Source organism: Pseudomonas sp. GW821-FHT02H09, assembly GCF_059421425.1.
Window position 1 is genome coordinate 1 of record NZ_JBWKVA010000025.1, and the last position, 98215, is coordinate 98215.

Here is a 98215-nt window from a genome sequence, read left to right on the forward strand (position 1 = left end):
GTCTGTCAGTCGACATCTCTGTCGCCTGTGACGGCCTCATCGCGAGCAATCGAGCGTCGACCGGCTGCTCCTACAGGGTCATGCGCGAAGGGTTTTCACGCCTTCGCTAGTGCCCAGCAGCAGCAGGTCGGCCGGACGCGCTGCGAACAGGCCATTGGTGACCACACCGACGATAGCGTTGATCCGGGTTTCCAGCTCGACCGGATTGGTGATCTGCATGTTGAACACGTCGAGGATGATGTTGCCGTTGTCGGTCAACACGCCTTCGCGGTAAACCGGGTCGCCGCCGAGCTTCACCAGTTCGCGGGCCACATGGCTGCGGGCCATCGGGATCACTTCGACCGGCAGCGGGAAGGCGCCCAGTACTGGCACCAGTTTGCTGGCGTCGGCGATGCAGATGAAGGTCTTGGCCACCGCCGCGACGATCTTCTCGCGGGTCAGGGCTGCGCCGCCACCCTTGATCAGGTTCAGGTGTTCGTCGCTTTCATCGGCGCCATCGACGTAGAACTCCAGGTCGCTGACGGTATTGAGCTCATACACCGGAATGCCGTGGCCCTTGAGGCGTGCCGCGGTGGCTTCGGAGCTGGCGACCGCGCCGTCGAACGCGCCCTTGTGCAGGGCCAGGGCGTCGATGAAACAGTTGGCGGTGGAGCCTGTGCCGACCCCAACGATGCTCTTGTCGTCGAGTTTTGGAAGGATAAAGTCGACGGCGGCCTGAGCCACTGCCTGTTTGAGTTGATCCTGGGTCATGCGGGCTCCGAAGCGGGCAGAGGGGAACAGAAGGCCGCCATTATAGCTGTATGCCCGGTTAAAACCTCTTGATTCGTATGGTCGCACGGCCAAACGCTGAGTTAGACTCCTTGGCCCTGCCCAACCCGCTCAGTGATGCTTTCCGATGCTCGAACAGTACGTCAAGAAGATCCTCACCTCGCGCGTTTATGACGTTGCCGTAGAAACTCCATTGCAGACTGCCCGCCAGCTCTCCGAGCGGCTGTGCAATCAGATCTGGCTCAAGCGTGAAGACTTGCAGCCCGTGTTCTCGTTCAAGATTCGCGGTGCTTACAACAAGCTCACACAGCTGACTGATGAGGAGCGCGCCCGTGGTGTGGTCACCGCATCAGCCGGCAACCATGCACAGGGCCTGGCCCTGGCGGCCAAAGTGCTGGGGGTCAAGGCGATCATTGTGATGCCCAAGACCACCCCGGAGATCAAGGTCGAAGGCGTGCGCTCCCGTGGCGGCAAAGTGGTGCTGCACGGTGATACCTTCCCGGAAGCATTGGCTTACTCGCTGAAACTGGTCGACGAAAAAGGCTACGTCTACATCCATCCGTACGATGATCCGCACACCATTGCCGGGCAGGGCACCGTGGCGATGGAGATTCTGCGCCAGCACCCGGGGCGTCTGGATGCCATTTTTGTTCCGGTAGGCGGCGGCGGCCTGATCGCCGGGATCGCCGCTTATGTGAAATACCTGCGGCCGGAAATCAAAATCATCGGCGTCGAACCGGACGATTCCAATTGCTTGCAAGCGGCCATGGCGGCGGGCGAGCGCGTGGTATTGCCGACTGTCGGCATCTTCGCCGACGGCGTGGCAGTGGCGCAGATCGGTCAGCACACCTTTGACATCTGCAAAGACTATGTTGATGAAGTGATCACTGTCAGCACCGACGAGATCTGTGCGGCGATCAAGGATATCTACGACGATACCCGCTCGATCACTGAGCCTGCCGGTGCTTTGGGCGTAGCCGGGATCAAGAAATATGTCGAGATGCGCGGCGTCACCGGCCAGACTCTGGTGGCCATCGACTCCGGCGCCAACGTCAATTTTGACCGACTGCGTCACGTCGCCGAACGCGCCGAATTGGGCGAGGGGCGCGAAGCAATCATCGCCGTGACCATTCCGGAAAAGCCCGGCAGCTTCAAGGCATTCTGCGAAGCCATCGGCAAACGTCAGATCACTGAATTCAACTATCGCTACAACACCGGCAGCGAAGCGCACATTTTCGTCGGCGTGCAGACGCACCCGGAAAACGATCCGCGCAGTGCGTTGATCAGTAGCCTTATGATCCAGGGTTTCCCGGTACTCGACTTGACCGACAACGAACTGGCCAAGTTGCACATTCGTCATATGGTGGGTGGTCATGCGGCGCGGGTCAGCGATGAGATAGTGCTGCGCTTCGAGTTCCCGGAGCGACCGGGCGCGTTGTTCAACTTCCTCAACAAACTCGGCGGTCGCTGGAATATCTCGATGTTCCACTACCGCAACCACGGTGCTGCCGATGGGCGAGTGGTCGCAGGCCTGCAAGTGCCTGCCGATGAACGCCATCTGGTGCCGGCAGCGTTGGCAGAGATCGGTTACCCGTACTGGGATGAAAGCAATAATCCGGCGTATCAACTGTTCCTCGGTTGAGCGACTACGCTGATGGTCACGGCCTAAGGAGTCGCATACATGGAAACGCTTACCGCCCTGAAAATAGCCCACGTCCTGGCGACGGTGCTGCTCTTGGGCAGCGCGTTGGGGTTGGCAATCCGGGTATGGCGTGGTTACAGCAAGGGTGATGCGACGATCTACACCCGCACCTTGCATCGGCCGTGGCTGTTCGTCTGGTTGGTGATGGGGATTGCGCTGCTGAGCTTGCCGTTCAGCGGCTGGTGGATGGCGCATCTGGTGGGCTGGCCACTGGGGCAGACCTGGGTTCTGGCCTCCAGCGTGATCTATATGTTCGGCGCGCTGAGCTGGTTATGGCTGCTGATACGGCTCAATCGCCTGCGGGTGGCGCAGGCGGCGAGCAATTTGAAATTCACCTTGGCGTTGGCGGTGTTCAGCTTTGTTTGCTTCATTGCCATTTCAGGATTGATGGGCGCCAAGCCGGTTTAAATCCAGAAATAGTGCCGGTCCTATCGCGAGCAAGCTCGCTCCTACAGGAACCCTTGCTCGCGATGGTGTCATCAGTCGCGCAGCGAAATCACCGGCCAACCCCGTTTCTTGGCCTCAGCCCGCAAATTTGGATCAGGATCTACCGCCACCGGATTCGTCACCCGTTCCAGTAGCGAAAAATCATTCATCGAATCGCTGTAGAAGTAGCTGTCTTGCAGGCTAAATCCGGTTTCTTCCAGCCAACGATTCAAGCGCGTCACCTTGCCTTCACGGAAGCACGGTACGTCAGTGCTGCGCCCGGTGTAGCGGCCGTCGATCATTTCGCACTCGGTGGCGATCAGGGTTTCGACGCCCAGGCGTGCGGCAATCGGCCCGGTAACGAAGCGGTTGGTGGCGGTGATGATCACCAGCTTGTCGCCGGCGGCCCGGTGTTTGGCCAGTAGCTCGATGCCCTTGGGCAGCATGATCGGTTCGATGCAATCGCGCATGTAGTCGCGATGCCATTCGTCCAGCTTGGCCATCTCGGTGCGGCCGAGGATTTCCAGGCAGAAGTTCAGGTACTCGGCGTTGTCCAGTTTGCCGGCCAGGTAATCCTGGTAGAACTCATCGTTACGCGCCTTGTAGGCGACAGCGTCGAGGATGCCCCGTTCGCACAGGTAATCGCCCCAGGCGTGGTCACTGTCACCGCCCAAAAGCGTGTTGTCCAAGTCGAATAAAGCCAGGCGCATTGCAGTTACTCGCTGAAAAGTCTGTAAAAAGGCGTCCAGAATACGGTCTTTTCACAAGAGTGCACATAAGGTAGGCCGGCTCGTTGCTGCTTTCACAGCCTTTGTGGAACAATGCGGCGACATGCGTTTGCGAGGTTGTTGCCGTGATCGACCCAGATGGTTTCCGCCCCAATGTTGGGATCATTCTGACGAATGATGCCGGCCAGGTGCTATGGGCTCGCCGTATCAATCAAGATGCCTGGCAGTTTCCGCAGGGTGGTATCAACCCTCAGGAGACACCGGAAGACGCCTTGTACCGTGAGTTGAACGAAGAAGTGGGTCTGGAACGCGAAGATGTGCAAATTCTCGCCTGCACTCGGGGCTGGTTGCGCTATCGTTTGCCGCAACGTCTGGTAAGGACGCATAGCCAACCGCTGTGCATCGGCCAGAAACAGAAATGGTTTCTCCTGCGCCTGGTCTCTAACGAGCAGCGGGTGCGGATGGATTTGACCGGCAAACCGGAATTCGATGGCTGGCGCTGGGTCAGCTATTGGTATCCGTTGGGCCAGGTAGTGACATTCAAGCGCGAGGTGTATCGACGCGCCCTCAAAGAGCTTGCCCCGCGCCTTTTAGCGCGCGACTGACGACGGAGTTCGACCCCGAGCCATGCTCAATACGCTGCGCAAGATCGTCCAGGAAGTTAACTCCGCCAAGGATCTCAAGGCGGCGTTGGGGATTATTGTGTTGCGCGTCAAAGAAGCCATGAGCAGCCAGGTCTGCTCAGTCTATCTGCTGGACCCAGAGACCAATCGCTTCGTGCTGATGGCCACCGAGGGCTTGAACAAGCGCTCGATCGGCAGGGTCAGCATGGCGCCCAACGAAGGTCTGGTCGGCCTGGTCGGCACGCGTGAAGAACCCCTGAATCTCGAAAACGCCGCTGATCACCCGCGTTATCGCTACTTCGCCGAAACTGGCGAGGAGCGCTTCGCCTCTTTCCTTGGCGCACCGATCATTCACCACCGCCGCGTCGTCGGCGTTCTGGTCATTCAGCAAAAAGAACGTCGCCAGTTCGATGAAGGTGAAGAAGCCTTCCTGGTGACCATGAGCGCCCAGCTTGCCGGGGTTATCGCTCACGCCGAAGCCACTGGCTCGATCCGCGGTCTGGGGCGTCAGGGCAAAGGCATTCAGGAAGCCAAGTTCGTCGGCGTACCCGGTTCGCCCGGTGCCGCGGTCGGTACGGCGGTGGTCATGCTGCCACCGGCGGATCTGGACGTGGTGCCGGACAAGACCATCACCGACATCGACGCCGAGCTGGGGCTGTTCAAGACCGCCATCGAAGGTGTGCGCGCCGATATGCGCACGCTGTCGGAAAAGCTCGCGACCCAGTTGCGCCCTGAAGAACGGGCGCTGTTCGACGTCTACCTGATGATGCTCGACGATGCTTCGCTGGGTAGCGAAGTGACTACCGTGATCAAGACCGGCCAGTGGGCTCAAGGCGCCTTGCGCCAGGTGGTCACCGATCACGTCAACCGTTTCGAATTGATGGACGACGCCTACCTGCGCGAGCGGGCATCGGACGTCAAGGACCTGGGCCGCCGTCTCCTGGCCTATTTGCAAGAGGAGCGTCAGCAGACGCTGGTCTATCCTGACAACACCATTCTGATCAGCGAAGAACTGACGCCGGCGATGCTCGGCGAGGTGCCGGAAGGCAAGCTGGTGGGCCTGGTCTCGGTGTTGGGTTCGGGCAACTCCCACGTGGCGATCCTGGCCCGCGCCATGGGTATCCCGACGGTGATGGGTCTGGTTGACCTGCCGTACTCCAAGGTCGACGGCATCCAGATGATTGTCGACGGCTACCACGGCGAGGTCTACACCAACCCGAGTGACGTGTTGCGCAAGCAATTCGCCGAAGTGGTCGAAGAAGAGCGGCAACTGGCCCTGGGGCTGGATGCACTGCGCGACTTGCCGTGCGTGACCCTCGATGGTCACCGCATGCCACTGTGGGTGAACACCGGCCTGCTGGCGGACGTGGCGCGAGCGCAGAAGCGTGGCGCAGAAGGCGTGGGTCTGTACCGCACCGAAGTGCCGTTCATGATCAATCAGCGCTTCCCGAGCGAAAAGGAGCAGCTGGCGATTTATCGCGAGCAACTCGCTGCCTTCCATCCGCAACCGGTGACCATGCGCAGCCTGGACATTGGTGGCGATAAGTCGCTGTCGTATTTCCCGATCAAAGAAGACAACCCGTTCCTCGGCTGGCGCGGGATCCGCGTCACCCTCGACCACCCGGAAATTTTCCTGGTCCAGACCCGCGCCATGCTCAAGGCCAGCGAAGGCCTGAACAACCTGCGAATCCTGCTGCCGATGATCTCCGGCACCCATGAGCTGGAAGAGGCGCTGCACCTGATTCACCGCGCCTGGGGCGAAGTGCGCGACGAAGGCACCGACGTACCGATGCCGCCGATTGGCGTGATGATCGAAATCCCCGCAGCGGTGTATCAGACCAAGGAACTGGCGCGGCAGGTGGACTTCCTTTCGGTCGGCTCCAACGACCTGACCCAATATCTGTTGGCCGTGGATCGCAACAACCCCCGGGTTGCCGACCTCTACGACTACCTGCACCCAGCCGTGCTGCAAGCCTTGCAGAGTGTCGTGCGCGACGCCCATGCCGAAGGCAAACCGGTGAGTATCTGCGGAGAGATGGCCGGTGATCCTGCGGCGGCGGTGTTGTTGATGGCGATGGGCTTTGACAGCCTGTCGATGAACGCCACCAACTTGCCGAAAGTGAAGTGGATGCTGCGCCAGATCAACCTGAGCAAGGCCAGGGAACTGCTGGCCGAGCTGATGACCATCGACAACCCGCAAGTTATCCACAGCTCGCTGCAACTGGCGCTGAAGAATCTCGGGCTGGCGCGGATGATCAATCCGGCGGCGATGAAGGCGCTTTAAGTCCTTATTGAGCATGCCCACGCTCTGCGTGGGCATGCAGCCTTCGACGCTCTGCGCCGGTGACGCGGAGCGTCACGGGATGCGTTACCACGCAGAGCGTGGGAACGATCCTTGGATTAAACCCTCAGCTCAACCTCCCCCAAATGCCCGCCATAGGGCCCGAAGCTGCACTCGACGATGTGCCGCGAGCCGTCGGCCCGAACGATCAGCGCCGTGCTGGCTCGGGTGCCATAGCTGGGGCTGGCGATAAACACGCTCGACAGTAGACTCTCGGTAGCGAGGCCAACCCCGGTGTCGGGTAATTCGGCGATCGGAGCGGTTTGTGCGTCGTTCAACAAGGCGAGTAGCGCCTGTGGTTGCGGATCGTCCAGGACCTCGCTCAATGCCGCCTTGGCCTTGAGCACTTTCGGCCATGGAGTATCGAGTCCCGCATTGGACAGTCCGTAGACACCGGCCGCCAAAAGCACCGGCCCAGGCTCCAGCGCGTTGTAGTGCCATAATTGATCAGTCGTACCAACCAGCAGGTTAAACCCCGCATAATCAACCGATCTGTCGACAACGTCGGCTAAATAGTCTTCAATCGGCGTGTTCTCGTTCAGAAAACGCGCCACCAACTCACCGCGCGATCGACGGGCCGGTGGCTGATGCGGGTTGCGTATATTGGTCAGCGCAGCAAAGCGTCCAGCGGGCCCGACTCCGAGCCAGGTGCCTCCTGCCTCCAGATCCCGACCGGCATAGATCTGCGGCGCCTCAGGCCATTGCGCCAACGGCAGGCTGGGGCGCGCGTAGAACTCATCGCGGTTGGCGGCTACAACCAAAGGCTGGGCATGGCCGGGTCGCCAGGCGAACACGATCAAGCACATGGGGTTATCCCTCTGTGTTTTTTGCTCACTCTACGCACAGATCGGGCGGGTATCCATCGCCATCCAGTGGAGCCCAAGGCCATGCATCCGTTACCATGCCGGTCTTATTTCGGGATGCACCCATGGAATTTCTGCTCTACCTGCTGCTGGGCGCCTGTGCAGGCGTGCTGGCGGGGCTGTTTGGCGTTGGCGGCGGAATCATTATTGTCCCGGTGCTGGTGTTCAGTTTCACTTTGCAAGGTTTCGATGCGTCGGTGCTGACTCACCTCGCGGTGGGTACATCCTTGGCGACGATCATCTTTACCTCGGTCAACGCGGTCCGCGAGCATCAGCGCAGAGGCGCGGTGCGCTGGCCGATTTTTCTCTGGATGACGGTCGGGATCCTGATCGGCTCGGGTGTTGGCGCACTGACGGCAGAGGCTATCTCCGGACCGAACTTGCAGAAAATCATCGGTGTCTTTGCCTTGGTCATCGCCCTGCAGATGACCCTGGATCTCAAACCCAAGGCCAGCCAAACCGTTCCCGGAAAGCTCGTGTTGACCCTGGCCGGCAGCGTGATCGGCTGGGCGTCGGCGATCTTCGGGGTCGGTGGTGGCTCGTTGACCGTACCGTTCCTGACCTGGCGCAGCGTGCCGATGCAGCAGGCGGTGGCCACCTCATCGGCCTGCGGCTTGCCGATTGCCGTGGTGAGTGCGTTAAGTTTTATGATTCTGGGCTGGCATGATTCACGTTTGCCGGCTCATAGTCTGGGTTTCATTTATTTGCCAGCGCTGCTCGGGATAGCCCTGACCAGTATGGTTTTCGCACGTTTCGGCGCACGGATGGCGCACAGGCTGTCGCCGCGTTTGCTGAAACGAATGTTCGCCGCATTGCTGTTTTGTGTGGGCTTGAGTTTTCTGTTCTGACAGCGTGTCGCAATATTGGCTTAATCCTGGATTGGCATGGTCCAGCCCCGAATTTTTAGGTTTCAACTCTAACGAGGAGTCGCAATGCTGCCTTACCCGCAGATTGACCCGGTGGCCCTGGCCATCGGCCCGCTGAAAATCCACTGGTACGGCCTGATGTACCTGGTCGGCATCGGCGGCGCCTGGCTGCTGGCGTCGAGCCGGATGAACCGTTTCGACCCGGCCTGGACCAAGGAGAAACTCTCCGACATGGTGTTCTGGATGTCGATGGGGGTGATTGTCGGTGGCCGACTGGGCTATGTGCTGTTTTACGACCTGAGTGCTTATCTGGCCAACCCGACCCTGATCTTCGAAGTTTGGAAAGGCGGGATGTCGTTCCACGGTGGCTTCATCGGGGTCATGCTGGCGGCCTGGTGGTTCGGCAAGCGCAACGGCAAGTCGTTCTTCGAGCTTATGGATTTTGTCGCGCCGATGGTGCCGATTGGCCTGGGAGCCGGGCGTATTGGCAACTTCATCAACGCCGAGTTGTGGGGCAAGCCGACCGACGTGCCGTGGGCGATGATCTTCCCGCCTTTCAGCGATCCTGATCAGTTGGCGCGTCACCCGTCACAGCTGTACCAGTTCGCCCTGGAAGGTGTCGCACTGTTTGCCATCCTCTGGCTGTACTCACGTAAGCCTCGACCAACGATGGCCGTATCCGGGATGTTTGCCCTGTTTTACGGGATTTTCCGTTTCATTGTCGAATTCGTTCGTGTTCCAGACAAACAACTCGGTTATCTGGCATGGGACTGGCTGACCATGGGGCAGGTACTCTGCGTGCCGATGATTGTCGGCGGTCTGTTCCTGATCTGGCTGGCCTATCACCGTGCCCCGGCAGCCCCTGCTGCCAAAGACGCGGCGCTTTAAATTCGAATCCCGGGGCGCAGGCCCCGGGTTCAAGGACACAGGTAATTCATGAAGCAATATCTCGATCTGGTCGCCCACGTCATCAAGCACGGCACCAAGCAGGCCAACCGCACTGGTGTGAACACCATCAGTTTTCCCGGCGCGATGCTGCGCTATGACTTGAAGGAAGGTTTCCCGGCAATCACCACTCGCAAGATGGCCTTCAAGTCGGCCATCGGCGAGATGGTCGGTTTCCTGCGCGGCGTGAACAACGCCGCTGAGTTTCGTGCTCTGGGCTGCAAGGTCTGGGACCAGAACGCCAACGAAAACGCTCAGTGGCTGGCCAACCCGTTCCGTCAGGGCGACGACGATCTGGGCGAGATCTATGGCGTGCAATGGCGCAAATGGCCGGCGTACAAACAGATCAACACCAGCAACCAGGCCGCTATCGAACTGGCGCTGAGCCAGGGCTATCGGCAGATCGCCGAAGGTGAAGAAAACGGCCAGGCCTACGTGGTGCTGTACAAGGCCATCGACCAGATTCGTCAGTGTGTCGACACCATCATCAAGGACCCGGGCAGTCGCCGTATTCTGTTCCACGGCTGGAACTGCGCCCAGCTCGATGAAATGGCCTTGCCGCCGTGCCATCTGCTGTACCAATTTCACCCGAATGTCGAGACCCGGGAAATCTCCCTGACCCTCTACATCCGCTCCAACGACCTGGGGCTGGGGACGCCGTTCAACCTGACCGAAGGCGCGGCGCTGCTGAGCCTGATCGGCCGCCTGACCGGTTACACGCCACGCTGGTTCACCTATTTCATCGGTGACGCCCACGTCTACGAAAACCACCTGGACATGCTCAACGAACAACTCACCCGTGAGCCGTTCCCGATGCCGAAACTGGTGATTTCCGAGCGTGTCCCGGAGTTCTCCAAGACCGGTGTGTACCAGCCCGAGTGGCTGGAACAGATCGAACCGAGTGACTTCTCACTCGAGGGCTACGAACACCACGCGCCAATGACTGCGCCGATGGCGGTCTGATTTAGGCACCGCTTTGCGGTGATCGCGGGCAAGCCTCGCTCCTACGGAATCACATCGAACCTGTAGGAGCGAGGCTTGCCCGCGATGGCGTCCTCAATGCCCGTGGCTTCTGCCGACATGTGAATGCTCGGCTTCACTGGCCACCACTGAGCCACTCACTTCCAGACGCTGCAAAATCCCGCACTGATCGATACCCGGCCCTTCGCTGCAGCGTTGGCGCAGTGACGCAGGGGATTGAGGCGGTCTTTCAAGAGATGGTGGAAAGCGTGGTCGAACACGATTGAGGCATACGAGCTCTGGGTGTAGAGATCGACAATAATGACGTCGTACCGGTTAGTGGTGACGGCCAGAAAGTGCGCGGCATCCGCTATGGCGGTTTCAAACTTGAAATGCGCCGGAAGGTTTTTCTGGTTGTCGAGGCAGCGAACGATCGCCATTTCGTCGATATCAACGGCTAACAGACTCGCCACCCTGGAGCTGGCAAATATCGGCGCCACAGCCACGCCGTCCGCAAGCCCCAGCATCAGTACCGAAATACGCTCTTTAGACGGATCCCCCAAGAAACCTGTACAGCTCAGGTCGTCATAGTATTGGCCACAGAAGATCTGTTCGCGTTGAGCAGGTTCAGGCCGATCTTGGAAGTCAGGCATATCGAAATACAACTCCATTTGTAATGTCCGGGCAACGGTGACGCAGGTCAGTGCGTAAACGCGTCAGGGTATTTTTCCAGATAAGCGTCGTTGAGCTGCGTGTCCTGCGTGCACATGAATGATTTGAAATCGGGCACCAGAAAGACCAACAGGGACAGCAGAACCACCATGCTCCCAAGGAGCGTTATCGTCAGCGCGACACCCTGGGAGGCGATAAAGTAGTTCATCGCAAAACTGCCAAGAGGACTGGCAGCTGCCGAAAGAAATGAAACCGTGGCAAAAATCCTGTTTCGATGAACTTTTGGCGTGGCCAGCAACCTCACGGCGGAGGTCGGAATGTTGATCAACATTAGACCGACTCCGCCGCAGAAAAAGGCGATGGGTACAATGAAAGACGATGAGCACGTACCGACGACCAGCAGGTTGCACCCCAGTAGCGCGAAGCCTGCGGACACGCACACGTCACGCCGCACGCGTTTGGACAACCAGCCGATTATCTTGTAGCTGCCCACCAGAATCCCCAGCCCAAAGCAGGAATCCAGAATGCCGATGTAAGTGACCGGATACTGTATGACGTCTTTTACATATAGCGGGATCAGGATGGTGAAGAACGGAAAAAGTGCAAAATTGATGAGCATTGCAATGACCGCCAGATAAAACTCGACCTTCACTCCGTAAACTACTTTGAAGCCGGAATAGATCATGCTGAATCCGCTGACATCGGGCGCTTTCTCGCCTTGTCGGGTTGCACCGGTTTGCGTCGGGATGGTCGCAATCAACGCTCCTGCCGCAAGGATCGCAAAAAAATCAGCGGCAAGAGCAAAGGTGATACCGAACCAGTAAATCAGTCCGCTGGCCATTACCGGCCCCAAAAGAATGGAAAAGGATGACATGACGCTTTTGGTTCGAAAGGCGAGAGATACTTTATCGTCTTCTGCGAACAACGGGATGATCGACGCCTGAAGGGGATCCCGCACACCCACGATCGCACTGCTGACGATCATCAGCGCACCAACTACCCATGGGTTGAACGACCCCGTGACGGAGAGTGCAGCCATCAACAGCGCCGTTATCAGACTGATCGAAGAGGCCAGCTTGATGATCGTGATTTTGTTGTATTTGTCCCCTAGCCATCCGAGCAGGGGTTTGGCCAGCACTTCAGCCGCGATGGAGCAGGCAATCATATTAGCGAAATAGACCGCCGACCCTGTTTCCTGTAAGGCCCACCAGGCCACCGCCAGCTGGTTACATCGTCCGCCCAGTACCATCAGTAAGAAGCTGAACTGTACTTTCAGCAAATGCCTATCGATGCCGGGAAACCCGAGCGTAATACCTAAAGGATTTGAACTCATTGAAATACCTTCGATCCGGACGAAGCATAGAAAACGGTTGGACGGGTGGTATCGAGTTCTTCAAGTCGCTTGATAATGTCTTTGAGTTGAATCAGAGACCAGATCGCGAGGGGGAGCGCCACTCTTCTTCTAGTGTCCGTGGCTTCTGCCGACATGTGAATGCTCGGCTTCACTGGCCACCACTGAGCCACTCACTTCCAGACGCTGCAAAATCCCGCACTGATCGATACCCGGCCCTTCGCTGCAGCGTTGGCGCAGGTCGAGCAGTTGTTCCTGCAAGGCCAGCAAGCCGTCGATTCGCGCCTTGACGTGGAGGATGTGCTCGTCGATCAAGGCATTCACGCTTTCGCACTGGCCTTGCGGGCTGTCGCGCAAACCCAGCAGGCTGCGGATTTCCTCGAGGGTCATATCCAGGGTTCGGCAGTTGCGGATAAAGGTCAGCCGTTCGGTGTGGGCCTGGGTGTACAACCGATAATTGCCTTCACTGCGCGCAGGTGGCGGCAGCAAGCCTTCGCGTTCGTAATAACGGATGGTTTCGACCTGACAGTCAGTCAGTTTCGCCAGCTCACCTATTTTCATTTCAGATCATCTCCGTTGGCTGCTTGACCCTATAGTGGCTACAGGGTGTTCACTTGGCAACAGGCACCTTTCGGACGCGACCCAATGAGCGATTCCATCCACACCCACAAACCCGATGCTGACCATCAGCATGCTGATCACGATCACGGGCAAAAGCTCCGGCCAGTCGATAAGCACCATCACGCCAGCCATCAGCATTCCTGCTGTTCGACGGCTCAAGCGCCGTCGCTGATCAAGCTCAGCGAAGCGCCCACTGCCGGGGCACGCCTGAGCAGTTTCCGCATCGAAGCCATGGACTGTCCGACCGAGCAGACACTGATCCAGAACAAACTCGGCAAGCTTTCGGGTGTGCAGCAACTGGAGTTCAACCTGATCAACCGGGTGCTGGGCGTCACTCATGACCTAGCGTCCACTGCACCTATCGTTGAGGCGATCAAGTCCCTGGGCATGCAAGCCGAGCCCATCGAGCCGGGATCCGATGCTGAGGTAGCAATCCCGATACCGGCAAAAAAGCCCTGGTGCCCGCTGGCGTTGTCCGGTATCGGCGCTTTGGTAGCCGAAGTGATCCACTTCACCAGTGCAGCACCGAGCTGGATCGTGGCGTTGGTCGCACTGGTGTCGATCCTCAGTGGTGGTTTCGCTACTTATAAAAAGGGCTGGATTGCCCTGAAAAATTTCAACCTGAACATCAATGCGTTGATGAGCATCGCCGTGACCGGTGCGGTGTTGATCGGCCAATGGCCGGAAGCGGCGATGGTGATGTTCCTGTTCACCGTGGCCGAGCTGATCGAAGCCAAATCCCTCGACCGCGCGCGCAATGCCATCAGCGGCCTGATGCAGATGACCCCGGAGCAGGCTACCGTGCAGCAAGCTGACGGCAGTTGGCTTGAACGCGAGGTGAAAAACATCGAATTGGGCGCGTTGGTGCGGGTTCGTCCTGGCGAACGCATCGGCCTGGATGGTGAAGTGGTGTCCGGTAGTTCGACCATTGATCAGGCACCGATCACCGGTGAAAGCCTGCCGATCGAGAAAAGCGTCGGCGATAAAGTCTTCGCCGGCACCATCAACCAGTCCGGCTCTCTGGAATACAAAGTGACGGCTGCGGCCAATCACTCGACCCTGGCGCGGATCATTCACGCCGTCGAGCAGGCTCAGGGCGCACGCGCGCCGACTCAACGTTTTGTCGACACATTCGCCAGGGTCTACACGCCTGTGGTGTTCATCTTCGCCTTGGCTGTGGCGGTGATTGCGCCGTTGTTCATGGGCGGAGTCTGGTTCGAGTGGATCTATCGGGCACTGGTGCTGCTGGTTGTCGCTTGCCCCTGCGCCTTGGTGATTTCCACCCCGGTGACTATCGTCAGCGGCCTCGCGGCAGCGGCGCGCAAAGGTATTTTGATCAAGGGCGGTGTCTATCTGGAGGGTGGTTACAAACTCGATTACCTGGCCCTGGACAAGACCGGGACCATCACCCACGGCAAACCGGTGCAGACCGACTATCTGTCCCTTGATCCGATAGCCAATGAGATCGCGCCGGCCATTGCCGCCAGCCTGGCCAGCCGCTCGGATCACCCGGTGTCTTTGGCCATCGCCAATGCGGCTGTGGATAAACAGCCGACGCTGCACGCTGTGGATAACTTCGAAGCCCTGAGCGGTCGCGGTGTGCGCGGTGAAATCGGTGGTCAGCTCTACCACCTGGGCAACCATCGCCTGGTGGAAGAACTGGGTCTGTGCTCGCCAGCGCTGGAAGAGAAGCTTTTCGCACTGGAGGAGCAGGGCAAGTCGGTGGTGCTGCTGCTCGATGCCTCTGGCCCACTGGCGCTGTTCGCCGTGGCGGATACGGTCAAGGAATCCAGCCGCGAAGCGATCCGGCAGTTGCATGAGCTGGGCATCAAGACGCTGATGCTCACCGGCGACAACCCACACACTGCCCAGGCGATTGCGGCCCAGGTTGGTATCGATCAGGCTCAGGGTAATCTGCTGCCGAGCGACAAGCTTCAAGCCGTTCAAGCCTTGTACACTCAAGGATATCGGGTTGGCATGGTCGGCGACGGCATCAATGATGCGCCGGCGCTGGCTCGAGCCGAGATTGGTTTCGCCATGGCCGCGGCTGGCACCGACACCGCCATCGAAACTGCCGATGTCGCCCTGATGGACGACGATTTACGCAAGATTCCGGCATTTGTCCGTCTCTCTCGGCAGACCTCGAGCATCCTCAAACAAAATATCGCGTTGGCGTTGGTCATCAAGGCGATCTTTCTTGGGGTAACCTTCGCAGGCCTCGCCACGATGTGGATGGCGGTTTTTGCCGATATGGGCGTCAGCCTGTTGGTGGTGTTCAATGGTTTGCGCCTGTTGCGCAAATAGACAATGAGAGGGTGCAGTGCTGAGTGCCGAGCTGAAGGCTTTTTATATGGTCGCCCGCCTGGGCAGCATCACCCAGGCGGCGAAAAAGCTCGGCCTGAGCCAACCGACGGTGACGACGCAGATTCGTCACCTGGAAAGCCAGTATTGCGTTGAGTTGTTCTACCGCGGCGGCCGCCGCTTGAGCGTCAGCGATGAAGGCGCGCGGCTGCTGCCGATGGTCAAAGCGTTGTTGCAGCAGGAAGCCGATATCGAGTTTTTCCTGCGCAACAGTGGCCAGGTCCAAGGTACGCTGCGCATCGCCGCCACGGCGCCGTATTACATTCTCGATCTGGTGAAAACCTTCCGCGAGCGCTTGTCACAGGTTGAGGTCTCCGTCGAGATCGGCAATTCACAACAGGTGCTGGAATCCCTGGAGGAGTACCGGGTCGACATTGCCGCCTCTTCGCAGTTGCTGGAAGATGCGCGGCTGATTCGCCGGGTGTTGGGCAGCGATCCGCTGGTGTTGGCGGTGCATCGCAATCATCCGTTGGCGACCCATGGCCATGTTCCACTCAGCGCATTGGCCGGGCATACCTTGTTGATGCGCGAGCCGGGCTCGACCACTCGCCGACTGACCGAGGACCTGCTGCAAAACGCCAACGTCAGCTTCGGCCCGTTGCTGGAAATCGGCAGCCGCGAATCGATTCGTGAAGCGGTGCTGCGCAACATCGGCATCAGCATCATCGCCCGCCATGAAGTACCTCATGATCCGCAACTGCGGGTGCTGACCTTCGAAGGCGCGCCGCAGATTTCCGAGTATCTGTACTGCCTCAAAGAGCGAAAGGGCGCGCGCCTGCCGGCAGCGTTCCTGGGGTTGGCGCAGGAAATGGCCGGTTGCTGAATCGCCGATGATCGTTCCCACGCTCCCGCGTGGGAATGCCTCACTGGACGCTCCGCGTCCGCTTCGGCTGCGACGCAGAGCGTCACGGGCTGCATTCCCACGCAGAGCGTGGGAACGATCACCCAAATCCACCAATACCACTATCGGCAACTTTTGCCTCGTTGCCACATGACCTACGCATTCAGTCCCTAGGATGGCTTTCATCTGCTTGATGAGGCCCGTCCATGAACAACCCGATCGCAACTGCTCAGACCTTTCCCGGTACGCCGATGAAGGTGCGCGGCATTCAGAAGCGCTTTGGCGCATTCACTGCGCTGGATAACGTTTCGCTGGACGTCGCCGCTGGCGAACTGGTGTGCCTGCTCGGGCCGTCCGGGTGCGGCAAGACTACGCTGCTGCGCTGCATCGCCGGCCTGGAGCGTCAGGACAGCGGCGAGTTGTACCTCGGTGCCCGCAACGTTTCCCACCTTGCACCGCAAGCCCGGGACTACGGCATTTTGTTTCAGTCCTACGCGCTGTTCCCCAATCTCACCGTCGAAGCCAACATCGCCTACGGCCTGGCAGGCAGTGGCCGCGATGAAGTGCGCAAACGCGTCGGGCAGATGCTTGAACTGGTTGGCCTGATCGGCAGCGAAAAGAAATACCCTGGCCAACTATCGGGCGGTCAACAGCAGCGCGTAGCCCTGGCTCGTGCCTTGGCGCCGGCACCATCGTTGCTGCTGCTCGACGAGCCAATGTCGGCCCTCGACGCCCGGGTGCGCGAGCATCTGTGTACCGAACTGCGCCAAATGCAGCGCAACCTGGGCGTCACCACCCTGATGGTTACCCACAATCAGGACGAAGCGATGTTGATGGCCGACCGGATTGCCGTGATGAACAACGGCAAGGTCGAGCAGTACGCCACACCCCAGGAAATTTACGACAAGCCGGCGACGCCGTTTGTGGCCGAGTTCGTTGGCCAGGGTAATTGGCTACCGTTCCAGCGCAGTAGCGACAGCCACGCCCAGGTCGGCGGCATGCATGTGCGGCTGGCCGAGGGTTCCGGCCGGGCCGTCTCGGGCCGTCTGTTCTGCCGCCCGGAATCCATCAGCGTCAACCCGCCGGTGCATGAAGAGAATCTGTTCCCGGCGAAGGTCCGCGAGATCACCTTCCTCGGCAATCGCTGCCGCATGAGCTTCGAACTCAACGAACTGCCGGGTCACTCGCTGCTCGCCGAGCTGGCGCCACAAGACATGCCACGCCTCGGCGCCCAGGACATCATGGTCGCCTTGCCGCCACGCAGCCTGCAGGTGTTTGCCTGATGAGCGCGCACGTCGTCCTGCCGATGCCGCACAAGCAGGTTCGGCAAAGCACCCGCGCCGAACTTGGCGACCGGGTGTTCGTGGTCGGTGGCAAGGTTTTGCTGCTATGCCTGTTGGGTGTTGCGGTGCTGATGCCGTTGTTGGCGATCTTTTGGCGTGGCTTCAGTGCCGAAGCCGGGCAGGGCGGCGGTCTGGTAGCCGCTCGTGAACTGGTGACCAGCGCGAATTTTCACTGGCTGCTGGGCAATAGCCTGAAGGTTTCTGTCAGCGTGGCAGCCATTGTCGTGCCGCTGGCCTATCTGTTTGCCTACGCTCTGCAGCGCACGTTGATCCCGGCAAAAGGCATCTGGCGCGGGATGTCGTTGTTGCCGCTGATGGCGCCGTCGATGTTGCCGGGAATCGCCCTGGTTTATCTGTTCGGCAACCAGGGGATGCTTCGCGGGCTGGTGTCGGAAAACATCTACGGCTTCTGGGGCATTGTCCTTGGTGAAGCGATTTACACCTTTCCTCATGCTTTGATGATTCTGCTCTCGGCCTTGTCCTTGGCCGATGCGCGTTTGTTCGACGCCGCGTCGAGCATGGGCGCGAGCCCGGCCAAGGCGTTTCGCGGCATCACCTGGCCGGCGACCCGCCAGGCTGTTTTCGCTGCGTTCTGCCTGGTGTTTACCCTGACCATCACCGATTTCGGTGTGCCCGTGGTGGTCGGCGGCGATTATCAGGTGCTGGCGCTGGAAGCCTACAAAGCGGTGGTCGGTCAGCAGCAATTCGGTCGTGGCGCCTTGATTGGCATGGTGCTATTGCTGCCGGCGCTGTTCAGTTTCGGCGTCGATGCCTGGTTGCGTCGTCGTCATGGCGATTCCATGAGCGGTCGGGCGCAGGTCTTTCAGCCAGCGCTGTCACGGCTGCGGGACGCTTGTTTCCTGGCCATCGTGTTGCTGATTTGTGCGGTGTTGTTGCTGGTGTTCGGCATGGCGGTGTACTCGTCGCTAGTGAAGTTCTGGCCGTACAACCTGTCGCTGTCGCTCAATCATTACCAGTTCAACGACACCGCGGGCGGCGGTTGGCTGGCTTATGGCAACAGCGTGAAGATGGCCTTGTGCACGGCGTTGATCGGCAGTGTGCTGATTTTCACCGGCGCCTACCTGATGGAGAAAACCAACGGCCAGCGTGGTTTGAATCTGGCGCTGCGCATGCTCAGTTTTGTGCCGATGGCGGTGCCAGGTTTGGTGCTCGGGCTGGGCTATGTGTTTTTCTTCAACCTCAATGGCAATCCGCTGCATGTGTTCTACGGGACCATGACCCTGCTGGTGGTCTGCACCATTGCTCACTATTTGACCACCGCGCAAATGACCGCCACCACCGCGCTGCGTCAGCTCGACGCCGAGTTCGAAGCCGCCGCGCTGTCGCTCAAAGCACCGCTCTATCGGCACTACCTGCGGGTCACCGTGCCGATCTGCCTGCCGGCGCTGCTGGACATCGTTCGCTACTTGTTCGTCTCGGCCATGACCACGGTTTCGGCGGCGATCTTTCTTTACAGCCCCGACACCATCCTCGCGGCGGTGGCGGTGCTGAACATGGACGACGCCGGCAATGTCGGCGGCGCGGCGGCCATGTCGACCCTGATTCTGTTCACCTCGGCAGGCGTCTCGCTGCTGCTGGCCTGGGCCTCGCGCGGTTTGCTGCGTCGCTCCCAGGCCTGGCGGCAAACCGCGCCCGGCAACTGATTCACTCCACCACTCACCCTGATCCGCACTCACAAAGGAACCGCACCATGTTCAAGCCCATGGCTCTTGCCGCTGCTGTCCTCACTGCTTTCAGCTTGAATGCCTTCGCGGCGAAAACCGAACTGACGGTGTACACCGCCCTCGAAGCCGAGCAACTGAAGTCCTACAAAGAGGCCTTCGAAGCAGCCAACCCGGACGTCGAAATCAAGTGGGTGCGCGATTCCACGGGGATCATCACCGCCAAACTGCTGGCCGAAAAAGCCCGTCCGCAAGCTGACGCGGTCTGGGGCCTGGCAGCATCGAGCCTGGCGATCCTTGACCAGCAAGGCATGCTGCAAAGCTACGCACCGAAGGACTTGGGCAAGATCGGCGGCAATTACCGTGATGCCGCCAACCCGCCGGCCTGGGTCGGTATGGATGTTTGGGCCGCGACTATTTGCTTCAACACCGTCGAAGCCCAGAAGCAGGGTTTGACCAAGCCTGTGAGCTGGCAGGACCTGACCAAACCTGAATACAAAGGCAAGATCGTCATGCCGAACCCGGCGTCGTCCGGTACCGGATTTCTCGACGTCAGCGCCTGGTTGCAGACCTTCGGCGAGAAGCAGGGCTGGCAGTACATGGACGACCTGCACCAGAACATCGGCCAGTACGTTCATTCGGGTTCCAAGCCTTGCAAGTTGGCGGCAGCCGGTGAATTCCCGATTGGCATCTCCTTCGAATACCCGGCCGTGCAGCTGAAACGCCAAGGCGCGCCGCTGGATATCATCCTGCCGAAAGAAGGCCTGGGTTGGGAAATCGAAGCCACTGCGCTGATCAAGGGCACGCCCCATGAAGAAGCGGCGAAGAAACTTGCCGACTTCTCCGCAAGTCCCGCAGCGATGGAGCTGTACAAGGAAAACTTCGCGGTACTCGCGCAGCCCGGCATCGCCAAGCCACAGACCGAACTGCCGGCGGACTATGAGCAGCGTCTGATTAAAAACGATTTCGCCTGGGCCTCGAAAAACCGCGACAACATCCTCACCGAATGGCGCAAGCGCTATGACGGCAAGTCGGAAAAAGTCGTCGCCAAGTAAGTCAGTTCGATCGTTCCCACGGTCCCCGTGGGAATGCAGCCCGTGGCGCTCTGCGTCACAGTGGACGCGGAGCGTCCATGGAGGCATTCCCACGCAGAGCGTGGGAACGATCATGGGGAGAAAAACATGGCTAATCACAGCGACATGCTGATTGTCGGCGCGGGGATTCTTGGTTTGTCCCACGCCTATGCCGCAGCCAAACGTGGCTTGCGGGTCAAGGTCTTCGAGCGCAGCGCCACACCGCTTGGCGCCTCGGTGCGCAACTTCGGTCAGGCGCTGGTTACCGGTCAGCCGCCGGGGGTGATGTTTGATCTGGCGCGGGCCAGCCGCGATATCTGGGGCCAATGGGCGCAGTCAGCCGGTTTGCAACTCAAGCGCAACGGCTCGTACCTGTTTGCCCGCAACGAAGCCGAAGAACAGCTGCTGGAAGCCTTCTGCAGCGGCCGCGCAATGGCGCACGGTTATCGCGTTGAACTGCTGCGCGGTACTGCATTGCGCGACCTGTACGGGGGCCAGTTCAGCCATCACCGTGCGGCGCTGCACGGACTGGATGACCAGCAACTGTATTCTCGCGAGGCGATACCGGCGCTGATCGAATACCTGCGCCGTGAGCTGGGTGTGGAGTTTCACTTTTCCACACTGGTTCGCGACATCGAACCCGGGCAGTTGCAGAGCACGGCAGGCACCTTCCGTGGCGAACAGATCATCGTCTGTTCCGGACACGATTATCAGACGCTGCTTGCTGAACAAATTGCTGAGTTAAACCCGCAAATCTGTCGCCTGCAAATGCTCCGCGCGCGGCCGCAGATCAATCTGAATCTGCAACACGCGTTGCTGACCGGCTTGAGTTGCGTGCATTACGGCGCCTTTGCCGATTTGCCGGAAGCCGCGGCGGTGCAGGCCCAGATTCTTCGCGAATCGCCGCACCTGCACGAGCAGGGGATTCACCTGCTGATCAGCCCGACGCCTTATGGTGAGCTGATCATAGGCGACTCTCACCATTACGGCAGTGATCCCTCGCCGTTCAATGCTGAGCGGGTGGACAACTGGCTGATTGACCTGGCCGAGCAAACGCTGGGCTGCAAGGTGCAGGTGCTTGAACGCTGGCAAGGCGTCTATGGTTCTCGCGGGACTGGGCCGTTCTCGTTCCTGCGCGCGGCCCCGGGAGTGAGCGTGGCGCTGATGCACACGGGGGTGGGCATGAGTGTCGGGCCGGCGATGGCTGAACGTAATGTCGCGACCTTGTTGGGGGAGTTGTGATGAATCACAGCGAGCAAGTCATCGCCGAGGTCTTCGGTTGGTATGAGCAGTTCGGTGACAACGATTACATCGGTGAGCCGGTGTCGCAGATCGAGCACATGTCCCAGGCCGCGCAGTTGGCGATGGCCGAGGGTTTCGATGATGAAGTGGTGTTGGCGGCGTTCTTTCACGACATTGGGCATATCTGCGCTCAAGACGCGCAAAACATGGGCGGTTTTGGCGTGGTCAGCCACGAGCGCTTGGGCGCGGATTATTTGCGTCGCGCAGGCTTCAGCGAGCGCGTGGCGCGGCTGGTGGAGTATCACGTTCAGGCCAAGCGTTATCTGACCTTGAAAGAGGCGGGGTACTACGACCGACTCAGCGAAGCGAGCCGGCGAACGCTGGAGTACCAGGGCGGGGTAATGACGACTGAAGAGGCCCAAACCTTCGAGCAAGACCCGTTGTGGGCCATCAGCCTGCGCATGCGCCATTGGGATGAACAGGCCAAGGAGATGTGGGTGCCGGTGATCGATCTGCAGGTGTTGAAGGACAAGGCGGGGCGGTTGTTAGGCGCGTAAGCCACCGATCGTTCCCACGCGAGGGAACGATCAGAGTTGCTGCGCCAACACCTCAACCTGTTCCTGGCGCTCCGTCTGGCTCAACCGCGCATGAGGATTGAGCGACGACCACTGCGGATGCGCTCGGGCCTTGTTCAGAGCCTCCGGCAATTTCCCTTCGCGCCAGGTTTTGTCTTGTGGGGTGGCGACCTGGATGCTGTCCATCGCTGCATGCCCGCGCAGATTCAGTGCCTGGAGCAATTGCCGCTGGCGCAAGGCGAGCAGGCGCAGCACGCTGTCGTCGACGGTCAATTCGTGTTGGCCTTTGATCTTGCCAAGCAAGCGACTGCCATAGCTGCGGGCCGTTTGCAGTGCGCCGCCGGCGATTGCCCCGGCTAGCGCGGCGGCGCCCAAGGTCAGGCCGCCCACCAGCAAGTCCACGCCGGCACCGGCCGCCGCACCCGCCGCGATCCCTCCACCCACCCGTACTCCAAGCTGTTTGAGGGTTTCGGGGTTGAACAAGTCATCGCCCCAACGGCCATCGAGCAAGGGTAAATCACTGGCGGCGGCGTCCTGCGGGCGGAAGGCGTAGAGCTTGAGCAGCGCTTCGACGCAACGCTGCTCGCGCTGGCGAATGGTTTTGCGCAGTTCGCTGATGGCGTGCTGTTGTGCATCGGCTTTGCTGACCACGCTGCGTCGGCAGGCAGCGCAATCGATCAATAGTTCAGCAATCAAGCGTGCTGCGCTTTGCTGGCGGGCCAGACGTTGTGCTTGTTGATCGGCAATCAGCCGTTCCAGTTGCCCGCGAGAACTCTCCAGCAGCAGGGCGAGGCTTTCGTAGAGTCGCCGCTCACCGTCTAGCGGTGGCGCGACGCTATCGAAACGCACCAATGCATGCAGCCCGAGTCGGGCCAGGGCTTCGCGCCAATCGGGTTCGCGGTGGTTGGCGCTGCTGACGAAATTCAGTACCGGCAACAACGGTTTGCCGCAACTGGCCAGCACTTCCAGTTCATCGCGGTACTTGGCCAGCACCGGCTCGCGGGCGTCGATCACATACAGCCCGGCATCCGAGGTCAGCAACTGGCGAAGGACCTTGGCTTCCTGTTCGAAACGCTGGCGCGCCTCGCTGCCGTTGAGAAACCGTGCCAGTCGCGCCGGGCCATCAAGACGTTCGCCGGGGTGTTCCAGGCGTTCCAGGTAGTCAAGCAGGGCAATCGCGTCTTCCAGCCCCGGCGTGTCGTACAGCTCCAGCAAGGCTTCGCCGTCCACCGACAAACGTGCACCTTCGACATGCCGGGTGGTGCTCGGCCGATGGGAGACTTCGCCGAAGCCGACATCGCGAGTCAGAGTCCGTAGCAATGAGGTCTTGCCGACATTGGTGTGGCCGACTACTGCGAGCCTCAACGGCTTAGTCATGGCCACTCTCCAGCCAGTTCAACGGCGCGCAATCGGCGAACGGCAATTCCAGCTGTCGCAGGGCATCGTGCCAGTCGCCCAGGCGTTCGGCATCCAGCGCCTGGCCAGGCGGCGCTTGCAGCAGCCAGACGCGGGTCGCTGTGGCGTTGCGCGCCAGTTCGGCGATCAGCGCCAGGCTGCCGCGATCCGGTGAACGGCGCGGGTCGCAAGCAATGGTCAGGCGTGCCGGGGGAAAACGGGTCATTTGCTCCAGCAGCTTTTGCCGGGACTCACGGCTGTCGAGGATGCCGGCGTCTTTCACGGTTTTCGGCAACTGTGGCGGCCACGGACGCTGATCGTCCAGCTCGATGGCCACCAGCAAGGCGCCGTCACTTTCCGATGTGCTGAGGCCACCCTGAACCGCGTGCAATTGTTCGGGGGCGGCATCGTTGACGCCAAGGCGTTCGCTGCTGGGCATCAGGCGCTCGCGCAGTTGGCTGTAGCCGGGCAGGTTGAGGTCGAGGTGCAAGGCCGAGCGGCCGGTTTTCCAGCGCGCCAAACAGAACAGCGCGAGAATCAGGCGCGGCAATACTCCGTAGACCACTAGCACACCCACCAGCCACGCGGCCCAGGCTTGCCGGGCGCTTTCGATGTTCAGCGCAGCATCGCCGCTGGCGCGAATCATTTCCACGGTCGGGACGCTGAAGCCCAATAATGCCGGAAGGGCGCCAAGGGTCTGGGTCACGACGACAAAGGTATCGCCACTGAGAATAGTGGTCTCCCAGACGAAACCATAGCGCCGGGTCGCCATTAGCATCAGCAGAATCGCCAAGGCGCTGAGTAACACCAGCAACCACAGACTGTTGACCAATACGCCGACGGCCCAACGGTTGAGCTTCTTGCGTTGCAGCAACAGCAACAAGGCCGGCGCCAGTTGCGCAGCTTTGGCGTCGCGGGCGAGCTTTTCGCTGAGCCACAACCATAGGCGCCCGAGACTGGCGCCGTGCTCCCCGGCGAACAGCAGACCCAAGGCCCAGCTCAGTAGCAGAATCAGGTTCAAGCCAAGCAGACTGCCCAGGGCCCAGAACACATTGACCGGGACCTGGCCGTCGCCCAGCGCCGCAAACGCCAGACCGGCGCCACTGACGATGGCCAGTACCGCCAGTACGATCAACGCCAGTCGCGCGCCTTGCAGCCAATGGCGCAGCGCGCTGGTCAGGCCATCGCGCTCGGCCAGCCACAGGGCGCGGTACTGGATTCGGCTCGGCAGGTCGCCGCCAGCGTTGCGGGCCAGGCGGTTGGCTTCAAGATCTTCCAAAGGGCCTGCGTGTTCTTCGCGCAGGCGCACGGTTTCAGTCAGCCAGAGGTTTTCCAGCGGGGTGAGTGCAGTCACGCGGCATCCCATTGCTCAAGTGAGCCCAGAGCATAACCGCTGTACGTCGATCGGGCACGTTGCGAGCATGCAAGCCTCTGGTATCCTCGCCTCCATGAAAAAAACTCTCCCTCTCAGCCTGATTGCAGCTCTCGGTGAAAACCGCGTGATCGGCGTCGACAACAGCATGCCCTGGCACTTGCCGGGGGATTTCAAATACTTCAAGGCCACGACCCTGGGCAAGCCGATCATCATGGGTCGCAAGACCTGGGATTCCCTCGGTCGTCCACTGCCGGGCCGGTTGAACATCGTGGTCAGCCGTCAGGTCGATCTGCAGCCCGAAGGCGCCGAGGTGTATCAATCGCTGGAAGCCGCTGTGGCCCGGGCTCAGGAATGGGCGCTGGAGCAGGGCGCCGATGAGGTGATGTTGATTGGCGGCGCGCAGCTGTATGAGCAAGGGATGGATCAGGCGGATCGCCTGTACCTGACCCGCGTGGCGCTGAGCCCGGAGGGCGATGCGTGGTTTCCGGAGTTTGATCTGGCACAGTGGAAACTGGTGTCCAACACCGAGAACCCGGCGCTGGATGACAAGCCGGCGTACAACTTCGAAGTTTGGGAACGCGTCTAGGATCGTTCCCACGCTCCCGCGTGGTAACGCAGCCTGTGACGCTCTGCGTCACAGTGGACGCGGAGCGTCCATAGAGGCATTCCCACGCAGGGCGTGGGAATGATCTGTCTGATTAAGCCTGCGCCAGCTCTTCGTGCTCATCGGCATCCAACAGGCTCTTGTCGGTCTGCTGCATGATCTGGCTGGTGATCGCGCCGGCGGTCATCGAGCCGCTGACATTCAATGCGGTACGGCCCATGTCGATCAGCGGTTCGACCGAGATCAGCAGCGCCACCAGTGACACCGGCAAGCCCATGGCCGGCAGCACGATCAGCGCGGCAAACGTCGCACCACCACCCACACCGGCTACCCCTGCCGAGCTCAACGTCACAATCGCCACCAGTGTCGCGATCCACAGTGGATCCAGCGGGTTGATGCCCACGGTCGGCGCCACCATCACCGCCAGCATTGCCGGATAAAGCCCGGCACAACCGTTCTGGCCAATGGTCGCGCCGAACGAGGCGGCGAAGCTGGCGATCGATTGTGGAATGCCCAGACGACGAGTCTGCGCTTCGATGCTCAGCGGAATGCTCGCGGCGCTCGAACGGCTGGTGAAGGCAAACGTCAGCACCGGCCAGACTTTACGCAAGAAGCGCAGCGGGTTGATCCCGGCCAGTGAGACCAGCAAGCCGTGAACCACGAACATCAACCCCAGGCCGATGTACGACACCACCACGAAACTGCCGAGCTTGATGATGTCTTGCAGGTTGGAACCGGCGACCACTTTGGTCATCAACGCCAGCACGCCGTACGGGGTCAGCTTCATCACCAGACGCACCAGACGGGACACCCAGGCTTGCAGGGTGTCGATGGCATTGATCACTTTCTGGCCTTTGTCGGCATCGTCCTTCAGCAGCTGCAGCGCGGCGATCCCGAGGAAGGCGGCGAAGATCACCACGCTGATGATCGAGGTCGGCTTGGCCCGAGCCAGGTCGGCGAACGGGTTCTGCGGGATGAATGACAGCAGGAGTTGCGGGATATTCAGGTCGGCGACCTTGCCGGCGTAATCGCTCTGGATCACCTGCAGGCGGGCCATTTCCTGGGTGCCAGCGACCAGGCCATCGGCAGTCAGGCCGAACAGGTTGGTCAGGCCGATGCCGATCAGCGCCGCGATGGCGGTGGTGAACAGCAGCGTGCCGATGGTCAGGAAGCTGATCTTGCCCAGCGAGGACGCGTTGTGCAGACGGGCCACGGCACTGAGGATCGAGGCGAACACCAGCGGGATCACGATCATCTGCAGCAATTGCACGTAACCATTGCCCACCAGATCGAACCAGCCGATCGAGGCTTTCAGGGGCAGGCTGTCCGAACCATAAATGGCGTGCAGCGCGACGCCGAAGATCACACCCAGCACCAGGGCGAACAGGACCTTCCTGGCCAGGCTCCAGGTGGTGTGACGGGTTTGTGCCAGGCCCAGCAGTAAGGCGAGGAATACCAGCAGATTGAGGACCAGCGGCAAATTCATTGAGGCTCCGATAAGACTTGTGCCAATCGCGTTCCAGGGCGATTGCGAACCGGCAAGCCTAACAGCTTGATATCTAATGAATTAATACCTGGATGGAATGATCGCTGTCGTTTTTGGAATAAGCCGCTGACGCTCAAACGAATGTCGATGACGTGATCTGGACGCAAGCCGTCGTGCGCAGGAGAGAACTGTCATATGGATTTGTTAGCGTCGATGACTTTCATTCAGGGAGAAAATGAACATGAAGCTCGCTCCGGGGTTGTTTGCCGCCGCGCTGTGCCTTGGCCTTGCCGGCCAGGCCTTTGCCACCGAGTTGAAACACTGGCCAGAGGCTCAGGCCAGGCAACTGGACGCGATGATCGCGGCCAATGCCAACAAGGGTAACTTCGCGGTGTTCGACATGGACAACACCAGTTACCGCTACGACCTGGAAGAGTCCTTGTTGCCGTTCATGGAAAACAAGGGCCTGATCACCCGCGAAACGCTTGATCCCTCCCTGAAGCTGATCCCGTTCAAAGACACCGCCGACCACAAGGAAAGCCTGTTCAGTTACTACTACCGCCTCTGCGAAGTCGACGACATGGTCTGCTATCCATGGGTCGCGCAAGTGTTCGCAGGCTTCACCCTCAAAGAACTCAAGGGCTACGTCGATGAGATGATGGCCTCCGGCAAGCCAGTGCCGAGCACCTATTACGACGGCGATGTGGTCAAGACCATCGACGTCCAGCCGCCAAAGGTCTACACCGGCCAGGCCGAGCTGTACAACAAGCTGATGGAAAACGGTATCGAGGTCTATGTGATGACCGCCGCCTCTGAAGAGCTGGTGCGGATGGTCGCCGCCGATCCGAAGTACGGCTACAACGTCAAGCCACAGAACGTGATTGGCGTGAGCACGCTGCTCAAGGATCGCAAGACCGGCGAGCTGACCACCGCACGCAAGCAGATCACCGCCGGCAAATATGACGAGAAAGCCAACCTGGGCCTGGAGTTGACGCCTTACCTGTGGACCCCGGCCACCTGGATGGCCGGCAAACAGGCAGCGATCCTGACCTACATCGACGAGTGGAAAAAACCGGTTCTGGTGGGTGGCGATACTCCATCCAGCGATGGTTACATGCTGTTCCACAGCGTTGACGTGGCCAAGGGTGGCGTGCACCTGTGGGTCAACCGCAAGGACAAGTACATGACTCAGCTCAACGGCATGATGACCAGGCATGCTGCCGCTCAGGCCAAAGAAGGCCTGGTGGTGACGGCGGACAAGAACTGGGTGATCGTCAAGCCTGAAGATATTCAGTAGGTACTGGCTGATCGTTCCCACGCGGGAGCGTGGGAACGATCAGCCCCGCACTTGGCGGGGCATATTTATTCAACGGCTAAGCAATCACAGACCGTCGAGCATCGCCTTGTTACGCACCGCGCCTTTGTCGGCGCTGGTGGCGAGCAGGGCATAGGCCTTCAATGCGGTGGTCACTTTACGTGGACGCACTTCGACCGGTTTCCAGCCTTTCTTGTCCTGTTCAACCCGGCGCGCCGCCAGTTCTTCATCGCTGATCAACAGGTTGATCGAGCGGTTCGGGATATCGATCAGCACTTTGTCACCGTCCTGTACCAGGCCGATTGCACCGCCGGCAGCGGCTTCTGGCGAAGCGTGGCCGATGGACAGGCCCGAGGTGCCGCCGGAGAAACGGCCGTCGGTGAGCAGGGCGCAGGCTTTGCCCAGGCCTTTGGATTTCAGGTAGGACGTCGGGTACAGCATTTCCTGCATGCCCGGGCCACCTTTCGGGCCTTCGTAGCGAATGATGACGATGTCGCCTTCCTTCACTTCGTCGGCGAGGATGCCGCGTACGGCGCTGTCCTGGCTTTCGAAGATCTTCGCGTTGCCTTCGAAGACGTGGATCGACTCATCGACGCCGGCGGTTTTTACCACGCAACCGTCCAGGGCAATGTTGCCGTACAGAACGGCCAGGCCGCCTTCTTGCGAGTAGGCGTGCTCGACACTGCGGATGCAGCCGTTTTCACGGTCGTCGTCCAGGGTTTCCCAACGGGTCGACTGGCTGAACGCGGTCTGAGTCGGGATGCCTGCAGGACCGGCCTTGAAGAAGTGATGCACGGCTTCGTCGGTGGTCTGGGTGATGTCCCACTTGGCGATGGCTTCTTCCATGCTGCGGCTGTGTACGGTCGGCAGGTCGGTGTGCAGCAGACCGCCACGGGCCAGGGAACCGAGAATGCTGAAGATCCCGCCTGCACGGTGCACGTCTTCCATGTGGTACTTCTGGATGTTCGGCGCGACCTTGCACAATTGCGGTACATGGCGGGACAGACGGTCGATGTCGCGCAGGTCGAAATCGATCTCGGCTTCCTGGGCCGCAGCCAGCAAGTGCAGGATAGTGTTGGTGGAACCGCCCATGGCGATGTCCAGGGTCATGGCGTTTTCGAACGCCTTGAAGTTGGCGATGTTGCGCGGCAACACCGATTCATCGTTCTCGCCGTAGTAGCGTTTGCACAGTTCGACGATGGTGCGGCCGGCTTGCAGGAACAGCTCTTCGCGGTCGCTGTGGGTGGCCAGGGTCGAACCGTTGCCCGGCAAGGCGAGGCCCAGAGCTTCGGTCAGGCAGTTCATGGAGTTGGCGGTGAACATGCCGGAGCACGAACCGCAGGTCGGGCAGGCGCTACGCTCGTACTCGGCAACCTTCTCGTCAGAAGCGCTGGAGTCGGCGGCGATCACCATGGCATCGACCAGGTCGAGACCGTGGCTGGCTAGTTTGGTCTTGCCGGCTTCCATCGGGCCGCCGGAAACGAAGATCACCGGAATGTTCAGGCGCAGGGCGGCCATCAGCATACCGGGGGTGATCTTGTCGCAGTTGGAGATGCAGACGATGGCGTCGGCGCAGTGGGCGTTGACCATGTACTCGACGGAGTCGGCGATGATCTCACGGCTCGGCAGCGAATAGAGCATGCCATCGTGGCCCATGGCGATGCCGTCATCCACGGCGATGGTGTTGAATTCCTTGGCGACGCCGCCAGCCCGTTCGATTTCCCGGGCAACCAGTTGGCCCAGATCCTTCAGGTGCACGTGGCCCGGTACGAACTGGGTGAAGGAGTTGGCAATGGCGATGATCGGCTTCTTGAAGTCGTCATCTTTCATCCCCGTGGCGCGCCACAGGGCGCGAGCACCGGCCATGTTGCGGCCGTGGGTGGATGTTTTCGAGCGGTAATCAGGCATGGAGCACTCCGGGCGGCTAATCGGGTATCAAAAGGGAAGTGAGCTTCTATTGACGTCTGGAACACACAGAAATGGCCGTGTGCCCGGAAGATGCCGATAACGCTGCGGGATCGCCGCGCGCCTCAGCCTGAGCTCATAAACCCGCCGGGGGATGACTGGCGATGAATCCTGTGATTCTACACCGCTGGCGTCAGGAAGGAATGGTGCGATGACGGGACGTACGCCGCCTTCCCTTGTAGGAGCGAGCTTGCTCGCGAAAAACGTTAACGATGACGCGGTGTACCTGATATGCCGCGGCGCCTGTTAATTTTTCGCGAGCAAGCTCGCTCCTACAGTTAGAGCCAGATGGCATCCCAAAGCGGATAGTCACCAATATGAATGACCAATCCGGCTCGTAGGGGATTGGCAACGATGTATCGGGCCATGGTTTTTAGATCTTCCTCCCGGCGCAGTGCTCGGTCGAAATAGCCTTTTTGCCATACAGGTTCATGGCTGTTTCTTGCTTTGTTGATGGCCCGGGCGCAGCGGGACTTGGTTGCTTGCATCAATTTGGGCAAGTCGCCGTTATGCAACTCAACCAGCCAGTGAATGTGATCTGGCATGACCACCCAGGCAACGGAGTCAGCGGCACCGTCTTCTTGAGCTTTTCTGAATTCGTTCACGACCAGGCGGCCAATGCTCCAATCGTGGAAGAGCGGTTGGCGCAAATGAGTGACGGCGGTGAGCAGATAAATGCGTCCGGAGTCCGAGAAACGGCCGGTGCGTAAGCGATGGGCATGAGGTGTTTTGGACATTCCGTTGTCCTCCCTGTGGCTGGAAGAGCAACGTTACGTGAGGCAAGGAGGATAGTCTTTTTGACAGTAGATCTGGATGTGTCTGCCTGAGAGCATCGCGAGCAAGCTCGCTCCTACAGGTGATCGGGTACCCCTGCAGGAGCGAGCTTGCTCGCGATCAGCCGCGAAGCGGCGCTGCCTTAGCTGTTAGGCAGCAACCGGCAGGTAATGCTCTTGATGTAGCGCGTTTCGGCAATCGCCGGGTGCACCGGATGGTCCGGCCCCTGACCACCGCGTTCGAGCATCTGGATATTGCGGTCCAGGTGACGGGCGCTGGTCAGCAGGATGTTTTGCAGATCGTCTTCCGGCAGGTGCATGGAGCACGACGCGCTGACCAGAATGCCGTCCTTGCTGAGCAGGCGCATGGCTTGCTCGTTCAGGCGGCGGTAGGCGCCTTCGCCGTTCTTCAGGTCTTTCTTGCGTTTGATGAAGGCCGGTGGGTCGGCGACGATCACGTCGAAGCGTTCTTCGCTGGCTTTCAGTTCTTTCAGGGCTTCGAACACGTCGCCTTCAATGCAGGTGACTTTCTCGGCGAAACCGTTCAACGCGGCGTTGCGCTCGACGCCGTCGAGGGCGAAGGACGAGGCGTCGACGCAGAACACTTCACTGGCGCCGAAGGCTGCGGCTTGCACGCCCCAGCCACCGATGTAGCTGAACAGATCGAGCACGCGCTTGCCCTTGGCGTACGGAGCGAGGCGGGCGCGGTTCATGCGGTGGTCATAGAACCAGCCGGTTTTCTGGCCTTCCATGACCGGCGCTTCGAACTTCACGCCGTTCTCTTCCAGGGCAACCCACTCTGGCACCAGACCGAAGACAGTTTCGACGTAGCGGTTGAGGCCTTCGGCATCACGGGCCGCGGAGTCATTCTTGAACAGAATGCCGCTTGGCTTGATCACTTGGGTCAGCGCCGCAATCACGTCGTCTTTATGGGCTTCCATGGTCGCCGAAGCGATCTGGACCACCAGAATGTCGCCGAAACGGTCGACCACCAGACCCGGCATCAGGTCGGAATCACCGTAGACCAGGCGATAGAACGGCTTGTCGAACAGGCGCTCGCGCAGGGACAGGGCCACGTTGAGGCGGTGTACCAGCAGCGACTTGTCCAGCGGCAACTTGATGTCACGGGACAGCAAGCGTGCGCAGATCAGGTTGTTCGGGCTCATGGCGACGATGCCCAGCGGCTTGCCGCCGGCGGCTTCCAGAACCGCTTGATCGCCTGCCTTGAAACCGTGCAGTGGGGTGGCGGCTACATCGATTTCGTTGCTGTAGACCCACAGGTGACCGTTGCGCAGGCGACGGTCGGCGTTGGCTTTGAGGCGCAGGCTTGGCAGGGACATGACGTCGCTCCGGAAAAAAGAGCGGGAGTATAGCGCGTTGTGTAAAGAATGGCCGCGCGGGCAGATGTACTGTAGGAGCCGCCGGTCGACGCTCCTATAGAAAGCGGGCGCTGCTTCGGGTTTTGGATGTGTCGGGTCGGACTTTATAAGGGTTAGAATCGCTGCTTGGCCCATATGCCAGAGCCAGCGCGCAATGCCGTGGTCGGCTATTTATTGATCTGAGAGCGCCATGCCTGAACTACCTGAAGTCGAAACCACCCGGCGCGGTATCGCACCGCATCTGGAGGGCCAGCGCGTCAGCCGCGTGATCGTCCGTGACCGCCGCTTGCGCTGGCCCATTCCGGAAGATCTTGATGTGCGTCTGTCCGGGCAGCGCATCGTGACGGTCGATAGACGTGCCAAGTATCTGCTGATCAATGCCGAGGTCGGGACGTTGATCAGCCATTTGGGGATGTCGGGGAATTTGCGGCTGGTGGAAGTCGGCATGCCGGCGGCCAGGCATGAACATGTGGATATCGAACTGGAATCGGGTCTGGCTTTGCGCTACACCGACCCTCGGCGTTTTGGGGCGATGCTCTGGAGTCTTGATCCGCTCAATCATGAACTGCTGATCCGGCTGGGGCCGGAGCCGTTGACCGACCTGTTTGATGGCGAGCGGCTGTTCCAGCTATCGCGCGGGCGCTCCATGGCGGTAAAGCCGTTCATCATGGACAACGCGGTGGTGGTGGGAGTGGGCAATATCTACGCGACCGAAGCGCTGTTTGCGGCAGGCATCGATCCGCGACGCGAAGCCAAGGGCATTTCCCGGGCGCGTTATCTGAAGCTGGCTATCGAGATCAAGCGCATTTTGGCTCATGCCATCGAGCGCGGCGGCACCACATTGCGCGACTTTATTGGTGGCGACGGCCAGCCCGGCTATTTCCAGCAGGAACTGTTCGTCTACGGTCGTGGCAATGAACACTGCAAGGTGTGTGGCACTGGCCTTCGTGAGGTTCGTCTGGGGCAGCGCGCCAGCGTCTATTGCCCGCGTTGCCAGAGCTGACGAAACCGCACGATCATCTGAAGTTTACGCCTTGCCAGTAATGATCTTGTACTTGGCCATTAGCTGTTCTTTGGTTTCCGGATGGGCTTCATCCAGCGGGATGCAGTCTACCGGGCAGACCTGCTGGCACTGCGGTTCGTCGTAATGGCCGACGCACTGGGTGCACAGGTTCGGGTCGATCACGTAGATCTCTTCGCCTTGCGAGATGGCGGCGTTCGGGCACTCGGGTTCGCAGACGTCGCAATTGATGCAGTCGTCGGTGATGATCAGGGACATGGCGCACTCCTGCCGGGGCGGCTGGCCCAGGCATCTGAAAACTAATGCTGCAATTGTGCCGCATTGGCGCCCGCAGTGCACGCGGGCGCGATGGGCTGTTCCCTGACTACTTCTTGAAGCGCAGGGTCAGGGCGTCAGCGACGGCCGGGTGGACGAACTTGGCGATATCGCCGCCCAGGGCGGCAATTTCACGAACCAGCGTCGAAGAAATGAACGAATAACGCTCTGACGGGGTGAGGAAAAGGCTTTCCACATCCGGCGCCAACTGGCGGTTCATGTTGGCCAGCTGGAATTCGTATTCGAAGTCCGACACCGCTCGCAGGCCACGCAGGAACACATTGGCGTTCTTTTCCTTGGCAAAGTGCGCAAGCAGCGTGGAGAAACCGACGACTTCAACGTTCGGTATATGTTTGGTGACCTCGCGGGCCAGCTCCACACGCTGTTCCAGGGGGAAAAGCGGGTTTTTCTTCGGGCTGGCGGCGACGGCAATGATCACATGGTCGAACAGGCGCGCGGCGCGTTCGACCAGATCGCCATGGCCCTTGGTAATCGGGTCGAAGGTACCTGGGTACAACACTCGGTTCATCGCGTCGTCCTGGCGGGAGTCCGTTGGGGAGTCGGATGGTATCGCAGCCTTCCCGGTCGGCCAAGTCGCCTTTGGGGGAAGAAAGCACTATAGACGATACGAATAATGTGCTTTTTCACGAGTTTTTTAAACGCTCGGCCAGTGAAGTCGCCAATTGCGCCGTCAGTCCGTAGACCGACAGCTGCGGGTTGGCGCCAATGCTGGTGGGGAACAACGAGCCATCGTGGATCGACAGATTGCCCAACTGATGATGCCGGCCGAGGCTGTCGCAGACGGCATTTTTCGGGTCTTCGCCCATGGCGCAGCCGCCCATCACGTGAGCGCTACCCAGGCGCGTGCGATACAACTCAAGGCTCAGACCGTCGATCAGCGTGCGGGCTTGCGCGAGGGTTTTTACATAACGGGCATCGTTGTGCAGGGGCATGACTTCCTTTGCGCCGCCGGCGAACTGGATTTGCGCCATGCTGTGGAAGGCCCGGCGCAGGCCATCCCAGGCATAAGGTGATACCTGATAGTCGAGCACCGGTGTGCCATCACCGCGCAACTCGACACTGCCGCCGGGGCTGTCGGGGTGAAAACCATCACGCAGTAGTGCAAGCATGGCGTGGGTGTGGGGCAGTTGTTCCATGCGCAGTGCGTTGTCGGAACCGAAACCGCCGAACAGGGTGCTGGCCAGCGCCGGGTGCAGCGGGGGGACTTCCAGCTTGTAGGACATTTTGCCGGTAGTGCCGTCCTGCCATTGAAAATGGTCGGAATAAATCGATTGGGGCGCGCCGTAGAACGGGTTGATCACGCCGTCGAAATGCCCGGCAGACATGTTTACCAAGTGTAGGAAGGTCCGTTTGCCGAGCCGCTCATGGGGGTCGGGCGCCTTGGAACGCAGCAGCAACGCCGGGCTGTTGATGCCGCCGCCGGCCAGAACATAGTGCCGTGCCTTGACGGTGATGCTGCGCCCGGTCGGCGCGACGCAGCGTGCGTCCATGGCCACGCATTGCAGGCCAGTGACCTTGTCATCTTTGATCAACAGATGTTCGGCACGGGCCAGATATAGCAGTTCGCCGCCTTTTTCCAGGGTTGCCGGAATGCTGGTCACCAACATCGATTGTTTGGCGTTGGTCGGGCAGCCCATGCCGCAATAACCGAGGTTCCAGCACCCGCGAACGTTGCGCGGGATCACATGCCAGCTGTAGCCGAGCTTTTCGCAGCCATTCTTGATCACGTCGTTGTTGGCATTAGGCGGTACCATCCACGGCGCGATGCCCAGGCGCTGCTCCATTTTCTCGAACCAGGGCGCCATCTCGGCAGGGCTGTGGCCTTTGACATTGTGTTCTTTGGCCCAGTGCTCAAGAGTCGGCTGCGGGGTTCGAAAGCTCGAAGTCCAGTTGATCAACGTCGTGCCGCCGACCGCGCGGCCTTGCAGGATGGTGATCGCACCGTCCTTGCTCATGCGGCCGATGCCTTCCTGATAGAGGCTGGCGTAGGCTTGATCTTCCAGCATCTTGAAGTCGCTGCTGGTCTTGAGCGGGCCTTCTTCGATCAGCAGCACCTTGTAGCCGGCGGCGCTGAGAATCTCTGCCGTAGTGCCGCCGCCGGCACCGCTGCCGATGATCGCCACGTCCGCTTCCAGCGTCAGGTCCTGCTCCAGTTGCGAGCCGTCATGGGTTTTCCAGCCACGGGCCAGGCCCTCGCGAAACAGATCAGGTACGGGCATATCAGGTGCTCTTGTTTTTATGGATTAAACGCAGGTGGCCGCTCCGCGGCCAATCGCGAGCAAACTGTTGTGGTCCAGTTTTTTTGGACCAGTCCGTAGGAGCGAGGCTTGCCCGCGAATGGGGCACCGCAAATCTCAAACCTTCGGCGGCCCCGGATACCCGCAGTGCGCCCACGATTCGGTGCGACCGTACCAGGCCATCATCACCAGTTGCACAAGCGAGCTGTGGCCCATGCGCAGCAGGCTCAACGAGCTGTTTTCCCAACGCTTGAGAAAGTGCCGGATGTCATTGACGCTGGCGTTCTCCCAACTGCCCCAGATGCCGGTCAATGGCCCACGGGTGATGGCCATGCCGAGCACATCGAACAGTTGCCGGGTCCGCTTGAGCATTTCCGGCGACAGGTGATCGAGACCGCGATCCAGGCTTTGCAGGGTGCCGTCGATGGCCACAGGCATTTTCTCGACGGTCACGGCACCCTCGAGCATCACCGGGATCAGTGCCCGTAGAAATGGCAGGTCGCTGCTGCGCAGAATCGCAAAACCGCTGGCCGGGGTGCTGGCCGAGCAGCCGCTGAGGCTGGCGCCAAGCCCGGCAGTGGCGAGGAAGGCACTGGCGCACAGGCCGAACTTCAATAGACCGCGTCGTGACAGCTCGGGTGATTCAGACAGGCTTGGGTTCATTATTGTTATTACCCGACAGCAATGTGGTTAGCGGACAAACAGCTTCTGAATCAGCTTCTGGATGGATTTTCCGTAAGGCGGGTAAATCAATTTCGCCGCATTCAGCCGCTGCTTGGTCAGCACGCCCTTGGCCTTGCTGAACGTCAGGAAGCCTTCACGGCCGTGGTAATGGCCCATCCCCGATGCGCCGATGCCGCCGAACGGCATATCGTCTTGAGCGACGTGCAGCAAGGTATCGTTGATGCAAACGCCCCCTGAGTGGGTTTCGTTGAGCACGCGGCTTTGTTCTGCCTTGTCGTAGCCGAAGTAGTAGAGCGCCAGCGGACGCGGTCGTTGGTTGATGTAGGTAAAGGCTTGATCCAGGCCGGTGTAGGGGACGATGGGCAGCACCGGACCGAAGATTTCGTCCTGCATTACGGTCATCTCGTCGTTGACGTTCAGCAACAGGCTGTGGCCCATGCGTCGACCCTGACCCTGGTCGAACAGCGGGATCAGCAACGCGCCCTTGCTGGTGGCGTCGCTGAGGTAGCCGTTGAGCCGTGCCATTTGTCGGTCATTGATGATCGCGGTGTAGTCCGGGTTGTCTGCAAGCTTGGGATAAAACCCGCGAACGGCCTTGCGATAGGCTTCGATGAAGGCGCCAACGCGGTCCTCCGGCACCAGCACGTAATCCGGAGCGACACAGGTTTGTCCCGCGTTCAGGGTTTTGCCGAAGGCGATGCGTTCAGCGGCATCCTTGAGCGGTACGTCGGCGGAGACAATGGCCGGCGATTTGCCGCCCAGTTCCAGGGTCACGGGGGTCAGGTGTTCTGCCGCGGCGCGCATGACATGCTTGCCAATGCTGGTGGCGCCGGTAAACAGCAGGTGATCGAAGCGTAGTCTGGAAAACGCCATGCCGACCTCGGCTTCTCCCAATACAACGCAGACCAGGTCTTCTGGAAAGACCCGAGCCAACAATTCCTTGAGCAATTGCCCGGTGGCCGGCGTCGACTCGCTGAGCTTGAGCATCACCCGATTACCGGCGGACAACGCGCCGACCAAGGGGCCGATGGCGAGGTAAAGCGGATAGTTCCACGGCACGATAATCCCGACCACGCCCAGTGGTTGATAGATGACTTTGGCCGAGGCGGGCTGGAAGGCTGCGCCTACTTTGCGTCGGGACGATTTCATCCAGCCTTTGAGGTGTTTGCTGGCGTAATGAATGCCGTGCAGGCTAGGCATCAGTTCGGCAAGCAAGGTTTCATCGGCGCTGCGGTGGCTGAAATCCTGGCTGATGGCGTCGATCAACGCCTGGCGTTCGTCGCTCAACACATGACGCAAGGCCTTGAGCCATTGCTGGCGTTGCGCCGCTGGTGGCATTGGGTGGGCCGCATAGGCCTGGCGCTGGGCGGCAAACAGCCTGTGGAGCTCATCCAGTTGCGGTTGAGAGTCTTGCAGATAGGCAATGTCGGCAGGCATGGATGGCTCCGATTTTTATTCGAGAGACTTGTTTTTAGAGTCTATGCTCTAAAATGTCAAATGACATCACTCGACAGCTTTGATTTATCCGATTCGGGATAGGTCGTAAGATGCTCGTTAACGCACTCTGAATTAAAGCCCAAGCCCATGGCCCCACGGATAAAAACCAGCGAGCGCATCGTCCAGAACAGCCTTGAGCTGTTCAATCAGCAGGGCGAGCGTAGCGTCAGCACCAACCACATCGCGGCCCACATGGAAATTTCCCCGGGCAACCTGTACTACCACTTCCCCAACAAGCAGGCGATCATCGCCGTGCTGTTCAGTGAGTACGAAAACCTGGTGGACAGTTTCCTGCGCCCACCCCAGGGCCGTGCGGCTACGGTCGAAGACAAACGTTATTACCTGCAGGCGCTGCTCGCCGCCATGTGGCGCTACCGATTCCTGCACCGAGACCTCGAACACCTGCTCGACAGTGACCCGGAACTGGCCGCTCGCTACCGACGGTTTTCCCAGCGCTGTCTGATCCAGGGCACGGCCATTTACGAGGGCTTTGTCGAGGCCGGAATCCTGAGCATGGGCAGGGTCCAGATTGAATCGCTGACCCTCAACGCCTGGATCATCCTCACCTCCTGGGTGCGCTTTCTCTGCACCACGCGGGAAAACTCCACGCATCTGAGTGAAGAGGCCATAAAGCGCGGGGTCTATCAGGTGTTGGTACTGGAAGCCGGATTTGTCACTGACCAGGCTCGGGAGGCAGTGACTGCGCTGTTCGATGAGTTTTATGTGCCGCTGGCGCAGGCACTGGAAGAAGTGCAGTAGGATCAACCACAGACGTAATCACAGGAGCCCGTTATGCCCATTGCGCAATTGATCAGCCCTCAAGCTCTGGACTTGAAAAAGGAGCAGGCCGGGCTGGTGATTCTGGATTGCCGTTTTGCCCTGGAAGACCCGGACTACGGCCAGCGCAGTTATGCCGAAGGGCATATCGCCGGCTCATCTTTCGCCGATCTGGAGCGTGACCTCAGCGGTCCTGTGATCAAGGGGGTGACCGGTCGCCATCCGTTGCCGGATCCTGAGCAGCTGACTGAGCGTTTGCAGGCCTGGGGTATCAATGCCGAAAGTGAAATTGTGCTGTATGACGATGGCCCCGGTGCATTTGCCGCACGCGCCTGGTGGCTGCTGGCCTGGCTGGGCAAGCGCGACGGTGTGTTCATTCTCGATGGCGGCTTGAAGGCCTGGCACGCGGCTGGTTTGCCGTTGAGTCTGGACGCGCCTGATACACGCCCCGGCAGCTTTGCAGGTACACCAGACGACTCGCTGCTATTGAGTGCCGAACAACTGCAAAAGCGCCTCGGCCAGCCAACCCTGACCTTGCTCGATGCTCGCGCCCAGCCGCGTTTCCGTGGCGAGGTGGAGCCGATCGACCCCGTGGCCGGGCACATCCCCGGCGCACAATGCGCGGCGTTCAGCGAAAACCTGGGTGGCGACGGGCGTTTTCTCCCGGCAGACCAGCTCAAGCAACGTTTCGCTGCGAAGCTGGGTGACCGCTCGCCGAGTGAACTGGTGGCCTATTGCGGTTCCGGCGTGACGGCTTGCCATAACCTTTTTGCGTTGTGCCTGGCAGGTTATCCGCTGGCCAGTCTGTATGCAGGATCGTGGAGTGAGTGGATTACCGATCCCAAGCGTGGCATCGCCAAGGGCGATTGAAGATAACGATCGTTCCCACGCTCCTGCGTGGGAATGCATCCAGTGACGCTCTGCGTCACATCAACGGCGGACGCAGAGCGTCCCGGGCGGCATTCCCACGCGGAGCGTGGGAACGATCACTAGACCGGCAATTGCCCCATCATCCAGCGCAACAAAAAGAACACCAGCAACCCGCCTCCAATGGTCGCCAGCAAATGCCGGGTCAACGCGGCAATGGCAATCGCGACCAACCCCGCCAACAGGTACGCATTACTCAGGTTCAGCGCCCAATGCTCACCATCGGGCAGCAACATGCCGGGCACTACAATAGCTGTCAGCACTGCTGTCGGCACATAGTGCAAACCCTGGCGCACCAGCGGCGGGAAGCTCAGATTTGGCCAGGCGAACAAGCTGTAGCGCAGCACAAAGGTAATCGCGGCCATGCCGAAAATCAGCCACCAGTAACTCATGAGTGCAACTCCTTGCCAGTCTGAGTCGCCAATCGTCGACGCTCCAACACTGCGCCCACCGCAATCCCGCTGAAGGCGGCTGCCATCAGTCCGAGTTTGTAGGGCCAGCCATAGGTCACCAATGCTACGGCGCCTGCCGCCAGTGCGGCAGCAACTTGTGGTTTATTGCGCAGCAACGGCACGACGATGCCGATAAAGGTCGCCAGCATGGCAAACTCCAACCCCCAGCTCGCCAAGTCCGGCACGGCCTGACCGAACAGCACACCCACCAGTGAACTCGACACCCAGCACACATACAGCGAACTGGTGACGCCCAGCCAATACCAGTGCGCAAGCGGGCGATCACCGTGCAGCAGATAGAAGCGTTGAACCACTGCGAAGGTTTCATCCGTCAGCCAAAACGCCAACAACACTCGCCAACGCTGCGGCAACTGGCTGACATGAGGCTGCAGGGTGGCGCTGTAAAGCACGTGGCGCAGATTGACGATAAAGGTCGTCAGCAGAATCACCACCGCACTGGCACCTGCGCCGAACAGGCTGATGACGATAAATTGCGCGGAACCGGCGTAGACGAATAGCGACATACCGACCGCTTGCCATAACGTCAGGCCAGCGGCGCCGGCCAATGTGCCGAAGATCAGCCCGAACGGCAGAATGCCCACGGCCATGGCAAAGCTGTCGCGGATACCTCGGGAATAAAGCTGTTTGCGGGTCATCAAGACTCTCCTTGTTGCCCGCATCTTAGGCAGCTCAGGAAAAGTCTGTCTTGAACGATCTTGCGCTTGCGGTCCGATAAGCCCCCGGCCCGACGCCATAGACTTGCTTGAACTGCCGGCTCAGATGGCTCTGGTCGGCGAAGCCCAATTGCGTCGCCACTTCCAGCGGCAGGCAACCTTTGCGCAACAATGCCCGCGCTTGAGCAATGCGCTGCTGCATCAGCCAGGTATGTGGCGGCATGCCGGTTGCCCGGCGAAACACTCGGGCGAAATGAAAGGGTGACAGGTTAACCGCAGTGGCCAGTTCCTCGAGGGAGGGCGGCGAGGCCAGTTGCGATTGCAGCAGCTCTTTGGCCTGGACGATGGCGCGATGTTCCTGCCCTGGCTTACCGGGCGTGGGCACTCCCGCGTGCCGTTGCAGCAAAGACAGCATCATTTCCCGCCAGACTGTCTGCTGTTGCAGCGCCGTGGCCGGGCTTTCCAGCAACCGGTGCAGCTGGCAGAAGCCGCTCACCAGGTCCGGATCGCGATAGAGCGTGGCACCGAATGCCGGAAGGCTGTTGGCCGGGAGTTCGAGCTCGGCCAGCAGTGAGAGAATCTGCTCGTTGTCTGGATAAAAGGCCCGATACAGCCACCCGTCATCGGTACCTTTGTGGCCGGTGTGCAATTCGTCCGGATTGATCAGCACCAATGTCCCGGTGCCCGCCAGATGTTCTGCGCCGCGATAGCGATAACGCTGGGCGCCGGCCATGATCAGGCCAATGACATAACCATCATGCACATGGGGTACAAAACGGTGCTCGATGTAGCGGGCGGCCAATAACTCGACACCGGCCAGCGGCGCGGCTTGCCAGAAGCGGATCGACTCGCCCTCAGTGTTCATCATCGCTACCTGTGACCTGCACCGGTCAGCCAATGCGGGATACGGCGTTCCAGGTAGTAGCCGGGTTTGTGCAGGGTTCCGTCGACAAAACCGACATGCCCACCCTTGGTCTGCAGTTCAAACTGCGTGCTCGGTGACAGCTCTTCAGCCTGCGGCAAGCTGTGGAGGGATACGAACGGATCGTCAGCTGCCTGAATGATCAGGGTCGGTGTGCGGATGGCCCCGAGAAAATAACGACTGGAGGCGCGCCGGTAATAGTCTTCGGCATCCAGAAACCCATTCAGTGGCGCGGTGACCCGGCCGTCGAAATCCCAGAAAGTCCGCAAGTTGTCCAGCGAGCCGAGCCCGTCCAGGGTGGCCAGGCCTTCGTGGCGGCCGTCATGCAGGAATCGCCGTTGCTTGTTTTTGATGTAGGCCAGCATCTCGCGCATGAAATGCGCCTGATAAACCCTGGAAAAACCCTGGCCGATACGGTCAGCGCACTGGTCGAGACGAAAGGGGACCGAAACCGCCACGGCGCCCAGCAGCTCGCTGTCGTGGCCGGTTTCCCCGAGATGTTTGAGCAGCACATTACCGCCCAGCGAATAGCCGACTGCATACAACGGAGCCAACGGCCGCTGGGCCCGCAGATGGCTGATCGTTGCCGCGAGGTCTTCGCTGGCGCCGGAGTGATAGCTGCGTGGCAACAGATTCGGTTCGCCCGAGCAGCCGCGCCAGTTCAGCGCCACGCTGGCCCAGCCTCGAGCTGCCAGCACTTTTTGCAACCCGGCCACATAGGGCGAGTTTGAAGACCCGGTCAGTCCGTGCAACACCAGCACCAAGGGGGCATTGGAGCTATGAGGGCCATGCCAGTCGAGGTCGAGGAAGTCGCCATCTTCAAGCCAGAGTCGTTCACGTTGCCGGTCGAGATGAGTGGTTTTGCGCCACAGTGGGCCCCACAAGGTTTGCAGGTGCGGGTTGCCCAGGCCAAAGGCGGGGGTGAAACGATCTGACGGTGTAGGCACGATTTTTCTCGGTGCACAATTGCGCACCCAAGGTCTGTCAACAGACCCCGGGTATGAACCTTTTTCAGGCCTGTCGATTAACCGACGGTCTCTGCCATACGTTGCCACAGCGCGTAGTGCACCCGCCCGGATTTTTGCTCCCGGTGCAGGCGCCAGCTGGCTGGAAGGCCGAGCGTCGAGGGCGCCGTTTCGCTTTCAGTATAGATCCACGCGGCGTCGGCCAGCCATTGGCGCTCTTCCAGCAGTGTGCAGGCAGCGGGCAACAGGTTCTGGTTGAACGGTGGATCGAGAAATACCAGGTCGAACGGCGTCGCCGGCTGGGTTTCCAGGTAGCGCAAGGCGTCTGCGGTCTGCACCTGACCGGTGGTGCAGCGCAGGGTGCCCAGGTGCTCGCGCAGACTGGAAACGGCAATGTTGCTACTGTCCAGCGCCTGGCCCATGGCAGCGCCACGGGACAGCGCTTCGAGGAACAGGGCGCCGCTACCGGCAAACGGGTCGAGCACCTTGGCCCCGACGACGTACGGTGCGAGCCAGTTGAACAGGGTTTCGCGGACGCGGTCCGGGGTCGGGCGCAGGCCCGGAGCGTCCGGGAAGCTCAGGCGACGGCTACGCCATTCTCCGCCGATGATACGCAGCTGACCAACGCCGTTATGGACGTTGTGAACAGGTTTTTTGCTGGGACGCGATGGGCTGGCCATTAATGCTCCGGAACCCCGAGCGGTTGCTCGGCAGGTTTGTCAGTAGGGGCCGGTAACGGCTTTTGTGGAACGGTTGGCCCAGCGCTGACAATAACCATTTTGTCAGCGCTCAGGTGTTTGTTCAGCGCAGTCTTGACCTGGTCGACGGTCAGGCTTTGGGACTGTTGCATGAAGTCTTCAAGGTAGCTCAGTGACAGGTTGTAGAAACCCATGGCACCAAGCTGACCGACGATATCGGCGTTGCTCGCGGTGGACAGCGGGAAGCTGCCGGCCAGTTCACGCTTGGCGTCGTCCAGTTCTTTCTGGGTCGGACCGGTTTTCAGGTAATCGGCGAGAACGTCCTGGACCAGTTTCAGCGTTCCTTCGCTCATCTCGGCGCGGGTTTGCAGATTGATCATGAACGGCCCGCGGACCTGCATCGGGGAGAAACCGGAGTATACGCCATAGGTCAGGCCGCGCTTCTCGCGGACTTCGTCCATCAGCCGTGTACCGAAACCACCACCGCCGAGGATCTGGTTGCCCAGGGACAGCGCCGCGTAGTCCGGATCATCACGGTCAATGCCCAGTTGCGCGAGCATCAGATTGGTCTGATTGGACGGGAACTCGATATGGCCAATACTGGCCTTTGGCTCAACCGGTTGCTCGATTTTGGCCAGCGCCGGACCTTTCGGCAGCGCGGCGGAAACTTGCGCGGCAACGGCTTCGGCTTCCGTGCGTGACAGGTCGCCGACCAAGGCAATCACCACATTGCCAGCGGCATAAGCCTTGTCATGGAACGTCCGTATTTGCGCAGGGGTGATCGACGGAATACTTTTTGCCGTGCCATCGCTGGCGTGGGCATAAGGATGATTGCCGTACAAGCGGTTCATCAGCTCAAGGCTCGCCAGTTTGCCGGGGCTCTGCTTCTGATATTCGAAACCGGCGAGCATCTGGTTTTTGATTCGCGCCAGCGAGTCAGCCGGGAGTGTCGGTTTGCCCACGACTTCGGCAAACAGCTTCAAGGCAGGTGCGCGTTTATCAACGGCGCTCAAGCTGCGCAGCGATGCTATCGCCATGTCTTTATAAGCACCATTGCCAAAATCGGCACCTAAACCTTCGAAGCCTTCGGCAATCGCGCCGACGTCTTTACCAGCCACGCCTTCATTGAGCATGGCGTTTGTCAGCAGCGCCAGACCGGGTGTGCTGCCATCCTGGCTGCTACCCGCGGCGAAGGTCAGGCGCATGTCGAACATCGGCAGTTCGCGGGCTTCAACGAACAGCACCTTGGCGCCTTCGGCGGTTTTCCAGGTTTGTACGTCCAGCGCACGGTGGCTTGGCGCCTTGCCGTCCAGCTCGGTCAGCGATTGCAGCTTTTTGCTGGCCTTGGCCTGATCGAGTGCCTGGCTGGCATCGGATTGGCCTGGGCGGCTGAAGTAGAAGCCCAGTGAAACGACCAGCGCGACGAGTACCAGGCCGATCAAGGCCAGGCGTGATTTTTTGCGCTCACTCATGTGTTGTCTCCTCGGGCAGGACATGCGCAACGCTGAGACGTTCGCGGGTGAAATAGGTGCGGGCGGCGTTGCGGATGTCTTCCGGAGTCACGCTTTGCAGCTCGGCGAGTTCGGTATCCATCAGTTTCCAGGACAGACCGACGCTCTCCAGCTGGCCGATGGCAGTGGCCTGGCTGGTGATCGAGTCACGCTCGAAGACCAGGCCGGCGATCACCTGGGCGCGGACGCGCTCCAGTTCATCCGTGGTGGGGGCGGTGGTTTTCAACTGTTCGAGCAGGCGCCACAGGCCCGCTTCGGTCTGGGCCATGGTTTTCTTTTTCTGGGAGTTGGGCGTCGCAGAGAGCGTGAACAGACTGTCGCCGCGGGTGTAGGCGTCGTAACTCGACGAGCCACCGGAGACCAGCTCTTCGCCGCGCTCCAGTTGGGTCGGAAGGCGTGCGCTGTAACCGCCATCGAGCAGGGCCGAGATCAGTCGCAAGGCATTCACCGAGCGCTTGTCCACCGCAGTGGCGATGCTTGGCACGTTGAAGCCCAGCATCAGGCTCGGCAGTTGGGTCTTCACGTGCAGGGTGATCTGGCGTTCGCCGGGCTCGGCCAGCTCCAGCGGGATCTTCGCTGGCGGTATGGCACGTTTGGCGATCGGACCAAAGTAGCGTTGGGCCAAGGCTTTGACTTCATCCGGGGTCACATCACCGACCACCACCAGCGTGGCGTTGTTCGGCACATACCAGGACTGGTACCAGCGGCGCAGGTCTTCGACCTTCATCCGGTCCAGGTCCGCCATCCAGCCGATGGTCGGCGTGTGGTAACCGCTCGCCGGGTAAGCCATGGCCTTGAAGCGCTCGAAGGCCTTGGACGTCGGCTTGTCGTCGGTGCGCAGGCGACGCTCTTCCTTGATCACTTCAATTTCGCGGCTGAACTCATCGGCCGGCAGGCGCAGGTTGGCCATGCGGTCGGCTTCCAGTTCGAAAGCCACGCCCAGGCGGTCGCGAGCCAGTACCTGGTAAAAGGCGGTGAAATCGTCGCTGGTGAACGCGTTCTCTTCGGCGCCCAGATCGCGCAGGATCAACGAGGCTTCGCCGGGACCGACTTTCTCGCTGCCCTTGAACATCATGTGTTCCAGGGCGTGGGACAAACCGGTCTGGCCCGGGGTTTCATAACTGGAGCCGACCTTGTACCAGATCTGCGAAACCACCACGGGAGCGCGATGGTCTTCGCGCACGACCACTTTCAGGCCGTTGTCGAGGGTGAACTCGTGGGTGGGCTGTGGGTCGGCAGCCAGAGCTGAAAGAGGCAGACAAACTGTGCTGAGCAACAGGCCTGCGGCGCGGCGGGCTAGAGCATTCATTCGTTTTTAAACCTGTTGGGCTGCCCGCTTGGTCTTGGCGTCGGCGGGCGAGAGGTTGGGGCGTGTCATCAATCATTACCGGTACCGCGCACTATCAGGCCGGTTTTCAGGCGGCCACGCGGTACTGGTAATGATTGATGACACGCCCTAGGATACTGATCCGTTTTACTGGCGGCCACGCCTATCAGGCCTTTGAACGGTCAGCAGGTTGTTTGGGTTTGCGGCTGAAGCTTTGAGTTTGTCAACTAAACTCTGCGTTTTCGCCGACGATGCCGTACCAGTCCTTCGTATTAGTCGACCTTTGAGGTGCCGATGGGCACCTCGACAAAATGTTGCGCGTGAACAAGCTGGCTAAAAAGCAGTCTGTTCTGCATCGAATATTTATCTGTCGAGGCGTCACATTGGCGCGTCGCTACCTTGAGATAGCCGTCATCCATGTTTGGTTCCAACGACGACAAGAAGAGCCCAGCTGCGGCTGGCGAGAAAAAAAGCCTGTTCGGGTGGCTGCGCAAAAAGCCGCAGGAAACCGTCGTCGAACAGCCAAAGCCACTTCCTGAGGCCGTTCCTGAGCCGGTAATAGAAGCTGCGCCCGTTGCACAAGCGCCGGCGCCGCTGGTGTTGCCGATCACCGAGTCGGTGCATCAGCCGGCAGCTGAACCTGCTCCGGCGCAGGAAGCACCGCTGACGCCGGAAGTCGAGCACAAGCCCTGGCTGGTCCTGCCGGTGGCAGAAGAGCCGGTGGGGCTGGTCGAAGATGAGCTGGCGCCGCATATCACTCCGCCGATTCCTGCGCCAACGGTCACTCAGCAAGCGGTAGAGCTACTGGCTGTCGAGCCGATTTCGTTTGTTGAGCCGGTTGCTGTTGAACCCGATGTCCCAGAGTCAGTGATTGCCGCATTTGTTGCTCCAGAACCTGTCCAGGCTCCGGCGCCAGTGCCAGTCGCTGCACCGGTTGTTACTGCGCCAGTTGCGCCAGTACCCAGCGCGCCGAGTGAATTGCCTGCAGCCGCGGAGCCGGTCGGTGCCAGTCGCGAAGAAAACAAAGTCGGTTTCTTTGCCCGCCTCAAGCAAGGCCTGTCCAAGACCAGTGCCAGCATCGGCGAGGGCATGGCCAGCCTGTTCCTGGGCAAGAAGCTGATCGATGACGAATTGCTGGAAGACATCGAAACCCGTCTGCTGACCGCTGACGTCGGTGTCGAAGCGACTTCGGTGATCATCCAGAGCCTGACCCAGAAGGTCGCACGTAAACAGCTGGCCGACGCCGATGCACTCTACAAGTCCCTGCAGGCCGAGCTTGCGAGCATGCTCAAACCGGTCGAGCAGCCACTGAACATCACCTCGCAGAACAAGCCATTCGTGATTCTGGTGGTTGGTGTGAACGGTGCCGGTAAAACCACCACTATTGGCAAGCTGGCGAAGAAACTGCAACTCGAAGGCAAGAAAGTCATGCTTGCGGCCGGTGATACCTTCCGTGCGGCGGCGGTCGAGCAATTGCAGGTCTGGGGCGAGCGCAACAAGATCCCGGTGATCGCCCAGCATACCGGGGCCGATTCCGCGTCTGTGATCTTCGATGCAGTCCAGGCCGCCAAAGCCCGTGGCATTGATGTATTGATCGCCGACACCGCCGGTCGCCTGCACACCAAAGACAACCTGATGGAAGAACTGAAGAAGGTTCGTCGGGTTATCGGCAAACTCGACGCCGATGCGCCGCACGAAGTACTGCTGGTGCTCGACGCCGGCACTGGCCAGAACGCTATCAACCAGGCCAAACAATTCCATCAGACGGTCGAGCTGACCGGTCTGGCGTTGACTAAGCTCGACGGCACGGCCAAGGGCGGGGTGATTTTCGCCCTGGCCAAGCAATTTGGCCTGCCCATTCGCTACATCGGTGTCGGTGAAAGCATCGATGATCTGCGTACTTTTGAAGCCGAACCCTTTGTCCAGGCACTTTTTGCCGAGCGGGAGCGTTCATGATTCGTTTCGAACAGGTCGGTAAACGCTATCCGAACGGACACGTCGGCTTGCATGAGCTGAGCTTTCGAGTCCGAAGGGGCGAATTTTTGTTTGTCACGGGCCATTCCGGCGCCGGTAAAAGCACCTTATTGCGGCTGTTGCTGGCCATGGAGCGCCCGACTACCGGCAAGTTGCTGCTGGCCGGCCAGGATCTGGGTCAGATCAGCAATGCCCAGATTCCTTTCCTGCGTCGGCAGATTGGCGTGGTGTTCCAGAACCACCAGTTGCTGTTCGATCGCACGGTGTTCAACAACATCGCCTTGCCGTTGCAGATTCTTGGTCTGTCCAAGGCTGAAATCGCCAAGCGCGTGGACTCGGCCCTCGAGCGTGTGGCGCTTTCGGACAAGACCGACCTGTACCCGGGTGACCTGTCCACCGGCCAGCAACAGCGCGTCGGTATTGCCCGTGCCATCGTTCACCGCCCGGCACTGCTGCTGGCGGACGAACCGACGGGTAACCTCGACCCGCGTCTGGCGGCGGAAATCATGGGTGTATTCGAAGACATCAACCGGCTGGGCACCAGCGTGCTGATCGCCAGCCACGACCTGGCGCTGATTGCCCGCATGCGTCATCGCATGCTGACGCTGCAACGCGGCCGCCTTATCGGCGACGGGGAGGCTGGGGCATGAGTGCGACACGCAGTCCGAAGGTTTCCGAGCGTGTGGCGCCAAAGGCCGCCGACCCGCAACCGCAGAAGAAAAAACGCGACGATGACGACGGCCCGGACTTCAGCACCTTGCTGTATGCCTGGATCGAGAGTCACCGCGCCAGCCTGCTGGACAGCCTGCGTCGCCTGGGCAAACAGCCGATCGGCAGCTTTTTCACCTGTCTGGTGATGGCCGTTGCCCTCAGCTTGCCGATGGGGCTTTCGCTGTTGCTGAGCAATGTCGAACGTCTAGGCGGGTCCTGGCAGCGTGCGGCGCAGATTTCCCTGTACCTGCAACTCGACGCCAGCGCCAACGAAGGCGAGCACCTGCGTGAGCAGATCAAGGGCCTGCCGGGCGTCGCGGATGCTGAGTACATCAGCCGTGATCAGGCGCTGGAAGAGTTTCAACAGCAGTCTGGCCTGGGCGAGGCGCTCAAAGAGCTGCCGCAGAATCCGTTGCCAGGCGTGGTCCTGGTGACCCCGAATGAAGTCGACAAGCCCACCCTTGAAGCATTAAGACAAAGACTTTCCGGGCTGCCGAAGGTGCAACAGGCACAGCTTGATCTAGTCTGGGTCGAGCGCCTGGCAGCGATTCTCAAGCTGGGGGACCGTTTTGTGTTCGGTCTGACCGTGCTTTTGGTTTCTGCATTACTTTTGGTGATAGGCAATACCATTCGTCTTCATATTGAAAACCGCCGCACAGAGATAGAAGTGATTAAACTCGTCGGCGGCACTGACAGCTATGTGCGTAGGCCCTTTCTATATATGGGTGCGCTTTATGGCTTCGGTGCAGGGATTTTTTCCTGGGGCGTATTGGCGTTCGGCCTCAACTGGCTGAACGACGCGGTGGTCGGGCTGGCCGGGTTGTACGGCAGTGATTTTGCACTGGCGGGGGTGCCACCCGCCGATGGTCTATCGCTCTTGCTTGGCGCGGTGCTGTTAGGGTATATCGGTGCTTGGATTGCGGTAGCACGCCACCTAAGGGAGCTTGCGCCGAAGTAGTGTCTTTTTGCTTGTATTGACCTTTCAGCTTTCTAGGGAACTTGTCCTACGGTTCCCGGTCAATTTTCGCAGTGCTGAACTGCACGAGTTATGTGAGTCGGAGGTTTTTTCGTATGACCACTTCTTTGCAACCTGCATATGCTTTAGTCCCGGGTGCAAACCTGGAGGCTTATGTGCACACGGTGAACAGCATCCCATTGCTGACACCGGAGCAGGAGCGTGAACTGGCCGAGAGTCTCTATTATGAGCAGGATCTTGGGGCGGCTCGGCAGATGGTGCTCGCCCACCTGCGTTTTGTAGTACATATAGCGCGTAGCTATTCCGGCTACGGTCTGGCTCAGGCTGACCTGATCCAGGAAGGCAACGTCGGCCTGATGAAAGCGGTAAAACGCTTCAACCCGGAAATGGGTGTGCGCCTGGTGTCGTTCGCCGTGCACTGGATCAAGGCTGAAATCCACGAATTCATCCTGCGCAACTGGCGCATCGTCAAGGTCGCCACCACCAAGGCTCAGCGCAAGCTGTTCTTCAACCTGCGCAGCCAGAAAAAACGTCTGGCCTGGCTGAACAACGAAGAAGTCCATCGTGTGGCAGAAAGCCTCGGCGTAGAGCCGCGGGAAGTGCGCGAGATGGAAAGTCGCCTGACCGGCCATGACATGGCCTTCGACCCGGCTGCGGAAGCAGACGACGACAGCGCCTTCCAGTCGCCGGCCAACTATCTGGAAGACCACCGGTACGATCCGGCGCGTCAACTGGAAGACGCCGACTGGACCGACAACTCCAGCAGCAACCTGCACGAAGCGCTGGAAGTGCTCGACGATCGAAGCCGCGACATTCTCTACCAGCGCTGGCTGGCAGAAGATAAAGCCACGCTGCATGACCTGGCGCAGAAGTACAACGTGTCAGCCGAGCGTATTCGTCAGCTTGAGAAGAGCGCGATGAACAAGCTGAAACTGTCGATCGCCGCTTAAAACGCAGCGTCCAGACAAAAAAAACGCCCCGATCTGATCGGGGCGTTTTTGTTTGTGCTGTTGTAGGAGCGAGGCTTGCCCGCGATAGCTGCGACCGAGGTATATCTGAAACATCGCGTCATCGTTCATCGCGGGCAAGCCTCGCTCCTACAGGTTCTGCATCACTCTCCAATGATCACAGCGCCCAAGGCGCCCTGCGCGAATCGTTCAACCCCGCGAGATAGCCATCCCCACCCAACTGGCCCATCTGCTGACGAATCCAGCTCGCGCGTCCTGCAACATAGCTGCTCGGATGGCTGGCGCTCCAGGCTCGCGGGTTAGGCAGTACGGCCCCCAGCAGGCTGGCCTGCTGACGCGACAAGGACGCCGCGCTGACGCCGAAGTGATGCCGAGCCGCCGCTTCGGCGCCGAACACGCCGTCATCCCACTCGACGCTGTTGAGGTACACCTCAAGAATCCGCTGCTTGGGCCAGAAGACTTCGATGAGCCCCGTGAACCAGGCTTCCAGGCCCTTGCGCAGCCAGCTGCGACCGGACCACAGAAACAGGTTTTTCGATACTTGCTGGCTCAGGGTGCTGGCACCGCGGATCGAGCCGCCTTGCTCGTTATGGGCGAGCGCCGCCTCAATCGCGCCGAAATCAAAACCCCAGTGCTCGGAGAACTTCTGGTCCTCGCCGGCAATCACCGCGATTTTCAAGTCGTCGGATATCTCGTTCCACGGCCGCCAGCTGCGTTGCAGCTCAATAGGCTCGCCGTCGAACCAGGATTCGACCTTGCGTTCGATCATCAACGCCGTCCCTGGTGGTGGCACGACGCGAAACACCAGTACCAGCAAAACGCTGCCAACTGCGAACCAGAACAGGGCTTTGGTGAAACGACGAAAAAGTAAACGCAGCATAGAGATGGCTTGGTCGAACCCGTGGAGCGGGTCATTATACAGACCTTGTTGAATGATTCTGACTGGAGTTCCTCATGCTGCGTGGCTTTCTGATGCTGGCTGCCTTCTTCGGGTTTACCGGCGTCGCCCTTGGAGCGTTTGCTGCTCATGGCCTGAAAAGTCGCCTGAGCGCGGAGTACCTGGCGATTTTTCACACAGGGGTCACTTACCAATTGGTGCACGCCCTCGCATTGCTGGCGGTAGCGTTGCTGGCGACACAGATTTCCGGGCGTTTGATGAACTGGGCGGGCGCTTCATTCGCTATCGGCATCTTGCTGTTCTCCGGCAGTCTGTACCTGTTGACCCTGACCGGTGTCAGCACGCTGGGTATCGTCACGCCATTTGGCGGGTTGGCCTTTCTGGTCGGCTGGTTCTGCCTCGGCCTTGCCGCTTGGCGGTTGAGCTGACCGAGCGGTCCATTTCATGACGAATGGCTTGGGTCGGCCTGACTGATCGGGCTAGAATGCTGGCCCCTAAAAATGATGACGGCATCCGGCATGCGCATTCAGTTGAACGGTGAATCCTTCGAACTGCCCGACGGCGAAACCGTCGCGGCCCTGCTGAACCGTCTGGATCTGACCGGACGCCGGGTGGCGGTCGAACTCAATCTGGATATCGTCCCGCGCAGCCAGCACGCCGAGACGGCCCTCGCCGAGGGTGACCAGGTCGAAGTGGTGCACGCCATCGGCGGCGGTTAGATCACTGGTTATTCAGCGTCGACACATTCTGCAGAACCTCACCCCAACAGAGGATTTCCCATGAGCAACGTTCGTAGCGATAAGCCCTTCGTCCTGGCCGGTCGTACTTACCAGTCGCGTTTGCTGGTAGGTACCGGCAAGTACCGTGACATGGAAGAAACCCGCCTGGCCATCGAGGCCTCGGGTGCCGAGATCGTCACCGTTGCCGTACGTCGGACCAATATCGGCCAGAACCCGGGTGAACCGAACCTGCTCGACATCCTGCCGCCGGATCGTTACACCATCCTGCCGAACACCGCCGGTTGCTATGACGCGATCGAAGCGGTGCGCACCTGCCGTCTGGCCCGCGAACTGCTGGATGGTCATAACCTGGTCAAGCTTGAAGTCCTGGCTGATCAGAAAACCCTGTTTCCCAACGTAATCGAAACCCTCAAGGCCGCTGAAGTACTGGTCAAAGAAGGTTTCGACGTCATGGTCTACACCAGCGATGACCCGATCATTGCCCGACAATTGGCAGAAATCGGCTGCATCGCCGTGATGCCGCTGGCCGGCCTGATCGGTACTGGCCTGGGGATCTGCAACCCGTACAACCTGCAGATCATCCTCGAAGAAGCCAGGATCCCGGTGTTGGTGGATGCGGGTGTCGGTACTGCTTCCGACGCGACCATCGCCATGGAGCTGGGTTGCGAAGCGGTGCTGATGAACTCGGCCATCGCTAACGCGCAGCAGCCGATCATGATGGCTGAAGCCATGAAACACGCCATTGTGGCAGGCCGTCTGGCGTATCTCGCCGGGCGCATGCCGAAAAAACTTTATGCCAGCGCCTCCTCGCCGCTGGATGGTCTGATCAAGTAAGAGCCATTGATGACTGAATCAAACGACACGCCTATCCAGCAGGAAGAAGGCGAAGAACGCCAGCACCGCCGCATCAAGAGCTTCGTGATGCGCGCCGGGCGTATGACCGAAGGCCAGCAAAAAGGTCTGGAACAAGGTACGCCGCTGTTCGTTCTGCCGCTGGCCGATGCGCCGGTGGACTTCGACCAGGTGTTCGGTCGTTCCGCGCCGCGCACCCTGGAAATCGGTTTCGGCATGGGGCATTCGCTGCTGGAAATGGCTGCGGCTTCACCGGAACAGGATTTCATCGGCGTTGAAGTTCACCGTCCGGGTGTCGGCGCGCTGCTCAATGGCGTGCTGACTCAGGGCCTGACCAACCTGCGGGTCTACGATTGCGATGCGATCGAAGTGCTCAATCGTTGTATCGCGGATAACAGCCTCGATCGCCTGCTGCTGTTTTTTCCGGACCCGTGGCACAAGAGCCGCCACCACAAGCGTCGCATCGTTCAAGAGTCGTTCGCTGAGCTGGTGCGTAGCAAGTTGAAAGTTGGCGGCGTGCTGCATATGGCCACCGATTGGGAACCCTATGCCGAGTACATGCTGGAAGTCATGGACGTCGCGCCGGGCTACCGCAACCTCGCCGAAGACGGCAAATGCGTACCGCGTCCGGCCGAACGCCCGATCACCAAGTTCGAACGCCGTGGCGAACGTCTTGGGCATGGCGTGTGGGATTTGAAGTTCGAAAAGCTGGCCTGATCAGCCAGTGCTGAAATGATCGTTCCCACGCTCTGCGTGGGAATGCACATCCCGTGACGCTCTGCCTCACAGCCAAAATCGGACGCAGAGCGTCCATGGCGGCGTTACCACGCGGAGCGTGGGAACGATCAATGGCTCAGCGGCGGTCTGCGACGACGCCGATCAACACCAGCACCACCAACAACACCGGCGCCAGGCTGTAGTTGTTGAACTGGCTCAGGCCGCGAACAATCCACGGTGTGGCGTAGATCAGTGCGGCGCCGCTGCCGATCATGCACAGCAGGGCCATCAACGGGACGCGCAAGGCGCCGGCGATGCTGCCCAGGCGTTGCTCGATCCAGCCTTTGATGTCTGCGCCGAACAGCACCAGCAGGCAGCCGACAAGCGCCAGAGCGATTTCCGAAAGGTTGCTGCGACTCCAGCGGGACACGGTGGCGAGCAGGTCGAGTACCAGATCCATTCGATTTCCTTAGATCAGAAAATATTGCAGCAAGTCATTGAGGAATAGCTGTCCGCGGGCGGTGGCCGTCAGGCGTGTGGGTTCGACCTGCAATAAGCCACTTTGTTCGGCCTCGCGACGGCCTTCGGCAAGGCTTTCCAGCGTCAGACCGGTGCGCTCCGGATACAGCCGCGCCTCGACACCGTCAGTCAGGCGCAGGGCGTTCATCAGGAACTCGAACGGTAGCTCTTCGTTGGTCAGGGCTTTCTCACCAGCCTTATAGCTTTTGGCCGGGTTGAGGTAGTCCTTCGGCAGGCGCGTTTTCCAGGTGCGGACAATGCGCCCGTCCGAATGGCTGAGCTTGCCGTGCGCCCCGGCACCGATGCCGATGAAGTCACCGAAACTCCAGTAATTGAGGTTATGCCGCGCCGGGCGACCGGGCTGGGCATACGCCGACACTTCGTACTGGGCGTAACCGTGCTCGGCCAGCAGCGCTTGCCCGGCCTCCTGAATATCCCACAGGGTGTCGTCTTCCGGGAGGGTCGGCGGCTGATTCCAGAACACTGTGTTCGGCTCCAGCGTCAGCTGATACCAGGACAGATGAGTCGGCTTCAATGCGATGGCTTGACGCAAGTCGTCCAGGGCATCGTCCAGGGACTGATCGGGCAAACCGTGCATCAGGTCCAGGTTGAAGTTGTCGAACCCGGCCTGTCGGGCCATGCCAGCGGCGCGAATCGCTTCATCGCCGTTGTGGATCCGCCCCAGCGCCTTGAGTTTCTCTTGCTGGAAGCTCTGAATACCAATCGATAGACGATTGATGCCCAAAGCGCGGTAAGCGACGAATTTTTCTTGCTCGAAAGTCCCGGGGTTAGCCTCCAGGGTGATTTCGATGTCGCTGGCAAACGGAATTCGCTGCTCCACACCTTTAAGCAAACGGCCCAACGCTTGCGCGCTGAACAGGCTTGGTGTGCCGCCGCCGAAGAAAATCGAACTCAGCTCACGGCCGTAAACCGCATGCAGGTCTTGATCAAGGTCAGCCAACAGGGCGTCCACATACTCCTCTTCCGGCAGCACGGGGCTGGCAGTGTGGGAGTTGAAGTCGCAATACGGGCATTTGCGCACGCACCACGGGATGTGGATGTACAGCGCCAGGGGCGGCAGCTGGAGCAGGGCCGCGCGAGGCGTCTGCGAACCGCCGAAAATCAGCGGCTGCACGGATGAATCCTGAGTCATGCCAGACCCAAACGCTGATGCAGCAGAGCCATGGCGCGGGCGCGATGGCTTAGCTGGTTTTTCTCGGTCGGGCTGAGTTGTGCACTGGAGCAAGCGCGTTCCGGCACCCAGAACAGCGGGTCGTAGCCGAAACCGTGCTCGCCGCTGGCTTGGGTCAGGATACGGCCGTGCCACAGCCCTTCGCAGAGAATCGGCAACGGATCATCGGCATGTCGCACCAGCGCCAATACACAAACGAACTGCGCGCCGCGTTCGGCCTCAGGCACATCTTTCAAGACATTCAGCAGTTTGGCGTTGTTGGCCGCATCGCCCTGGCCGTCGGCGTAGCGTGCCGAGTAGATACCTGGCGCACCGCCGAGGAAGTCCACCGCCAGCCCTGAATCGTCGGCCAATGCCGGCAGGCCAGAAATACGTGCGGCGTTACGGGCCTTGAGAATGGCATTTTCGACGAACGACAGGCCGGTTTCTTCTGGCTCGACGCTGCTGAACTCGCCGATCGAGCGCAAGTGCACCGACTCGCCGAGCATGGCCTGGAGTTCTTTGAGTTTGCCGGCGTTATGGCTGGCCAATACGAGTTGCGTGAAGTTCATTATTCGCCTGGGAAAAGCTCTTGGTTGAAACTGAAGCTGTTGGTGTCGCTGCCAGTTTGAACGTTGATCGTGAAGGTACGGGTTTCCTGCTGGTCCACAGGGAATTGCGCGATGTAGTAGACCGCGCCTTGTTCAGTGATCTGTTTGAAGCTCAACGGGATGCTCTTGCTGGTCAGGTCCTTTACCGAGCCACTGACCTGTGCGATCACCGGTTTGTTGGCCTTGAGCACCGCCACGTTGATCACGCCCTGGTTCTTGCTGCGGATCAGCTCTGCCGCTTTGGCAATATCCGGTTGCAAGTAGGTGGAATTGAAGGTGTTGTAGTGCACCGTCAGATCACCGAAGGTTTCCTGGCGATCGCTCTTGATTGCTTCGGCCGCCATGGCCGTAACGCTCAGGCAGGCTGTGAGCAGAAACAGAGCTAAACGACCCATGATCGTTCTCCTCGAAATAACGTGGTTTACACCGCGACCTTGTGGTCTTGCAGTCCGGGGCTGCTGACGCGGTAGATGCCGATCTCACCTAATAGATTAGGCCATAGCTTACTGGCCCACCCATGTCGATGTTGTTGATCGACGGCAAGGCGATCGATGACCCGCGCTTCACGCTCACGACACAGTTCTTCGAAGTCTCCGAACGTGCAGAAGTGGATGTTCGGCGTGTTGTACCAGGTGTAGGGCAGGAACTCCGAAACGGGCATCCGGCCTTTGCTGGCCAGGTACCAGCGGCAGCGCCAGTGACCGAAGTTGGGGAAGGTAATGATGCACTGACGGCCGACCCGCAGCATTTCGTCGAGGATCCGGTCCGGGTAGTGCACGGCTTGCAGGGCCTGAGTCATGACAACGATATCGAAACTGTTGCTGGCAAAGTTGCCAAGCCCTTTGTCCAGATCCTGCTCAATGACGTTGATGCCCTTGGCCACGCACTCGGCAATGTTGTCCGGGTCGTTTTCCAGACCGTAGCCAGTGACTTGCTTGTGGTCCCGCAGCCAGGTCAGCAGTTCGCCATCACCGCAACCGAGGTCGAGCACGCGGCTGCCGGCGGGGATCCATTCTTGGATGATTTCCAGGTCGGCTCTCATGGCGTCCTCAAAGCGAAATTCGGTTCATGTAGTTGCTAAACGCCTGCAGATAGCGCGGGATCGGAATCAGGAAGGCGTCGTGGCCTTGCGGAGCATCGATCTCCAGGTAGCAGACGTCTTTCTTGGCTGCCATCAGTGCGTCCACCAGCTCCCGCGAGCGGGCCGGCGAGAAGCGCCAGTCGGTGGTAAAGGACATCACGCAGAATTTCGACTTGGCACCGGCGAAGGTTTTCGCCAGGTTATCGTCGAAGTTCGCCGCCGGATCGAAGTAGTCCAGCGCTTTGGTCATCAGCAGGTAAGTGTTGGCATCAAAACGCCCGGAAAACTCTTCGCCCTGATAACGCAGGTAACTTTCAACCTGGAACTCGACGCTGTGGAAGTCGTAGTTAAGCTTTTCGCTCTTGAGGCCACGGCCGAATTTCTCGCCCATGGAGTCGTCCGACAGGTAGGTGATGTGCCCGACCATCCGCGCCAGCATCAACCCGCGCTTGGGGATCACGCCCAGTTCCTGGAACGAACCGCCATGGAACTCGGGATCGGTCAGGATTGCCTGGCGGGCCACCTCGTTGAAGGCGATGTTCTGCGCAGACAATTTGGGCGCTGAGGCAATCGCCAGGCAGTGGCGGATGCGGTCGGGGTAGCTGATGCTCCACTGCAAGGCTTGCATGCCGCCCAGACTGCCGCCGATTACTGCGGCCCACTGGCTGATGCCCAGCAGATCGGCAAGACGCGCCTGGCTGTGGACCCAGTCTTCCACGGTCAGCACCGGGAAATCGGCGCCAAACGGCTTGCCGTTTTCCGGGTTGATGCTGCTCGGGCCGGTGGAGCCGTTGCAGCCGCCGAGGTTGTTCAGGCTGACGACGAAGAATTTATTGGTATCAATCGGCTTGCCGGGGCCGATGCAGCTGTCCCACCAGCCGGGCTTGCGGTCAGCGGGGCTGTGAAAGCCTGCCGCGTGGTGGTGACCGGACAAGGCGTGACAGATCAGCACGGCGTTGCTGGCCGTGGCGTTCAGCTTGCCATAGGTTTCGTAGATCAGGTCGTAGGCAGCTAGTGAACGACCGCAGGCAAGGGCCAGGGGTTCGCTGAAGTGCGCCATTTGCGGCGTCACCAGACCAACAGAATCGTGGGGAAAGACAGTGGACATCGACCCTGCTCTCGCTTGAATGAGGCGTAAGTCTAAAGACCGCTGCCCAGACCAGCAACCAAGGATTCAATGATCGTTCCCACGCGCCACAAAGGAATGCATCCGGTGACGCTCCGCGTCACCTCCAAAGCGGACGCAGAGCGTGGGGCGTGGGAACGATCTTGACACAGTCTGCCAGCCTTAACGCACCAGTCCCGGCAAATCCGGAAGCTTCTTCGGCGAGTTCACCCGAACCCGTTTTTGTCGATTCAACTCACCGCTGATCAGACTCACCTGGCTCTTGGAAACCCCAAACGCCTTGGCCAGAAACGCCATTAGGTGTGCGTTGGCCTTGCCTTCGACCGGTGGCGCGGTGAGGCGGATTTTCAGGCGCTCACCATGCAGCCCCGCGAACTCGTCGCTACGGGCTGCAGGTTGCAGGTGACACTCCAGAATCAGATCGTCACCGTCCCAACGGAAATAGCTCATTCAGAAAGACCTGGGCTAGATCAGCAGGCGCAGGATTTCCGGCATCATGGTCATGGCGGCGAGGTTGTTGATCACCAGCATGTCCAGCAGTTTGAGCACCATGAACGCCAGGATCGGCGAAATATCCAGGCCGCCGAGGTTCGGCAGGATTTTGCGGAATGGCGCCAGGGCCGGTTCGCAGATCTGATTGACCAGTTCGGCGCCCGGGTTATGGCTGCCAGGAGCGACCCAGGAGAGGATCACGCTGATGATCAGGGCGTAGAAGAAAATCTTCAGGAACAGTGCCGTCGCGCCAATGATTGACCAGATCAGCAATTGCAGCGGGTTGCCGGTGGTGCCGTAGGTCAACAACAGGGTCAGGGCCATCAAGGCCAGCTGCACGATGATCGCCAACACCAGTGAGGACATGTCCAGGCCGAACATGCTTGGAATGATCCGGCGCAGGGGCTTGAGCAGTGGTTGGGTGGCGCGCACGGCGAACTGGCAGAGCGGGTTGTAGAAGTTCGCCCGCACCAGTTGCAGCACAAAGCGCAGCAGCACGATCAGCAGATACAGACTGCCGAGGGTTTGCAGCACGTAAACCGCTGCGGTATTCAATCCAATCATTCTTGGCTCCTTATTGACCCAGTTGTTCGGCCATTTCGGCCGAGCGGTGCGCAGCGGCGCCGAGTGCTTTTTCCACCAGAGCTTCGAAGCCGCCAGCCTGGAACGACTTGATTGCAGCTTCTGTGGTGCCCGCAGGTGAAGTCACGCGGCGACGCAGTTCGGCGGCGTCGACATCACTGGCAACCGCCATGTGCGCGGCGCCCAAGGCGGTTTGCAGGGTCAGTTGCGCGGCGGTTTCCCGTGGCAGGCCAAGCTTCTCGCCGGCAGCGGTCATGGCTTCGATCAGCAGGAAAAAATACGCCGGGCCACTGCCTGAGACGGCGGTGACGGCATCGAGCTGCTGTTCCTGGTCCAGCCACAGGGCGATGCCGACAGCCGAGAGCAGCTCTTGGGCTTGCTGACGTTGCTCAGCGGAAACCCGGGCAGTGGCGTACAGGCCGCTGACGCCCTGGCGCAGCAACGCCGGGGTGTTGGGCATGCAACGTACGATCGGCTGCTCACCGAGCCACTTGTTCATGCTGGCGCAGGTGATGCCGGCAGCGATGGACACCACCAGTTGATGGGGTTGCAGGCTTGGGCGCAGAGCTTCACACACAGCCTTCATCGCCTGGGGTTTGACCGCCAGGACGATCACATCGGCGCCCTGAACAGCTTCGGCGTTGTCGGCGAACAGTTCGATGCCGTGTTCGGCATGGACTTTGGCCCGGGTTTCGGCGCCCGGATCGCTGGCGCAGATCTGTGCCGCTTCCAGCCCCTTGGCGCGCAGGCCGCCGATCAGACTGGCGGCCATGTTGCCAGCACCGATAAAGGCAATACGAGTCTTGCTCATGACAGGTCCTTATAGAGAGGTGAGTCAGCCACGTTCAGGGCTGGCCGTAATCGCGGGCGCCAAACAGTGCGGTACCGATCCGTACCCAGGTGGCGCCTTGGGCGATGGCCGATTCCAGATCGTGGCTCATGCCCATGGAAAGCGTGTCGAGTGACAAATTCAGGCTGGATTGCAAGGTTTGCACCGCCGCAAAGGCAGCGTCCTGGGCGGCACGATCTTCAGTCGGCTCGGGAATGGCCATCAACCCGCGCAGTTTCAAGCGCGGCAAGGCACTGATGGCGCTGGCCAGGGCAGGCAAGTCGGCCGGGGTGCAACCGGACTTGCTGGCTTCACCGCTGACATTGACCTGAATACAGATGTTCAGCGGCGGTAGTTCGGCAGGACGTTGTTCGGACAGGCGTTGTGCGATTTTCAAACGATCCACGGAGTGCACCCAAGCGAAGTTCTCGGCGATAGCGCGAGTCTTGTTCGATTGAATGGGGCCGATGAAGTGCCAACTCAAGGGCAGATCAGCCAATTCGAGCTGTTTGCCCAAGGCTTCCTGCAGATAGTTCTCACCGAAGTCGCGGATCCCGGCGGCGTAAGCCTCGCGTAGCGCCTCGGCGGGTTTGGTCTTGCTCACAGCCAGCAGGCGGACGCTGTTTTCGTCACGTTGCGCGGCAAGTGCCGCGGCGCGGATCCGTGCATCAACCTGAGCGATGTTGTCTGCTATCGTGGACATTCAATGTGCGCCAGGGGTTTGAGGTTTGCGGCATTCTACTGGAATTGGGGAGCGCTATGGATATCACTGAGCTGCTGGCCTTCAGCGTCAGGCAGGGGGCGTCCGACTTGCACCTTTCCGCTGGCTTGCCACCGATGATCCGGCTTGATGGTGATGTGCGGCGGATTAACTTGCCAGCGTTGGACCACAAGCAGGTTCATGAGCTGATTTACGACATCATGAACGACAAGCAACGGGCGGACTTCGAGGAACTGCTGGAACTCGACTTCTCTTTCGAGGTGCCCGGTGTGGCGCGCTTTCGGGTCAACGCGTTCAACCAGAATCGGGGCATCGGCGCGGTGTTGCGGACTATTCCATCGAAAGTCCTGAGTCTGGACGATCTTGGTATGGATGAAGTGTTTCGCAAGATTACCGATGTGCCCCGCGGGCTGGTGCTGGTCACCGGGCCGACCGGCTCGGGCAAGTCGACTACCCTGGCGGCGATGATCGATTACCTGAATAACCATCGACATCACCACATCCTTACCATCGAAGACCCTATCGAGTTCGTCCACGAGTCGAAGAAGTGCCTGATCAACCAGCGTGAAGTGCACCGCGATACCCGAAGTTTTTCCACCGCGCTGCGTTCGGCCCTGCGTGAAGACCCGGACGTGATTCTGGTGGGCGAGATGCGCGACCTGGAGACTATCCGTCTGGCGCTGACGGCTGCAGAGACCGGGCACCTGGTGTTCGGAACGCTGCACACCACTTCTGCGGCGAAAACCATCGATCGGGTGGTGGACGTGTTTCCAGCACAGGAGAAATCGATGGTTCGGTCAATGCTTTCCGAGTCGTTGCAGGCGGTAATTTCTCAGAGTCTGATCAAAAAGATTGGTGGTGGCAGGGTTGCGGCCCACGAAATCATGATCGGCACCCCGGCAATTCGTAATTTGATCCGTGAAGACAAGGTTGCGCAGATGTACTCGTCAATGCAGACCGGTAGCTCGGTGGGGATGCAAACCCTGGATATGTGTCTCAAGGACCTTGTGGCCAAGGGCTTGATCAGCCGCGAGCACGCCCGTGAGAAGGCCAGGTCGCCGGATGGTTTTTGAAGTGGGAAATGAGGGCCTTGATCGTTCCCACGCTGCGCGTGGGAATGCCTCACTGGACGCTCTGCGTCCGCTTTTTGAATGTGACGCAGAGCGTCACTGGCTGCATCCCCACGCTGGAGCGTGGGAACGATCTAAACTCGAAGGCTTCAAATCAACGCTGAACAATACGCATGGCGTTCGGGTCTTTCGGCAGTACCCGCTTGGCGACGACGTAGTGGCTTTCCCAGTACGGCTTTTTCAGTGTATCGATGGTCACCGACTTGCCGCGGCGTGGCGCATGGATGAAGCGGTCATTGCCCAGGTAGATGGCCACGTGGTTGACCTTGTGGCTCTTGATGTTGAAGAAGATCAGATCGCCTGGCTTGAGGTCCTTACGGTCGACTTTCTGTCCGTGACCGCTGGCCATGGCATTCGAGGTGCGTGGCAGATCGGCCTCGTCGACGTCGGTGAACGCGTATTTCACCAGGCCGCTGCAATCGAAACCTTTACTTGGGCTGCTACCGCCCCAACGATAAGGAGTACCCAACACGTTCACGGCACGGCTCAACACGTTGCTGCTTTGCTTGGTCGCCATTGGCGGGACCTGAGTGGTGTCGGCCTTGCTCAGATGAATCGGGTGTTTTACAGAATGTTTGTGTTTAGTGGTGGCTAGTGAAACGTGGGATTTCGGTGTGTGACCATTAACGTTTGGAAGACGTTGCTCACGATTGGTGGCGTGGGCGGCCAGTGGCATTAATAGGCAAATGGTTAGCCATGTCTTGAAAAATGGACGCATAAGGCAAGGCTCTATGTAGGTAAGCGCGCAACTTTATAACAGCTTTTTGGGCCTTTTTAAGGCCGCTGGTCGATTCAACCTGGGGGTCAAGTTCGGCAAATATGCGGTAAATTGGCGCAACTGTCCGACACAAGTCAGGCGCTACAAGGCTTTGCGCCGACTGCAAGGTCGATGAGCCACACGTCGGCTCGACACAAAAAAGTCACAGAGCTACTAAAAAAATTTATCTATCACATCGAAAGAGGGAACCCATGAGCACCTATCGTCAGGATGTTTCGCCGCAGGACACCCACAGTAAGGTGATCGGTTACCTGCTCTGGATTTTCGGCTTTACCGGAGCGCATCGCTTCTATTACGGCAAGCCGGTGACCGGGACTCTCTGGTTTTTCACCTTCGGTTTGCTCGGGATTGGCTGGCTGATCGATTTGTTTCTGATTCCAGGAATGGATCGCGAAGCCGACCTGCGATTTACCGCAGGCCCGATCGAGTACAACGTCGCCTGGATCCTGCTGGCGTTCCTCGGTGTGTTCGGTTTGCATCGCATGTATCAGGGAAAATGGATCAGCGGGATTATTTACCTGCTGACCGGAGGGTTGTTCCTGATTGGCGTGCTGTATGACTTCTGGACGCTGAATGATCAGATTTCCATCAGGAATGCACAGCGTCGTTAAATGATCGTTCCCACGCTCGCGCGATGATCGTTCCCACGCTCTGCGTGGGAATGCAGCCCGTGACGCTCCGCGTCACGAAGCGGACGCAGAGCGTCCGGTGAGGCGTTCCCACGCGGGAGCGTGGGAACGATCATCAACTGCTGTAGCTGATCCGCCCGTCCACCAGCGTGTAACGCACGGCCGCCGGCAGGCTATGGCCGAGGAACGGGCAGTTTTCGCCTTTGGACAGCCAGGCCTCACCGGCAACCGTCGACGCGGCCGGATCGAACAGCACCAGGTCGGCAGGCGCGCCTGCCGCAAGCTTGCCAGCTGGCAGGCGCAGTGCGTTGGCCGGTCCGGCACTCAGGCGCGCCAATAGCGTTGGCAGATCCAGCAAACCATCTTCAACCAGGGTCATGGCCAATGGCAGCAGCAATTCGACACTGCTGATGCCCGGTTCGGTAGCACCGAACGGCGCCAGTTTGGCGTCCAGCTCATGGGGCTGGTGATGGCTGGAAATGGCCTGAACCACGCCAGACTTCACTGCCGCGCGCAGGCCATCGCGGTCGGCGCGGGTGCGCAGCGGTGGTTGCACGTGATACAGGCTGTTGAAATCGATCAGCGCTTCGTCCGTCAGAATCAATTGATACAGTGCCACATCGGCAGTCACCGGCAACCCGCGAGCCTGGGCCTGCGCGATCAGGGCCACGCCACGTGCGCTGGTCAGCTGGCTGAAGTGCGCGCGCACGCCGCTTTGCTCGACCAACAGCAGATCCCGGGCCAGAGCCACGGTTTCGGCGGTTTCCGGAATCCCCGGCAAACCCAGGAAGCTGGCGGTCGGGCCCTCGTGGGCCAGGCCGCCCTCTGCCAAATCATGATCCTGAGAGTGGAAAATTACCGTCAAATCGAAAGTCGCTGCGTATTCCAGCGCCCGGCACAGGGTGCGGGTGTTGCGGAAACTGTCCAGGCCGTTGCCAAACGCGACGCAGCCGGCATCGCGCAGGGCGATCAGCTCTGCCAGCTGCTCGCCTTCCAGGCCTTTGCTCAATGCGCCGATCGGGAAAACCTTGCAGTTGCCGGCTTCGCGAGCGCGGTCCAGGATCAGTTCGGCGACTGCCGAGGTATCGAGTACCGGTTTGGTCCGGGGCGGGCAGCACAGGCTGGTGACGCCACCGGCCGCGGCAGCGCGGGTTTCGCTGGCAATCGTGCCTTTGCGGCTGTAACCCGGCTCGCGCAGGGCGACATTCAGGTCGACGAGGCCGGGTGCGGCCACAAGGCCTTTGGCGTCGATGGTGTCGACGGCAACGAAACCGGCCGGAGCAGCGCCGAGGGCGACGATCTTGCAGGCTTCGACGTGGATATCGGTAACTTGATCCAGACCGCTGTCTGGATCGATGACGCGGGCGCCGAGGATGCTGAGCTTCACTGGGCGTTCTCCTGCTGGAATTGACGCTGGGCAGTTTGCCCGCTCATGGCCATGGACAGCACGGCCATACGTATTGCGATGCCATAGGTCACCTGGTTGAGGATCACCGAGTGCGGACCGTCGGCTACCGCCGATTCAATCTCCACCCCACGGTTGATCGGCCCCGGGTGCATGACGATGGCATCCGGTTTGGCGCCGGCCAGACGCGCGGTGGTCAGGCCGAACAAACGGTAGAACTCGCCTTCGCTCGGCAGCAAGCCGCCGGTCATGCGCTCGCGCTGCAGGCGCAGCATGATCACCACGTCGACGTCTTTCAGACCTTCGGTCATGTCGGTATAGACCTTCACGCCGTACTGCTCGATACCGATTGGCAGCAATGTTTTCGGCGCGATCACGCGGATATCCGGGCATCCGAGGGTCTTCAGCGCGAGCATGTTCGAGCGCGCGACCCGCGAGTGCAGGATGTCGCCGACGATGGCCACCGAGAGGTTTTCAAAACCACCCTTGTGCCGACGGATGGTCAGCATGTCGAGCATGCCCTGGGTCGGGTGCGCGTGACGGCCGTCGCCACCGTTGATAATCGCCACCTGCGGGCATACGTGTTCGGCGATGAAGTGTGCTGCACCGGAATCGCCGTGGCGCACCACGAACATATCGGCAGCCATGGCTTCAAGGTTGCGCAGGGTGTCGAGCAGGGTTTCGCCTTTGCTCGCGGAGGAGGTCGACACGTTCAGCGTGATGACGTCCGCCGACAGCCGCTGGGCGGCCAGTTCGAAGGTGGTACGGGTGCGGGTGGAGTTCTCGAAGAACACGTTGCACACGGTTTTGCCGCGCAGCAACGGGACTTTTTTGACCGCCCGGGCGCCGACTTCAAGGAAGGAGTCAGCGGTGTCGAGGATTTCGGTCAGCAACTCGCGGCGCAAACCGTCGAGCGAGAGGAAGTGGCGCAGCTGGCCCTGATCATTGAGCTGCAGCGGGCGCTTGGTATTGAGAGGCGTCATCGCAATGGACTCTTAAAGGGCGAGGTCTTGAAGTTCGAGTTGGAACGGCGCAGGGCCGGACAGCTTTACCCTTTCGTTTGCGGCAAGTGACAGCGTGGCGCCGACCACATTCGGTCGGATCGGCAGCTCGGCGGCGTTCAGATCCAGCAGGCAGACCAGCGTGACGCTGGCAGGGCGGCCGTAATCGAAAAGCTCGTTGAGCGCCGCGCGGATGGTCCGTCCGCTCATCAGCACATCGTCGATCAGCACCAGATGCTGGCCTTCGATCTCGAATGGCAGCTCGGATGGGCGCACTTGTGGGTGCAGGCCACTCTGGCTGAAGTCGTCGCGGTAGAAAGAGACATCCAGCGTGCCCAGTGGCGAATTGCTGCCCAGGGCTTCCAGCAAGGCCTGGGCAACCCAGACGCCGCCAGTGCGAATGCCGATGTAGCGCGGCTCGCTGATGGCGCGTTGGGCCAGGTGGACCTTGAGATCGATCGCCATCTGGCTGATCAGTTCGGTGGGGTTGGGCAGGCTCATGGTTGCTCCTTCATGGGCCCGAGCCGGGTTCTGCACAATGAGGCTCGGGTTGTAACTGCTTGGTTTGCGGCCAGGAGGCGCGTCGCTGATGACAGCCACACGTCTTCAGGATTCGACTTTTCAGGATTCGAACAGCGCTGCATTTTCGTCGAGCCAGCCTTGCAGCAGCAGGGCTGCGGCGATGGCGTCGACCGGGTTGTCGCGATAGCTGCCACGCTGGCCGCCGCGGGCCAGGCGTTCGCCCTTGGCCTCGAAGGTGGTCAGGCGTTCATCGTGGGTATAGAAGGGCAGGTTGTAGCGGCCATTCAAGCGCCTGGCGAATTTCTCGGCACGCGCGCACATGTCGCTGGGCGTGCCATCCATGTTCAGCGGCAGGCCAACCACCACGGCGTCGGGCTTCCACTCTTTGATCAGTGCTTCGACCTGATTCCAGTCGGGAATGCCGTTCTGCGCCTTCAGGGTGCAGAGTTCACGGGCCTGGCCGGTAATCACCTGGCCGACGGCGACGCCGATCTGTTTGGTCCCGAAGTCGAAACCCAGCAGCAAACGCAATGCGGCCATCAGGCGTGCCCCGCCTGGCTGGTCAACAGGTTCAGGTTGATGCCCAATCGCTTGGCAGCTGCTTCCAGGCGCAGTTCGCTGCTGGTGTTGAACAGAATGTCAGCGTCGAACGGACAGGTCAGCCAGGCGTTTTCGGCCAGTTCGGCCTCCAGTTGCCCGGCGTCCCAGCCGGAGTAGCCGAGGGCGATCAGGCTTTTTGGCGGGCCAACGCCATCGGCGATGGCGAACAGCACATCCTGGGAAGTCGACAGCGCCAGGCCGTTGAGCTCCACCGTTGCCTGGTAGGTCGAACCGCTGGGGTGCAAGACAAACCCGCGGTCGGTCTGCACCGGGCCACCGGTAAAGATCGGCACGTGCTGGCAGAGCGGCGCAGGCTCGATGTCGGGGCGCAGCTGTTCGAGGATGTCCGCCAGGCTCAGGTCCTGTGGGCGATTGATCACCAACCCCATGGCACCATTGGCAGTGTGCTCGACGATGTAGATCAAGGAATGCGCAAAGTTCGGGTCGGCCATATGCGGCATGGCGATCAGGAAGTGATGCTTGAGGTAGCTGGGGCTGACGTTCTTCATGTGCGCTAGTGTGGCGTTGGCGGGGCGAGCTGACAAGCTGGTGATGCACAGGAAATGGTGAGCGGTACTCCCCCGTAGCAGTTGGCGAAGCCTGCGTTCGAGGACGCAGTCCTCGCAAAACCTGTGATCGCGATCCTTCCGGGAAAACGCGGTTTGGCCATTTACGACTGCTGCGCCCGAACGCGGACCGAGCCGAACGCAGGCTTCGCCAGCTGTTACAAAGAGCCTGCGTTTACCTAATTACTCGACAACTTGTCCCCACGGGCAAACTTCCAGGTACGGATGATTTCCAGTCGGTCGATATCCGACAGGTCGCCGCTGAACGGTGCAAAGGGCGCAGCCAGGCGGACGATTCGCTGTGCTGCCTGATCCAGCAGCGGCTGACCTGAGGACTCCAGCACCAGCACTTCATACAGCGAACCGTCGCGGTTGATCGAGACCATCAGTCGCAAATTACCGTAAATCTGCTTGCGCCGGGCCTCGTCGGGATAGTTCAGGTTGCCGATGCGTTCGACCTTCTTGCGCCATTCGTCCTTATACCAGGCACCTTTGTCGTGCATGGTCGAAGCGGCGCTCAGGCGGTGGATGCGCGGGCGCTTGGCATACAACTGCTGTTCATTGGCAAGTTCGGCTTCCAGGCTGGAGATTTCGCTGGAGAGTTGTGAGCTGTCGAAACTCGGTGTGGCGGCCTTGGGTTTGGGCTCGGTCTTGAGCTCTTCACGCGTGGTGGTGGTCTTCTTCGGTTTCGGCGTAATGGTGGCGACCGCAGCTTTCGGCGCGGCCTCCAGGACCTCGGCTTTCACTGAGGGCGGTGGCGTGACCTTTTTCACCGTGTTGTCCTGGAATGGCGCAACTTCGGTGGTTTTCGGGATCGCTTTTTTGTCCAGGGTGCCGCTGCCTTGCTGGTTGTCCTGGGCGAGGAAATCAGCCTTCTTCGGCTTGGTTTCGCTTTTGAAGGTGGCGAGAGTGATTTCCAGGGTTTTGCTGATCTGCCTGGGTTCGGCGAAGGTAAACCCCAGACCCAGGATCAGCGCCAGATGAATCAGCGCCGCGAGAAACAGGGTAAAGCCGAGGCGATCGGCCGCACGCACGCCGCTGTTGGAGAGTTCGGGGGGTAGATCGGCGGGGAGTGTCATGTCAAGAAAACCAACATCGCGCGTTTCACAGGCGGCGCATGATAACGCAATGTTGGTTTGTGCTTGTGTGTTCTATATCAACGGGCTTTAAGCTTCAGATCGATGGCATCCATCAGCATTTCGCCGATTTTCGTGCCATAGGCGTTGTCGATCTCACGGATACAGGTCGGGCTGGTGACGTTGATTTCCGTCAGGTGCTCGCCAATCACGTCGAGGCCGACGAACAGCAGGCCTTTTTCACGCAGGGTCGGACCAACCTGAGCGGCGATCCAGCGATCCTTCTCCGTCAGCGGTCGCGCTTCGCCACGACCACCGGCCGCGAGGTTGCCGCGGGTTTCGCCGGCTGCCGGGATTCGCGCCAGGCAATACGGTACCGGCTCGCCATCGATCATCAAAATGCGTTTGTCGCCGTCCTTGATCGCCGGCAAATAGCCCTGAGCCATGATTTGCTGCTTGCCGTGCAGGGTCAGGGTTTCCAGAATGACCGAGAGGTTCGGGTGGCCGGCGGTGTGACGGAAGATCGATGCGCCGCCCATGCCGTCCAGCGGTTTGAGAATCACGTCACCGTGGTGGTCGGCGAACTCGCGCAAGATATCCGGGCGACGGCTGACCACGGTCGGCGGCGTGCACTGCGGGAACAGTGTGGCGAACAGCTTTTCATTACAGTCGCGCAGGCTTTGCGGCTTGTTCACCACTAACACACCGGCGCGTTCGGCTTGTTCCAGCAGGTAGGTGGAGTAGACGAACTCCATGTCGAACGGCGGATCCTTGCGCATCAGGATCACGTCCAGATCGCTCAGGGCGTTGTCGGTTTCGGCTTCCAGTTCGAACCATTTTTCCGGGTTGGCAAAAACTTTCAGGGGACGCATCCGCGCCCGCGCCTCACCGGCATTCTGGTAGAGGTCGCGCTGCTCCATATAGAACAGCGACCAGCCGCGCTCCTGGGCGGCAAGCAGCATGGCCAGCGAGCTATCCTTTTTATAGGAGATGCTGGCAATGGGGTCCATGACAATCCCGACGCGAACGCTCATGGGCAATATCCTCGATTCGGCAAGGCCGATATGGCTTGAAAAAGTGGCGTCAGAGTGGCGCTCGGCTTGTTCCCGGTCAAGGAAAAAACACCTCGCTGGTCGGCCGATAGATTGAAGCTTGCGACTGTGCTAAAAAGGCTCCCGAGCCCTTGAACATCAAGGGTTTCAAGTGCTGGTAACCGGTACACGGACAAAATCGATTCGCTGTGGCGATGGTAGAGCAGATATGGAACAGCATTCCAGCGCCTTGAAGGTCATGGTGATCGACGATTCGAAGACGATTCGCCGTACTGCCGAAACATTATTGAAGAACGTGGGTTGCGAAGTGATCACGGCGATCGATGGTTTCGATGCGCTGGCCAAGATTGCCGATAATCATCCCGGAATCATCTTCGTCGACATCATGATGCCGCGTCTGGATGGTTATCAAACCTGCGCCCTGATCAAGAACAACAGCGCGTTCAAGTCCACGCCAGTGATTATGCTGTCCTCCAAGGACGGTCTGTTCGACAAGGCCAAGGGTCGGATCGTCGGCTCTGACCAGTTTTTGACCAAGCCCTTCAGCAAGGAAGAACTGCTGAGCGCGATCAAGGCCCATGTGCCGGGTTTCGCTGCAGTAGAGCAAGCACATTGACGTGCGGCCAGCGGGCCGCACGCCTATACCAATGGGGAAGACCATGGCACGTATTCTGATCGTCGATGACTCGCCGACCGAAATGTACAAACTGACTGGCATGCTGGAAAAGCACGGCCATGAAGTGTTAAAGGCTGAAAACGGCGCCGACGGTGTGGCCCTGGCCCGCCAGGAAAAGCCCGACGCCGTCCTGATGGACATCGTCATGCCGGGCCTCAACGGTTTTCAGGCGACCCGCCAGCTGACCAAGGACGCTGAAACCAGCCACATTCCGGTGATCATCATCACCACCAAGGATCAGGAAACCGACAAAGTCTGGGGTACCCGCCAGGGCGCCAAGGACTACCTGACCAAACCTGTGGATGAAGAAACCCTGATCAAGACCTTGAGCGCGGTTCTTGATAACAAGTCGGCCGGCTGACGGCGGTCGTATGACCGACTCGCAAACTGCTTTTGAGCTATTGCTGGAGATCGACCAGCGCTGTCGCCTGCTGGCGGCGGATTTGCCGTCCCAGGAAACCCGCCAGCAGAGCTGGAGCGGGATTGGCTTTCGTATCGGCGAATGCTGGTACGTCGCGCCCATGGGTGAAGTCAGCGAGGTCCTGCATGAGCCGCGTTATACCGTGCTACCCGGGGTAAAACCCTGGGTCAAAGGTGTCGCCAATCTGCGCGGACGGCTGTTGCCAATCATGGATTTGTGCGGTTTCTTCGGACACGAGCTGTCAGCGTTGCGTAAACAGCGGCGAGTGCTGGTGGTCGAGCACAATGATGTGTTTGCCGGCTTGATGGTGGATGAGGTGTTCGGCATGCAGCACTTTGCGCACGACAGTCTAGAGTCGGTGTCGTCGTACCCGCTGGAAGTCGCGATTGCACCGTACGTGAAGGGGCAGTTCCAGCGCGAACAACTCTGGCAGGTCTTCAGCCCGTTCGCCCTGGCACAGTCGCCGGGCTTCATGGATGTAGCGCTGTAGGAGCGAGGCTTGCCCGCGATGAACGATAACGCGGTGAACCTGTAAAACCGCGCTGCCCATTTCGCGGGCAAGCCTCGCTCCTACAGAAGGTAGGAATTCAGGTATTTAGGCGAGGACCGATGATAAAAGCAAATACAGGCAAATCAATGGAAGGGTCACGCAGCCGTTCGCAGATCATCGTGCTGTTCATCGCCCTGATCGTGTTCATCATGCTGCTGTTCGCCAACTTCGCTTACCTCAACACTCAGTCCAACTACGACAAGCAGTACATCGGCCATGCCGGTGAACTGCGGGTGCTGTCCCAGCGTATCGCCAAGAACGCCACCGAGGCGGCGGCCGGCAAGGCGGCCGCATTCAAGCTGCTGAGCGATGCGCGCAATGATTTTGCGCAACGCTGGGGTTATCTGAAAAAAGGCGACCCGAGCACCGGTCTGCCGGGGGCGCCGCCGGACGTGCGCCCGGAAATGCGTGCGGTGCAGCTGGATTGGGAACGCTTGCTGAAGAACACCGATGCGATTCTTTCCAGCGAACAAACCGTGCTGTCCTTGCACCAGGTCGCGGCGACGCTGGCCGAGACCGTGCCGCAATTGCAGGTCGAGTACGAAAAAGTCGTGGAGATCCTGCTGCAGCGCGGGGCTCCTGCCAGTCAGGTGGCCATGGCCCAGCGTCAGTCGCTGTTGGCCGAACGCATTCTCGGTGCGGTGAACACCGTGCTTGCCGGTGACGATACCGCGGTGCAGGCCGCCGATGCCTTTGGTCGTGATGCGACGCGCTTTGGCCAGGTGCTCAACGGTATGCTCCAGGGCAATCCAGCGCTGAAAGTCAGTCAGGTCGAGGACCTCGATGCTCGCGCACGTCTGACCGAGATCGCCGAGCTGTTCCAGTTCGTCTCGGGTTCAGTGGATGAAATCCTTGAAACCTCGCCCGAGCTGTTCAAGGTTCGTGAGTCGGCCAGCAACATTTTCAGTCTGTCGCAGACCCTGCTCGATGAAGCCTCGCTGCTGGCCACCGGCTTCGAGAACCTGGCAGGTGGGCGCTCGACCCATTCTATCGGCGGTTACGTTCTGGGCTTGCTGGCGCTGACCTCGATCATCCTGATCGGTCTGGTGATGGTTCGGGAAACCAATCGCCAGTTGCGCGAGACGGCCGAGAAGAATGAACGCAATCAGAACGCGATCATGCGTCTGCTGGACGAAATCGAAGACCTGGCCGATGGCGACCTGACGGTGACCGCTTCGGTGACCGAGGACTTTACCGGCACCATCGCCGATTCGATCAACTACTCGGTCGATCAGCTGCGCGATCTGGTGGCAACCATCAACCTCACTGCCGGCCAGGTCGCCGCCGCGGTACAGGAAACCCAGGCGACGGCGATGCACCTGGCGCAAGCTTCCGAGCATCAGGCGCAGCAGATCTCCGAGGCATCGACGGCTATTAATGAAATGGCCCAGTCCATTGACCAGGTGTCGGCCAACGCGGCGGAATCCTCAGCAGTGGCCGAGCGTTCGGTGGAGATCGCCAACAAAGGCAACGAGGTGGTGCACAATACCATCCACGGCATGGACAACATTCGCGAGCAGATTCAGGACACCGCAAAACGCATCAAGCGTCTGGGCGAGTCTTCTCAGGAAATTGGCGACATTGTCAGCCTGATCGACGACATTGCCGATCAAACCAATATTCTGGCGCTCAACGCGGCTATTCAGGCCTCCATGGCCGGTGACGCCGGGCGTGGCTTTGCCGTGGTGGCCGATGAAGTGCAGCGGCTGGCCGAGCGCTCGTCGGCAGCGACCCGGCAGATCGAAAACCTGGTGCGGGCAATCCAGACTGACACCAACGAAGCGGTCATTTCCATGGAGCAGACCACCACCGAAGTGGTGCGTGGCGCCCGACTGGCTCAAGATGCAGGGGTTGCTCTGGAAGAAATCGAAGGCGTGTCGAAAACCCTCGCGGCTTTGATCCAGAGCATCTCCAATGCGGCGCAGCAGCAGACGTCCTCGGCGGGTCAGATTTCCTTGACGATGAACGTGATCCAGCAGATCACCACGCAAACGTCGTCCGGCTCGACCGCCACCGCCGAGAGCATCGGTAACCTGGCGAAAATGGCCAGCCAACTACGGCGCTCGGTGTCCGGCTTCACCTTGCCAGCCGCCATGGAGCGGGACGCGGATAACGCTTGATCAGTGCATGCCGGGTATGAAATTGACTGGAGTGGTTATGGTTGATCGGCACGACTATGTGGCCCTCGAATGGGTCAAGGGCGAGATTGCCGAAACGCTGAAGCAGGCCTTTCTTGCCCTGGACAGCATGGCCCTCGACACCCTGGTCGACGACCCGCAGGTGGCGTCCGCGTTCAACCAGTGCCTGGCGTGCATTCATCAGGTTCATGGCAGTCTGCAGTTGGTCGAGTTTTACGGCGCGGCCTTGCTTGCCGAAGAAATGGAAAAACTGGCGCTGGCTTTACAGCAGAACCGCGTCAGCCATCGCGATGAAGCCATCCGGCTGTTGCAGCAGTCGCTTGGTCAACTGCCCATCTACCTCGACCGCGTTCACAGCGTCCGCCGCGATTTGCCGCTGGTGGTGTTGCCATTGCTCAATGATCTGCGCAGCGCCCGCGGCGAAAGCCTGTTGTCGGAAACCAGTCTGTTCAGCCCGCAGTTACTGGACTTGCCAGCGCTGGACGAAGAAACCCTGGCGCTGCTCGAGCCGGCGGATCTGCCAAGTGTGCTGCGCACGTTGCGGCAAATGCTGCATGTGGCGGTTACCGGGCTGCTGCGCGAACAGGATGATCAAACCCACCTGGTTCATCTGGCCAAGGTCTTCGCCCGCCTTGAAGAGCTTTGCCGGAACGCGCCCCTGAGTCCGTTGTGGCAGGTCGCTTCGGCGCTGGTGGAGGGCATGCTCGCTGGCAGCATCGCCAACAGCCCGGCACTGCGCAGTTTGCTCAGAGACGCCGACAGGGAACTCAAGCGCTTGCTCGAACAAGGGATGGCCGGAATCAATCAGCCTGCCCCGCAAGAGCTGCTTAAAAGCCTGTTGTTCTATATTGCTAAAGCCGAACACCCCACCGGGCAGATGCAGACCATGAAAGAAAGTTACGGACTTGATGACGCGCTGCCTGACAGTGCCGTGGTCGATGCAGAGCGCGCACGTCTGGCAGGCCCGGACCGGGATGCCATGCGTTCGGTACTGGCCGCGTTGTGCGAAGAGTTGGTGCGGGTCAAGGAGCGCCTGGACCTGTTCGTGCGCAGCGATCGCCAGCATGCCTCCGACCTGGACAACCTGCTCGCGCCGTTGCGGCAAATTGCCGACACCCTGGCGGTGCTCGGTTTCGGCCAGCCGCGCAAGGTGATCATTGATCAACTGGCGGTAGTCCTGAGTCTGGCCCAAGGGCAGCGCCAACCCAATGATGCGATTCTCATGGATGTGGCCGGGGCCTTGCTGTACGTCGAGGCAACCCTGGCCGGAATGGTCGGTACGGTGGAGCCTGAGAGTCGCGAAGAAAGCCGGCTGCCGACCACCGACCTGACCCAGATTCACCAGTTGGTGATCAAGGAAGCGCGGATCTGTTTGCAGCAAGCCAAGGACATGATTGTCGACTTCATCGACGCCGGTTGGGATCGTCGGCGGCTGCAACCGTTGCCGGCGTTGGTGACCCAGGTACGCGGTGCCCTGGCGATGATTCCGCTGAGTCGCGCGGCGAGTCTGCTGGAAGCCTGTAACGGCTTCATCCGTGAGCATTTGTTGGTCGATCGGATTAAGCCCGGTTGGCAGCAACTCGACAATCTGGCCGACGTCATCACCAGCGTCGAGTATTACCTGGAACGCTTGAGTGAAGACCCTCAGGCGCCTGGCGAACAGGTGCTGGACGTCGCCGAGGAGAGCCTGGCCGCGTTGGGTTATTTCCCGGCCCAGCTGCAAGTGCCGCTGCTCAATGATGTGCTCACCGCGCCTGAAGCCTTGGTGATGAACGATCTGCAAACGCTGGACAGCCCTGAAGTCGTGCAGTCCCTGGCCGACGTACTGGCCAGCCCGGTTTCCGTCCTCAACCCGCCAGCCCTGCATACGCCGGGCAGCTTGCTGCCACCGCCCGTCGGTGAGGCGCCGGTGGACGATGAGTTGCGGGAAGTCTTTCTCGAAGAGACCGACGAAGTCCTCGAGGTATTGCACGAATATTTGCCACGATGGTCGGCTGACCCCGACAACAAAGCCGCGTTGAGCGAACTGCGCCGTGCCTTCCACACGTTGAAAGGCAGCGGGCGAATGGTCCGGGCACTGGTGTTGGGCGAGCTGGCCTGGTCGGTGGAAAACCTGCTCAACCGGGTCCTGGAACACAGCGTCGAGCCAGGGTCGCAGGTGCAGCAACTGCTGGGCGAGGTGTTGCAACTGTTGCCCGAACTGGTCGGCGAGTTTGCCGCCAATGCCCAGCGCCAGCGTGATGATGTTGACCATTTGGCCTTCCGTGCCCATGCGCTGAGCAAGGGCGATGAACAGGCCCCGGACGCCATTGCGAAAGAACTGGAAGCACTCGATCCGCAGTTGCTGGAGATTTTCCGCAACGAAGCTGAAACCCATCTCGACAGCCTCAACCGCTTTCTCGATCAAGCCGCCGAACACATGCCGTTACAGGCCAGCGATGAATTGCAACGCGCGCTGCACACCCTCAAAGGCAGCGCGTACATGGCCGGCGTGTTGCCGATTGCCGAGCTGGCGACACCGCTTGATCAACTGGCCCGTGAATACAAGGCGCACCTGGTTGCGCTGGACCTGGATGAGGTCGAACTGTTGCTCGAAGCCGAAGGGTTGTTGCGCCGGGGTTTGACGCAACTGAAAACCGACCCGCTGGCTGACATCAATGGTGCGAAATCATTGATCGAACGTACCCAGACGCTACTCGCCGAACGCCTGCAAGCGCTCCTCAACTCTCCGAACACGGGCCTTCGGATCAAGCGTGATCCGCAACTGGTCAGCAACTTTCTCGCCCAGGGCATGGACATCCTGCTGGATGCTGAAAACCTGTTGCGCCGTTGGCAGCAACATCCGGGTGAGCGTCAGGAACTCAGTGCCTTGCTGGATGAACTGACCACTTTGGGTGAAGGCGCGCATCTGGCTGACCTGCATCCGGTCGATGAGCTGTGCGAAGCCTTGCTCGACCTGTATGGCGCGGTGGAAGAGAGCAGCCTTGCAGTCAGCGAACGGTTTTTCCATGAGGCCGACAGTGCCCACGAAGCGTTGATCAGCATGCTTGATCAACTGGCTGCCGGCCAGGAAGTCAGCCCGCAGCCTGCGCGAGTGAAAGCCCTGCGCGATTTGCTCGATCAAAGCCTCGACCCGTCAGCCATGGGCCTGATCAGGAGCGATGGCAGTCGCTCGTTGAGCATTACCGAACTGAGCGCCGCCACCACTGAGCTGGAGAAGGCGCCGGTTGCCCTGGATCTGGATGACGAAATCGTCTCGATCTTTCTCGAAGAGGCGGTGGATATCCTCGACAGCGCCGGGCAAGCCTTGCAGCGTTGGCTGGATGAGCCCGATAACGCCGCGCCGCTATTGTCGTTGCAGCGCGACTTGCACACCCTCAAGGGCGGTGCGCGGATGGCCGAAGTCGGGCCGGTCGGTGACCTGGCCCATGAGCTGGAAAGTCTCTACGAAGGTTTGGTCGATCGCCGCTACAGCCACTCCAGCGAATTAGCGCAGCTGTTGCAGCAGAGCCATGACCGCTTGGCCATGTTGCTTGAGCAACTGCACCATCAACAACCGCTGAGCGATCCGAGTGCCTTGATCGAGGCAATTCGCGAGTTCCGTCTGGGCAGTGTCCCGAGCGCTGAAGTGCTCGAAGTCGCGTCCCCGCCAGACTCGACGAGCAACGATCCCGAGTTGCTGGAAATCTTCCTCGAAGAAGGTTTCGATATCATCGACAGTTCCGGTGCCGCGTTGTTGCGCTGGCAAGCCGAGCCGCAAAACCGTCTTGAAGTGGAAACCCTGCTGCGCGACCTGCATACCCTCAAGGGCGGCGCGCGGATGGTCGAAATCGCACCGATTGGCGATCTGGCCCATGAGCTGGAGTTTCTTTACGAAGGTCTGTCGGCCGGCTTGCTGCAACCGACGGCGCAATTGTTCACGCTGTTGCAAAGCAGCCATGACCAGCTTGCACAAATGCTGGATGCCGCGCGGGCGGGTCAACAGGTGCTGTCGGCCGAGACATTGATCGAGGCAATCAGAGGCTTCACTCATCCTGTAGCGGGCGATCCGCAGTTGCAGACTCTAACCGCCGAGGCCGCGCCACAAGCACAGGCTAAAGCCGAGTCGCCAGTGATTTCGCCCGAAGCCGGCGCGGCCGGCGATATGGTCAAGGTGTCAGCCGAGCTGCTGGATGATCTGGTCAATCTGGCCGGGGAAACCTCGATCTTCCGTGGCCGCATCGAGCAGCAGGTCAACGATGCCCAGGTAGCCCTGAGCGAGATGGAAACCACCATCGAGCGCATGCGCGACCAGTTGCGTCGTCTGGACACCGAAACTCAGGGGCGGATTCTCAGCCGTCAGCAAGTCGAGGCCGAACGTCTGGGCTACGAAGAATTCGACCCGCTGGAAATGGACCGTCACTCACAGTTGCAACAGCTGTCGAGGGCGCTGTTCGAGTCGGCGTCCGACCTGCTCGACCTCAAGGAAACGCTTGACCGCTGCAACCATGACGCGGAAAACCTGTTGCAACAGCAGGGGCGGATCAACACCGAATTGCAGGAAGGTTTGATGCGTACGCGCATGGTGCCGTTTGAACGCATGGTGCCGCGCCTGAAGCGAATCGTCCGGCAGGTCGCCAGTGAGTTGGGCAAAGACGTCGAATTCATTGTCGGCAACGCCCAGGGCGAGATGGACCGCAACGTGCTTGAGCGCATGGTCGCGCCGCTGGAACACATGCTGCGTAATGCCGTCGACCATGGTCTGGAATCCGCCGAGGTGCGCCGTGCTGCCGGCAAGCCGGAGCAGGGCAGGATCACTCTGGATCTGGCTCACGAAGGTGGCGACATCATTTTCGACATACGCGACGATGGCGCCGGAGTGCCCCTCGAAGCGGTGCGGCGCAAGGCGATCAAACGCGGGCTGCTCGATCCGAATCTCGACATCAGCGACCGCGAAGTGCTGCAGTTCATCATGCAACCGGGGTTTTCCACCGCCGAAAAAATCACCCAGATCTCCGGTCGTGGCGTCGGTATGGACGTGGTCCACGAAGAAGTCCGGCAACTGGGCGGCAGCATGAGCATCGACTCGATCCCGGGACAGGGTGTGCACTTTCGCATTCGTCTGCCGTTTACCGTGTCGGTCAACCGCGCGCTGATGGTGCAGTGCGCCGACGACCAATACGCGATCCCGCTGAACACCATCGAAGGCATCGTTCGTGTGCTGCCCAACGAGCTGGACAGCTATTACCAACTCGACCCGCCGCTCTATGAGTACGCCGGGCAGCGCTATGAACTCTGCTACCTCGGTGAACTGCTACAGAACACGGTCAAACCGAAGCTGCTCGGCCAGAGCCTGCCGTTGCCGGTGCTGTTGGTGCATTGCAATGAGCGACGGATTGCGGTGCAGGTCGATGCCATGGCCGGCACCCGGGAAATCGTGGTGAAAAGCCTCGGCCCGCAGTTTGCCGCGGTGCAGGGGTTGTCCGGCGCGACCATCCTCGGCGATGGCCGGGTGGTGCTGATTCTTGACCTGCTGACACACATCCGCGCCACGCAGACACGCTTGCCGCAACTGCGTACTGCCAACGGCGGCGAGTTACCTGTGGTTGAGGCCGAACAGATGCGGCCAATGCTGGTGCTGGTGGTCGATGACTCGGTCACCGTACGTAAGGTCACCAGCCGCCTGCTCGAACGTCACGGTATGAACGTGCTGACTGCCAAGGACGGTGTCGACGCCATGGCGCTGTTGGAGGAGCACACCCCTGACCTGATGTTGCTGGACATCGAAATGCCACGCATGGACGGTTTCGAAGTGGCGATGCAGGTCCGCAGCGATCCGCGCTTGCAGCACCTGCCGATCATCATGATCACCTCCCGCACCGGCCAGAAACACCGCGATCGCGCCATGGCCATCGGTGTCAACGACTACCTCGGCAAGCCGTATCAGGAATCGGTTTTGCTGGAGAGCATCGCCCACTGGAGTAAAACCCATGCTTGAGCACCGCACCAGCAACCTCACCGGGCTGCTGCTGCCCTTGGCCGACCGCAATCTGATCCTGCCCAACGTCGCCATCGCCGAACTGATCGACTACCAACCCGGCACCTTCGACCTCGACTCGCCGCCCTGGTACCTGGGCATGGTGACCTGGCGCGACCGGCAAATCCCGCTGCTCAGCTTCGAGTCAGCCTGCGGCAACAAAACCGTGATCGGCGACCGCGCACGCATCGTCGTGCTCAACGCCCTGGGCGGCCGCCCGCAACTCAAATTCATTGCCTTGCTGGTTCAGGGGATACCACGCTCCTGCAAACTCGACAGCCAATTGAGCTACGTCGATGTGCCGCTCTGCCCACTGGAAAAAGCCGCCGTACAGATCGCCGAGCAAGTGGCCAAGGTACCGGACTTGCTGGGGCTGGAAGAGTTGCTGGTGGGAGCAGGGTTGGTTTGATCATTCGATCGTGACTTGATAAGTCCTAAAAAGGGACCTATCGTTCCCTTTTTAGGACTCGTTGGTTGTGGCCGTGCAAAGTCTATCTTTAAGTGACGCATTGTTTACCTCAACACAGCAAAAAGTGTTGGGTTTGCTCTTTGGCAAACCCGACCAAAGCTTTTATGCCAATCAGATCGCTCGTTGGGCGCAGGTCGGTAAGGGTAGCCTGATGCGCGAGTTGGAGAGGTTGCGGTTGGCAGGGGTGCTGAGCATGACGCACCAGGGCAACCAGACCCACTATCAAGCCAATCCTGATTGTCCTATTTATCAGGAACTGCTTGGCATTGCCCGTAAGACTTTCGGTATTGCCGAGCCACTGCGCATGGCGTTGTCGCCGTTTGCAGCTCAACTGACATGGGCATTTGTCTACGGCTCCATCGCCAAAGATCAGGCGCACGCATCCAGTGATATAGATCTGATGTTGATCGGTGTGGGGTTGCACTACAGTGAAGTGATGGAGCGGTTGATGCCAACTGAAGAGCAATTGGGCCGCACCCTTAACCCGACGCTGTACACCCCTGAAGATTGGGCGAGCAAACTGGCGGCTGGTAACAGCTTTGTTCAGCGGGTAGCACAACAGGAAAAGATCAACCTGATGGGTGAGAACCCTTCGGAGTCCAAGGATGGGCAGGAACGAAAACCTGGAGAACCTTCTACGTAGCGGCAGTCTGAAAGCCGAGCCACCCGATCGCAAGGAATGTGCAGGGCTGATGCGTTCAGCCATAGACCGCTTGAAGGATGCACAGGCATCACAACTCTCCTTCGCCAGTCGTTTTGATCTTGCTTATAACGCCGCCCACGCCATCGCTCTGACTGCCTTGCGTTTGTGTGGCTATCGCTCCGATAAACGTTATCTGGTGTTTCAGTGTCTCCTCCATACCGCCAATGTGAATAAAATTCAGGTCCGACTTTTCGCCTTGTGCCATGAGCGGCGTAATCTTGCGGAGTACGAGGGGTATATGGATGAGGACGAGGCTTTACTCGCTCAGTTGCTGGAAAGCACTGCGCAGTTGCTGGTGCATGTGGAACAAACGATGACCATGCATCCATTACCCTGACCGTAACAATCCGTCTCTGTGCTTGATTGATGCGCCACCTCATTCGCTCCTAAGGTAGCTCCACGACAGCGAACCCGTGGAGTGAGCATGACAACAATAATATCCCCCGACTCGCGCTGGACGCGGCGACGCAGCGAGAAGCAGCGTCGCCTCGAACAGGTGCGGGGTCTCGCCGATGGAGTGGTGTTGCCGACCGACAAGATTGTCGCGGCGCTGGAGGCACTGATTCTGCCCGGTGACCGGGTGGTGCTTGAAGGCAACAACCAGAAGCAGGCGGATTTCCTTTCCCGTTCCCTGGCCAAAGCCGATCCTTTGAAGTTGCATGATCTGCACATGATCATGCCCAGCGTCGGTCGCTCCGAGCATCTGGACCTGTTCGAGCGCGGCATCGCCCGCAAGCTGGACTTCTCCTTTGCCGGCACCCAAAGCCTGCGTATCAGCCAGTTGCTGGAAGACGGGCTGCTGGAAATCGGCGCGATTCACACGTACATCGAACTTTACGCCCGACTGGTAGTGGACCTGATTCCCAACGTGGTGCTTTCGGCCGGTTTTATGGCCGACCGCGCGGGCAACATCTACACCGGGCCGAGCACCGAAGATACCCCGGCACTGATCGAACCGGCCGCTTTCAGCGACGGCATTGTGATCGTCCAGGTCAACCAGTTGGTGGATGACGTCAGCGAGTTGCCGCGAGTGGATATTCCCGCCTCGTGGGTCGATTTCGTTGTGGTCGCTGACAAGCCGTTCTACATCGAACCGCTGTTCACCCGTGACCCGCGGCACATCAAACCGGTACACGTGTTGATGGCGATGATGGCGATCCGCGGGATCTACGAGAAACATAACGTTCAGTCTCTCAACCATGGCATTGGCTTCAACACGGCGGCCATCGAGCTGATCCTGCCGACCTACGGCGAGTCCCTCGGCCTCAAAGGCAAGATCTGCCGCAACTGGACCCTCAACCCCCATCCCACATTGATTCCGGCCATTGAAAGTGGCTGGGTCGAGAGCGTGCATTGTTTCGGCACGGAGCTTGGGATGGAAAACTACATCGCCGCCCGGCCGGACGTGTTCTTCACCGGGCGCGACGGTTCATTGCGATCGAACCGGATGTTCAGCCAACTGGCCGGACAATACGCGGTGGACCTGTTTATCGGCGCGACCTTGCAGGTCGATGGTGACGGTCATTCTTCGACCGTTACCCGTGGGCGGCTGGCCGGTTTCGGCGGGGCGCCGAACATGGGCCACGACCCTCGCGGTCGCCGCCACGGCACACCGGCCTGGCTGGACATGCGTCGTGGCGATGCACCGGAAGCCTTGCTTGAACGCGGTAAAAAACTTGTGGTGCAGATGGTCGAGACCTTTCAGGAAGGCGGAAAACCGACCTTCGTCGAGACTCTGGATGCAGTCGAGGTGGCGAAGAAAAGCGGCATGCCGCTGGCGCCGATCATGATTTACGGCGACGACGTCACTCACTTGCTTACCGAGGAAGGCATCGCCTACCTGTACAAGGCCCGCACTCTGGAAGAGCGCCAGGCGATGATCGCCGCGGTAGCCGGGGTGACGGTAATCGGCCAGCGGCATAACCCGAAAGACACTGCCCGCATGCGCCGTGAAGGATTGATCGCGCTGCCGGAAGACCTCGGTATTCGCCGTGCCGACGCTACCCGCCAATTGCTCGCGGCGAAAAGCGTCGCCGATCTGGTGGAGTGGTCGGGTGGCTTGTACAACCCGCCCGCCAAGTTCAGGAGCTGGTAATGCACGCATTCAACCTGCAACCCAAAACCCTATCGCTGGCCGAACGGCTGGCGGACCTGGCGGTAGACGCTTTGATCGATGAAGCCGACCTGTCGCCGAAACCGGCGCTGGTGGACTGTCGTGGCAATGGTGCCCACAGCGATTTGCACTTGGGGCTGATGCACGCTTCGGCGTTGTCGTTGTGGCCGGCATTCAAGGAAATGGCCGAAGCGGCGCTTGAGTTTGGTGAAATCGGCCTGCCGCTGCGTGAAGCGCTCGGGCGTATTGGTCGTGAGGGTGAGCAAGCGATGCTCGCCACCACCAACGGTGTGAACACTCATCGTGGGGCGATCTGGGCATTGGGTCTTTTGGTCGCGGCTGTCGCGCTGGAACCCAAATCGAGTGCCGCGAGCGCTGTGACCTTGCGTGCAGCGCGGATGGCCTTGCTCGACGACCGTTATGCCCCGCGTCCACAGAGTCACGGTGCGCAAGTCGCCCAACGCTATGGCGCTCGCGGAGCCCGTGAAGAAGCGCAACTTGGTTTCCCTGCCGTGGTGCAACGGGCTCTGCCGCAACTCAAGCGCAGCCGTGCCGATGGCCACAGTGAGCAGAACGCCCGGCTCGATGCCTTGCTGGCGATCATGACCACGCTGGCTGACACCTGTGTGCTCTATCGCGCTGGCGAAGCAGGTCTGCAAACCATGCAGAACGGCGCGCAAGCGGTGCTCGACGCGGGTGGCAGCGCAAGCCTTGCCGGACGTCGTCGCCTGCACGAGCTGGATCAACAATTATTGGCATTGAACGCCTCGCCCGGTGGGGCTGCGGATTTGCTCGCGGCTTGCCTGTTTATCGATCGTATCGAGTCCGGCGACGGCTTCATCCAGGGAGCATTTTGATGGAAACCTTATCCTTTGAATTCCCCGCCGGGCAGCCAGCCAGGGGCAGGGCGCTGGTGGGCTGTGTCGGTTCCGGTGATCTGGAAGTGCTTTTGGAACCGGGTCAGGCCGGCAAGCTGACGATCCAGGTGCAGACCTCGGTCAACGGCAGTGCGCAACGCTGGCAGCATCTGTTCGAGCGGATGTTCGACGAATCGACGCCACCGGCGCTGTTGATCGATATCCATGATTTTGGCGCCACCCCAGGTGTTGTGCGTTTGCGTCTGGAGCAAGGTTTCGAGGAGATCGGCCATGACTGACAGCGCAACGTTGTTGAACCCATACCTTGAGAGACGTAGCTTCGTCGAACTCGGTGCCCGGCAGCGGGCGAAAGCCTTGCTCGATGTCGGCAGCTTTCGTGAATTGCTCGATCCGTTTCAGCGCCTGATGTCGCCGTGGCTTGCCCGCCAGGGCGTGGTGCCGCAAGCCGATGACGGCGTGGTGATTGCCAAAGGCAGTATGGGCGGTTTGCCGGTGGTGATAGCCGCCATCGAAGGTGTTTTTCAAGGCGGCAGCCTTGGCGAAGTCGGCGGGGCGAAGATTGCCGGTGCGCTGGAGCTGGCGGCTGAGGACAACCGCAAAGGCATCCCCACCCGCGCTGTGCTGTTACTGGAAACCGGCGGCGTGCGTCTGCAGGAAGCCAATCTCGGCCTGGCAGCGATTGCCGATATTCACGCGGCGATTGTCGACTTGCGTCAGTACCAGCCGGTCATCGGTGTGGTGGCCGGCAGTGTCGGCTGCTTTGGCGGCATGTCAATTGCTGCCGGGTTGTGCAGCTATTTGCTGGTGACCCAGGAAGCACGGCTTGGTCTCAATGGTCCGCAGGTGATCGAGCAGGAAGCCGGGCTCGAAGAATATGACTCCCGTGACCGGCCATTCATCTGGAGCCTGACCGGCGGCGAACAGCGGTTTGCCAGTGGTTTGGTGGACCGTTATGTGGTCGACGATGTAGTGCAGATTCAGCAGCAGATCAGTGAATTGCTGCAACAGGGTTTGCCGGCGGAACAGCGCAGCCGTCAGGCCGATCTGTTCCTGCAACGCTTGGCCCGTCTGGATGCCGAGCCGCAAATCGATCCGGCGACGGTTCGCGATCTGTATCAAGGAGAGCGCTCATGAGTATGTATTCCCAGAGAGGCTTGCAGTGGTTCCAGGCCTTGAGTGCCGACGCTGAGCCGGTAAGCGGATTACCCGCGTCATTGAAAGTCGCCGACGGTCTGCTGGGCGAGCAACCGGTGCGCTTTCTCGCCGTAGTGGCGGACCCGGATAACCGCTTCGTGCGTGCCCGCAACGGTGAGGTCGGTTTGCTGGAAGGCTGGGGGTTGGCCAAAGCGGTGGATGACATCATCGAGGCTGATCGCAACAAACCGCACAAACGTGCCTTGATCGCCATTGTCGATGTACCGAGCCAGGCGTATGGCCGGCGCGAAGAGGCGCTGGGCATTCATCAGGCATTGGCTGGCGCGGTGGACAGTTATGCCCGGGCACGACTGGCCGGGCATGCGGTGATTGGTCTGTTGGTAGGCAAGGCAATGTCCGGGGCTTTTCTGGCGCATGGTTATCAAGCCAACCGACTCATCGCCCTGCGCGATCCCGGCGTGATGGTGCATGCCATGGGCAAGGCCTCGGCAGCGCGAGTGACTTTGCGTAGCGTCGAAGAGCTCGAAGCCCTGGCCGCCAGCGTACCGCCGATGGCGTATGACATCGATAGCTTCGCCAGTCTTGGCTTGCTGTGGGAGACCCTTGAAGTCAGCCAGATCGAGCAGCCGACGGCGAGTGATCTGGTGCGGGTGAACGGTTGCCTGGTTCAGGCGATTCGCGATGTTCAAGCCTCTGGTCATGATTTGGGCAGCCGCTTGGGTGCCAGCAATCGAGCCGCGTCAAGCAAGGTTCGCCAGCTGTTGCGCGAGCAGTGGTGAGCGAAATGATCGAGATACTTGCCCATGACCTGCTCTGGGGGCTGACTCCAGACTACTTGCCCGCCGATGCTCCGGCCTGGGTGATGGATGCCATGGGTGAAGGTCAGCCAGTGGTGGTGCGGCGTGCGTTGGCCGCCGCCGGCCAGGTCGCCGTCGGTGTGCGCGGGCGTTTGCGTGAGCAGCGTTACGCCACACTGATGGCGGTCGCGGCGATTGAGCGGCGGGTGCGGCCCGAAGAGCTGTGTCATGTGGAGACGGATCGGGATTGGCCGGCGCTGCAGGCGTTGGCTCAAGTGCGTCCACTGTTGGACGCAGGGGGGGTGAGCTGGGGTGTCAGCGGCAGTGCCGGGTTTGAATTGGCCAGTGGTGTTGCAGCGTTGCATCAGCACAGCGATCTCGACCTGATTTTGCGCACCCCGCAGCCGTTGGGTCGTGCTCAGGCGCTGGAATTGTTAAAGCTGTTGGACGCCGCCGTTTGCCCGGTAGACATGCAATTGCAAACCCCCAACGGCGCCGTCGCCTTGCGTGAATGGGCTGGCTCGGCGCGGCGGGTATTGCTCAAAAGCGCCAGCGGTGCGCGGTTGGTGATGGATCCGTGGAATGCACTGGAGCAGGCAGCGTGAGCAGCCTGTTTGTGTTCCCGGGCCAGGGCGCGCAGCAGCCGGGCATGCTCCATCGCTTGCCTCAAGGTGCAGTGGTTCAAGCATGCTTGAAAGAGGCGAATGAGGTACTGGGCGAGGACGTGCTGCAGTTAGACACGGCCCAGGCGCTGACTTCAACCCGTGCGGTTCAGCTTTGCCTGCTGATTGCCGGGGTCGCGGGTTCAAATGTGCTGTTGCAGCAAGCACTGGTGCCGGACTATGTGGCTGGCTTGTCGATTGGCGCCTATCCGGCGGCAGTGGTGGCTGGTGCACTGGCCTTCAGCGATGCGCTGCGGTTGGTCAGCCTGCGCGGCGAGTTGATGCAGCAGGCTTATCCACAGGGCTATGGCATGACCGCGATTATCGGTCTGGATCTGGCGACGGTGGAAGGGTTGTTGGCGCAGGTGCACGGTGTGCAAACACCGGTCTACCTGGCCAACATCAATGCCGATAACCAGGTGGTGATTGCCGGCAGCGACGCGGCGATGAACGCAGTCGCTCAATTGGCTCGTGGTCGCGGCGCCGGATTGGCCAAGCGGCTGGCGGTCAGCGTGCCGTCCCATTGCCCGTTGCTGGAGCAACCGGCGCAGGTCCTGGCGCGAGCCTTTGCCCGGGTGCCGTTGCAGGTTCCGGCGCGGGGCTATCTGAGCGGCAGTCGCGCACGGCCGATTCGTACAGTCGAGCAGCTGCGCGATGACTTGGCCTTTAACATGTGCCGGGTTGTCGACTGGCGGGGCACGGTGCAAAGCGCTTACGAGCGCGGTGTGCGCTTGCAGATTGAACTGCCGCCGGGTGCGGTGCTCACCGGGCTGGCGCGCCGGGTGTTCGAGCAAGGCACGGCCATCGCTTTTGATGGTGCGCGTCTGGACACCTTGCAAGCACTGTTGTGTGAGGAGGGAAGCCGCCAACCATAGATACAGGTCACGCTTTCGAAGGACAAAAACAACAACTTCGACGATGCACTTTGAGGACAACAACAATGATTATTTACGGTGTGGCGCTGTTGGCGATTTGTACGCTGGCAGGGGTGATCCTGGGTGACATGCTCGGTGTGCTGCTGGGGGTGAAATCAAATGTCGGCGGTGTGGGCATCGCCATGATCCTGCTGATCTGCGCGCGCTTGTGGATGCAAAGGCACGGTGGCATGACCAAGGATTGCGAGATGGGCGTCGGCTTCTGGGGCGCCATGTACATTCCGGTGGTGGTGGCCATGGCCGCGCAACAGAACGTGGTCACCGCCCTGCACGGCGGCCCGGTGGCGGTGCTGGCGGCGATCGGTTCGGTGGTGGTTTGCGGTTGCACCATCGCCCTGATCAGCCGGACTCATAAAGGCGAGCCACTGCCGGACGAACCGGTCGATAGCGTGTCGCCTGTCGCTACCGTTGGGGGCCGCTGATATGTGGAATCTCATTGAACAAGGTCTGGAACATAACGGTCTGGTTACAGCGTTCGCTTTCGTCGGCGTGATCATGTGGATCTCCGTGGTGCTGTCCAAGCGATTGACCTTCGGTCGGATTCACGGCTCGGCGATTGCCATCGTCATCGGGCTGGTGCTGGCCTGGGTCGGCGGCACCATTACTGGTGGACAGAAAGGCCTGGCGGACATGGCCCTGTTTTCCGGTATCGGCCTGATGGGCGGTGCCATGCTGCGGGACTTTGCGATTGTCGCGACGGCTTTCGAAGTACAAGCCAGCGAAGCGCGCAAGGCCGGACTGGTCGGGGCGATCGCGCTGTTGTTGGGCACGGTGCTGCCGTTTATCGTCGGCGCGAGTATTGCCTGGGTGTTCGGCTATCGCGATGCGATCAGCATGACCACCATTGGTGCCGGCGCGGTGACATACATCGTCGGCCCGGTTACCGGTGCGGCGATTGGTGCGAGCTCCGATGTGGTGGCGTTGTCCATTGCTACCGGGTTGATCAAGGCGATCATGGTAATGGTCGGCACGCCGTTGGCCGCACGCTGGATGGGGCTCGACAACCCGCGCTCGGCGATGGTCTTCGGTGGTTTGGCCGGAACGGTCAGCGGTGTGACGGCGGGACTGGCGGCGACAGATCGGCGGCTGGTGCCCTATGGTGCACTGACGGCGACTTTCCACACCGGGCTGGGTTGCCTGCTTGGGCCTTCGCTGCTGTATTTCATTGTGCGGGGGATAGTGGGGTAAGCCCGAACTCTGCATCAGATCGTTTTTCAGATCATTCCCACGCGGAGCGTGGGAACGATCATTACGCGGTGTATCAGGCATGTCGATTGGCATACATTCGACACTCTGCCAGCAGCGCCAACAAATTCGGATCACGCTCCTTGGCCTTGAGAAACACTACGCCGATATGCTGTTGCAGGCGATAACGTGCCTGTAACGGGATCAGCTTCACCCGATTCTCATACACCGCCGCAATCCTCCCCGGCAGCAACGCATAACCGACCCCGGAGCTGACCATGCTCAGCAGGGTGAAGATGTCGTTGACCTGCATCGCCACCTTCGGCTCGAAGCCTGCCTGTTTGAACACCCGAATGCCGTCCTGATGGGTGGCGAAGCCTTGGGTCAGGGTGATGAACGTCGCGTCGCGCACATCGTTCAGGTCGACTTCCGCTTGTTGCGCGAACGGTGAGTCGGCTGGTGTGGCGAGGAAAATATCGTCGGAGAACAATGGGATCTGTTCGCAGTCCGGGTCGTTCACACTCTCGTCGAGAGACACCAGAATCGCGTCGACTTCCATGTTTTTCAGCTTGTACAACAGGTCGATGTTCGAGCCAAGAATCAGGTCGATATTCAGTTCGCTGCGGCGGATTTTCAGGCCCATGATCAGTTGCGGCACGGTCTTTACCGTCAGCGAATACAGCGAGCCAAGCTTGAAGCGCTCAGCAGAGAACCCGGCGGCTTCGCGGGTCAGGCGCACGCATTCGACCACGTCCTGGATCAGCTTCTGCGCGCGTTCTTCCAGTACATAAGCGCTTTCCAGCGGCGTCAGGTTGCGTCCTTCATGTTTGAACAACGGGCAACGCAGGGCGCTCTCCAACGAGTGAATCGCCCGGTGCACGCTGACGTTGCTGGTCTGCAACTCAACCGCCGCCCGCGCCAGATTGCCGGTGCGCATGAAGGCCAGGAACACTTCAAGCTTTTTCAGGGTCAACTCTTCATCGATCAGCATGGCGCAGACTCTTATTCGAATGACCTGATTGTGCCCAACTGATCAGCACTTGGCTGAAGCATTTTTCAATGTGCGACGTTTAGAAACATTGCACTTTTAGTCTGCAAGACTAAGCCTTAGGTGATGTTGTGTCGGTAGACGAGGTGAGTGAGGCATGTATCACGGGGAAAAGCTCAACGCATGGACGCATCTGGTGGGGGCGGTCGCGGCGTGTATCGGGGTGGTCTGGTTACTGGTAATTGCCAGCCTGGACGGCAGTCCCTGGAAGATTGTCAGCGTGGCGATTTATGGCTTCACCTTGCTGGTGCTATACAGCGCCTCGACGGTGTATCACAGCGTGAAAGGGCGCAAGAAAGCGATCATGCAAAAGGTTGATCACTTTTCGATCTACCTGCTGATCGCCGGGAGTTATACGCCGTTCTGTCTGGTCACCTTGCGCGGCCCGTGGGGCTGGACGTTGTTCGGGATTGTCTGGGGGTTGGCGATCATCGGCATCCTGCAAGAGATCAAGCCGCGCTCCGAGGCGCGGATACTTTCGATTGTGATCTACGCCGTGATGGGCTGGATCGTGCTGGTGGCGGTCAAGCCACTGCTGGCGGCACTGGGCACTGCCGGTTTCGCCTGGCTGGCATCGGGCGGGGTGCTTTACACCGTGGGTATCATCTTCTTCGCCCTCGACAGCCGTCTGCGGCATGCCCATGGAATCTGGCACTTGTTTGTGATCGCCGGCAGTTTGCTGCACTTTGTGGCGATTCTTTTTTATGTGTTGTGAAGCAAAAGCTCAACCCCGATCCATCAACCGATCCAGCTGCTCCTGAGCGCGGCTGCTGAAAATCTCCAGCAGGTTGCTCAGGGTATGCGCAGGCGCTTCATCGGCGCGGGTCACGGCGTACAGGGTGATCGGCAGCGCCGGCGCCAGCGGGCGGATGGCGGTGGTGGCCGGCGAGGCGCCAAGGGCGGTGAACGGGTCGATCACCGCCAACCCGGCGCCTGATTCGACCATGGCCCTGGCCAATGAATAGGTCTGCACGGCAATGCTGACCCGCGGTGGCGGTTCGACGGCTTTGAGGTAACTGTCGAGTTTTGCCGATAACGGATCGGCGCTGGACAGACCAATCAATGGCGCATCGGCCAACTCCATCAGCGGTAACGGCTTGCCTTTGGCGTCGTCGGGCCAATAGTCCAGTGGCGCCAACACCACCAGCACACCGTGAGCCAGTGCCTGGGCAGTCAGCCCGGGATGGTCCGGTCGCTGGAGGGTGAGGGCGACATCAATCTCTCGCATCAACAGGTTCTGCACCAGTTCGCGGCTGTGGGCACTGGACAGCTCGCAGACGATGTCCGGGTAACGCCGGGTCCACTCGCTGATGGCCGGCGGCAAGAGTGAGAGGGCCAGCGCCGGTGTGGCGCCGATGCGCAGGCTGTGGCCCGGTTCGCGCCGCAGGCTCTGGGCCAGGCGACGCACGCCTTGCAGGCTTTCGGTAACCTTATCGACCTCGCGCTCCAGCTCCAGCGCCTCGGGCGTGGCTTGCAATTTGCCGCGTACTCGCAGGAATAACGGGAAGCCCAATTGCAGCTCGGCATGCTGCAGCACTTTGGTTACCGCAGGCTGCGAGACGTGCAGCAGTTGCGCCGCGCCGCTGACCGAACCGGTCTGGCGGATGGCCTGGAAGATCTCGATATGGCGCAATCGCATGGCAAGTCCATAACCTTTGTTTATGGTTGCCACATCTTTATTCATTGTTCCGCGCCTGTCACCTGGTCCTAACCTCAAGCTTGTTTCAATAACAGGCTAAGGACTGACATGACTCAGCGGGTTTGCATCATCGGTGGTGGCGTGATCGGGTTGGCAACCGCCTACGCGCTGGTTCGCGATGGCTTTGATGTCACTGTGGTCGAGGCGCGGGACTCACTGGGCAGCGAAACCAGTTTCGCCAATGGCGGCCAGCTCTCTTATCGCTATGTCGCTCCGCTGGCGGATGCCGGTGTGCCCTTGCAGGCGATCGGCTGGATGTTGCGCGGTGATTCGCCGTTGAAGCTGCGCCCGCGTCTGGACCTGGCGCAGTGGCGCTGGATGGCAGCGTTCCTGGGGGCATGCCGTACTTCAGTGAACCGCAAGAACGCCGGTCACCTGTTGCGTCTGGCGTTGTTGAGCCAGTCGACGCTGCAAACCTGGCGTGACGAAGATCGCCTCGACGGTTTCAACTGGCGGCGCAATGGCAAGCTGGTGACTTTCCGCGAGCCGGGCAGTTTTGCCCATGCCAGGCACAAACTGACCGATACCCTTCACCAGCAAATACTGTCCCAGGCCGACTGCGCACAACTCGAGCCGGTGTTGAGCGGAGCACCCTTTGTCGGCGCGATTTACACCCCGGACGAAGAGGTCGGCGACTGTCACGCCTTCTGCCAGCAACTGGCCGCGAGATTGAAAGCTTCAGGTCGCTGCGAGTTTCTGCTGGGCCGTTCGGTGACGGGCATTCGTCATGCGCACGGCGCGGTGCAGGCCATCGAGCTAGGTCATCAAGTCCTGCCGGTCGAGCAACTGGTGATCGCTGCCGGTCATCGCAGCCCGGCCCTGGCGCTGCCCGGTATGCATGTGCCGCTTTATCCCCTCAAGGGATACAGCCTCACCGTACCGATCGGCCCGCAGCATCGGGCGCCGGACGTCAGCATCACCGATTACGACCGCAAGATTGTTTACGCGCGCATCGGTCAGCAATTGCGGGTGGCGGCGATGGTCGACATCGTCGGTTTCGATCCGGCCCTTGAGCCAAAACGTCTGGCGTTGATGAAACGCCAGGCCTGCGGGACTTTCCCGAATGCCGGGGACTATGACGCTGCCACCGAATGGGCCGGCATGCGTCCGGCCACACCCAGCGGCGTGCCGCTGATCGGCGCCAGTGCCTATCGCAATCTCTGGCTCAATCTGGGGCACGGTGCCCTGGGCTTCACCCTGGCCTGTGGCAGTGCTCGTCTGCTCAGCGAGTTGATAGGCCAGCGCAGTACCTCGATCGATATGCAGGGCCTCACGCCCCATGCCGCCTGACCCCTTATCCATTAGAAGGAAAATCGTATGACCATCAGCCGAATCAACAGCAACAGCCGACTCTGCGGTGCCGTGACCTTCGGGGAGCTGGTATTTCTTTCCGGCCAAGTGCCGGGTGCCAGTACCGAAGTGAGCGGCCAGACCCAAGAGGTGCTGGACAAGATCGACGACTTGCTGGCCGAGGCGGGCAGCGACAAGGATCATCTGCTCAGCGCGACCATTTACCTGAAGGATATTCAGAACGACTTTGCCGCCATGAATGAAATCTGGTCGGCCTGGTTATCGCCCGGTCAGGCACCAACGCGCACAACCCTGCAAGCCGAACTGGCGCGGCCGGAAATATTGGTAGAAATCACTGTCACCGCGGCTCGCCGCTAAATGCCCTTACCCACAACGGAGAATAACAATGCAAAAAATCACGTTGATCGGTTGCACCCTGAGCCTTCTGCTCAGCGCCCAGTTGCAGGCCGGCCAAGCACCGCTCGAGGGTACGCTCAGCAAGATCGCCAATGCCCAAAGCATCACCTTGGGCTATCGCGATGCGTCGGTGCCGTTTTCCTATGTGGGTGACAACACTGGCCAACCCATGGGCTACTCGGTAGACCTGGCGAACAAAATCGTCGAACGGATCCGGCACAAACTCGATCTGCCGCAGCTCAAGGTGAACTACAACCTGGTCACCTCGCAGACCCGCATCCCGCTGGTGCAGAACGGCACCGTGGACCTTGAGTGCGGCTCCACCGGCGTCACTGCCGAACGGCAGAAGCAGGTAGCCTTTTCCTACGGGTTTATCTATGTGAAGGGCCAACTGCTGACCGCCAAGGATAGCGGGATCAAGAGTTTCACCGACTTGCGCGGCAAGAACGTGGTGACCACCGCCGGCACCACCAACGAACGCTTCCTGAAAAGCTACAACGCCGAGCACAAGATCGACATGTTCGTGATCAGCGCCAAGGATCACGGCGAAGCCTTCCAGATGTTGCAAACGGGTCGGGCTGCGGCGTTTTACATGGATGACGCGCTGCTGTATGGCGAACGCGCCAAAGCCCGCGATCCGCATAAATGGGTTGTGGTGGGGGAAGAGCAGTCGCGGGAAATCTACAGCTGCATGGTGCGCAAGGATGACCCGCAGTTCCTTGAACTGGTGAACGGCACGCTGGCGGACCTGTACCGTTCGGGTGAGATCAACGGCATCTATCAGCGCTGGTTCGAACAGCCGATCCCGCCCAAGGGCCTGAACCTGGAATTCCCGATGACCAGCGAGCTGAAGGCAATCATCGCCAAACCGGTGAGTGATCCGGTGCAATAACCCCAGCGCAGATCATTCCCACGCTCAGCGTGGGAACGATCAAATAGTGCCGTTAGAAATCGCCCCACAACTGCTGTGCAACCGCCAACGCCACCACCGGCGCCGTCTCGGTCCGCAACACTCTCGGGCCAAGACGGGCGGAATGGAAACCCGCGTCTTGAGCCTGATCGACTTCAGGGTCGGACAGCCCACCCTCCGGACCGATCAGGAAGGCCAGCGTCTGCGGTTTGGCATGGCTGACCAGCGGCTCGGCCACCGGGTGCAGCACCAGCTTCAACTCGGCTTCGGTCTGTTTCAACCAATCGGCCAGCAGCAGCGGCGGATGAATCACCGGTACGCGCGAACGCCCGCATTGTTCGCAAGCGCTGATGGCGACCTGGCGCCAGTGCATCAGGCGCTTGTCGGCACGTTCGTCCTTGAGGCGAACTTCGCAGCGGTCGCTGAAGATCGGAGTGATTTCAGTGACACCCAGCTCAGTGGCTTTCTGAATGGCCCAATCCATCCGCTCACCACGGGACAGACCCTGGCCCAGATGAATCTGTAGCGGCGATTCGATCTGCCCGGCGAAATGTTCATCCAGCTGGACCAGCACGCGCTTCTTGCCGACTTCCAGCAGCTTGCCGCGAAACTCAAATCCTGAGCCGTCGAATACTTGCAGCGCATCGCCTTCGGCCATGCGCAGCACGCGGCTGATGTAGTGCGCCTGGGCCTCTGGCAGTTCGTGTTCGCCCAGGTTCAGAGGGGCGTCGATAAAGAAGCGGGACAGTCTCATCATGGATCTCTGTAATTTGATCGTTCCCACGCTCCGCGTGGGAATGCCACCATGGACGCTCCGCGTCCGCCTTGGATGTGACGCAGAGCGTCACGGGATCATTCCTTTGCTGTGCGTGGGAATGATCAGTGGGTATCAGCCCGGATCACGAAAATCCGGATGAAAATTCGCTGGCACCGCCACGCTGATATCGCTGCGAGTAGCGATATCAATCCCTTCACTGGCCACTTCGGCAAGGAAGTCGATCTGCTGCGGGGTGATCACATACGGCGGCAGGAAATACACCACGTTGCCCAGCGGCCGCAGCAACGCACCGCGCTCCAGCGCATGCTGGAACACCTTCAGCCCGCGACGTTCCTGCCATGGATAGGCTGTCTTGCCGGCCTTGTCCTGAACCATCTCGATGGCCAGCACCATGCCGGTCTGACGCACTTCCGAAACGTGCGGATGATCGACCAGATGCGCGGTCGAGCTGGCCATGCGCTGGGCGAGGGCCTTGTTGTTCTCGATCACGTTGTCTTGTTCGAAGATATCCAGGGTAGCCAGCGCCGCTGCACACGCCAGCGGATTGCCGGTGTAGCTGTGGGAGTGCAGGAAGGCGCGCAGGGTTGGATAGTCGTCGTAGAAAGCGCTATAGACCTCGTCGGTGGTCACACACGCAGCCAGTGGCAGATAGCCGCCGGTCAGCGCTTTGGACAGGCAGAGGAAGTCCGGACGGATGCCGGCCTGCTCGCAGGCGAACATCGTTCCGGTACGGCCAAAGCCGACAGCGATTTCGTCATGGATCAGGTGCACGCCGTAGCGGTCGCAGGCTTCGCGCAGCAGCTTGAGGTACACCGGGTGATACATGCGCATACCGCCAGCGCCCTGGATCAGTGGCTCGACGATCACCGCAGCGACGCTGTCATGGTTTTCGGCCAGGGTCTGTTCCATGGCGGCGAACATGTTGCGCGAGTGCTCTTCCCAGCCCATGCCCTCCGGGCGCAGGTAACAGTCCGGGCTCGGCACCTTGATCGTGTCGAGCAGCAGCGCCTTGTAGGTCTCGGTGAACAATGGCACATCACCGACCGACATCGCGGCGATGGTTTCGCCGTGGTAACTGTTGGTCAGGGTGACGAAGCGCTTCTTGTTCGGCTGGCCGCGGTTGAGCCAGTAATGAAAGCTCATTTTCAGTGCAACTTCGATACAGGATGAGCCGTTATCGGCGTAGAAGCACCGGGTCAGGCCTTCGGGCGTCATCTGTACCAGGCGTTCGGACAGCTCGATCACGGGCTGATGGCTGAAACCGGCCAGGATTACGTGCTCAAGCTGATCGACCTGATCTTTGATGCGCTGATTGATCCGCGGGTTGGCGTGGCCGAACACATTGACCCACCAGGAGCTGACCGCATCGAGGTAGCGTTTGCCTTCGAAGTCTTCCAGCCAGACACCTTCACCACGCTTGATTGGAATCAGCGGCAGTTGTTGGTGATCTTTCATCTGGGTGCAGGGATGCCACAAAACTGCGAGATCACGTTGCATCCACTGATTATTCAGGCCCATTTTCACTCTCCTCGAGGCGGCTCGCGACGTGCGCAGGCAAACAATCGCGCAAGCCTATGCAATGCAAGTCCCTTGGACAACCTATTGTGTTATTTGAGCTATCTTGAACGGGGCGATAGAGGCGATGCCTGACGTATTCTTTGCGGTTCTTTGAGTCGTTGGACTCATAAATCCGGTACCTCCCTTGGGGGCACTGAATTGCGCCCCCCTATTTGCCGTTAATCTTTCCTTAACCAACTCAACTCAGACTCTTGATCGTATTTCTCGATATTTCAAAGCAAATTTTTGCGCTTTAATTCGATAGATAAGTGGTTAGTCTTGGTCGCAGTTCTTACAGGATTCAGGTAATGCAGCTACGTAACTCTTCCACTCGCTACGGCTGGGTCAGCATTTTTCTGCACTGGGGCGTAGCGCTCGCGGTTTTCGGTCTATTTGCCTTGGGCTTGTGGATGGTTGGTCTCGACTACTACAGCACCTGGCGAAAAGAAGCACCGGACCTTCATAAAAGCATTGGCCTGACGCTGTTCGCGATCATGTTGCTGCGGGTGTTGTGGCGCTTTATCAGCCCGCCGCCACCCGTGCCGGCCAGTCACGGGCGTTTGACTCGCCTTGGCGCCAAGCTCGGTCACGCCTTTCTTTATCTGAGCCTGTTCGCGGTGATGATCGCCGGTTACCTGATTTCCACCGCCGACGGTGTCGGGATTCCGGTGTTTGATCTGTTCGATGTTCCTGCGCTGATTTCCGGTCTTCCCGACCAGGCTGATGTGGCGGGTGCTGTGCATTTGTATCTGGCCTGGATACTGGTGATCTTCTCCGGTGTGCATGCCCTGGCCGCTTTGAAACACCACTTTATAGACCGTGATGCGACCCTGACTCGAATGCTGGGGCGCAAAGCCTGACGTTCAATCTCAACTCAAAAGGAATAGAAAGCATGTTGAAAAAGACTCTCGCCGTTCTGGCAATCAGTACTGCATTGTTGTCTGCCGGTGGGGCGATGGCCGCGGACTACAAGATCGACAAGGAAGGCAATCACGCCTTCGTCAACTTCAAGATCAGCCACCTGGGCTTCAGCTACATCTACGGTAGCTTCAAGGACTGGGATGGGAGCTTCAGTTTTGATGAAAAAAATCCTGAAGCCAGCAAAATCAACGTCGTGCTGAAAACCGCCAGCGTCGATACCAACCACGCCGAACGTGACAAGCATATCCGCACACCGGATTTCCTCGATGCAGCGAAATTCCCGGAAGCGAAATTCGTCTCGACTTCGGTTAAATCGACCGGCGCTGACACTGCTGATGTGACTGGCGACCTGACCCTGCACGGCGTGACCAAACCAGTGGTTATTGCTGCTCGCTTCCTGGGTGAAGGCAAGGATCCATGGGGTGGCTACCGCGCAGGCTTTGAAGGCACTACCACCATCAAGCTGAAAGACTTCGAGATTCAGAAAGACCTGGGTCCAAAGACCCAGGAGCTGGCACTGATCATCTCGTTCGAAGGTGTTCAAGCGAAGTAATGCTGAGACCGTAGGAGCGTAGCTTGCTCGCGATAACTATATCGGGAGCAGCAGAGATACCGAGCTGCTCCCATCGCGGGCAAGCCTCGCTCCTACAAAGACGCAAACTTGCTCGCGATAACTATATCGGGAGCACCAGAGATACCGAGCTGCTCCCATCGCGGGCAAGCCTCGCTCCTGCAAAGACGCAAACTTGCTCGCGATAACTATATCGGGAGCAGCAGAGATACCGAGCTGCCCCCATCGCGGGCAAGCCTCGCTCCTACAAAGACGCAAACTTGCTCGCGATAACTATATCGGGAGCAGCAGAGATA

At 60.0% G+C, this 98215-nt stretch carries 99 protein-coding genes and 2 pseudogenes; 52 read left to right on the plus strand and 49 right to left on the minus strand.

Translation table 11 applies throughout. From position 1 onward, the window contains the following. Window positions 1-78 precede the first annotated feature (78 nt). Complete coding sequence (gene rpiA / locus AC07VR_RS26790) at window positions 79-750, minus strand: ribose-5-phosphate isomerase RpiA (protein ID WP_494990765.1); 672 nt, start codon at window positions 748-750, stop codon at window positions 79-81. Window positions 751-895: 145 nt separating this feature from the next. Between rpiA and ilvA the strand changes: the two genes are divergently transcribed. Both ilvA and AC07VR_RS26800 read left to right on the plus strand, forming a co-directional pair. Then, the gene (gene ilvA / locus AC07VR_RS26795) at window positions 896-2410 is read left to right on the plus strand and encodes a threonine ammonia-lyase, biosynthetic (protein ID WP_495013070.1); all 1515 of its coding nucleotides are present in this window, start codon (window positions 896-898) and stop codon (window positions 2408-2410) included. A 39-nt stretch (window positions 2411-2449) separates the two neighbouring features. After that, the gene (locus tag AC07VR_RS26800; RefSeq protein ID WP_495013071.1) at window positions 2450-2878 is read left to right on the plus strand and encodes a DUF2269 family protein; all 429 of its coding nucleotides are present in this window, start codon (window positions 2450-2452) and stop codon (window positions 2876-2878) included. A gap of 71 nt (window positions 2879-2949) precedes the next feature. Here AC07VR_RS26800 and AC07VR_RS26805 read toward each other — a convergent pair whose 3' ends face one another. Next, the gene (locus AC07VR_RS26805; protein ID WP_495013072.1) at window positions 2950-3606 is read right to left on the minus strand and encodes a histidinol-phosphatase; all 657 of its coding nucleotides are present in this window, start codon (window positions 3604-3606) and stop codon (window positions 2950-2952) included. Between the two features lie 143 nt (window positions 3607-3749). On the opposite strand from AC07VR_RS26805, the gene AC07VR_RS26810 reads away from it, so the two are divergent. Both AC07VR_RS26810 and ptsP read left to right on the plus strand, forming a co-directional pair. After that, window positions 3750-4229, plus strand: coding sequence for an RNA pyrophosphohydrolase (locus tag AC07VR_RS26810; protein WP_150806187.1), 480 nt, complete (start codon window positions 3750-3752; stop codon window positions 4227-4229). Window positions 4230-4251: 22 nt separating this feature from the next. Beyond that, entirely contained in the window at window positions 4252-6531 is a 2280-nt protein-coding gene (gene ptsP / locus AC07VR_RS26815) for a phosphoenolpyruvate--protein phosphotransferase (protein WP_494990761.1), read from the plus strand. A gap of 116 nt (window positions 6532-6647) precedes the next feature. On the opposite strand, the gene AC07VR_RS26820 is transcribed toward ptsP, so the two are convergent. Beyond that, window positions 6648-7394 (minus strand): NRDE family protein, encoded by a 747-nt coding sequence (locus AC07VR_RS26820; RefSeq protein WP_495013073.1) that lies wholly within the window; start codon window positions 7392-7394, stop codon window positions 6648-6650. Window positions 7395-7516: 122 nt separating this feature from the next. On the opposite strand from AC07VR_RS26820, the gene AC07VR_RS26825 reads away from it, so the two are divergent. The 3 genes from AC07VR_RS26825 to AC07VR_RS26835 all read left to right on the plus strand — a co-directional run bounded on the left by AC07VR_RS26825 (window position 7517) and on the right by AC07VR_RS26835 (window position 10225). Next, entirely contained in the window at window positions 7517-8299 is a 783-nt protein-coding gene (locus AC07VR_RS26825; protein WP_494990759.1) for a sulfite exporter TauE/SafE family protein, read from the plus strand. 84 nt (window positions 8300-8383) lie between these two features. Next, complete coding sequence (gene lgt / locus AC07VR_RS26830; RefSeq protein ID WP_495013074.1) at window positions 8384-9205, plus strand: prolipoprotein diacylglyceryl transferase; 822 nt, start codon at window positions 8384-8386, stop codon at window positions 9203-9205. Window positions 9206-9253: 48 nt separating this feature from the next. Next, window positions 9254-10225 carry a thymidylate synthase gene (locus AC07VR_RS26835; protein WP_495013075.1) on the plus strand — a complete coding sequence of 324 codons (972 nt, stop codon included), beginning with the start codon at window positions 9254-9256 and terminating at the stop codon, window positions 10223-10225. A 93-nt stretch (window positions 10226-10318) separates the two neighbouring features. On the opposite strand, the pseudogene AC07VR_RS26840 reads toward AC07VR_RS26835, so the two are convergent. From AC07VR_RS26840 to cadR, 4 genes and pseudogenes are all read right to left on the minus strand, one after another. Next, window positions 10319-10447 (minus strand): annotated as a pseudogene (locus AC07VR_RS26840) (Cd(II)/Pb(II)-responsive transcriptional regulator); the annotation flags it as partial. 20 nt (window positions 10448-10467) lie between these two features. Then, a pseudogene (locus AC07VR_RS26845) lies at window positions 10468-10893 on the minus strand (spermine/spermidine synthase domain-containing protein); the annotation flags it as partial. A 29-nt stretch (window positions 10894-10922) separates the two neighbouring features. After that, window positions 10923-12227 (minus strand): MFS transporter, encoded by a 1305-nt coding sequence (locus AC07VR_RS26850; RefSeq protein WP_495013076.1) that lies wholly within the window; start codon window positions 12225-12227, stop codon window positions 10923-10925. A 129-nt stretch (window positions 12228-12356) separates the two neighbouring features. Next, entirely contained in the window at window positions 12357-12806 is a 450-nt protein-coding gene (gene cadR, locus AC07VR_RS26855) for a Cd(II)/Pb(II)-responsive transcriptional regulator (RefSeq protein WP_495013077.1), read from the minus strand. 84 nt (window positions 12807-12890) lie between these two features. Between cadR and AC07VR_RS26860 the strand changes: the two genes are divergently transcribed. From AC07VR_RS26860 to AC07VR_RS26890, 7 genes are all read left to right on the plus strand, one after another. Next, window positions 12891-15170, plus strand: a complete 2280-nt coding sequence (locus AC07VR_RS26860; RefSeq protein WP_495013078.1) for a heavy metal translocating P-type ATPase — start codon at window positions 12891-12893, stop codon at window positions 15168-15170. 16 nt (window positions 15171-15186) lie between these two features. Next, window positions 15187-16050, plus strand: coding sequence for a LysR family transcriptional regulator (locus AC07VR_RS26865; protein WP_495013079.1), 864 nt, complete (start codon window positions 15187-15189; stop codon window positions 16048-16050). 224 nt (window positions 16051-16274) lie between these two features. Then, entirely contained in the window at window positions 16275-17351 is a 1077-nt protein-coding gene (locus tag AC07VR_RS26870) for a putative 2-aminoethylphosphonate ABC transporter ATP-binding protein (RefSeq protein ID WP_494990754.1), read from the plus strand. Next, on the plus strand, window positions 17351-19075 hold the full coding sequence (locus AC07VR_RS26875) for a putative 2-aminoethylphosphonate ABC transporter permease subunit (protein ID WP_495013080.1): 1725 nt from the start codon (window positions 17351-17353) through the stop codon (window positions 19073-19075). The genes AC07VR_RS26870 and AC07VR_RS26875 overlap by 1 nt, the downstream gene beginning before the upstream one ends. A 47-nt stretch (window positions 19076-19122) precedes the next feature. Then, complete coding sequence (locus AC07VR_RS26880; protein WP_495013081.1) at window positions 19123-20148, plus strand: putative 2-aminoethylphosphonate ABC transporter substrate-binding protein; 1026 nt, start codon at window positions 19123-19125, stop codon at window positions 20146-20148. Between the two features lie 126 nt (window positions 20149-20274). After that, a complete protein-coding gene (locus AC07VR_RS26885; RefSeq protein WP_495013082.1) occupies window positions 20275-21408 on the plus strand; it encodes a TIGR03364 family FAD-dependent oxidoreductase in 1134 nt (377 codons plus the stop codon). Continuing rightward, window positions 21408-21965, plus strand: a complete 558-nt coding sequence (locus tag AC07VR_RS26890; protein ID WP_495013083.1) for a phosphonate degradation HD-domain oxygenase — start codon at window positions 21408-21410, stop codon at window positions 21963-21965. Before AC07VR_RS26885 ends, AC07VR_RS26890 begins: the two co-directional genes overlap by 1 nt. 30 nt (window positions 21966-21995) lie before the next feature. Here the strand turns inward: AC07VR_RS26890 and AC07VR_RS26895 are convergent, their stop codons facing one another. Together AC07VR_RS26895 and AC07VR_RS26900 are read right to left on the minus strand one after the other, a co-directional pair. Then, entirely contained in the window at window positions 21996-23360 is a 1365-nt protein-coding gene (locus AC07VR_RS26895) for a GTPase/DUF3482 domain-containing protein (protein WP_495013084.1), read from the minus strand. Beyond that, entirely contained in the window at window positions 23353-24732 is a 1380-nt protein-coding gene (locus tag AC07VR_RS26900; RefSeq protein ID WP_495013085.1) for a DUF2868 domain-containing protein, read from the minus strand. Before AC07VR_RS26900 ends, AC07VR_RS26895 begins: the two co-directional genes overlap by 8 nt. Before the next feature lie 94 nt (window positions 24733-24826). Here AC07VR_RS26900 and AC07VR_RS26905 point away from each other — a divergent pair, with 94 nt between their 5' ends. Beyond that, window positions 24827-25339, plus strand: coding sequence for a dihydrofolate reductase (locus tag AC07VR_RS26905; protein ID WP_495013086.1), 513 nt, complete (start codon window positions 24827-24829; stop codon window positions 25337-25339). Window positions 25340-25451: 112 nt separating this feature from the next. Here the strand turns inward: AC07VR_RS26905 and AC07VR_RS26910 are convergent, their stop codons facing one another. After that, window positions 25452-26843 carry an L-cystine transporter gene (locus AC07VR_RS26910; RefSeq protein WP_495013087.1) on the minus strand — a complete coding sequence of 464 codons (1392 nt, stop codon included), beginning with the start codon at window positions 26841-26843 and terminating at the stop codon, window positions 25452-25454. A gap of 241 nt (window positions 26844-27084) precedes the next feature. Between AC07VR_RS26910 and AC07VR_RS26915 the strand changes: the two genes are divergently transcribed. Then, the gene (locus AC07VR_RS26915) at window positions 27085-28140 is read left to right on the plus strand and encodes an HAD family hydrolase (protein ID WP_494990745.1); all 1056 of its coding nucleotides are present in this window, start codon (window positions 27085-27087) and stop codon (window positions 28138-28140) included. Between the two features lie 84 nt (window positions 28141-28224). Here AC07VR_RS26915 and ilvD read toward each other — a convergent pair whose 3' ends face one another. The 3 genes from ilvD to AC07VR_RS26930 form a co-directional block, all read right to left on the minus strand. Continuing rightward, complete coding sequence (gene ilvD / locus AC07VR_RS26920) at window positions 28225-30066, minus strand: dihydroxy-acid dehydratase (RefSeq protein ID WP_494990744.1); 1842 nt, start codon at window positions 30064-30066, stop codon at window positions 28225-28227. Between the two features lie 335 nt (window positions 30067-30401). Next, complete coding sequence (locus tag AC07VR_RS26925) at window positions 30402-30860, minus strand: REP-associated tyrosine transposase (protein ID WP_495013088.1); 459 nt, start codon at window positions 30858-30860, stop codon at window positions 30402-30404. A gap of 179 nt (window positions 30861-31039) precedes the next feature. Then, window positions 31040-32236, minus strand: a complete 1197-nt coding sequence (locus AC07VR_RS26930; RefSeq protein WP_494990742.1) for a class I SAM-dependent rRNA methyltransferase — start codon at window positions 32234-32236, stop codon at window positions 31040-31042. A 229-nt stretch (window positions 32237-32465) separates the two neighbouring features. Here AC07VR_RS26930 and mutM point away from each other — a divergent pair, with 229 nt between their 5' ends. Then, window positions 32466-33278 carry a bifunctional DNA-formamidopyrimidine glycosylase/DNA-(apurinic or apyrimidinic site) lyase gene (mutM, locus tag AC07VR_RS26935; RefSeq protein ID WP_494990741.1) on the plus strand — a complete coding sequence of 271 codons (813 nt, stop codon included), beginning with the start codon at window positions 32466-32468 and terminating at the stop codon, window positions 33276-33278. Window positions 33279-33302: 24 nt separating this feature from the next. On the opposite strand, the gene AC07VR_RS26940 is transcribed toward mutM, so the two are convergent. The 5 genes from AC07VR_RS26940 to AC07VR_RS26960 form a co-directional block, all read right to left on the minus strand. Continuing rightward, window positions 33303-33554, minus strand: a complete 252-nt coding sequence (locus AC07VR_RS26940) for a YfhL family 4Fe-4S dicluster ferredoxin (protein WP_495013089.1) — start codon at window positions 33552-33554, stop codon at window positions 33303-33305. Window positions 33555-33660: 106 nt separating this feature from the next. Beyond that, on the minus strand, window positions 33661-34140 hold the full coding sequence (coaD, locus tag AC07VR_RS26945; RefSeq protein ID WP_494990740.1) for a pantetheine-phosphate adenylyltransferase: 480 nt from the start codon (window positions 34138-34140) through the stop codon (window positions 33661-33663). Window positions 34141-34255: 115 nt separating this feature from the next. Beyond that, window positions 34256-35851, minus strand: coding sequence for a GMC family oxidoreductase (locus AC07VR_RS26950; RefSeq protein WP_495013090.1), 1596 nt, complete (start codon window positions 35849-35851; stop codon window positions 34256-34258). Between the two features lie 135 nt (window positions 35852-35986). Then, window positions 35987-36532 carry a twin-arginine translocation pathway signal protein gene (locus AC07VR_RS26955; RefSeq protein WP_495013091.1) on the minus strand — a complete coding sequence of 182 codons (546 nt, stop codon included), beginning with the start codon at window positions 36530-36532 and terminating at the stop codon, window positions 35987-35989. 27 nt (window positions 36533-36559) lie between these two features. Beyond that, window positions 36560-37990: a coniferyl aldehyde dehydrogenase gene (locus AC07VR_RS26960; protein WP_495013092.1), complete on the minus strand. Its 1431-nt coding sequence runs from the start codon at window positions 37988-37990 to the stop codon at window positions 36560-36562. 147 nt (window positions 37991-38137) lie between these two features. Here AC07VR_RS26960 and AC07VR_RS26965 point away from each other — a divergent pair, with 147 nt between their 5' ends. Continuing rightward, window positions 38138-38809: a TetR/AcrR family transcriptional regulator gene (locus AC07VR_RS26965; protein WP_494990736.1), complete on the plus strand. Its 672-nt coding sequence runs from the start codon at window positions 38138-38140 to the stop codon at window positions 38807-38809. 33 nt (window positions 38810-38842) lie between these two features. Further along, the gene (locus AC07VR_RS26970) at window positions 38843-39697 is read left to right on the plus strand and encodes a sulfurtransferase (protein ID WP_495013093.1); all 855 of its coding nucleotides are present in this window, start codon (window positions 38843-38845) and stop codon (window positions 39695-39697) included. Window positions 39698-39816: 119 nt separating this feature from the next. On the opposite strand, the gene AC07VR_RS26975 is transcribed toward AC07VR_RS26970, so the two are convergent. From AC07VR_RS26975 to AC07VR_RS27010, 8 genes are all read right to left on the minus strand, one after another. Beyond that, a complete protein-coding gene (locus AC07VR_RS26975; protein ID WP_494990734.1) occupies window positions 39817-40146 on the minus strand; it encodes an AzlD domain-containing protein in 330 nt (109 codons plus the stop codon). Next, window positions 40143-40862, minus strand: coding sequence for an AzlC family ABC transporter permease (locus AC07VR_RS26980; RefSeq protein ID WP_494990733.1), 720 nt, complete (start codon window positions 40860-40862; stop codon window positions 40143-40145). The genes AC07VR_RS26975 and AC07VR_RS26980 overlap by 4 nt, the downstream gene beginning before the upstream one ends. Window positions 40863-40896: 34 nt before the next feature. Then, window positions 40897-41748: an AraC family transcriptional regulator gene (locus AC07VR_RS26985; RefSeq protein ID WP_494990732.1), complete on the minus strand. Its 852-nt coding sequence runs from the start codon at window positions 41746-41748 to the stop codon at window positions 40897-40899. A gap of 2 nt (window positions 41749-41750) precedes the next feature. Then, window positions 41751-42749, minus strand: a complete 999-nt coding sequence (locus tag AC07VR_RS26990) for a hydrolase (protein ID WP_494990731.1) — start codon at window positions 42747-42749, stop codon at window positions 41751-41753. A gap of 77 nt (window positions 42750-42826) precedes the next feature. Continuing rightward, the gene (gene rsmD, locus AC07VR_RS26995; RefSeq protein WP_495013094.1) at window positions 42827-43447 is read right to left on the minus strand and encodes a 16S rRNA (guanine(966)-N(2))-methyltransferase RsmD; all 621 of its coding nucleotides are present in this window, start codon (window positions 43445-43447) and stop codon (window positions 42827-42829) included. Further along, window positions 43447-44937: a M16 family metallopeptidase gene (locus tag AC07VR_RS27000; protein ID WP_494990729.1), complete on the minus strand. Its 1491-nt coding sequence runs from the start codon at window positions 44935-44937 to the stop codon at window positions 43447-43449. The genes rsmD and AC07VR_RS27000 overlap by 1 nt, the downstream gene beginning before the upstream one ends. Beyond that, a complete protein-coding gene (locus AC07VR_RS27005; RefSeq protein ID WP_495013095.1) occupies window positions 44930-46285 on the minus strand; it encodes a M16 family metallopeptidase in 1356 nt (451 codons plus the stop codon). Before AC07VR_RS27005 ends, AC07VR_RS27000 begins: the two co-directional genes overlap by 8 nt. Before the next feature lie 290 nt (window positions 46286-46575). Beyond that, window positions 46576-46722: a hypothetical protein gene (locus tag AC07VR_RS27010; protein ID WP_494990727.1), complete on the minus strand. Its 147-nt coding sequence runs from the start codon at window positions 46720-46722 to the stop codon at window positions 46576-46578. Between AC07VR_RS27010 and ftsY the strand changes: the two genes are divergently transcribed. The 4 genes from ftsY to rpoH all read left to right on the plus strand — a co-directional run bounded on the left by ftsY (window position 46721) and on the right by rpoH (window position 50914). Next, a complete protein-coding gene (ftsY, locus tag AC07VR_RS27015) occupies window positions 46721-48259 on the plus strand; it encodes a signal recognition particle-docking protein FtsY (RefSeq protein WP_495013096.1) in 1539 nt (512 codons plus the stop codon). The genes AC07VR_RS27010 and ftsY overlap by 2 nt on opposite strands. Further along, the gene (ftsE, locus tag AC07VR_RS27020; RefSeq protein WP_494990725.1) at window positions 48256-48927 is read left to right on the plus strand and encodes a cell division ATP-binding protein FtsE; all 672 of its coding nucleotides are present in this window, start codon (window positions 48256-48258) and stop codon (window positions 48925-48927) included. Before ftsY ends, ftsE begins: the two co-directional genes overlap by 4 nt. After that, window positions 48924-49946: a permease-like cell division protein FtsX gene (gene ftsX, locus AC07VR_RS27025; RefSeq protein ID WP_495013097.1), complete on the plus strand. Its 1023-nt coding sequence runs from the start codon at window positions 48924-48926 to the stop codon at window positions 49944-49946. Before ftsE ends, ftsX begins: the two co-directional genes overlap by 4 nt. Before the next feature lie 113 nt (window positions 49947-50059). After that, entirely contained in the window at window positions 50060-50914 is an 855-nt protein-coding gene (rpoH, locus tag AC07VR_RS27030) for an RNA polymerase sigma factor RpoH (RefSeq protein WP_494990723.1), read from the plus strand. A gap of 175 nt (window positions 50915-51089) precedes the next feature. Here the strand turns inward: rpoH and mtgA are convergent, their stop codons facing one another. Beyond that, the gene (gene mtgA / locus AC07VR_RS27035; protein ID WP_495013098.1) at window positions 51090-51812 is read right to left on the minus strand and encodes a monofunctional biosynthetic peptidoglycan transglycosylase; all 723 of its coding nucleotides are present in this window, start codon (window positions 51810-51812) and stop codon (window positions 51090-51092) included. Window positions 51813-51886: 74 nt separating this feature from the next. Here mtgA and AC07VR_RS27040 point away from each other — a divergent pair, with 74 nt between their 5' ends. From AC07VR_RS27040 to trmB, 4 genes are all read left to right on the plus strand, one after another. Next, window positions 51887-52258 carry a DUF423 domain-containing protein gene (locus AC07VR_RS27040; RefSeq protein WP_495013099.1) on the plus strand — a complete coding sequence of 124 codons (372 nt, stop codon included), beginning with the start codon at window positions 51887-51889 and terminating at the stop codon, window positions 52256-52258. 90 nt (window positions 52259-52348) lie between these two features. Then, on the plus strand, window positions 52349-52549 hold the full coding sequence (gene thiS, locus AC07VR_RS27045) for a sulfur carrier protein ThiS (RefSeq protein ID WP_494991175.1): 201 nt from the start codon (window positions 52349-52351) through the stop codon (window positions 52547-52549). A 60-nt stretch (window positions 52550-52609) separates the two neighbouring features. Next, complete coding sequence (locus tag AC07VR_RS27050; protein WP_494990720.1) at window positions 52610-53404, plus strand: thiazole synthase; 795 nt, start codon at window positions 52610-52612, stop codon at window positions 53402-53404. A 9-nt stretch (window positions 53405-53413) separates the two neighbouring features. After that, window positions 53414-54139 (plus strand): tRNA (guanosine(46)-N7)-methyltransferase TrmB, encoded by a 726-nt coding sequence (trmB, locus tag AC07VR_RS27055; RefSeq protein ID WP_495013100.1) that lies wholly within the window; start codon window positions 53414-53416, stop codon window positions 54137-54139. A 136-nt stretch (window positions 54140-54275) separates the two neighbouring features. Here trmB and AC07VR_RS27060 read toward each other — a convergent pair whose 3' ends face one another. The 10 genes from AC07VR_RS27060 to AC07VR_RS27105 all read right to left on the minus strand — a co-directional run bounded on the left by AC07VR_RS27060 (window position 54276) and on the right by AC07VR_RS27105 (window position 61253). Beyond that, a complete protein-coding gene (locus AC07VR_RS27060) occupies window positions 54276-54599 on the minus strand; it encodes a DUF3392 domain-containing protein (RefSeq protein WP_494990718.1) in 324 nt (107 codons plus the stop codon). Window positions 54600-54608: 9 nt separating this feature from the next. After that, on the minus strand, window positions 54609-55811 hold the full coding sequence (gene hemW / locus AC07VR_RS27065) for a radical SAM family heme chaperone HemW (protein ID WP_494990717.1): 1203 nt from the start codon (window positions 55809-55811) through the stop codon (window positions 54609-54611). Then, window positions 55808-56401 (minus strand): RdgB/HAM1 family non-canonical purine NTP pyrophosphatase, encoded by a 594-nt coding sequence (gene rdgB / locus AC07VR_RS27070; RefSeq protein WP_494990716.1) that lies wholly within the window; start codon window positions 56399-56401, stop codon window positions 55808-55810. The genes hemW and rdgB overlap by 4 nt, the downstream gene beginning before the upstream one ends. Next, complete coding sequence (locus AC07VR_RS27075; RefSeq protein WP_494990715.1) at window positions 56401-56835, minus strand: DUF4426 domain-containing protein; 435 nt, start codon at window positions 56833-56835, stop codon at window positions 56401-56403. The genes rdgB and AC07VR_RS27075 overlap by 1 nt, the downstream gene beginning before the upstream one ends. A gap of 26 nt (window positions 56836-56861) precedes the next feature. Further along, complete coding sequence (gene metW / locus AC07VR_RS27080; protein WP_494990714.1) at window positions 56862-57482, minus strand: methionine biosynthesis protein MetW; 621 nt, start codon at window positions 57480-57482, stop codon at window positions 56862-56864. Between the two features lie 7 nt (window positions 57483-57489). Beyond that, a complete protein-coding gene (gene metX, locus AC07VR_RS27085; RefSeq protein ID WP_494990713.1) occupies window positions 57490-58629 on the minus strand; it encodes a homoserine O-succinyltransferase MetX in 1140 nt (379 codons plus the stop codon). Between the two features lie 180 nt (window positions 58630-58809). Continuing rightward, a complete protein-coding gene (locus AC07VR_RS27090; protein ID WP_494990712.1) occupies window positions 58810-59097 on the minus strand; it encodes a DUF167 domain-containing protein in 288 nt (95 codons plus the stop codon). Window positions 59098-59112: 15 nt separating this feature from the next. Continuing rightward, entirely contained in the window at window positions 59113-59703 is a 591-nt protein-coding gene (locus tag AC07VR_RS27095; protein WP_494990711.1) for a YggT family protein, read from the minus strand. Between the two features lie 10 nt (window positions 59704-59713). Beyond that, window positions 59714-60532, minus strand: coding sequence for a pyrroline-5-carboxylate reductase (proC, locus tag AC07VR_RS27100; protein WP_494990710.1), 819 nt, complete (start codon window positions 60530-60532; stop codon window positions 59714-59716). Between the two features lie 34 nt (window positions 60533-60566). Next, window positions 60567-61253 carry a YggS family pyridoxal phosphate-dependent enzyme gene (locus tag AC07VR_RS27105; protein ID WP_495013101.1) on the minus strand — a complete coding sequence of 229 codons (687 nt, stop codon included), beginning with the start codon at window positions 61251-61253 and terminating at the stop codon, window positions 60567-60569. A gap of 56 nt (window positions 61254-61309) precedes the next feature. Between AC07VR_RS27105 and AC07VR_RS27110 the strand changes: the two genes are divergently transcribed. Next, window positions 61310-62344, plus strand: coding sequence for a type IV pilus twitching motility protein PilT (locus AC07VR_RS27110; RefSeq protein WP_494990708.1), 1035 nt, complete (start codon window positions 61310-61312; stop codon window positions 62342-62344). A gap of 151 nt (window positions 62345-62495) precedes the next feature. Here the strand turns inward: AC07VR_RS27110 and AC07VR_RS27115 are convergent, their stop codons facing one another. Beyond that, on the minus strand, window positions 62496-63119 hold the full coding sequence (locus tag AC07VR_RS27115) for a C40 family peptidase (RefSeq protein WP_494990707.1): 624 nt from the start codon (window positions 63117-63119) through the stop codon (window positions 62496-62498). A gap of 251 nt (window positions 63120-63370) precedes the next feature. On the opposite strand from AC07VR_RS27115, the gene AC07VR_RS27120 reads away from it, so the two are divergent. Further along, complete coding sequence (locus AC07VR_RS27120; protein ID WP_494990706.1) at window positions 63371-63790, plus strand: NINE protein; 420 nt, start codon at window positions 63371-63373, stop codon at window positions 63788-63790. A gap of 133 nt (window positions 63791-63923) precedes the next feature. Here the strand turns inward: AC07VR_RS27120 and AC07VR_RS27125 are convergent, their stop codons facing one another. The 7 genes from AC07VR_RS27125 to gshB all read right to left on the minus strand — a co-directional run bounded on the left by AC07VR_RS27125 (window position 63924) and on the right by gshB (window position 70012). After that, complete coding sequence (locus AC07VR_RS27125) at window positions 63924-65195, minus strand: dihydroorotase (RefSeq protein ID WP_495013102.1); 1272 nt, start codon at window positions 65193-65195, stop codon at window positions 63924-63926. Next, the gene (locus tag AC07VR_RS27130; protein ID WP_494990704.1) at window positions 65192-66196 is read right to left on the minus strand and encodes an aspartate carbamoyltransferase catalytic subunit; all 1005 of its coding nucleotides are present in this window, start codon (window positions 66194-66196) and stop codon (window positions 65192-65194) included. The genes AC07VR_RS27125 and AC07VR_RS27130 overlap by 4 nt, the downstream gene beginning before the upstream one ends. A gap of 12 nt (window positions 66197-66208) precedes the next feature. Then, on the minus strand, window positions 66209-66715 hold the full coding sequence (pyrR, locus tag AC07VR_RS27135) for a bifunctional pyr operon transcriptional regulator/uracil phosphoribosyltransferase PyrR (protein ID WP_495013103.1): 507 nt from the start codon (window positions 66713-66715) through the stop codon (window positions 66209-66211). Between the two features lie 120 nt (window positions 66716-66835). Further along, complete coding sequence (gene ruvX, locus AC07VR_RS27140; RefSeq protein ID WP_494990702.1) at window positions 66836-67276, minus strand: Holliday junction resolvase RuvX; 441 nt, start codon at window positions 67274-67276, stop codon at window positions 66836-66838. Further along, window positions 67276-67845 carry a YqgE/AlgH family protein gene (locus AC07VR_RS27145; protein ID WP_494991174.1) on the minus strand — a complete coding sequence of 190 codons (570 nt, stop codon included), beginning with the start codon at window positions 67843-67845 and terminating at the stop codon, window positions 67276-67278. Before AC07VR_RS27145 ends, ruvX begins: the two co-directional genes overlap by 1 nt. A 236-nt stretch (window positions 67846-68081) precedes the next feature. Then, the gene (locus AC07VR_RS27150; protein WP_494990701.1) at window positions 68082-68981 is read right to left on the minus strand and encodes an energy transducer TonB; all 900 of its coding nucleotides are present in this window, start codon (window positions 68979-68981) and stop codon (window positions 68082-68084) included. 77 nt (window positions 68982-69058) lie between these two features. Further along, window positions 69059-70012 (minus strand): glutathione synthase, encoded by a 954-nt coding sequence (gshB, locus tag AC07VR_RS27155; protein WP_494990700.1) that lies wholly within the window; start codon window positions 70010-70012, stop codon window positions 69059-69061. Window positions 70013-70238: 226 nt separating this feature from the next. Here gshB and pilG point away from each other — a divergent pair, with 226 nt between their 5' ends. From pilG to madM, 17 genes are all read left to right on the plus strand, one after another. Then, complete coding sequence (pilG, locus tag AC07VR_RS27160; protein ID WP_494990699.1) at window positions 70239-70646, plus strand: twitching motility response regulator PilG; 408 nt, start codon at window positions 70239-70241, stop codon at window positions 70644-70646. Window positions 70647-70689: 43 nt separating this feature from the next. Then, on the plus strand, window positions 70690-71067 hold the full coding sequence (pilH, locus tag AC07VR_RS27165) for a twitching motility response regulator PilH (RefSeq protein ID WP_495013104.1): 378 nt from the start codon (window positions 70690-70692) through the stop codon (window positions 71065-71067). 10 nt (window positions 71068-71077) lie between these two features. Beyond that, window positions 71078-71617, plus strand: a complete 540-nt coding sequence (locus AC07VR_RS27170) for a chemotaxis protein CheW (protein ID WP_494990697.1) — start codon at window positions 71078-71080, stop codon at window positions 71615-71617. Window positions 71618-71736: 119 nt separating this feature from the next. Beyond that, window positions 71737-73797: a methyl-accepting chemotaxis protein gene (locus AC07VR_RS27175; RefSeq protein WP_495013105.1), complete on the plus strand. Its 2061-nt coding sequence runs from the start codon at window positions 71737-71739 to the stop codon at window positions 73795-73797. 37 nt (window positions 73798-73834) lie between these two features. Next, complete coding sequence (locus AC07VR_RS27180) at window positions 73835-79792, plus strand: Hpt domain-containing protein (protein WP_495013106.1); 5958 nt, start codon at window positions 73835-73837, stop codon at window positions 79790-79792. Continuing rightward, on the plus strand, window positions 79785-80240 hold the full coding sequence (locus AC07VR_RS27185; protein WP_494990694.1) for a chemotaxis protein CheW: 456 nt from the start codon (window positions 79785-79787) through the stop codon (window positions 80238-80240). Before AC07VR_RS27180 ends, AC07VR_RS27185 begins: the two co-directional genes overlap by 8 nt. 73 nt (window positions 80241-80313) lie before the next feature. Continuing rightward, window positions 80314-80943, plus strand: a complete 630-nt coding sequence (locus tag AC07VR_RS27190; RefSeq protein ID WP_495013115.1) for a nucleotidyltransferase domain-containing protein — start codon at window positions 80314-80316, stop codon at window positions 80941-80943. Next, window positions 80906-81340 carry a hypothetical protein gene (locus AC07VR_RS27195; protein WP_494990693.1) on the plus strand — a complete coding sequence of 145 codons (435 nt, stop codon included), beginning with the start codon at window positions 80906-80908 and terminating at the stop codon, window positions 81338-81340. The genes AC07VR_RS27190 and AC07VR_RS27195 overlap by 38 nt, the downstream gene beginning before the upstream one ends. An 87-nt stretch (window positions 81341-81427) precedes the next feature. Then, window positions 81428-83098, plus strand: a complete 1671-nt coding sequence (gene mdcA, locus AC07VR_RS27200; RefSeq protein ID WP_495013107.1) for a malonate decarboxylase subunit alpha — start codon at window positions 81428-81430, stop codon at window positions 83096-83098. Next, window positions 83098-83973 (plus strand): triphosphoribosyl-dephospho-CoA synthase, encoded by an 876-nt coding sequence (locus AC07VR_RS27205; protein ID WP_495013108.1) that lies wholly within the window; start codon window positions 83098-83100, stop codon window positions 83971-83973. The genes mdcA and AC07VR_RS27205 overlap by 1 nt, the downstream gene beginning before the upstream one ends. Next, window positions 83973-84272 (plus strand): malonate decarboxylase subunit delta, encoded by a 300-nt coding sequence (locus AC07VR_RS27210; protein WP_494990690.1) that lies wholly within the window; start codon window positions 83973-83975, stop codon window positions 84270-84272. Before AC07VR_RS27205 ends, AC07VR_RS27210 begins: the two co-directional genes overlap by 1 nt. Next, the gene (locus AC07VR_RS27215) at window positions 84265-85128 is read left to right on the plus strand and encodes a biotin-independent malonate decarboxylase subunit beta (RefSeq protein ID WP_494990689.1); all 864 of its coding nucleotides are present in this window, start codon (window positions 84265-84267) and stop codon (window positions 85126-85128) included. The genes AC07VR_RS27210 and AC07VR_RS27215 overlap by 8 nt, the downstream gene beginning before the upstream one ends. Further along, complete coding sequence (gene mdcE / locus AC07VR_RS27220) at window positions 85125-85928, plus strand: biotin-independent malonate decarboxylase subunit gamma (protein ID WP_494990688.1); 804 nt, start codon at window positions 85125-85127, stop codon at window positions 85926-85928. Before AC07VR_RS27215 ends, mdcE begins: the two co-directional genes overlap by 4 nt. Before the next feature lie 5 nt (window positions 85929-85933). Further along, a complete protein-coding gene (locus AC07VR_RS27225; protein ID WP_495013109.1) occupies window positions 85934-86551 on the plus strand; it encodes a malonate decarboxylase holo-ACP synthase in 618 nt (205 codons plus the stop codon). Beyond that, on the plus strand, window positions 86548-87483 hold the full coding sequence (gene mdcH, locus AC07VR_RS27230) for a malonate decarboxylase subunit epsilon (RefSeq protein WP_495013110.1): 936 nt from the start codon (window positions 86548-86550) through the stop codon (window positions 87481-87483). The genes AC07VR_RS27225 and mdcH overlap by 4 nt, the downstream gene beginning before the upstream one ends. Before the next feature lie 65 nt (window positions 87484-87548). Then, window positions 87549-87965, plus strand: a complete 417-nt coding sequence (madL, locus tag AC07VR_RS27235; protein ID WP_494990685.1) for a malonate transporter subunit MadL — start codon at window positions 87549-87551, stop codon at window positions 87963-87965. A 1-nt stretch (window position 87966) separates the two neighbouring features. Then, window positions 87967-88731, plus strand: a complete 765-nt coding sequence (madM, locus tag AC07VR_RS27240; protein WP_494990684.1) for a malonate transporter subunit MadM — start codon at window positions 87967-87969, stop codon at window positions 88729-88731. 73 nt (window positions 88732-88804) lie between these two features. On the opposite strand, the gene AC07VR_RS27245 is transcribed toward madM, so the two are convergent. Next, window positions 88805-89719, minus strand: a complete 915-nt coding sequence (locus AC07VR_RS27245) for a LysR family transcriptional regulator (protein WP_494990683.1) — start codon at window positions 89717-89719, stop codon at window positions 88805-88807. Window positions 89720-89873: 154 nt separating this feature from the next. Between AC07VR_RS27245 and trhA the strand changes: the two genes are divergently transcribed. Next, window positions 89874-90491 (plus strand): PAQR family membrane homeostasis protein TrhA, encoded by a 618-nt coding sequence (gene trhA / locus AC07VR_RS27250; RefSeq protein ID WP_494990682.1) that lies wholly within the window; start codon window positions 89874-89876, stop codon window positions 90489-90491. 9 nt (window positions 90492-90500) lie between these two features. Here the strand turns inward: trhA and AC07VR_RS27255 are convergent, their stop codons facing one another. Further along, window positions 90501-91415, minus strand: coding sequence for a LysR family transcriptional regulator (locus tag AC07VR_RS27255; protein ID WP_494990681.1), 915 nt, complete (start codon window positions 91413-91415; stop codon window positions 90501-90503). A 108-nt stretch (window positions 91416-91523) separates the two neighbouring features. On the opposite strand from AC07VR_RS27255, the gene AC07VR_RS27260 reads away from it, so the two are divergent. Genes AC07VR_RS27260 through AC07VR_RS27270 form a run of 3 tightly spaced genes read left to right on the plus strand, consistent with a single transcriptional unit; the run spans window position 91524 to window position 94074 of the window. Beyond that, window positions 91524-92765 (plus strand): D-amino acid dehydrogenase, encoded by a 1242-nt coding sequence (locus tag AC07VR_RS27260; RefSeq protein WP_495013111.1) that lies wholly within the window; start codon window positions 91524-91526, stop codon window positions 92763-92765. 27 nt (window positions 92766-92792) lie between these two features. Next, window positions 92793-93143 (plus strand): RidA family protein, encoded by a 351-nt coding sequence (locus AC07VR_RS27265; RefSeq protein ID WP_494990679.1) that lies wholly within the window; start codon window positions 92793-92795, stop codon window positions 93141-93143. A 28-nt stretch (window positions 93144-93171) separates the two neighbouring features. Continuing rightward, window positions 93172-94074 (plus strand): transporter substrate-binding domain-containing protein, encoded by a 903-nt coding sequence (locus AC07VR_RS27270; protein WP_494990678.1) that lies wholly within the window; start codon window positions 93172-93174, stop codon window positions 94072-94074. A gap of 52 nt (window positions 94075-94126) precedes the next feature. On the opposite strand, the gene AC07VR_RS27275 is transcribed toward AC07VR_RS27270, so the two are convergent. Together AC07VR_RS27275 and AC07VR_RS27280 are read right to left on the minus strand one after the other, a co-directional pair. Beyond that, window positions 94127-94846, minus strand: a complete 720-nt coding sequence (locus tag AC07VR_RS27275) for a 16S rRNA (uracil(1498)-N(3))-methyltransferase (RefSeq protein WP_494991172.1) — start codon at window positions 94844-94846, stop codon at window positions 94127-94129. Window positions 94847-94981: 135 nt separating this feature from the next. Then, the gene (locus AC07VR_RS27280) at window positions 94982-96388 is read right to left on the minus strand and encodes an adenosylmethionine--8-amino-7-oxononanoate transaminase (protein WP_495013112.1); all 1407 of its coding nucleotides are present in this window, start codon (window positions 96386-96388) and stop codon (window positions 94982-94984) included. 347 nt (window positions 96389-96735) lie between these two features. Between AC07VR_RS27280 and AC07VR_RS27285 the strand changes: the two genes are divergently transcribed. Both AC07VR_RS27285 and AC07VR_RS27290 read left to right on the plus strand, forming a co-directional pair. Further along, entirely contained in the window at window positions 96736-97287 is a 552-nt protein-coding gene (locus AC07VR_RS27285; protein WP_495013113.1) for a cytochrome b, read from the plus strand. Between the two features lie 32 nt (window positions 97288-97319). After that, on the plus strand, window positions 97320-97901 hold the full coding sequence (locus tag AC07VR_RS27290; RefSeq protein WP_495013114.1) for a YceI family protein: 582 nt from the start codon (window positions 97320-97322) through the stop codon (window positions 97899-97901). The last annotated feature ends 314 nt before the right edge of the window (window positions 97902-98215 follow it).

Coding starts and splice junctions, on each gene's coding strand:
- rpiA (WP_494990765.1), bottom strand. CDS start 750: ATGACCCAGGATCAACTCAAACAGGCAGTGGCTCAGGCCGCCGTCGAC.
- ilvA (WP_495013070.1), top strand. CDS start 896: ATGCTCGAACAGTACGTCAAGAAGATCCTCACCTCGCGCGTTTATGAC.
- AC07VR_RS26800 (WP_495013071.1), top strand. CDS start 2,450: ATGGAAACGCTTACCGCCCTGAAAATAGCCCACGTCCTGGCGACGGTG.
- AC07VR_RS26805 (WP_495013072.1), bottom strand. CDS start 3,606: ATGCGCCTGGCTTTATTCGACTTGGACAACACGCTTTTGGGCGGTGAC.
- ptsP (WP_494990761.1), top strand. CDS start 4,252: ATGCTCAATACGCTGCGCAAGATCGTCCAGGAAGTTAACTCCGCCAAG.
- AC07VR_RS26820 (WP_495013073.1), bottom strand. CDS start 7,394: ATGTGCTTGATCGTGTTCGCCTGGCGACCCGGCCATGCCCAGCCTTTG.
- AC07VR_RS26825 (WP_494990759.1), top strand. CDS start 7,517: ATGGAATTTCTGCTCTACCTGCTGCTGGGCGCCTGTGCAGGCGTGCTG.
- lgt (WP_495013074.1), top strand. CDS start 8,384: ATGCTGCCTTACCCGCAGATTGACCCGGTGGCCCTGGCCATCGGCCCG.
- AC07VR_RS26835 (WP_495013075.1), top strand. CDS start 9,254: ATGAAGCAATATCTCGATCTGGTCGCCCACGTCATCAAGCACGGCACC.
- AC07VR_RS26850 (WP_495013076.1), bottom strand. CDS start 12,227: ATGAGTTCAAATCCTTTAGGTATTACGCTCGGGTTTCCCGGCATCGAT.
- cadR (WP_495013077.1), bottom strand. CDS start 12,806: ATGAAAATAGGTGAGCTGGCGAAACTGACTGACTGTCAGGTCGAAACC.
- AC07VR_RS26860 (WP_495013078.1), top strand. CDS start 12,891: ATGAGCGATTCCATCCACACCCACAAACCCGATGCTGACCATCAGCAT.
- AC07VR_RS26870 (WP_494990754.1), top strand. CDS start 16,275: ATGAACAACCCGATCGCAACTGCTCAGACCTTTCCCGGTACGCCGATG.
- AC07VR_RS26875 (WP_495013080.1), top strand. CDS start 17,351: ATGAGCGCGCACGTCGTCCTGCCGATGCCGCACAAGCAGGTTCGGCAA.
- AC07VR_RS26880 (WP_495013081.1), top strand. CDS start 19,123: ATGTTCAAGCCCATGGCTCTTGCCGCTGCTGTCCTCACTGCTTTCAGC.
- AC07VR_RS26885 (WP_495013082.1), top strand. CDS start 20,275: ATGGCTAATCACAGCGACATGCTGATTGTCGGCGCGGGGATTCTTGGT.
- AC07VR_RS26890 (WP_495013083.1), top strand. CDS start 21,408: ATGAATCACAGCGAGCAAGTCATCGCCGAGGTCTTCGGTTGGTATGAG.
- AC07VR_RS26895 (WP_495013084.1), bottom strand. CDS start 23,360: ATGACTAAGCCGTTGAGGCTCGCAGTAGTCGGCCACACCAATGTCGGC.
- AC07VR_RS26905 (WP_495013086.1), top strand. CDS start 24,827: ATGAAAAAAACTCTCCCTCTCAGCCTGATTGCAGCTCTCGGTGAAAAC.
- AC07VR_RS26910 (WP_495013087.1), bottom strand. CDS start 26,843: ATGAATTTGCCGCTGGTCCTCAATCTGCTGGTATTCCTCGCCTTACTG.
- AC07VR_RS26915 (WP_494990745.1), top strand. CDS start 27,085: ATGAAGCTCGCTCCGGGGTTGTTTGCCGCCGCGCTGTGCCTTGGCCTT.
- ilvD (WP_494990744.1), bottom strand. CDS start 30,066: ATGCCTGATTACCGCTCGAAAACATCCACCCACGGCCGCAACATGGCC.
- AC07VR_RS26925 (WP_495013088.1), bottom strand. CDS start 30,860: ATGTCCAAAACACCTCATGCCCATCGCTTACGCACCGGCCGTTTCTCG.
- AC07VR_RS26930 (WP_494990742.1), bottom strand. CDS start 32,236: ATGTCCCTGCCAAGCCTGCGCCTCAAAGCCAACGCCGACCGTCGCCTG.
- mutM (WP_494990741.1), top strand. CDS start 32,466: ATGCCTGAACTACCTGAAGTCGAAACCACCCGGCGCGGTATCGCACCG.
- AC07VR_RS26940 (WP_495013089.1), bottom strand. CDS start 33,554: ATGTCCCTGATCATCACCGACGACTGCATCAATTGCGACGTCTGCGAA.
- coaD (WP_494990740.1), bottom strand. CDS start 34,140: ATGAACCGAGTGTTGTACCCAGGTACCTTCGACCCGATTACCAAGGGC.
- AC07VR_RS26950 (WP_495013090.1), bottom strand. CDS start 35,851: ATGCCCGTACCTGATCTGTTTCGCGAGGGCCTGGCCCGTGGCTGGAAA.
- AC07VR_RS26955 (WP_495013091.1), bottom strand. CDS start 36,532: ATGAACCCAAGCCTGTCTGAATCACCCGAGCTGTCACGACGCGGTCTA.
- AC07VR_RS26960 (WP_495013092.1), bottom strand. CDS start 37,990: ATGCCTGCCGACATTGCCTATCTGCAAGACTCTCAACCGCAACTGGAT.
- AC07VR_RS26965 (WP_494990736.1), top strand. CDS start 38,138: ATGGCCCCACGGATAAAAACCAGCGAGCGCATCGTCCAGAACAGCCTT.
- AC07VR_RS26970 (WP_495013093.1), top strand. CDS start 38,843: ATGCCCATTGCGCAATTGATCAGCCCTCAAGCTCTGGACTTGAAAAAG.
- AC07VR_RS26975 (WP_494990734.1), bottom strand. CDS start 40,146: ATGAGTTACTGGTGGCTGATTTTCGGCATGGCCGCGATTACCTTTGTG.
- AC07VR_RS26980 (WP_494990733.1), bottom strand. CDS start 40,862: ATGACCCGCAAACAGCTTTATTCCCGAGGTATCCGCGACAGCTTTGCC.
- AC07VR_RS26985 (WP_494990732.1), bottom strand. CDS start 41,748: ATGATGAACACTGAGGGCGAGTCGATCCGCTTCTGGCAAGCCGCGCCG.
- rsmD (WP_495013094.1), bottom strand. CDS start 43,447: ATGGCCAGCCCATCGCGTCCCAGCAAAAAACCTGTTCACAACGTCCAT.
- AC07VR_RS27000 (WP_494990729.1), bottom strand. CDS start 44,937: ATGAGTGAGCGCAAAAAATCACGCCTGGCCTTGATCGGCCTGGTACTC.
- AC07VR_RS27005 (WP_495013095.1), bottom strand. CDS start 46,285: ATGAATGCTCTAGCCCGCCGCGCCGCAGGCCTGTTGCTCAGCACAGTT.
- ftsY (WP_495013096.1), top strand. CDS start 46,721: ATGTTTGGTTCCAACGACGACAAGAAGAGCCCAGCTGCGGCTGGCGAG.
- AC07VR_RS27010 (WP_494990727.1), bottom strand. CDS start 46,722: ATGGATGACGGCTATCTCAAGGTAGCGACGCGCCAATGTGACGCCTCG.
- ftsE (WP_494990725.1), top strand. CDS start 48,256: ATGATTCGTTTCGAACAGGTCGGTAAACGCTATCCGAACGGACACGTC.
- ftsX (WP_495013097.1), top strand. CDS start 48,924: ATGAGTGCGACACGCAGTCCGAAGGTTTCCGAGCGTGTGGCGCCAAAG.
- rpoH (WP_494990723.1), top strand. CDS start 50,060: ATGACCACTTCTTTGCAACCTGCATATGCTTTAGTCCCGGGTGCAAAC.
- mtgA (WP_495013098.1), bottom strand. CDS start 51,812: ATGCTGCGTTTACTTTTTCGTCGTTTCACCAAAGCCCTGTTCTGGTTC.
- AC07VR_RS27040 (WP_495013099.1), top strand. CDS start 51,887: ATGCTGCGTGGCTTTCTGATGCTGGCTGCCTTCTTCGGGTTTACCGGC.
- thiS (WP_494991175.1), top strand. CDS start 52,349: ATGCGCATTCAGTTGAACGGTGAATCCTTCGAACTGCCCGACGGCGAA.
- AC07VR_RS27050 (WP_494990720.1), top strand. CDS start 52,610: ATGAGCAACGTTCGTAGCGATAAGCCCTTCGTCCTGGCCGGTCGTACT.
- trmB (WP_495013100.1), top strand. CDS start 53,414: ATGACTGAATCAAACGACACGCCTATCCAGCAGGAAGAAGGCGAAGAA.
- AC07VR_RS27060 (WP_494990718.1), bottom strand. CDS start 54,599: ATGGATCTGGTACTCGACCTGCTCGCCACCGTGTCCCGCTGGAGTCGC.
- hemW (WP_494990717.1), bottom strand. CDS start 55,811: ATGACTCAGGATTCATCCGTGCAGCCGCTGATTTTCGGCGGTTCGCAG.
- rdgB (WP_494990716.1), bottom strand. CDS start 56,401: ATGAACTTCACGCAACTCGTATTGGCCAGCCATAACGCCGGCAAACTC.
- AC07VR_RS27075 (WP_494990715.1), bottom strand. CDS start 56,835: ATGGGTCGTTTAGCTCTGTTTCTGCTCACAGCCTGCCTGAGCGTTACG.
- metW (WP_494990714.1), bottom strand. CDS start 57,482: ATGAGAGCCGACCTGGAAATCATCCAAGAATGGATCCCCGCCGGCAGC.
- metX (WP_494990713.1), bottom strand. CDS start 58,629: ATGTCCACTGTCTTTCCCCACGATTCTGTTGGTCTGGTGACGCCGCAA.
- AC07VR_RS27090 (WP_494990712.1), bottom strand. CDS start 59,097: ATGAGCTATTTCCGTTGGGACGGTGACGATCTGATTCTGGAGTGTCAC.
- AC07VR_RS27095 (WP_494990711.1), bottom strand. CDS start 59,703: ATGATTGGATTGAATACCGCAGCGGTTTACGTGCTGCAAACCCTCGGC.
- proC (WP_494990710.1), bottom strand. CDS start 60,532: ATGAGCAAGACTCGTATTGCCTTTATCGGTGCTGGCAACATGGCCGCC.
- AC07VR_RS27105 (WP_495013101.1), bottom strand. CDS start 61,253: ATGTCCACGATAGCAGACAACATCGCTCAGGTTGATGCACGGATCCGC.
- AC07VR_RS27110 (WP_494990708.1), top strand. CDS start 61,310: ATGGATATCACTGAGCTGCTGGCCTTCAGCGTCAGGCAGGGGGCGTCC.
- AC07VR_RS27115 (WP_494990707.1), bottom strand. CDS start 63,119: ATGCGTCCATTTTTCAAGACATGGCTAACCATTTGCCTATTAATGCCA.
- AC07VR_RS27120 (WP_494990706.1), top strand. CDS start 63,371: ATGAGCACCTATCGTCAGGATGTTTCGCCGCAGGACACCCACAGTAAG.
- AC07VR_RS27130 (WP_494990704.1), bottom strand. CDS start 66,196: ATGACGCCTCTCAATACCAAGCGCCCGCTGCAGCTCAATGATCAGGGC.
- pyrR (WP_495013103.1), bottom strand. CDS start 66,715: ATGAGCCTGCCCAACCCCACCGAACTGATCAGCCAGATGGCGATCGAT.
- ruvX (WP_494990702.1), bottom strand. CDS start 67,276: ATGGCCGCATTGCGTTTGCTGCTGGGTTTCGACTTCGGGACCAAACAG.
- AC07VR_RS27145 (WP_494991174.1), bottom strand. CDS start 67,845: ATGAAGAACGTCAGCCCCAGCTACCTCAAGCATCACTTCCTGATCGCC.
- AC07VR_RS27150 (WP_494990701.1), bottom strand. CDS start 68,981: ATGACACTCCCCGCCGATCTACCCCCCGAACTCTCCAACAGCGGCGTG.
- gshB (WP_494990700.1), bottom strand. CDS start 70,012: ATGAGCGTTCGCGTCGGGATTGTCATGGACCCCATTGCCAGCATCTCC.
- pilG (WP_494990699.1), top strand. CDS start 70,239: ATGGAACAGCATTCCAGCGCCTTGAAGGTCATGGTGATCGACGATTCG.
- pilH (WP_495013104.1), top strand. CDS start 70,690: ATGGCACGTATTCTGATCGTCGATGACTCGCCGACCGAAATGTACAAA.
- AC07VR_RS27170 (WP_494990697.1), top strand. CDS start 71,078: ATGACCGACTCGCAAACTGCTTTTGAGCTATTGCTGGAGATCGACCAG.
- AC07VR_RS27175 (WP_495013105.1), top strand. CDS start 71,737: ATGATAAAAGCAAATACAGGCAAATCAATGGAAGGGTCACGCAGCCGT.
- AC07VR_RS27180 (WP_495013106.1), top strand. CDS start 73,835: ATGGTTGATCGGCACGACTATGTGGCCCTCGAATGGGTCAAGGGCGAG.
- AC07VR_RS27185 (WP_494990694.1), top strand. CDS start 79,785: ATGCTTGAGCACCGCACCAGCAACCTCACCGGGCTGCTGCTGCCCTTG.
- AC07VR_RS27195 (WP_494990693.1), top strand. CDS start 80,906: ATGGGCAGGAACGAAAACCTGGAGAACCTTCTACGTAGCGGCAGTCTG.
- mdcA (WP_495013107.1), top strand. CDS start 81,428: ATGACAACAATAATATCCCCCGACTCGCGCTGGACGCGGCGACGCAGC.
- AC07VR_RS27205 (WP_495013108.1), top strand. CDS start 83,098: ATGCACGCATTCAACCTGCAACCCAAAACCCTATCGCTGGCCGAACGG.
- AC07VR_RS27210 (WP_494990690.1), top strand. CDS start 83,973: ATGGAAACCTTATCCTTTGAATTCCCCGCCGGGCAGCCAGCCAGGGGC.
- AC07VR_RS27215 (WP_494990689.1), top strand. CDS start 84,265: ATGACTGACAGCGCAACGTTGTTGAACCCATACCTTGAGAGACGTAGC.
- mdcE (WP_494990688.1), top strand. CDS start 85,125: ATGAGTATGTATTCCCAGAGAGGCTTGCAGTGGTTCCAGGCCTTGAGT.
- AC07VR_RS27225 (WP_495013109.1), top strand. CDS start 85,934: ATGATCGAGATACTTGCCCATGACCTGCTCTGGGGGCTGACTCCAGAC.
- madL (WP_494990685.1), top strand. CDS start 87,549: ATGATTATTTACGGTGTGGCGCTGTTGGCGATTTGTACGCTGGCAGGG.
- madM (WP_494990684.1), top strand. CDS start 87,967: ATGTGGAATCTCATTGAACAAGGTCTGGAACATAACGGTCTGGTTACA.
- AC07VR_RS27245 (WP_494990683.1), bottom strand. CDS start 89,719: ATGCTGATCGATGAAGAGTTGACCCTGAAAAAGCTTGAAGTGTTCCTG.
- trhA (WP_494990682.1), top strand. CDS start 89,874: ATGTATCACGGGGAAAAGCTCAACGCATGGACGCATCTGGTGGGGGCG.
- AC07VR_RS27255 (WP_494990681.1), bottom strand. CDS start 91,415: ATGCGATTGCGCCATATCGAGATCTTCCAGGCCATCCGCCAGACCGGT.
- AC07VR_RS27260 (WP_495013111.1), top strand. CDS start 91,524: ATGACTCAGCGGGTTTGCATCATCGGTGGTGGCGTGATCGGGTTGGCA.
- AC07VR_RS27265 (WP_494990679.1), top strand. CDS start 92,793: ATGACCATCAGCCGAATCAACAGCAACAGCCGACTCTGCGGTGCCGTG.
- AC07VR_RS27270 (WP_494990678.1), top strand. CDS start 93,172: ATGCAAAAAATCACGTTGATCGGTTGCACCCTGAGCCTTCTGCTCAGC.
- AC07VR_RS27275 (WP_494991172.1), bottom strand. CDS start 94,846: ATGAGACTGTCCCGCTTCTTTATCGACGCCCCTCTGAACCTGGGCGAA.
- AC07VR_RS27280 (WP_495013112.1), bottom strand. CDS start 96,388: ATGGGCCTGAATAATCAGTGGATGCAACGTGATCTCGCAGTTTTGTGG.
- AC07VR_RS27285 (WP_495013113.1), top strand. CDS start 96,736: ATGCAGCTACGTAACTCTTCCACTCGCTACGGCTGGGTCAGCATTTTT.
- AC07VR_RS27290 (WP_495013114.1), top strand. CDS start 97,320: ATGTTGAAAAAGACTCTCGCCGTTCTGGCAATCAGTACTGCATTGTTG.